Origin of the sequence: Halomonas sp. H10-59, from assembly GCF_040070555.1 — a bacterium.
Taxonomy (GTDB): Bacteria; Pseudomonadota; Gammaproteobacteria; order Pseudomonadales; family Halomonadaceae; genus Halomonas; species Halomonas litopenaei.
Window position 1 is genome coordinate 3,661,730 of the sequence record NZ_CP098828.1, and the last position, 115,343, is coordinate 3,777,072.

101 protein-coding genes (2 of these 101 running past the window's edge) are annotated in these 115,343 nt (G+C 64.2%); 41 read left to right on the forward strand and 60 right to left on the reverse strand.

The genetic code is table 11. The annotated features are described in order from the left end of the window. Positions 1-387 carry the 3' end of an NCS1 family nucleobase:cation symporter-1 gene (locus tag NFG57_RS15895; protein WP_348814747.1) on the forward strand. Its footprint begins 1,068 nt before the window's first position, so only the last 387 of its 1,455 coding nucleotides appear in the window; its start codon lies off the left edge, out of view; the stop codon is at positions 385-387. A 111-nt stretch (positions 388-498) separates the two neighbouring features. Here the strand turns inward: NFG57_RS15895 and NFG57_RS15900 are convergent, their stop codons facing one another. From NFG57_RS15900 to uraH, 3 genes are all read right to left on the reverse strand, one after another. Beyond that, complete coding sequence (locus NFG57_RS15900) at positions 499-1,233, reverse strand: GntR family transcriptional regulator (protein WP_083970245.1); 735 nt, start codon at positions 1,231-1,233, stop codon at positions 499-501. Positions 1,234-1,343: 110 nt separating this feature from the next. Beyond that, entirely contained in the window at positions 1,344-2,576 is a 1,233-nt protein-coding gene (locus NFG57_RS15905; protein WP_348814748.1) for a urate hydroxylase PuuD, read from the reverse strand. Positions 2,577-2,653: 77 nt separating this feature from the next. Then, positions 2,654-3,007: a hydroxyisourate hydrolase gene (gene uraH / locus NFG57_RS15910; RefSeq protein ID WP_045991737.1), complete on the reverse strand. Its 354-nt coding sequence runs from the start codon at positions 3,005-3,007 to the stop codon at positions 2,654-2,656. A gap of 438 nt (positions 3,008-3,445) precedes the next feature. Between uraH and uraD the strand changes: the two genes are divergently transcribed. Next, complete coding sequence (uraD, locus tag NFG57_RS15915; protein WP_045991736.1) at positions 3,446-3,964, forward strand: 2-oxo-4-hydroxy-4-carboxy-5-ureidoimidazoline decarboxylase; 519 nt, start codon at positions 3,446-3,448, stop codon at positions 3,962-3,964. A gap of 725 nt (positions 3,965-4,689) precedes the next feature. On the opposite strand, the gene NFG57_RS15920 is transcribed toward uraD, so the two are convergent. Further along, positions 4,690-5,046 carry a hypothetical protein gene (locus NFG57_RS15920; RefSeq protein ID WP_045991735.1) on the reverse strand — a complete coding sequence of 119 codons (357 nt, stop codon included), beginning with the start codon at positions 5,044-5,046 and terminating at the stop codon, positions 4,690-4,692. 832 nt (positions 5,047-5,878) lie between these two features. Further along, complete coding sequence (locus tag NFG57_RS15925; protein ID WP_108132429.1) at positions 5,879-6,592, reverse strand: glutathione S-transferase N-terminal domain-containing protein; 714 nt, start codon at positions 6,590-6,592, stop codon at positions 5,879-5,881. A gap of 357 nt (positions 6,593-6,949) precedes the next feature. On the opposite strand from NFG57_RS15925, the gene NFG57_RS15930 reads away from it, so the two are divergent. After that, complete coding sequence (locus NFG57_RS15930) at positions 6,950-8,653, forward strand: L-lactate permease (protein ID WP_108132428.1); 1,704 nt, start codon at positions 6,950-6,952, stop codon at positions 8,651-8,653. A 614-nt stretch (positions 8,654-9,267) separates the two neighbouring features. On the opposite strand, the gene NFG57_RS15935 is transcribed toward NFG57_RS15930, so the two are convergent. The 10 genes from NFG57_RS15935 to NFG57_RS15980 all read right to left on the reverse strand — a co-directional run bounded on the left by NFG57_RS15935 (position 9,268) and on the right by NFG57_RS15980 (position 21,339). Continuing rightward, entirely contained in the window at positions 9,268-9,792 is a 525-nt protein-coding gene (locus tag NFG57_RS15935; RefSeq protein ID WP_045991732.1) for a gamma carbonic anhydrase family protein, read from the reverse strand. An 88-nt stretch (positions 9,793-9,880) separates the two neighbouring features. Beyond that, on the reverse strand, positions 9,881-10,909 hold the full coding sequence (gene ltaE, locus NFG57_RS15940; protein ID WP_108132427.1) for a low-specificity L-threonine aldolase: 1,029 nt from the start codon (positions 10,907-10,909) through the stop codon (positions 9,881-9,883). Positions 10,910-11,010: 101 nt separating this feature from the next. Further along, a complete protein-coding gene (locus NFG57_RS15945; RefSeq protein ID WP_348814749.1) occupies positions 11,011-14,019 on the reverse strand; it encodes an FAD-linked oxidase C-terminal domain-containing protein in 3,009 nt (1,002 codons plus the stop codon). Positions 14,020-14,084: 65 nt separating this feature from the next. Next, positions 14,085-15,308, reverse strand: a complete 1,224-nt coding sequence (locus NFG57_RS15950) for an aminotransferase class V-fold PLP-dependent enzyme (protein ID WP_348814750.1) — start codon at positions 15,306-15,308, stop codon at positions 14,085-14,087. Positions 15,309-15,486: 178 nt separating this feature from the next. Continuing rightward, positions 15,487-16,674, reverse strand: coding sequence for a CoA transferase (locus NFG57_RS15955; RefSeq protein ID WP_045991728.1), 1,188 nt, complete (start codon positions 16,672-16,674; stop codon positions 15,487-15,489). 25 nt (positions 16,675-16,699) lie between these two features. Beyond that, on the reverse strand, positions 16,700-17,494 hold the full coding sequence (locus NFG57_RS15960) for an enoyl-CoA hydratase (RefSeq protein WP_348814751.1): 795 nt from the start codon (positions 17,492-17,494) through the stop codon (positions 16,700-16,702). A gap of 28 nt (positions 17,495-17,522) precedes the next feature. Then, a complete protein-coding gene (locus NFG57_RS15965; protein ID WP_045991726.1) occupies positions 17,523-18,809 on the reverse strand; it encodes a TRAP transporter large permease in 1,287 nt (428 codons plus the stop codon). A 13-nt stretch (positions 18,810-18,822) separates the two neighbouring features. Beyond that, positions 18,823-19,389, reverse strand: coding sequence for a TRAP transporter small permease subunit (locus NFG57_RS15970; RefSeq protein WP_071211091.1), 567 nt, complete (start codon positions 19,387-19,389; stop codon positions 18,823-18,825). Between the two features lie 62 nt (positions 19,390-19,451). Beyond that, positions 19,452-20,426, reverse strand: a complete 975-nt coding sequence (locus NFG57_RS15975; protein WP_348814752.1) for a TRAP transporter substrate-binding protein — start codon at positions 20,424-20,426, stop codon at positions 19,452-19,454. Between the two features lie 436 nt (positions 20,427-20,862). After that, on the reverse strand, positions 20,863-21,339 hold the full coding sequence (locus NFG57_RS15980) for a heme-binding protein (RefSeq protein ID WP_253553143.1): 477 nt from the start codon (positions 21,337-21,339) through the stop codon (positions 20,863-20,865). A 241-nt stretch (positions 21,340-21,580) separates the two neighbouring features. Here NFG57_RS15980 and NFG57_RS15985 point away from each other — a divergent pair, with 241 nt between their 5' ends. Further along, complete coding sequence (locus NFG57_RS15985) at positions 21,581-22,240, forward strand: GntR family transcriptional regulator (RefSeq protein WP_348814753.1); 660 nt, start codon at positions 21,581-21,583, stop codon at positions 22,238-22,240. A 46-nt stretch (positions 22,241-22,286) separates the two neighbouring features. On the opposite strand, the gene glcC is transcribed toward NFG57_RS15985, so the two are convergent. Next, positions 22,287-23,060, reverse strand: coding sequence for a transcriptional regulator GlcC (gene glcC / locus NFG57_RS15990; RefSeq protein WP_045991722.1), 774 nt, complete (start codon positions 23,058-23,060; stop codon positions 22,287-22,289). 186 nt (positions 23,061-23,246) lie between these two features. Here glcC and glcD point away from each other — a divergent pair, with 186 nt between their 5' ends. From glcD to NFG57_RS16040, 10 genes are all read left to right on the forward strand, one after another. After that, entirely contained in the window at positions 23,247-24,746 is a 1,500-nt protein-coding gene (gene glcD, locus NFG57_RS15995) for a glycolate oxidase subunit GlcD (RefSeq protein WP_108448248.1), read from the forward strand. Positions 24,747-25,139: 393 nt separating this feature from the next. Then, complete coding sequence (gene glcE / locus NFG57_RS16000) at positions 25,140-26,225, forward strand: glycolate oxidase subunit GlcE (RefSeq protein WP_348814754.1); 1,086 nt, start codon at positions 25,140-25,142, stop codon at positions 26,223-26,225. Positions 26,226-26,353: 128 nt separating this feature from the next. Further along, positions 26,354-27,586 carry a glycolate oxidase subunit GlcF gene (glcF, locus tag NFG57_RS16005; protein WP_348814755.1) on the forward strand — a complete coding sequence of 411 codons (1,233 nt, stop codon included), beginning with the start codon at positions 26,354-26,356 and terminating at the stop codon, positions 27,584-27,586. Positions 27,587-27,945: 359 nt separating this feature from the next. Continuing rightward, complete coding sequence (locus NFG57_RS16010; protein WP_045991718.1) at positions 27,946-28,347, forward strand: heme-binding protein; 402 nt, start codon at positions 27,946-27,948, stop codon at positions 28,345-28,347. Positions 28,348-28,488: 141 nt separating this feature from the next. Next, on the forward strand, positions 28,489-29,385 hold the full coding sequence (locus NFG57_RS16015; protein ID WP_348814756.1) for a DMT family transporter: 897 nt from the start codon (positions 28,489-28,491) through the stop codon (positions 29,383-29,385). Positions 29,386-29,567: 182 nt separating this feature from the next. Beyond that, on the forward strand, positions 29,568-29,882 hold the full coding sequence (locus NFG57_RS16020; RefSeq protein WP_045991716.1) for a hypothetical protein: 315 nt from the start codon (positions 29,568-29,570) through the stop codon (positions 29,880-29,882). A gap of 533 nt (positions 29,883-30,415) precedes the next feature. Next, positions 30,416-30,766: a hypothetical protein gene (locus tag NFG57_RS16025; RefSeq protein WP_108132416.1), complete on the forward strand. Its 351-nt coding sequence runs from the start codon at positions 30,416-30,418 to the stop codon at positions 30,764-30,766. 275 nt (positions 30,767-31,041) lie between these two features. Further along, positions 31,042-32,616, forward strand: coding sequence for a bifunctional GNAT family N-acetyltransferase/carbon-nitrogen hydrolase family protein (locus tag NFG57_RS16030; RefSeq protein WP_045991713.1), 1,575 nt, complete (start codon positions 31,042-31,044; stop codon positions 32,614-32,616). A 2-nt stretch (positions 32,617-32,618) separates the two neighbouring features. Beyond that, a complete protein-coding gene (locus NFG57_RS16035) occupies positions 32,619-33,464 on the forward strand; it encodes a M90 family metallopeptidase (protein WP_083970243.1) in 846 nt (281 codons plus the stop codon). After that, positions 33,461-34,168, forward strand: a complete 708-nt coding sequence (locus tag NFG57_RS16040) for a TVP38/TMEM64 family protein (protein ID WP_108132413.1) — start codon at positions 33,461-33,463, stop codon at positions 34,166-34,168. Before NFG57_RS16035 ends, NFG57_RS16040 begins: the two co-directional genes overlap by 4 nt. A 16-nt stretch (positions 34,169-34,184) precedes the next feature. Here NFG57_RS16040 and NFG57_RS16045 read toward each other — a convergent pair whose 3' ends face one another. The 3 genes from NFG57_RS16045 to NFG57_RS16055 form a co-directional block, all read right to left on the reverse strand. Next, positions 34,185-35,261, reverse strand: coding sequence for a sensor domain-containing diguanylate cyclase (locus NFG57_RS16045; RefSeq protein WP_083970241.1), 1,077 nt, complete (start codon positions 35,259-35,261; stop codon positions 34,185-34,187). 167 nt (positions 35,262-35,428) lie between these two features. After that, entirely contained in the window at positions 35,429-36,766 is a 1,338-nt protein-coding gene (locus NFG57_RS16050; RefSeq protein WP_287164232.1) for a glycosyltransferase, read from the reverse strand. 236 nt (positions 36,767-37,002) lie between these two features. Beyond that, the gene (locus NFG57_RS16055; protein ID WP_045991711.1) at positions 37,003-37,881 is read right to left on the reverse strand and encodes a LysR substrate-binding domain-containing protein; all 879 of its coding nucleotides are present in this window, start codon (positions 37,879-37,881) and stop codon (positions 37,003-37,005) included. A gap of 164 nt (positions 37,882-38,045) precedes the next feature. On the opposite strand from NFG57_RS16055, the gene NFG57_RS16060 reads away from it, so the two are divergent. Continuing rightward, positions 38,046-39,224 carry a TauD/TfdA family dioxygenase gene (locus NFG57_RS16060; RefSeq protein WP_348814757.1) on the forward strand — a complete coding sequence of 393 codons (1,179 nt, stop codon included), beginning with the start codon at positions 38,046-38,048 and terminating at the stop codon, positions 39,222-39,224. Positions 39,225-39,240: 16 nt separating this feature from the next. Here the strand turns inward: NFG57_RS16060 and NFG57_RS16065 are convergent, their stop codons facing one another. Continuing rightward, positions 39,241-40,146: a LysR family transcriptional regulator gene (locus tag NFG57_RS16065; protein ID WP_348814758.1), complete on the reverse strand. Its 906-nt coding sequence runs from the start codon at positions 40,144-40,146 to the stop codon at positions 39,241-39,243. A 172-nt stretch (positions 40,147-40,318) separates the two neighbouring features. Here NFG57_RS16065 and NFG57_RS16070 point away from each other — a divergent pair, with 172 nt between their 5' ends. Then, positions 40,319-41,395 (forward strand): tartrate dehydrogenase, encoded by a 1,077-nt coding sequence (locus tag NFG57_RS16070; protein WP_045991709.1) that lies wholly within the window; start codon positions 40,319-40,321, stop codon positions 41,393-41,395. 39 nt (positions 41,396-41,434) lie between these two features. Here NFG57_RS16070 and NFG57_RS16075 read toward each other — a convergent pair whose 3' ends face one another. The 4 genes from NFG57_RS16075 to NFG57_RS16090 all read right to left on the reverse strand — a co-directional run bounded on the left by NFG57_RS16075 (position 41,435) and on the right by NFG57_RS16090 (position 45,940). After that, positions 41,435-42,748, reverse strand: a complete 1,314-nt coding sequence (locus NFG57_RS16075) for a TRAP transporter large permease subunit (RefSeq protein WP_348814759.1) — start codon at positions 42,746-42,748, stop codon at positions 41,435-41,437. Next, positions 42,748-43,257, reverse strand: a complete 510-nt coding sequence (locus NFG57_RS16080) for a TRAP transporter small permease subunit (RefSeq protein WP_045991707.1) — start codon at positions 43,255-43,257, stop codon at positions 42,748-42,750. The genes NFG57_RS16075 and NFG57_RS16080 overlap by 1 nt, the downstream gene beginning before the upstream one ends. A gap of 55 nt (positions 43,258-43,312) precedes the next feature. After that, complete coding sequence (gene dctP / locus NFG57_RS16085; RefSeq protein WP_108132408.1) at positions 43,313-44,362, reverse strand: TRAP transporter substrate-binding protein DctP; 1,050 nt, start codon at positions 44,360-44,362, stop codon at positions 43,313-43,315. Positions 44,363-44,872: 510 nt separating this feature from the next. Then, positions 44,873-45,940 (reverse strand): class I SAM-dependent methyltransferase, encoded by a 1,068-nt coding sequence (locus NFG57_RS16090; protein ID WP_348814760.1) that lies wholly within the window; start codon positions 45,938-45,940, stop codon positions 44,873-44,875. A 155-nt stretch (positions 45,941-46,095) separates the two neighbouring features. Between NFG57_RS16090 and NFG57_RS16095 the strand changes: the two genes are divergently transcribed. From NFG57_RS16095 to msrA, 11 genes are all read left to right on the forward strand, one after another. Next, positions 46,096-46,692 (forward strand): lipocalin family protein, encoded by a 597-nt coding sequence (locus tag NFG57_RS16095; protein ID WP_108132407.1) that lies wholly within the window; start codon positions 46,096-46,098, stop codon positions 46,690-46,692. A gap of 127 nt (positions 46,693-46,819) precedes the next feature. Further along, positions 46,820-47,842 carry an SMP-30/gluconolactonase/LRE family protein gene (locus NFG57_RS16100; RefSeq protein WP_108132406.1) on the forward strand — a complete coding sequence of 341 codons (1,023 nt, stop codon included), beginning with the start codon at positions 46,820-46,822 and terminating at the stop codon, positions 47,840-47,842. A 428-nt stretch (positions 47,843-48,270) separates the two neighbouring features. Then, on the forward strand, positions 48,271-49,278 hold the full coding sequence (locus NFG57_RS16105) for a succinylglutamate desuccinylase (protein WP_348814761.1): 1,008 nt from the start codon (positions 48,271-48,273) through the stop codon (positions 49,276-49,278). A 223-nt stretch (positions 49,279-49,501) separates the two neighbouring features. Then, complete coding sequence (locus tag NFG57_RS16110) at positions 49,502-50,272, forward strand: ATP-binding cassette domain-containing protein (protein ID WP_045992792.1); 771 nt, start codon at positions 49,502-49,504, stop codon at positions 50,270-50,272. 18 nt (positions 50,273-50,290) lie between these two features. Continuing rightward, positions 50,291-50,995: an ABC transporter permease gene (locus NFG57_RS16115; protein ID WP_045992793.1), complete on the forward strand. Its 705-nt coding sequence runs from the start codon at positions 50,291-50,293 to the stop codon at positions 50,993-50,995. Continuing rightward, a complete protein-coding gene (locus tag NFG57_RS16120) occupies positions 50,995-51,726 on the forward strand; it encodes an ABC transporter permease (protein ID WP_108132404.1) in 732 nt (243 codons plus the stop codon). Before NFG57_RS16115 ends, NFG57_RS16120 begins: the two co-directional genes overlap by 1 nt. 200 nt (positions 51,727-51,926) lie before the next feature. Further along, positions 51,927-52,688 carry a transporter substrate-binding domain-containing protein gene (locus tag NFG57_RS16125; RefSeq protein WP_045992836.1) on the forward strand — a complete coding sequence of 254 codons (762 nt, stop codon included), beginning with the start codon at positions 51,927-51,929 and terminating at the stop codon, positions 52,686-52,688. 415 nt (positions 52,689-53,103) lie between these two features. Then, positions 53,104-53,886 (forward strand): transporter substrate-binding domain-containing protein, encoded by a 783-nt coding sequence (locus NFG57_RS16130; protein WP_222515994.1) that lies wholly within the window; start codon positions 53,104-53,106, stop codon positions 53,884-53,886. A 61-nt stretch (positions 53,887-53,947) separates the two neighbouring features. Continuing rightward, positions 53,948-55,105: a beta-aspartyl-peptidase gene (gene iadA, locus NFG57_RS16135; protein WP_348814762.1), complete on the forward strand. Its 1,158-nt coding sequence runs from the start codon at positions 53,948-53,950 to the stop codon at positions 55,103-55,105. A 115-nt stretch (positions 55,106-55,220) separates the two neighbouring features. Next, positions 55,221-55,667: a peptide-methionine (R)-S-oxide reductase MsrB gene (gene msrB, locus NFG57_RS16140; RefSeq protein ID WP_108132402.1), complete on the forward strand. Its 447-nt coding sequence runs from the start codon at positions 55,221-55,223 to the stop codon at positions 55,665-55,667. Positions 55,668-55,669: 2 nt separating this feature from the next. Further along, the gene (gene msrA, locus NFG57_RS16145) at positions 55,670-56,179 is read left to right on the forward strand and encodes a peptide-methionine (S)-S-oxide reductase MsrA (protein WP_045992797.1); all 510 of its coding nucleotides are present in this window, start codon (positions 55,670-55,672) and stop codon (positions 56,177-56,179) included. Positions 56,180-56,323: 144 nt separating this feature from the next. Here the strand turns inward: msrA and cadR are convergent, their stop codons facing one another. Continuing rightward, on the reverse strand, positions 56,324-56,773 hold the full coding sequence (cadR, locus tag NFG57_RS16150; RefSeq protein WP_045992798.1) for a Cd(II)/Pb(II)-responsive transcriptional regulator: 450 nt from the start codon (positions 56,771-56,773) through the stop codon (positions 56,324-56,326). 428 nt (positions 56,774-57,201) lie between these two features. Here cadR and NFG57_RS16155 point away from each other — a divergent pair, with 428 nt between their 5' ends. Next, positions 57,202-59,292, forward strand: coding sequence for a cation-translocating P-type ATPase (locus tag NFG57_RS16155; protein WP_348814763.1), 2,091 nt, complete (start codon positions 57,202-57,204; stop codon positions 59,290-59,292). A gap of 119 nt (positions 59,293-59,411) precedes the next feature. Continuing rightward, positions 59,412-59,684: a plasmid stabilization protein gene (locus NFG57_RS16160; RefSeq protein ID WP_348814764.1), complete on the forward strand. Its 273-nt coding sequence runs from the start codon at positions 59,412-59,414 to the stop codon at positions 59,682-59,684. A gap of 12 nt (positions 59,685-59,696) precedes the next feature. Here the strand turns inward: NFG57_RS16160 and NFG57_RS16165 are convergent, their stop codons facing one another. From NFG57_RS16165 to NFG57_RS16215, 11 genes are all read right to left on the reverse strand, one after another. Then, positions 59,697-59,951, reverse strand: a complete 255-nt coding sequence (locus tag NFG57_RS16165) for a type II toxin-antitoxin system prevent-host-death family antitoxin (protein ID WP_348814765.1) — start codon at positions 59,949-59,951, stop codon at positions 59,697-59,699. A gap of 211 nt (positions 59,952-60,162) precedes the next feature. Further along, positions 60,163-60,432: a BrnA antitoxin family protein gene (locus NFG57_RS16170; RefSeq protein ID WP_108132401.1), complete on the reverse strand. Its 270-nt coding sequence runs from the start codon at positions 60,430-60,432 to the stop codon at positions 60,163-60,165. After that, positions 60,401-60,685, reverse strand: coding sequence for a BrnT family toxin (locus tag NFG57_RS16175; RefSeq protein ID WP_348814766.1), 285 nt, complete (start codon positions 60,683-60,685; stop codon positions 60,401-60,403). Before NFG57_RS16175 ends, NFG57_RS16170 begins: the two co-directional genes overlap by 32 nt. A gap of 128 nt (positions 60,686-60,813) precedes the next feature. Next, positions 60,814-61,548, reverse strand: a complete 735-nt coding sequence (locus NFG57_RS16180; protein WP_348814767.1) for a GMP synthase — start codon at positions 61,546-61,548, stop codon at positions 60,814-60,816. Between the two features lie 122 nt (positions 61,549-61,670). Next, a complete protein-coding gene (locus tag NFG57_RS16185; protein ID WP_348814768.1) occupies positions 61,671-62,849 on the reverse strand; it encodes an iron-containing alcohol dehydrogenase in 1,179 nt (392 codons plus the stop codon). 7 nt (positions 62,850-62,856) lie between these two features. Further along, positions 62,857-64,242, reverse strand: a complete 1,386-nt coding sequence (locus NFG57_RS16190) for an aldehyde dehydrogenase family protein (protein WP_348814769.1) — start codon at positions 64,240-64,242, stop codon at positions 62,857-62,859. A 73-nt stretch (positions 64,243-64,315) separates the two neighbouring features. Beyond that, entirely contained in the window at positions 64,316-65,695 is a 1,380-nt protein-coding gene (locus NFG57_RS16195; protein ID WP_124803328.1) for a glutamine synthetase, read from the reverse strand. 99 nt (positions 65,696-65,794) lie between these two features. Beyond that, positions 65,795-66,853 (reverse strand): twin-arginine translocation signal domain-containing protein, encoded by a 1,059-nt coding sequence (locus NFG57_RS16200; RefSeq protein ID WP_045992803.1) that lies wholly within the window; start codon positions 66,851-66,853, stop codon positions 65,795-65,797. Positions 66,854-66,989: 136 nt separating this feature from the next. Then, entirely contained in the window at positions 66,990-68,312 is a 1,323-nt protein-coding gene (locus NFG57_RS16205) for a TRAP transporter large permease subunit (RefSeq protein ID WP_045992804.1), read from the reverse strand. Positions 68,313-68,496: 184 nt separating this feature from the next. Then, a complete protein-coding gene (locus tag NFG57_RS16210) occupies positions 68,497-69,072 on the reverse strand; it encodes a TRAP transporter small permease subunit (RefSeq protein WP_348814770.1) in 576 nt (191 codons plus the stop codon). Positions 69,073-69,255: 183 nt separating this feature from the next. Then, on the reverse strand, positions 69,256-70,215 hold the full coding sequence (locus tag NFG57_RS16215) for a LysR family transcriptional regulator (protein ID WP_045992806.1): 960 nt from the start codon (positions 70,213-70,215) through the stop codon (positions 69,256-69,258). A gap of 183 nt (positions 70,216-70,398) precedes the next feature. Between NFG57_RS16215 and NFG57_RS16220 the strand changes: the two genes are divergently transcribed. After that, positions 70,399-71,199, forward strand: coding sequence for a TraX family protein (locus NFG57_RS16220; RefSeq protein ID WP_108132396.1), 801 nt, complete (start codon positions 70,399-70,401; stop codon positions 71,197-71,199). A gap of 177 nt (positions 71,200-71,376) precedes the next feature. Here the strand turns inward: NFG57_RS16220 and NFG57_RS16225 are convergent, their stop codons facing one another. Next, the gene (locus tag NFG57_RS16225) at positions 71,377-72,321 is read right to left on the reverse strand and encodes a LysR substrate-binding domain-containing protein (RefSeq protein ID WP_045992807.1); all 945 of its coding nucleotides are present in this window, start codon (positions 72,319-72,321) and stop codon (positions 71,377-71,379) included. Positions 72,322-72,521: 200 nt separating this feature from the next. Between NFG57_RS16225 and NFG57_RS16230 the strand changes: the two genes are divergently transcribed. Further along, the gene (locus NFG57_RS16230) at positions 72,522-73,532 is read left to right on the forward strand and encodes a YeiH family protein (RefSeq protein WP_348814771.1); all 1,011 of its coding nucleotides are present in this window, start codon (positions 72,522-72,524) and stop codon (positions 73,530-73,532) included. 124 nt (positions 73,533-73,656) lie between these two features. Here the strand turns inward: NFG57_RS16230 and NFG57_RS16235 are convergent, their stop codons facing one another. The 3 genes from NFG57_RS16235 to purE form a co-directional block, all read right to left on the reverse strand. Then, a complete protein-coding gene (locus NFG57_RS16235) occupies positions 73,657-74,646 on the reverse strand; it encodes a BMP family protein (RefSeq protein ID WP_348814772.1) in 990 nt (329 codons plus the stop codon). A gap of 135 nt (positions 74,647-74,781) precedes the next feature. After that, the gene (locus NFG57_RS16240; RefSeq protein ID WP_108448226.1) at positions 74,782-75,897 is read right to left on the reverse strand and encodes a 5-(carboxyamino)imidazole ribonucleotide synthase; all 1,116 of its coding nucleotides are present in this window, start codon (positions 75,895-75,897) and stop codon (positions 74,782-74,784) included. Between the two features lie 37 nt (positions 75,898-75,934). Beyond that, positions 75,935-76,456, reverse strand: a complete 522-nt coding sequence (gene purE, locus NFG57_RS16245; protein ID WP_045992811.1) for a 5-(carboxyamino)imidazole ribonucleotide mutase — start codon at positions 76,454-76,456, stop codon at positions 75,935-75,937. 249 nt (positions 76,457-76,705) lie between these two features. Here purE and NFG57_RS16250 point away from each other — a divergent pair, with 249 nt between their 5' ends. Beyond that, positions 76,706-77,404 carry a YbaY family lipoprotein gene (locus NFG57_RS16250; protein WP_052704348.1) on the forward strand — a complete coding sequence of 233 codons (699 nt, stop codon included), beginning with the start codon at positions 76,706-76,708 and terminating at the stop codon, positions 77,402-77,404. 92 nt (positions 77,405-77,496) lie between these two features. Here NFG57_RS16250 and NFG57_RS16255 read toward each other — a convergent pair whose 3' ends face one another. The 6 genes from NFG57_RS16255 to NFG57_RS16280 all read right to left on the reverse strand — a co-directional run bounded on the left by NFG57_RS16255 (position 77,497) and on the right by NFG57_RS16280 (position 85,374). Next, positions 77,497-79,500, reverse strand: a complete 2,004-nt coding sequence (locus NFG57_RS16255; protein WP_348814773.1) for a TRAP transporter permease — start codon at positions 79,498-79,500, stop codon at positions 77,497-77,499. A 139-nt stretch (positions 79,501-79,639) separates the two neighbouring features. Beyond that, complete coding sequence (locus NFG57_RS16260; protein ID WP_348814774.1) at positions 79,640-80,239, reverse strand: DUF1850 domain-containing protein; 600 nt, start codon at positions 80,237-80,239, stop codon at positions 79,640-79,642. Then, on the reverse strand, positions 80,239-81,201 hold the full coding sequence (locus tag NFG57_RS16265; RefSeq protein WP_348814775.1) for a TAXI family TRAP transporter solute-binding subunit: 963 nt from the start codon (positions 81,199-81,201) through the stop codon (positions 80,239-80,241). Before NFG57_RS16265 ends, NFG57_RS16260 begins: the two co-directional genes overlap by 1 nt. A 245-nt stretch (positions 81,202-81,446) precedes the next feature. Then, a complete protein-coding gene (gene lhgO, locus NFG57_RS16270) occupies positions 81,447-82,649 on the reverse strand; it encodes an L-2-hydroxyglutarate oxidase (protein WP_348814776.1) in 1,203 nt (400 codons plus the stop codon). Between the two features lie 142 nt (positions 82,650-82,791). After that, positions 82,792-83,787 carry a glutarate dioxygenase GlaH gene (gene glaH, locus NFG57_RS16275; protein WP_108448221.1) on the reverse strand — a complete coding sequence of 332 codons (996 nt, stop codon included), beginning with the start codon at positions 83,785-83,787 and terminating at the stop codon, positions 82,792-82,794. 165 nt (positions 83,788-83,952) lie between these two features. Next, on the reverse strand, positions 83,953-85,374 hold the full coding sequence (locus NFG57_RS16280; RefSeq protein ID WP_124803346.1) for an APC family permease: 1,422 nt from the start codon (positions 85,372-85,374) through the stop codon (positions 83,953-83,955). Positions 85,375-85,697: 323 nt separating this feature from the next. On the opposite strand from NFG57_RS16280, the gene NFG57_RS16285 reads away from it, so the two are divergent. The 4 genes from NFG57_RS16285 to NFG57_RS16300 all read left to right on the forward strand — a co-directional run bounded on the left by NFG57_RS16285 (position 85,698) and on the right by NFG57_RS16300 (position 89,005). Beyond that, positions 85,698-85,982 (forward strand): XRE family transcriptional regulator, encoded by a 285-nt coding sequence (locus NFG57_RS16285; protein ID WP_071211119.1) that lies wholly within the window; start codon positions 85,698-85,700, stop codon positions 85,980-85,982. Positions 85,983-86,096: 114 nt separating this feature from the next. Beyond that, entirely contained in the window at positions 86,097-86,762 is a 666-nt protein-coding gene (locus NFG57_RS16290) for a hypothetical protein (protein WP_348814777.1), read from the forward strand. 240 nt (positions 86,763-87,002) lie between these two features. Further along, the gene (locus tag NFG57_RS16295) at positions 87,003-88,154 is read left to right on the forward strand and encodes a diguanylate cyclase (RefSeq protein ID WP_181248598.1); all 1,152 of its coding nucleotides are present in this window, start codon (positions 87,003-87,005) and stop codon (positions 88,152-88,154) included. Between the two features lie 179 nt (positions 88,155-88,333). After that, positions 88,334-89,005 (forward strand): hypothetical protein, encoded by a 672-nt coding sequence (locus NFG57_RS16300; protein WP_348814778.1) that lies wholly within the window; start codon positions 88,334-88,336, stop codon positions 89,003-89,005. Between the two features lie 2 nt (positions 89,006-89,007). Here NFG57_RS16300 and NFG57_RS16305 read toward each other — a convergent pair whose 3' ends face one another. Both NFG57_RS16305 and NFG57_RS16310 read right to left on the reverse strand, forming a co-directional pair. Beyond that, positions 89,008-89,595 carry a peroxidase-related enzyme gene (locus NFG57_RS16305; RefSeq protein WP_348816197.1) on the reverse strand — a complete coding sequence of 196 codons (588 nt, stop codon included), beginning with the start codon at positions 89,593-89,595 and terminating at the stop codon, positions 89,008-89,010. Positions 89,596-89,834: 239 nt separating this feature from the next. Continuing rightward, positions 89,835-91,334, reverse strand: a complete 1,500-nt coding sequence (locus tag NFG57_RS16310; protein ID WP_348814779.1) for a CoA-acylating methylmalonate-semialdehyde dehydrogenase — start codon at positions 91,332-91,334, stop codon at positions 89,835-89,837. 248 nt (positions 91,335-91,582) lie between these two features. Here NFG57_RS16310 and NFG57_RS16315 point away from each other — a divergent pair, with 248 nt between their 5' ends. After that, the gene (locus tag NFG57_RS16315) at positions 91,583-92,530 is read left to right on the forward strand and encodes a LysR family transcriptional regulator (RefSeq protein ID WP_222516004.1); all 948 of its coding nucleotides are present in this window, start codon (positions 91,583-91,585) and stop codon (positions 92,528-92,530) included. A gap of 108 nt (positions 92,531-92,638) precedes the next feature. Here NFG57_RS16315 and NFG57_RS16320 read toward each other — a convergent pair whose 3' ends face one another. The 3 genes from NFG57_RS16320 to NFG57_RS16330 form a co-directional block, all read right to left on the reverse strand. Next, positions 92,639-93,301: a response regulator transcription factor gene (locus tag NFG57_RS16320; RefSeq protein ID WP_045992823.1), complete on the reverse strand. Its 663-nt coding sequence runs from the start codon at positions 93,299-93,301 to the stop codon at positions 92,639-92,641. A gap of 234 nt (positions 93,302-93,535) precedes the next feature. After that, the gene (gene acs, locus NFG57_RS16325; RefSeq protein WP_348814780.1) at positions 93,536-95,485 is read right to left on the reverse strand and encodes an acetate--CoA ligase; all 1,950 of its coding nucleotides are present in this window, start codon (positions 95,483-95,485) and stop codon (positions 93,536-93,538) included. Positions 95,486-95,655: 170 nt separating this feature from the next. Further along, positions 95,656-96,246, reverse strand: coding sequence for a SprT-like domain-containing protein (locus NFG57_RS16330; protein WP_348814781.1), 591 nt, complete (start codon positions 96,244-96,246; stop codon positions 95,656-95,658). A 97-nt stretch (positions 96,247-96,343) separates the two neighbouring features. On the opposite strand from NFG57_RS16330, the gene NFG57_RS16335 reads away from it, so the two are divergent. Then, positions 96,344-97,081, forward strand: coding sequence for a YecA family protein (locus tag NFG57_RS16335; protein ID WP_348814782.1), 738 nt, complete (start codon positions 96,344-96,346; stop codon positions 97,079-97,081). 96 nt (positions 97,082-97,177) lie between these two features. Here NFG57_RS16335 and NFG57_RS16340 read toward each other — a convergent pair whose 3' ends face one another. After that, entirely contained in the window at positions 97,178-98,290 is a 1,113-nt protein-coding gene (locus tag NFG57_RS16340) for a phospholipase D-like domain-containing protein (RefSeq protein ID WP_222570069.1), read from the reverse strand. A 141-nt stretch (positions 98,291-98,431) separates the two neighbouring features. Here NFG57_RS16340 and plsB point away from each other — a divergent pair, with 141 nt between their 5' ends. Beyond that, positions 98,432-100,876 (forward strand): glycerol-3-phosphate 1-O-acyltransferase PlsB, encoded by a 2,445-nt coding sequence (gene plsB, locus NFG57_RS16345; RefSeq protein ID WP_348814783.1) that lies wholly within the window; start codon positions 98,432-98,434, stop codon positions 100,874-100,876. Here the strand turns inward: plsB and NFG57_RS16350 are convergent. The 6 genes from NFG57_RS16350 to ampD form a co-directional block, all read right to left on the reverse strand. Then, positions 100,860-101,564, reverse strand: coding sequence for a class I SAM-dependent methyltransferase (locus NFG57_RS16350; RefSeq protein ID WP_348816198.1), 705 nt, complete (start codon positions 101,562-101,564; stop codon positions 100,860-100,862). The two genes, plsB and NFG57_RS16350, sit on opposite strands and share 17 nt — an antisense overlap. Before the next feature lie 38 nt (positions 101,565-101,602). Next, complete coding sequence (gene tsaB, locus NFG57_RS16355; protein ID WP_045992827.1) at positions 101,603-102,322, reverse strand: tRNA (adenosine(37)-N6)-threonylcarbamoyltransferase complex dimerization subunit type 1 TsaB; 720 nt, start codon at positions 102,320-102,322, stop codon at positions 101,603-101,605. Positions 102,323-102,422: 100 nt separating this feature from the next. Beyond that, positions 102,423-103,079, reverse strand: a complete 657-nt coding sequence (gene adk, locus NFG57_RS16360; RefSeq protein WP_045992828.1) for an adenylate kinase — start codon at positions 103,077-103,079, stop codon at positions 102,423-102,425. Positions 103,080-103,368: 289 nt separating this feature from the next. Beyond that, positions 103,369-105,444, reverse strand: coding sequence for a dihydrolipoyllysine-residue acetyltransferase (aceF, locus tag NFG57_RS16365; protein ID WP_348814784.1), 2,076 nt, complete (start codon positions 105,442-105,444; stop codon positions 103,369-103,371). A gap of 74 nt (positions 105,445-105,518) precedes the next feature. After that, positions 105,519-108,191: a pyruvate dehydrogenase (acetyl-transferring), homodimeric type gene (gene aceE, locus NFG57_RS16370; RefSeq protein ID WP_045992830.1), complete on the reverse strand. Its 2,673-nt coding sequence runs from the start codon at positions 108,189-108,191 to the stop codon at positions 105,519-105,521. A gap of 358 nt (positions 108,192-108,549) precedes the next feature. Continuing rightward, the gene (gene ampD, locus NFG57_RS16375; RefSeq protein ID WP_045992831.1) at positions 108,550-109,107 is read right to left on the reverse strand and encodes a 1,6-anhydro-N-acetylmuramyl-L-alanine amidase AmpD; all 558 of its coding nucleotides are present in this window, start codon (positions 109,105-109,107) and stop codon (positions 108,550-108,552) included. Between the two features lie 107 nt (positions 109,108-109,214). On the opposite strand from ampD, the gene nadC reads away from it, so the two are divergent. Continuing rightward, positions 109,215-110,072, forward strand: a complete 858-nt coding sequence (gene nadC, locus NFG57_RS16380) for a carboxylating nicotinate-nucleotide diphosphorylase (protein WP_045992832.1) — start codon at positions 109,215-109,217, stop codon at positions 110,070-110,072. Between the two features lie 206 nt (positions 110,073-110,278). Here nadC and NFG57_RS16385 read toward each other — a convergent pair whose 3' ends face one another. Beyond that, the gene (locus NFG57_RS16385) at positions 110,279-110,800 is read right to left on the reverse strand and encodes a GNAT family N-acetyltransferase (RefSeq protein WP_348814785.1); all 522 of its coding nucleotides are present in this window, start codon (positions 110,798-110,800) and stop codon (positions 110,279-110,281) included. A 283-nt stretch (positions 110,801-111,083) separates the two neighbouring features. Here NFG57_RS16385 and tsaA point away from each other — a divergent pair, with 283 nt between their 5' ends. Beyond that, positions 111,084-111,821, forward strand: coding sequence for a tRNA (N6-threonylcarbamoyladenosine(37)-N6)-methyltransferase TrmO (tsaA, locus tag NFG57_RS16390; RefSeq protein WP_045992834.1), 738 nt, complete (start codon positions 111,084-111,086; stop codon positions 111,819-111,821). Positions 111,822-112,008: 187 nt separating this feature from the next. Here tsaA and NFG57_RS16395 read toward each other — a convergent pair whose 3' ends face one another. After that, on the reverse strand, positions 112,009-115,343 hold the 3' portion of the coding sequence (locus NFG57_RS16395) for a YadA-like family protein (protein ID WP_348814786.1). It continues 1,027 nt past the right edge of the window; the window shows 3,335 of its 4,362 coding nt (coding positions 1,028-4,362); its start codon lies off the right edge, out of view — the gene reads right to left on this strand; the stop codon is at positions 112,009-112,011.

Genomic DNA, 115,343 nt, shown 5'->3' on the forward strand with positions numbered 1-115,343 from the left:
ACCGCCTGCGTGGCCTTTTTCGTCGGCGCGCTGTGGGTCTCGGTGATCAGCCAGATCGGCGTGCCCGGCTTCGTCAACGCCGTGGGTGCCATCGTCGCTCCGTTCTACGGCATCATCGTGGTCGACTTCTACCTGATCAAGGGCCGCCGACTCGACGTCCAGGCGCTGTTCTCGTCCCGTGAAGGCGACGCCTACACCTACACCAACGGCTGGAACCTGCGCGCCGTGGTGGCCTTTGCGCTGGCCGCGATCTTTTCGCTGGCGACGGTAGTGGTGCCGGCCCTGCAGGGGCTGGCCGGCTTCGGCTGGATGATGGGGGCAGCACTCGGTGGCGCCATCTACTACGCGCTGATGCGCCAGCACAAGCAGGCGGTGACGGCCCACTGAGGCCAGGCCCGACAGCCGAGCTTCCTCGAGCAGCAACTAGTAACAAGGCTCCCGGCGATCGCCGGGAGCCTTGTCGTTTCAGAGCCAGGAATTCTAGAGACGCGGTGAGCGTCAGGGCGCAAAGATATCGAACAGGTTGGGTGCCTCGTCCTCTTCCTCGACGATCGACAACGAGGCCTCGATGGCCTTGAGGTGGCGGCCCATGAAGGCGGCGGCGCGCTCGCCCTTGCCGTCTTCCAGGTACTGGATCAGATCCTGATGGTCGTGTGACTCGCAGCCCAGGTGCCCGGCGTTGCCATAGACGGCCAGAATCAGCGAACTGCGCGAACACAGGCGCTCGACGAAATCCGCCAGGGTGCGGTTGCCGGAGACCCTGGCCAGGTAGGTGTGGAAATCGGCGGACAGGCGAATCGCGACGCTCTGCTCACCGCTGCGCAGCGCTTCCCGCTCGCGCTGGGCCATGTCCTTGAGGGTGACGATGTCGTCCTGGGTGATTCGCCTGGCGATATCCGACATCAGCCCGCACTCGACCATCTGGCGGGCATCGAACACGTCCTTGGCTTCGTCAGCGGTAGGACGCGTCACGCTGGCGCCACGGCGTGGCGTCAGGGTGACGAGCTGCTCCAGCGCCAGGCGCTGCAGGATCTTGCGAATGCCGGTACGACTGACCCCGAACACCTCGGACAGGGCATCCTCGCGCAAACGTGCGCCCGGCTTGAGCCGGTGCTCGATGATGGCGTCGCTGATCGAGCGATGAATGGCCTCGTGACGCTCGGCGCCGTCACCGTTCTTGCCCTGTCTGGGGGCAGGTGAGGCGGGGGGCGAAGGCTTCACGCGCTGATTCATCGACACTGTCCTCGGATGCAATATATCCCCATTGTATACGAGATATACCGACAGGAAAGAACCGCAGTTCCCCGCGTCTCGCCGGGGCAACTGCGGCTCATCCTGGTCCTCTATTCGCCCCAGTTGGCGACCAGAGCACGCTCCTCGTCGGTCATCTGGGTCAGGTTGCCAAGCGGCATATAGCCGCTGGCGACCACCTGCTGGATCGCGGCCTTCTGCTGTTCGACCTGGGCCTCGGTTTCCAGCGCCACACCGGCGGGCGGAGCGGTGAATCCGGCGTGGGCGGGCTGGGCGGCGTGGCAGCTGACACAGCGCTCCTGCATGACAGCATGCACCTGGGCCAACGGCGAAGCGTCGGATGCGACCGGTGCACTGCTGCCGCTGTTGGCGTTGTCGGCGGCCGGACTGGTCGTCAGGCTCGGAGCCCCCACCGCGAAGGCCACCAGAATCAGCGCCACCCCGGCGGCCGGGTAGCTCGGCTTGTGCTGACCGCTGTGCATCAGCACGAAGTACTGGCGAATCAGGGCGCCGGCAAAGATCAAGAGCGCCATGATCACCCAGGCCCATTCGCTGGTATAGGCGAAGGAATAGTGGTTGCTGATCATCAGCAGCACCACCGGCAGGGTGAAGTAGGTGTTGTGCACCGAGCGCTGCTTGCCGCGCTTGCCGTCCAGGGGGTTGGGCGTCTCGCCCGCCTTCATCGCCTTCACCATGCGGCGCTGACCCGGAATGATCCAGAAGAAGACGTTGGCGGACATGGCGGTGGCCATGACGGCACCGGTCAGCAGGAAGGCGGCACGTCCGGCGAAGATATGCACGCTGAGGTAGGCCACCACCACCATCATGACGGCGACACCCAGGCTCAAGAGGCCATCGCGCTCCATGTTGGGACTGACACGCTTGCACATCTCGTTGTAGACGACCCAGCCACCCAGCAGGAACAGCAGTGCCACCACATTGGCCTGCCAGCCGGACAGATTGGCGGCCCACTCCCAGGGACTCTGGGGGTTGACCAGGTAGAAACTGGGGTTGGCCATGTACAGAATCACGAACAGCGCAAAACCGGACAGCCAGGTGGTATAGGCCTTCCAGAAGGACCAGTGCAGATCGTCCGGCAGCTTGGCCGGCGCCGTGGCGTATTTCTGATTGTGGTAGAAGCCGCCCCCGTGGACCGCCCACATTTCGCCGAACACACCCTTGCCGCGGTCTTCTTCGTCCTTGGGGGTCTTCAACGAGTTGTCCAGCATGACAAAGTAGATCGACTCGCCTATCCAGGCGATGGCCGCGATGACATGCAGCCAGCGCAGCAGAAAATTGCTCACGTCCAACAGGTACGATGACATGGCCCTATCCCGACTTCAGTTGTTGTTGGAAGGCAGTCAGTATCGATGGCTGCCTGGTTGATCGTGCTCGATGACGCTCAGCTTCCGCGGTAGGTGGAGTAGCTATAAGGCGACAGCAAGAGCGGCACATGGTAGTGCTCACTGGCATCCGCCACGCCGAATCTCAGGGGAATCCGATCGAGGAAACGCGGCTCCGAGGCCTCGACACCCAGGGCGCGCAGATAGTCACCGGCGTGAAACAGCAGTTCGTACTCTCCTTCGACGAAGTCGTCGCCTTCGAGGATCGGGCTATCGCAGCGCCCGTCATCGTTGGTCATCGTCTCCCCGAGGCGCTGACGTTCGTCGCCAAGGATGCGAAAGAGCTCAATACGAATCCCCTGGCCTGGGCGGCCAAGCGCGGTATCCAGTACATGGGTGGTCAGGCGTCCCATAAGTGTCCTCCCCTCTCGCGGGTCATCAGCGGGTCGATCAGCGGGTCAATGTATCCAGTCCTGGACTGGCTAAAGTGAATCACTGATATGGAGCATCATCGTCTCTCGTCACACCTGGCCAGAGGCTTTCGCCGGTCGTGGCTTGCAGCAACACGAAGATGACTTCAGCGATGCCGGCATGGCGGAACCAGTGCATGGTGGTGTGGAACCATGACAACATACATCATTGACCAAATTAAGAGTACATTTCAAACTATTTTTTGTATACAGTTTGAGCATGCATAGCTGCCTGGTGTTTGCCGACAGCAACAAAGGCTCGACCGACCTCTTGCCGTCTGCGCCTACGCCCGCTGCCAACAAGGTGTGACCGACACCAACGAGTCATCAGAGCTATGCTCGTCCCCATCTACCTTGCCGTCATGACAGGAGCCACTCCCCATGCCTAGCCTCACCCAACGCCCCAGCCAGATGGACAAGACCCAATTCGTGACCACCTACGGAGACGTCTTCGAGCACTCACCCTGGGTGGCGGAGCGTGCCTTCGATCGTGGCCTGAACGAGCAGCATGACGACCCGGTACGTCTTGCCGAGCACATGGGCCAGGTCCTCAGCGACGCCTCCCCGGAGGAACAGCTGCAGGTCATCCGGGCGCACCCTGATCTTGCCGGCAAGGCTGCCGCCGCAGGCGAGTTGACCAACGACTCCACCCGCGAGCAGGCCGGGGCCGGGCTGGACCAGTGCACCCCGGAGGAGCTGGAGCGCTTCACCCGCCTCAACGAAAGCTACAAGGCGCGTTTTGGTATTCCCTTCATCATGGCGGTCAAGGGCGGCAATCGGCACACCATCCTCGCCGCCTTCGAACAGCGCCTGAACAACTCAGCCGAGCAGGAAAGGCAGGAAGCCGTGGTGCAGATCAATCGGATCGCTCGGTTCCGACTGGAAGATCGCGCTAGCTGAAGTAGCAAGCACACAAAAACGGCCGGTCACCTGGTGACCGGCCGCCAAACCCTACGTCGATGACCAGAGGCCTTGGCGCTCTCGTCATCCTGAAATCGTCACGCTTTTCGCGTCCGGGCTGGTTGTGGACGAACGGCCCCATGTGGATGGCGGCCTACCAGACCCTTTCACGTGGTGCCCATCGGCCACGTTCAGCGAACCACCGAGTCATGCTCTGGACCCTGCCAGCTGCACGACAGTAGAGTTGCGCTACCTCACTTATGGGGCTCGTCGCTCTCGCTTGAGTTGCACTACCTCATCTCATGACCATGCTGAAACTGCACCCAAGGCGGGACCATTACGCTCGTGCCCACCTTTCCGCGACTTGCGCAGCGCCTGTCGCTCGGGGCCTGGCACCCTTTTTTACTGCTTTATTTCTGACTAATCTCTTTTTAGCTAATTTCGTTTTAGCTAATTTCGTTTTAGCTAATTTCCTGCTAGCTAAACGCTTGCTGGTGACGTTCCTGCTGGCTCCATTCTTCTTTTTTGATATCTCTGCTTGAGCCTGCCGGTGTCATCATCGACTGTCGACGTCGGTTTCTCCGGACCATATCGCCGAGCCATGAATCCGGCCATGTATCCGGGCCGTGTCTCCGAGCCATGTCTCCGGGCAAATTTCTCACCGATGACGCTAGCCGATGTCTCCGACCGACGCCCCTGGCGTCCAGAACGTACCAGCTTCGCCACTACTCCTTGGCCGAATCCAGCGCTTCCTTGGCCACTCCCTGACACTTTTCCTGGTACTCCTTGCTCAACTTGAGCAACGTCTCGCTCTCCTCGCGCAGGCTCTCTCCGATCACCGACAGGGTTTCCTGCTGGGACTGGCTGGCGTTCTTCAGACTTTCGGCATCGCGCACTTCGCACCAGGACCGGGCCTGTGCGATACCTGCCTTCATGGCGGAGTCCATAGTCTTGAAACGCACATCCAGCATCTTCTGGGAATATTCCAGCGTCAGCAGGCTCCCCTCACGCCACGGACTCAACAATTTGTCCATGGAGGGGATCATGTTTTCCATTGTCGGCATTGCCTTGTTCTCGCTCATGTTGGTACTCCCTATAGGTATGCCAGCACGCTCGGCCCACGGGCAGCCTGATCGCCGTAACAACGACGAGACGAGGCAGCCTGGCAGTATCTTGTGCTCACCGGTTACATATCGTCTTCAAACGAGCACAGAATCGTCTCGCATGTGAAGACTAGAACGCACCTTGCTGCACCGCAACATCATATAAGGCATATACGAGCCACTAATTACACTAACGCGGGTATAGTCACCCAGCATTCTCAGCATCTACCCAGCGGCGCACCATTCGCACCATAGCAGTAGATGATTGACGCTCTGATGACAGCAGCGGCGCCAGCTCCAGAAGCACAATAAACACGCTTTTGTAAGAAATAACGACAAATACAATCGCCAATAACGACGGTCGCCGATAGCGACAATCGGCAGTAGCGACAATCGGCAGTAGCAACAATCGACAGCTTCGTCATTAAGCACAGAACCGCTGTTTCGCCATTTCCGACGGACCACCGGGGCAACTTGCACGCAGATTCACCAGCTCGGTACAGCTACCGCAGCGCTGTCCGATGCCCTTCCAAAAGATATCTGCAAGATTAGCCAAGACGAGGGCCCTTGCCGGCGATCCTCTAAAGCCATGATCGACATGCGGTAATAACCGAGGGGTCATGATCGCCGCAGACTAAAGGCGAAGGCTTACTGAAGGAAACTGAGGAGGGAGGCGCATCGAGGAGTCGAGAGCAGAGAGCAGAGAGCAGAGAGCAGAGAGCAGAGAGCAGAGAGCAGAGAGCAGAGTGCGAGACAGAGGGCAAAGAGCGAGACGACGATATCAGGGCGTCGCCTCGCTCGGCAGCAAGGATCAGGCGCGATAGGCGCCTTCGATATCACAGATGCGCACCGCGTTGCGGCCGACACCGCCATTGGCATCAAGCATCCGCTCGATCCAGGCGTAGACCGGATCGGCATTGGACACCAGATCCGCGGTGGATACCGAACGCGCCCACATGAAGTTGGCGAACACCAGGTAGTCCGCCGCACCGGGCGCATCGCCATCAATGAAGTCGCTTCCCGACAGCTGGCCACGCAGTGGCTCCAGGGCGCTATCGAGCTGGCTGAGCCCCTTGGCCGGAGAATGGAACTGCTCCAGGGTCATGCCCAGGCGTTTTTCACGAGTGGTGCGGAAGTAGTCGCGGTCCTTGGGATGGATGGCGTTCATCAGGTCCATCACGATGGTGCGCAGGATCGGCAACTGCAGGGCACGCTCACTGTAGTGCTTGAAAAAGCGGGCGCGGGATTCGGCCAAGGGACCGCCAAGCAGCGTCGGGGCCTCAGGGTAGGCACGATCCAGGTAACGCAGGATCTCGAAACTGTCGGTGATCACTTCGTCGCCATCGATCAGCACCGGGACCTTGTCATGGTCCGTGAATTCGAGCTTTTCCTTTTCGGTAAAGCACCAGGGCCGCGCCTCCACCTCGAGCCCCTTGTGGGCGATGGCCAGCTTGGCTCGCCAGCAGAAGGGAGAAAAACGCAGTGATTCGTCGATGCCACACAGGTCGTACATCACCAGGGCCATGCCAGATACCTCTAGAAGGGGAATGTCTGCCGATAGTGCCATCAACCGCCCACCTCGCCAACGCCATGATTTCCTGAGGGATGGAGACAAACCTGTCCATTAGTCTAAGAAACTAGCCTCGTTCGCACCCGCCTCCAGCGTCTTTGTCGCCTCTAACCTACTGTTAAACAATAAATTTGAAGAATGATCGGACGAGGAGTCGTCAGCACCGCATTGGTCTGACCAATATCCCAGTCTAGAACGATTTCGCTAGTCGGCTTATCGTGCCGCCTTGTCCGAGCCTTACCCCGGCGTGAGACCGCCAACTTCGACACAACGGATATTACAAACAAGGACACGACAAGAGACCCCAACACCATGACCGACACCACTCTAGCCTTGATAGCCTTTGTGCCGCTCATACTGGCCGGCATCCTGCTGATCGGCATGCGCATGGCCGCCAAGGTCGCCATGCCCATCGTCTTTCTGGTCACCGCGCTGATTGCCCTGGTGGCCTGGGACATGACCTTCACACGGGTCCTGGCCTCGACCCTGCAAGGATTGATCCTGACCGTGGCGATCCTGTGGATCATCTTCGGCGCCATCCTGCTGCTCAACACCCTGAAGCACTCCGGCGGTATCGCCGCCATTCGCAATGGCTTCTCCGGCATCAGCCCGGACCGCCGCGTCCAGGCGATCATCGTGGCCTGGCTGTTCGGCTGCTTCATCGAGGGCGCCTCGGGCTTCGGCACGCCGGCGGCGGTGGCCGCCCCGCTGATGGTCGCGCTGGGCTTCCCGGCACTTGCCGCTGTGGTGGTGGGCATGATGATCCAGTCCACTCCGGTGTCCTTCGGCGCTGTCGGCACCCCCATCGTGGTCGGTGTCGCCGGTGGCCTGGACAGGGTCGGCATCACCGAGACGCTGGAAGCCGGTGGCTCCACCTGGATGGAGTACTTCCGCCTGATTGCCGGAGAAGTCGCGCTGGTGCATGCCGTGGTCGGTGTGCTGATGCCGCTGATCATGGTCAGCGTCATGGTGCGCTTCTTCGGTGCCAACCGCTCCTGGAAGGAAGGCCTGGCGATTGCTCCCTTCGCGATCTTCGCAGGCGTCGCCTTCGTGGTGCCCTACGCCCTGGCTGGAGTCTTCCTGGGCCCCGAATTCCCGTCGATGATCGGCGCCATGGTAGGCCTTGCCATCGTGGTCCCGGCCGCCCGTCGCGGTTTCCTGATTCCCGAAAAGAGCTGGGACTTCCCGGAAAGTGACAGCTGGCCTGCCCACTGGATCGGCAAGCTCAGCATCAAGGCCGACGAGGTCGTGGGCCGCGCACCGATGAGCACCTTCATGGGCTGGCTGCCCTACGTGCTGCTGGCGGTACTGCTGGTGGCGTCACGTACCATCGAGCCGTTCAAGCAGGCACTGACCTCGGTAAGCCTGGGCTTCAGCGACATCCTGGGTGAGGCCGGTATCTCCGGCAGCCTGCAGCCACTCTACCTGCCCGGCGGAATCCTGCTGATGGTGGTGCTGATCACCGCTCTGATGCATCGCATGAACGGCAATCAGCTCAAGGCGGCCTTCAGTGAATCCAGCCGTACCCTGCTGGGCGCCGGCTTCGTACTGGTGTTCACCATCCCCATGGTGCGCATCCTGATCAACTCCGGCGTCAACGGCGCGGATCTGGCCTCCATGCCGGTGGCCATGGCCACCGCGGTGGCCAACGGTGTCGGCGACATCTATCCGCTGTTCGCTCCTGCCGTCGGCGCGCTGGGTGCCTTTATCGCCGGCTCCAACACCGTGTCCAACCTGATGCTGGCAGACTTCCAGTTCAACGTGGCCCAGCAACTCGGTGTGTCCACCGCGCTGATGGTGGCGCTTCAGGCCGTCGGCGCCGCCGCCGGCAACATGATCGCCATCCACAACGTGGTAGCCGCCTCGGCCACCGTGGGCCTGCTGGGACGCGAGGGCATCACCATTCGCAAGACCATCCTGCCGACCATCTACTATGTGCTCGCGGCGGGGCTGATCGGGCTGGTGGCGATGCAGGTCGTCGGTATCTCCGACCCGCTGATGGGGCTGTTGCAGTAGGCACTACGCCAAGCCAGTCACCATCTGGCTGACCGACAAGGGGGTGTCATCGACGATGACACCCCCTTCTTGTTGGCGACAGACGCCACCTTTGCTCCAGAACTGCGCCACTCTAAGCACAGTTCGACTACCTCTGTGCCGATATGGCGGCCCTTATACCCTGCGCCTAGAGTTAATTCAGTGTAGTACGCACGTGCAGCATTCTTGCTTTCAGGTTCACAGGCAAGGCGCGTCGCCTGCGTACTGACCAGGGGATGGCTCTTCGTGAGCGCCCACGCACGCATGGCCTCGACAAGGGCCACGACTCTCGACCAGGGGAAATTCAGATGTCCTATCTGCTGCTTGCCATGATCACCGTGATCGCCGTCGTGGTGATTACCAACGGCGCGAGATCCTCGGAATCCATGCTGTTGCTGAGGCACAAGGCTCCCGGTCCACACAGGGTCAAGCGGCACAGAAGGCCGACCCGACGGCATCTCTAGGCCGGGGAGGCTCCCTCCAGGGTGTTGACGAGTTGCCCGCAGACCACAGACAGCGCGGCGAAGTGTCCGTGGCCTCTTGCGAAGGGGCGCCAGGCGCTGTCCGAAACGTCGACGAGCGCAGGCTCTGATGACCTAGCCGATGCGAGCCAGCCGGGTACGATGTAGCCGCGCCTTGGTCACGTAGCCCTCGGCATTGGTCTTGAGTGCGGCGATGGCCTTGTCGTCCAGTTGCCGGATCACCTTGCCCGGCGAGCCGACGACAAGGCTGTTGTCGGGGATCTCGGCGCCTTCCTTGACCAGCGCCCCTGCCCCGATCAGGCAGTTCTTGCCGATCACGGCGCCGTTGAGCACCACCGCCTGGATGCCGATCAACGAGCCCTCGCCCACGGTGCAGCCATGCAACATCGCCTGGTGCCCCACCGTGACGCCCGGTCCTACCGACAGCGGGTAGCCGGGGTCGGCGTGCAGCACGGCGCCATCCTGGATATTGCTGCCTTCACGCACTTCAAGCGATTCGGTATCGCCCCTGAGTACCGCCTGGTACCAGATGCTGGCGTCTTCATGGATTTTCACCTGGCCGATGACCTCGGCGCTCTCGGCGACGAAGACGGTGCGATGAATATGGGGGGAATGGTTACCCAGACGATAGATGGCCATGGCCCGCTCCTGACGAGGTTATCCTTGTGGATGGGGGGCGCTGGGCGCCCACCCTGCCTATATAGTGGACGCTGTTTCCAAACTCTGCCTACTCCGTTGTCGGTTCCTGTGCGAGAGAGGCAAAGTACGCTGCGATCTCCGTCGCCACTCGGCGTACATCCGACTCGCTGACCCCCAGATGGGTCACCAGGCGAGTGCGCGGCCTCACCGCGATCAAGATGCCACGCTCGGCAAGAAAGCCCTCCAGTGCGGCGCAGTGAGGAGCCGGCACGTCGAGAAAGACCATGTTGGTGGCCTGACCTGCCACCCCGATGCCTTCAATACCACCCAGCCACTCGGCGAGCTGGCGGGCATGACGGTGGTCGTCGGCCAGTCGCTCCACATGGTGATGCAGGGCATACCGACAGGCCGCCGCCAGCAGCCCCGACTGGCGCATGCCGCCTCCCAGCGTCTTGCGCCAGCGACGGGCCGCGGCGATAAAGCGCTCGCCGCCGACCAGCAACGAGCCCACCGGCGCGCCCAGCCCCTTGGAAAAGCACAGCGATACAGAATCGAAACCGGCACACAGCTCCGCCAGCGACTTTCCTGTGGCGACGCTGGCGTTGAACAGGCGGGCGCCATCGAGGTGACAGGCCAGGCCTCGCTCGGCGGCAAGGCCGGTCACCTCCTGCACATAGTCCTGGGGCAATACCCGGCCCTGAAAGGTATTTTCCAGTGCGATCAGTCGGGTTCGCGCATGATGGATATCGTCTCCCTTGATGGCCTCGGCGATATCCTCCAGCGCCATGCGTCCATCTGCCTGCTGGGCCAGGGGCTGGGGCTGGATGCCGCCAAGGACTGCAGCACCGCCGCCTTCATCGCGATAGATGTGCGAGCGTTGCCCGGCGATCACTTCGTCGCCACGCGCGCAGTGGACCAGCATGGCGGTCAGATTGCTCTGGGTGCCGGAGGGAAAGAAGGCCGCCGCGGCGAAGCCCGCGCGATCGGCCACCTCAGCCTCGAAGGCGGCGACGCTGGGGTCATCACCCCAGACGTCATCGCCCACCGGTGCGATGGCCATGGCATCACGCATGGCCTCGGTCGGTTGGGTCACGGTATCGCTGCGTAGGTCGATCATGGCGCTCTCCTTGTTCGCGCTGGCCTTTCCCCGAGTATGCCAGTTCGGATTTCGTCTGAGGACTGCCCTCACGCGCATTGGCCCCCTGCCCTCCCGACGACTCAGGCCAGCGCCTCGGCCAGCACCCTGGCGACATGACGCGCCTCACGTGCGGCACCGTCACGAATCTGGTGACGACAGCTGGTGCCGTCGGCCACGATCAGCGCATCCTCGGCGTCGCGCACCGCCGGCAGCAACGAGAGTTCCGCCATCTGCATGGAGGCCTCATAGTGCTCACGCTCGTAGCCGAAGCTGCCGGCCATGCCGCAGCACGACGACTGGATGGTCTCCACCTCGAGTTCGGGAATCCAGGACAGCACCTGCTGCACCGGCGTCAGGGCATCGAACGCCTTCTGGTGACAGTGGCCGTGGAGCAGCGCCCGCGACACCGGTAGCGCCTCGAGCGACAGCTCGAGCCTGCCGGCATCCTTCTCGCGCACCAGAAATTCCTCGAACAGCAGGCTCGCCTCGGCCAGTCGCTTGGCGGGTTCGCCCAGGCCGAAGCCGAGGAACTCGTCGCGCAGGGTCAGCAGGCAGGATGGCTCGAGCCCGACCACGGCAAGCCCTTTCTCCACGTGGGGGGTCAGCGCCGCCAGGGTCCGCTCGGCCTCCGCCCGGGCCCGATCGACCTGACCGCTGGCCAGGTAGGTACGCCCGCAGCACAGCGGACGACGATCCGCAGCGCTCGCCAGGATCACCCGGTAACCCGCGGCTTGAAGCACGCGCATGGCGGCCTCGGCGTTGTCGGCTTCCATATAGTTGTTGAAGGTGTCGACGAACAGCACCACCTCCTTCATCGCCTGGTCGGCAACGGCCGGTCGCTCGCCCTGTCGGGCCCGCCCCAGGTAGTCGTCGGTGACGCGTGGCAGCGCGCGCTCCTCGGCCAGCCCCAGCGCCCGCTTCAGCGGTGAGGCCAGCCAGGGCGTGCCGTCGATGGCCTTCACCAAGGGTGACAGGCGTCGCAGCACCGGCGCGCGCCTTGGCAGGTCACCGATCAGGCGCTCGCGCAGCGACACCCCTTCCTTGGCGACCCGTGCCGCCCGGGCCTCGATCTTGATCCGCGCCATATCGACGCCGGTGGGACAGTCACGTTTGCAGCCCTTGCAGGAAACGCACAGATCGAGCGCCTCCTTGACCTCGTCGCTGGCCAGGCCGTCGCGACCGAGCTGGCCGGACAACACCAGACGCAGGGTATTGGCGCGGCCGCGGGTCAGGTGCTTCTCGTCGCGGGTGATGCGATAGCTAGGACACATGGTGCCGGCGTCGAACTTGCGGCAGTGGCCGTTGTTGTTGCACATCTCCACTGCGCTGGCGAGGCCGCCGGTGACATCGCGGCCGCTACCCGGTGGGGTCTGCTCGCCGTTCAAGGGATCTCGCTCGACGTTCCAGGGCGACCAGTCCAGCACCGGCGTCAGTTCGATGCGCTGGTACTCCCCGGGAAAGCGGAAAAGCCGAGAGTCGTCCATCTTCGGGGTATCGACGATCTTGCCGGGGTTGAGCAGGTTGTCCGGGTCGAACAGCCCCTTGACCTCGCGGAAGGCGTCGTTGAGTGTCTCGCCAAACTGCCAGGTCACCCACTCGCCGCGACAGATGCCGTCGCCGTGCTCACCGGAGTAGGCGCCCTTGTAGGCCTTGACCAGTGCCGAGGCCTCCTCGGCGATGGCGCGCATCTTCTCGGCGCCGTCCCGGCGCATGTCGAGAATCGGGCGCACGTGCAGGGTGCCGACGCTGGCGTGGGCGTACCAGGTGCCCTCGGTGCCGTGACGATGGAACACCTCGGTAAGCTTGTCGGTGTACTCGGCCAGATGCTCGAGCGGCACCGCACAGTCCTCGATGAAGGACACCGGCTTGCCGTCGCCCTTCATGCTCATCATGATGTTGAGTCCCGCCTTGCGCACGTCCCACAGCGCCTTCTGGGCCTTGGGTTCGGGCATGTCGACGACACAGTCCGGCAACCCCAGGTCGGCCATCAGCTCGTTCAACCGGGCCAGGCTCGCCAGCAGCTCGTCGCGATTCTCGCCGGCGAATTCCACCAGCAGCACCGCCTCGGGCTTGCCGATCAGGGCCTTCTCGATCACCGGACGGAAGGACGGATTCTCCAGCGACAGCGCGATCATGGTCTGATCGACCAGCTCCACCGCCGTCGGTGACAGGGTCACGATGTGCTGGGTCAGGTCCATGGCCTGATAGAAGGTGGGGAAGTTCACCACCCCCAGCACCTTGTGCTGCGGCAGAGGTGACAGCTTCAGGGTCAACTGGCGGGTCAGCGCCAGGGTGCCCTCGGACCCCACCAGCAGATGGGCCAGGTTGGCGCGACCGTCGGCCTCATAGGGCAGCGGGTTCTGACAGTCGAACAGATCGAGGTTGTAGCCCGCCACCCGCCTGAGCACCTTGGGATAGTGCTCGCGGATGCGCTCGCCTTCACGCCGGGCGATGGCCTCGACCTGCTCGGCCAGCCGCGCCGCCCGGGAACCGGCGGCCAGCTCGCCGACCAGACCGAGGTGCACCTTCTCGCCGTCGGCCAGCAGGACGTCCAGTGCCTGGACGTTATGCACCATGTTGCCGTAGTGGATCGAGCGCGAGCCGCAGGAGTTGTTGCCGGCCATGCCGCCCAGGGTGCACTGGGCGCTGGTGGAAACATCCACCGGGAACCACAGGCCATGGGGCTTGAGCCAGGCGTTGAGGTGATCGAGCACGATGCCGGGCTCGACCACCACCGTGCGCGCCTCCTTGTCGAAGGACACCACACCGTTCAGATGGCGGCTGGCGTCGATCACCAGCGCCTCTCCCACCGTCTGGCCGCACTGGCTGGTGCCGCCACCCCGAGGCAGCACCGGAATGCCTTCCCCACGAGCGATCTCCAGGGCCGTGGCCAGATCATCCTGATGGCGCGGGATCACCACGCCCACCGGGGTGATCTGATAGATCGAGGCGTCGGTGGAATAACGGCCGCGACTGGCGGCGTCGAACAGCACCTCGCCCTGGATTTCCCTGGCCAGGCGCGCGGCAAAGTCCGGCAGCGGCTGGATCCGTGCATCCCGCCCCTTGGCGGCAGACGTCAACGAGTTCATCACCCTCTCCTTGATAACCCTGGGTAGACCGTCGGCGACAGCGCCGCCGACGGGCGGGCGGTGGTTCAATCGCGAGCAAGGCGGGCCACGTGGGGCGCCGGGTTCTCGGAGAAGTACGCCATGGCAGCCTCGACGCCGCTGCCGGCAAGGCTCACCCCGGAAAGCTTCAGCCCCATCTCGCAGCCGGCCAGGGTCGCCATCAGCGTCAGGTCGTTGCAGTCGCCCAGGTGGCCGATACGGAACATGCGTCCCTTGGCCTTGCCAAGCCCGGTGCCGAGCGACAGGTCGAAGCGCTCGTAGATCAGCTTGCGCACGGCATCGGCGTCGACGCCCTCCGGCATCACCACGCCGGTCAGCACCGGCGAGTAGACCTCGGGGTCCTGGCACTGGATCTCGAGTCCCCAGGCGTTCACCGCCGCGCGCACACCCGCCGCCCAGCGCTGATGGCGGGCCAGGACGTTATCCAGCCCCTCGTCCAGCAGCATGTCGATGGCCTCGTTGAGGCCGTAGAGCAGATTGGTATTGGGGGTATAGGGCCAGTAGCCCCCCTGGTTGGCCTCGAGGATCTCGTCCCAGGCCCAGAAGCTCTTGGGCAACCGCGACTCGCGACTGGCGGCCAGGGCCTTGTCGGAGATCGCGTTGAAGCTGATCCCCGGCGGCAGCATCAGTCCCTTCTGGGAGCCGGAAATAGTGACGTCGACACCCCACTCGTCGTGGCGATAGTCGGCGCTGGCAAGCCCCGAGATAGTATCGACCAGCAACAGCGCCGGATGACCGGCGGCGTCGATCGCGCGGCGCACCGCGGCGATGTCGCTGGTAACACCGGTGGAGGTCTCGTTGTGGACCACGCACACCGCCTTGATTCGCTGCTCGGTGTCTTGCTTGAGGCGTGCCTCGATCATGTCGGCCTGGACACCGTGGCGCCAGCCCTCGGCCCCCGGCAGGCCCAGAAACTCGGGCTCGAGTCCAAGACGCAGGGCCAGACGATGCCACAGCGAGGCGAAGTGGCCGGTCTCGAACATCAACACCTGATCCCCCGGCGACAGGGTATTGGCCAGGGCGGCCTCCCAGGCCCCGGTACCGGAAGCCGGATAGATGATCACCGGCTTGTCGGTCTTGAAGATCTTGCCGACCTTGCCGAGCAATTCGCGCCCGAGGGCGCCGAACTCCGGGCCACGGTGATCGATGGTCGGCAGGCTCATGGCCCGCAGGATACGATCCGGTACCGGCGAGGGGCCGGGGATCTGGAGGAAGTGACGTCCGCTGGGATGAAAGTCGAGATTCAGCATGTAAGGCCTCCTGGCCAGGCGTCGCACTGGGCGACGCCTGGATAGCTGTTCGGGCGCCAAGCGCTGCCGCGCCCCTCTTGTAATAATCTGTAATAATGAATGCAATTTTTATGGTGGCACCGCCCCACCGATTCGGCGACATGCCAGACGCTAGCTGCCGATCACGGTGGTGCCGGTGTCAGCGCACGGCACCCTGCTGACGCAGCGCGTCGATCTCGTCCGCTGCCAGCCCGATCTCCCCAAGCACCTCGTCGGTGTGCTGGGCGAACAGCGGCGCCGGCTGGCGAATCGCCAACGGGGTCGCCGAGAACTTGCTGGGAAAGCCCAGGGTCTTCATCCGCCCCATGGTCGGATGATCGACCTCCAGCACCATCTCGCGGGCCAGGTAGTGTTCGTCATGCATGGCCTGGTCGAAGTCGTTGATCGGCCCTGCCGGCACCCCGGCGGCGTCACAGCGATCGAGCCAGTAGGCGCGATCCTGTTGCCCGAGGATGTCCTCGAGGATGGCTTCCAGCGCCTCGACGTTAGCCCCGCGGTCGAGGTTGGTCTTGAAGCGCTCGTCGACCATCAGCTCGGGGCGCTCGATGACGTCCTCGCAGAAGCGCTCCCAGGTACGCTGGTTGGCGCAGCCGAGCATCATGTAACCGTCGCGTACCCGCATCGCCTGGTAGGGCGCGGACACCCGATGGCGCCAGCCGGTGGCCTCGGGCACTCGGCCTTCGGAGAAGTAGGCACCCGCCTCCCAGGTGAACCAGGGCAGGCCACACTCGGCGATGGCGATGTCCAGGTGCTGGCCTTCGCCACTACGCTGACGGTGGATATAGGCCGCCAGGATCGAGTAGATGGCGGTCAGCCCGGCGCCGATATCGTAGACGGCGACCCCGGTCTTGAGCGGACGCCGGCCCGGTTCGCCGGTCATCGACATCAGCCCGCTCATGCCCTGGGCCACCAGGTCGAAGCCGCCCTTGTGACGCGACGGACCGGTCTGGCCGTAGCCCGAGATCGAGCAGTAGATCAGCCCCGGGTTGATCGCCTTGAGGCTGTCGTAGTCGATCTTCAGCGACTGGGTGACGCCGGGTCGATAGTTCTCGACCACCACGTCGGCTTCCTTGGCGAGGCGATAGAACACCTCGCGGCCCTTCTCTTCTTTCAGGTTGAGCGAAATGCTCTTCTTGTTGCGGTTGATCTGGGCGAAACAGGTCGATTCATCCTCGACGTAGGGGCCCATCTGGCGGCTGTCGTCGCCGCCGTTGGCCTTCTCGACCTTGATCACCTCGGCGCCCATGTCTCCCAGCACCATGGTGCAGTAGGGGCCGGCCATGATCTGCGAAACGTCGAGTACCTTGATCCCATCGAGTGGCAGCATTGTGGTTCTCCTTGCCCCAGGGCCTTTACTGACCCTGCCAGCGGAAGGGTGTCTTGTTGACGAACTTGTCCACCGCGGCCTTGAAGTCGCGGCTGGTGTAGCAGGTGGCGATCCAGTCGTCGCTGGCGTCGAAGGCCGGGCGGCGCTGTTCGATGACCCGCTGGATCACCTCCTTGGCCGCCCGCACGGTCAAGGGGGCACGCTCCTTGAACGCCTGCGCCCGCTCGGCCACCGTCGCCTCGATGGCCTCGGCGTCGACGATCTCGCCGACCAGCCCCAGGGCCAGGGCCTCCTCGGCACGTACCAGTTCGCCCGCCATCAGTACCTGCTTGGCCCGGGCGATGCCGGCGTGCTCGACCAGCCGCGAGACGTTGGTGATCGACAGGCAGTTGCCCAGCGTCCTGGCGATGGGGATACCGAACTTGAGACTCGGTGTCGCCAGGCGGAAGTCACAGGCCAGGGCGATGGCCGCGCCACCGCCGACACAGAAGCCTTCCAGCAGCGCCAGCGTCGGCAGCGGCAGGGTCTCCACCCGCCCGACCACCCGGTCGATGCGACGCTCGTAGGCGATGGCGTCTTCGCCCTTGTCAAAGGCGGCGAACTGCTTGATGTCGGTGCCGGCGACAAAGGCTTCGCCGCCGGCGCCACGCATCACTACCGCGACCAGCTCCGGGTCGTTCTCGATGGTCTCGCAGTGGGCCTCGAGCTGGTCGTACATCTGCCAGGTCATGGCGTTGCGGCTGGCGGTGCGATCGAAGGTCAGCCAGGCGACGCCATCTTCGCTGTGGTAGTGCACCTGGCCCTGATCGTTGTCGCTCATGTCGTTGTTCTCCTTGTGGTGGTCGCGATCACACGCCGTAGATCAGGTTGACCAGCGCCAGGGCCACGGCGGGCACGTAGGTGTTGATCAGCAGGATCACGAACAGCACCGCCAGGAACCACAGATTGGTGCGCGTGGTGGCCCAGATGTCGGCCTTGGCGATGGAGCAGGAAGCGATCAGTACGCTGGCCACCGGCGGGGTCTGCTGGCCGATGGCCAGGTTCAGCGTCACGATCAGACCGAAGTGCAGCGGATCGATGCCCACCGCGGTCACCAGCGGCAGCACGATGGGCACCACCAGGATGATCGCCGCCGCCGAGTGCAGGAAGATGCCCAGCACCAGGAAGATGACGTTCAGAAGCGCCAGTACCACGTACTTGTTGTCGGTCATCTCGGCGATCGAGTTGGCCAGCTGCTGGGGAATCTGGGTCTCGGTCAGATACAGACCGACCACCGCAGAGGAAGCCACCAGCAGCATCACCACCGCCGTCTGCACGCCAGCATCGAGACAGGCCTTGTAGAAGATCTTGAGGCTGAACTCGCGATAGATCACCGCGCTGATGAAGATCGCCACGACCACCGCCAGCGCCGCGCCTTCAGTGGCGGTGACGATGCCGCCGAAGATGCCGCCGAGGATGATCACCGGAATCAGCAGCGCCCAGATGGCGCCCTTGAAGGCCTCCCACAGACGCGAGGCCTGGAAGCTCTGCTCCGCCGGCAGGTTGTGACGACGTGCCAGGAAGTAGCACATGGCCGCCAGCCCCAGGGCGCCGAGCAGACCAGGGAAGATGCCGGCGACGAACATCTTGACCACCGACTCGCCGGACATGACCGCGTAGAGGATCATCGGGATCGACGGCGGCAGGATGATCGCCAGGCTCGCCGCCGAGGACGAGATGGCGGCGGCGAACTCCTTGGAGTAGCCCTTCTTGCGCATGGCCGGAATCAGGATCGAGCCGATCGCCGAGACACCGGCGACGGCGGAGCCAGAGATCTCGGCAAAGAAGATCGAGGCGCCGATGGTCACCATGGCGAGACCGCCCTTGATGAAGCCGACCATGGCCGAGGCCAGATCGATCAGACGGCGCGAGATGCTCGAGGCGTTCATGATGGCGCCGGCCAGGATGAACAGCGGAATCGCGATCAGCGGGAACTTGGTGGCACCGTCGAACATCACCATGCCGACATTGGGCAGGGCCAGGGTGCCGTAGCTGGCCACGGTTGCCAGGGCGCCGACGAGGCCGAGGGCGATGGCCACCGGCACGTTGATCAGTATCAGCCCGATCAGGCCGAAGAACATGGAAGCAATGATCATGGGGTTCTCCTCGTCAGCTGGCGCGCTGCGGACCGGTGGGTGAATCGTCGGTACGCACGTCGTCGGCCAGCACCCCGGCCTCTTCGAGCTCGTGATCGACGAAGCCGGCTCCCTTGGCCGCCCGGATAACCTCGGGGAGCCTGAGCAGCTGGGCGAGAATGAACATCGCGGCACCGATCGGAATCACCGACTGGGTGAACTGCACCGAGATGCTGGGCAGGCTCACCAGGGTGGAGCCTTCAAGAATCTGCACCACCTGAAAACCGGTGACGCCGAGCAGCACGAAGAAGCCGATGGTGATCGCCTCGGCGAGCAGCGCGATGGGCAGGCGAATGGACGGCGAAACCATGTTGATCACGCTGGGACAGGCGATATGGGCGCCCTTGAGGGCGGCCAGGGCGGCGCCGTAGTAGGTCAGCCAGGCCAGTCCGATCGAGGCGACCTCGTCGTACCAGCTGAAAGGAGAGCCCAACAGGCGTGACGCGAACCCGATGGTCACCACCAGGGTCAGCGCCAGCACATTGAGAAAGACGATGACCTCCAGAATCTTCTGGTAGGCCGCGGAAATGGTGGTAAGCACAGAGCATCCTCCGAAGGTGGATGCGGCCTCACCGAAAGTGGAGAGGCCGCAGTGGACAGGCGTTATTCGCGCAGTGCTTCCACCCGCGACAACAGTTCCTCACCACCTTCCACCTCGGCGGCGAATTTCTCGTAGATCCCGCGGGAACCCTCGACGAAGGCGTCGGTGTCGACCTCGTTCACCTCCATGCCTTCCTCTTCCATGGTGCTGACCAGGCTTTCGTCAAGCGCGGCGCCCTGCTCCAGTGCGAAGGCCTCGACCTCTTCGGCGGTCTCGATCAGCACCTCGCGGACGTGCTCGGGCAAGCGGGTCCAGCTGGCACCGGCCAGCACATAGGCCGGGGAATAGACGTGATTGGACAGCGACAGGTAGTCCTGGACCTCCTGGAAGCGCTGGGAATAGATCTGTACCAGCGGGTTTTCCTGACCGTCCATGGCGCCGGTCTGCAGCGCGACGAAGGCCTCGGACAGCGCCATGGGCGCCGGTGATGCGCCGTAGCTCTTGAACATCTCGACCCGCCAAACACCGTTGGGGGTACGCAGCTTGATGCCGTCCAGATCCTCAGGGACCACGATCGGGCGGACGTTGTTGGTGATCTGGCGGAAGCCGTTCTCCCAGATGCCGATGATGCGGTAGCGCTTGTCTTCGGCGACCGGATACAGGACATCGCGCAGTACCTCGTCGCGGACTCGGGCGAGGTGCTCCCGGTCCTCGATCAGGTAGGGCATCTCGAACAGCGAGAATTCCGGCGCCACGCTGCTCATGATCGACGACGGCAGCGACAGATCGATGGTGCCGAGCTTGAGCTTGTTGAGCATCTGCTCGTCGGAACCCAGCTGGCTGGAGCCATAGGTCACCACCTCGGCCTCGCCTTCCAGGCGCTCGTTGGCCAGACGGGCGAACTCGTTGGCGGTCTTCTCGAACAGTGATCCCGGGCCACCGACGTGGCCGAACTTGATCTGCACCTCGTCGGCCTGAGCGGCACCGACGCCAAGCGCCAGTACGGATGCGGCCAGTACGGTCTTCAGCAGTTTCATAACCCTCACTCCGATTGTTGTTGTCCATCGTGGTCTGGCGGTGGGCGCCGACTGGCACCCTGGAGGAAGCCTCAACGGGAGCTGGCGTGCTCTTCACGTAACGGTTCCGTCAGTCGCGGATTCCGTCACTTGAGCTTTCCGTTTCCAGGGCGTTCAGGGCCTGGGGACAGGAGTCGCTTCCCGCTGGGTCAGGGTCAATATGGATACATAATTCAAAATTAGGTATTAGACTTTTGTCTTTCGCAAACTCGCCTTAGAGAACATTTGTTGCTTAAATTTCAATGGTTTATATCGAAACAACGAACTATCCAAGCCACTCGTTCCCTTGCTGCATCCCTGGAGACATACACAAAAAAAGCGAGCTCGAAGGCTCGCTCTGTCACTTGCTGTCGGGTCTGGCACCCGTCCCTGTCGCCAGACAGTTGCCAGACCGGGATCAGGGATCGGGGGCCATATCGGGCTCCAGCCCGGCTTGCCAGCCTGCCGCCTCGATGCCAGCGATGGCGGCGGCCTGATCGTCGGCCGAAGAGGCGCCACTGACACCGACCGCGCCCAGAATGCGCTGGTCGTCATCGAGGATCAGCACGCCCCCCGCTACCGGCACGAAGCGGCCCCCGGAGGCCTCGGCCACCGCCGCCAGGAAGGCGGGACGCTCGCGGTTACGCTCGCCGGTGGTACCACTGGATACCCCGATACCCAACGCCGCGTAGGCCTTGCCGTTGGCCACCGGCCAGCGCAGCGGGCTGCAGCCGTCCTCACGCTCGGCCGCCACCGGATTGCCGCCGGCGTCCAGCACCACCGCGGTCAGAGGAGGCAGTTCGCCCTTGCGGGCAAAGGCGAAGGCGGCGTCGAGCAATTGCCGCGCCGACTGACGCGACAATTGTACCTGTGCAAGAAATACGTTTCCGGCCATAGCAACTCCAGCGCAAGATATGAGAAAAGACAGAAAAGAAAAGGCAGGCAGCAAGACAGCGGTCGAAAATCGATCGACGCCGCTCGGCTCCCCGCCCCTCTCTGCCTCACAGGGTTACCCGAGTGCCTGGCCAAATACGCTCACCAACACTCGCATAATTTGAATAATGAATTCACAATACGGAAAAGTTGAACCGTCAAGCGTTCGACCGTCAAACGATGATGAGCCCGGGAAATCCGCCATGGAAAAGATTCAGCCGCGTAGCCTGTACCTGGAAGTCGCCGACAGGATCCGCGACCTGATCGAGCAAGGCAGCCTGCTGCCCGGCGAGAAGATCGCCGAAAAGGCCCTGTGTGAAACCTTCGGTGTGTCACGCACCCCGCTCAGAGAAGCCCTCAAGGTGCTGACGTCCGAAGGGCTGGTCGAGAACCTGCCCAACCGAGGCTCCCGCGTGGTGCGACTGACCCGGCGTGGGGTCAAGAATACCTACGACGTCATGGGCGCCCTGGAAGGCCTGTCCGGTGAGCTGGCCTGTCAGCACCTGACAGACGCCGACGTCGAGGAGATCCGTCGTCTGCATCAGCTGATGCTGGGCCACTACCAGCGTCAGGAGCTGGCCCCCTACTTCGAGGTCAACCAGCAGATCCACGAGTGCATCCTGGCCGCGTCGAACAACGACGTGCTGATCGAGATGTACAACAACCTGAGCCAACGGGTGAAGCGCATTCGCTACAGCGTCGAGATGGGCCCGGCCAACTGGGCCAAGGCCGTCGCCGACCACGAGGCCATGCTGGAGGCGATCGAGGCCCGCGATGGCAAGCGCCTGGGCGACATCCTGCGCGCGCACCTCGGCCACAAGCTCGAGGTAGCCGCCGTCAGCGGCATCATCGACGAGGAATAGCAGGTCCCCGGACGGCGCGCAGAAGTCTCTGCTGTCGTCCCGGCACTTACCACTCTTCCAGGCGCATGGCCGAGCGCTCCAGACGCTGATCCTCGGCCTCGATCTCGCGCAGCATGTCACCGATGGTGGACAGGTGCTCCAGCGCCACCCGCCGCGCCAGTTGTGGCTTGCCCTCTACCACCGCGCGGTGCAGGCGGGCGTGCTGGCGGTTGATCATGTCCCTGGCGTCAGGACGATGATAGAGGTGCTTGACCGAGGCGAACACCGAACTCAGCAGCAGGTCGGTGAGGCTCTGCAGGGTATGCGCCAGCACCGGGTTATGCGACGCCTGACAGATCGCCAGGTGGAAGGCGTGGTCGAGCCGCGCCAGGCGCTCCACCTCGAGGGGGTCCGCCTTGTCCACGTAGTCCGCCATCTCGCGGTAGCGACGGGTGATCAGCACCCTGTCCGAGGCGGTGCCGCGGCTCGCGGCCAGGCTCGCCGACTCCCCTTCCAGCAGCGCACGCACCTCGAGCAGGTCATACAGGGTGCGTGGGTGCTCGCGAAACAGGTGCATCAAAGGCGTGGCATGGGGCGCCTCCACCAACGGCGCCACCTCGGAGCCACGCCCCTGGCGAGTCACGATCACGCCTTTGCTTCGCAGGCTGCCAAGCGCCTCGCGCAGCGAGGAACGCCCCACCCCCAGCCGCTCGCACAGCCGCCGTTCCGAGGGCAACAGCTGGCCAGGGCGGAAGACACCGTCAAGGATCAGCGTCTCCAGCTTCGAGGCGATGGCCTGGGAGGTGCTGCTCGGTGCCAGTCGTTCTTCGTTGTCCCACATGTCCTGCCTCCCGCAGCGTGCGTGGTTCGTCGTCCGTATTGATGCCCTGAACCGAGCACATCTGCCAATAACTGGTCAGACCAGCAAACCAAAATCTGGACACCGAGGTCAAGACAACGCAGATTGTAGTGCAGACAATAACCATCATTAGCCGCACGACCGTGCTAGCTCAACCGAGGAAGCGTCATGAACATCCTCTATGACGAACGCCTGGACGGCGCCTTGCCACGGCGCGACAAGAACGAGGTGCTCGCCGAACTCACCCGCGTGGTCCCCGACCTCACCCTGCTGCACCGCGAGGAAGACCTGCGCCCCTTCGAATGCGACGGCCTGTCGGCCTACCGCGTACTGCCCATGCTGGTGGCCCTGCCAGAGCGCCTGGACCAGGTCGAGGCGCTGCTCAAGCAGTGTCGTGAACTCGGCGTGCCGGTGGTCACCCGCGGCGCTGGCACCGGACTTTCCGGTGGGGCCCTGCCGCTGGAACAAGGCGTGCTGCTGGTCATGTCGCGCTTCAATCGGATTCTCGACATCGACGCCGACGCCCGCATCGCCCGGGTCCAGCCCGGGGTGCGCAACCTGGCCATTTCCGAGGCGGCGTCACCCTACGGGCTCTACTATGCGCCAGACCCCTCCTCCCAGATCGCCTGCTCGATCGGCGGCAACGTGGCCGAGAACGCCGGCGGCGTGCACTGCCTCAAGTACGGCCTCACCGTACACAACGTGCTGAGGCTAGAGGTGATGACCATCGAGGGCGAGCGCATGACCATCGGTTCCGAGGCGCTCGACAGCCCCGGTTTCGACCTGCTGGCGCTGATGATGGGCTCCGAGGGCATGCTCGGCGTGGTCACCGAGATCACCGTCAAGCTGCTGCCCAAGCCCGAGACCGCCAAGGTGCTGATGGCCAGTTTCGATGACGTGGAAAAGGCCGGCGCCGCGGTCGGTGACATCATCGCCGCCGGTATCATCCCAGGTGGCCTCGAGATGATGGATAACCTGGCCATCCGCGCCGCCGAAGACTTCATCCGAGCCGGCTACCCGGTGGACGCCGAGGCGATCCTGCTGTGTGAGCTCGACGGCGTCGAGGCCGACGTGGACGACGATATCGAGACCGTGCGTGAAGTGCTGGCCAAGGCTGGCGCCAGCGACGTTCAGCTCGCCCGCGACGAGGCCGAACGCGCCAAGTTCTGGGCCGGTCGCAAGAACGCCTTCCCTGCGGTCGGCCGCATGTCGCCGGACTACTACTGCATGGACGGCACCATTCCTCGCCGCGAGCTGCCGAGGGTGCTCAAGGGCATCAGCGATCTGTCAGAGCAGTACGGGCTCAAGGTGGCCAACGTCTTCCACGCCGGCGACGGCAACATGCACCCCTTGATCCTGTTCGATGCCAACCGCGAAGGGGAACTCGAAACCGCCGAGGCACTGGGCGGCAAGATTCTCGAGCTATGCGTGGAAGCCGGCGGTTCGATCACCGGTGAACACGGCGTCGGCCGCGAGAAGATCAACCAGATGTGTGCCCAGTTCGACAGCCTGGAGATCACCGCCTTCCACGCGGTCAAGGCCGCCTTCGACCCAGAAGGACTGCTCAACCCAGGCAAGAACATCCCGACGTTGGCCCGGTGCGCCGAGTTCGGCGCGATGCACGTGCACAACAACGAGCTGCCGCACCCGGAACTGCCAAGGTTCTAGCCATGACAGCCACGAGAGCGTCCCGACGCTGGCGCGCTGCGCGCGATCAAGGTTCAGTGCGATGCACGTGCACAACAACGAACTGCCGCACCCGGAACTGCCGAGGTTCTAGCCATGACAGCCACGAGAGCGTCCCGACTCTGGCGCGCTGCGCGCGATCAAGGTTCAGTGCCATGCATGGTGCACAACAACGAGCTGCCGCACCCGGAACTGCCAAGGTTCTAGCCGGAGCCGCCACGCTTCCAGGCGCCGCAGGAAAGGGGCACGGTTCAGACAGGAAGGCGGCAAGCCTCGTCTCCTGCCGTCGACCGTGACGCCCTTGCAGCGCTGCCGTGCTCCGTGTGTCGCGCCTTGTCGACGTTTGTCCCTCTTTGTCGGAATTCAGGTACCACCATGTCCAACAATGACGTTTCCCCTTCCGCCTTCGACGGCCTGGCGGCTCTGTCCGAAGCGATCCAGTCGGCAAGCGCCGAACGTCCGCTTCGCATCGTCGGCGGCAACACCAAGGCCTTCTATGGCCGCCCGGTGGAAGGTACGCCGGTATCCACCCGCGAACACCGCGGTATCACCAGCTACGATCCGGTCGAGCTGATTGTCTCGGTGCGTGCCGGCACCCTTCTCTCCGAACTCGAGGAGGCGCTGGCCGACCAGGGCCAGATGCTGCCCTTCGAACCCCCGCACTTTGGTGCCGAGGCCACCGTCGGCGGCACCATCGCCGCCGGACTGTCCGGCCCCCGCCGCCCCTGGGCCGGCTCAGTGCGAGACTTCGTGCTGGGCCTGCGGGTACTCGATCACCAGGGGCGTGAACAGCGCTTCGGCGGCGAAGTCATGAAGAACGTGGCAGGTTACGACCTGTCACGCTTGATGGTCGGCGCCCAGGGCACCCTGGGACTGATCACCGAAGTCACCCTCAAGGTGCTGCCGCTACCCACCGCCAGCGCCAGCCTGCGTCTGGAAATGTCCCAGTCAGAGGCTCTGAGTCGTCTGGCCGAATGGGGACGCAAGCCGCTCCCCTTGAGCGCAGCGGCCTGGCACAGTGGCGCCCTGCATCTGCGTCTCGAAGGCGGTGCAAGCTCGGTGGCCGCCACCCGCGAGGCGATCGGCGGGGACGCCCTCGAGGCCGACTTCTGGCGCGGGCTCAGAGACCTGTCGCTGCCCTTCTTCAGCGACGCCAGCACGCCGCTGTGGCGGATCAGCCTGCCGACCAACACCCCGAGCCTGGACATCGCCGGCGTCGAGCCACATCAACTGCTGCTCGACTGGGCCGGCAATCAGCGCTGGCTCAAGGGGCAGGTCGACGCCGAGTCGCTGCGCGACGCCGTCGCCCAGGCAGGTGGCCACGCCACCTGCTTCACACCGGGCACCGCCGAGCCCTTCACGCCACTGCAGCCGGTGGTCGCCAAGTACCACCAGCGGGTGAAACGCAAGCTCGATCCCGACGGCATCTTCAATCCGCGCCGACTGTATCCGGACTGGTAGACCGGGCGCTGAACGATCACAGCCGCCCGGCGAAGGCGGCATGATCGGACAGCCATCGACAGACGACCTGATCCCCCGTTTGGCCCCGGCGAAGGTCCGGGCCTCGACCATGACTAGCGGATAACAACATGCAGACCCATTTCAGCGAAAAAGACCTCGAGAAGCCGCACATTCGCGAGGCCGACAGAGTCCTGAGAAGCTGCGTCCACTGCGGCTTCTGCAATGCCACCTGCCCGACGTACCAGTTGCTTGGCGATGAGCGCGACGGTCCGCGAGGCCGCATCTACCTGATGAAGGAGATGCTCGAAAGCCCTGAAGACGACGACCAGATCACCGAGGAAACCCGTCTTCACCTCGACCGCTGCCTCACCTGTCGCAACTGCGAGACGACCTGCCCCTCAGGCGTCGAGTACCACAAGCTTCTGGATATCGGCCGCGCCGAGATCGAGCGGCGTGTGCCGCGCAGCACCTCCGACAAGGCGCTTCGCTTCGGCCTGCGCAAGGCACTGGTCGAGCCCGGCCGGTTCAAGGCCCTGCTGGCGCTGGGCCAGACCTTCAAGCCGCTGGTCCCCGGGGCGCTCAAGAGCAAGATGCCCCCGGCCCCGGTCGACGCTGGCAAGCGCCCCGACGGCAAGCGTCATCCGCGCCAGATGCTGATTCTCGAAGGCTGCGTGCAGCCCGGCCTGTCGCCCAACACCAATGCCGCCACTGCCCGCGTGCTGGACCGCCTGGGGATCGGCCTGACGCCTGCCCCCGAGGTCGGCTGCTGCGGCGCCATCGACTTTCACCTGAACGCCCAGGAAGCCGGACGCGAGCGAGCCAGACGCAACATCGACGCCTGGCTGCCTCACCTGGACGCCGGTTGCGAGGCCATCATCCAGACCGCCAGCGGCTGCGGCGCCTTCGTCAAGGAGTATGTCGAAGTGCTGGCCGACGACCCCGACTATGCCGAGAAGGCACGCCGGGTCAGCGAGGCCGCCAAGGACCTGGTCGAGGTGCTGGGGCAGGAAGACCTGACAACCCTCGACGTGCGCGCCGACCAGCGCCTGGCCTTCCATTGCCCCTGCACCCTGCAGCACGCCCAGAAGCTCAATGGCGCGGTGGAAACGGTCCTGGCCAGGATGGGCTTCACCCTGACGCCGGTGCGAGATGGTCACCTTTGCTGTGGCTCCGCCGGCACCTACTCGATCACCCAACCCGAACTGTCACGCCAGTTGCGTGACAACAAGATGGACGCGCTGGAGGAAGGCAAGCCGGAGGTGGTTGTCACCGCGAACATTGGCTGCCAGACCCATCTCGCTGCCACCAACCGCACCCCGGTGCGCCACTGGATCGAGATCGTCGATGAAGCGCTGGGCTAGCATGTGATCATGGCGTAATGGACGAATGGTCACCGCGCTGACATCTTCAGCTGCCAGACCCATCTCGCCGCGACTAACCGCACCCCGGTGCGTCACTGGATCGAGATCGTCGATGAGGCCCTTGGCTAAGGACGGATGGTCACCGCGCTGAAATGTTCAGGTGCCAGACCCATCTCGCTGCGACCAACCGCGCCCCGGTGCGCCACTGGATCGAGATCGTCTATGAAGCGCTGGGCTAGCGCGAGAGCCACTGGATCGAGATCGTCGACGAGGCTCTGGTCAGACAGGCCCAGAGCGCCTAGACTAAAAACGAAAATATTTTCCATATTAACCACAACCCTCAATCACAAGGACTCCCCATGCCGACCAAGCCTTACCTCGACCAGTCCCAGGTCAACGCCATCCTCGACGCTGCCCAGAAGGAAGCCGAGGCCAATGGCTTCGCCGTGACCATCGTCGTCAGCGATGATGGCGGCTACCCGCTGGGCCTGCGCCGCCTCGACGGCGCTGCACCGTTCAGTGCCGACGTCGCGATGGCCAAGGCCCGCTCCGCCGCTATCGGTCGCAAGGAGACCCAGGTCTTCGAAGACATGATCAACGGCGGCCGCAACGCCTTCCTGTCGGCGCCCATGGAGGGCCTGATGTCCGGTGGCGTACCGGTGATCATCGACGGCCAGGTGGCCGGTGCCGTGGGCATCTCCGGCGTCAAGCCGGACCAGGACATCCAGGTCGCCAAGGCCGGTGCCGCCGCTATCGGCTAAACGCCTGGGCAGGACACAGTGATACGTCACTCGAATCCTGTACAAGCCTGCTGTACAACTGGTATTGCGTTATCGACCGCCGCCTTGACTGGCGGCGGTGCCTTTTCCGCCAGACCTTCTCGATGACATGGCCCCGTCCCGATGCCCCTCCTGCCCTTTCTGGCCCCCCTGGGCGCCGTCTTGATCTGGTCCGGCAACATGACCATCAACCAGCTGACCGTCGGCACCATCGCCCCCAGCAGCATCGCCTTCCTGCGCTGGTTACTGGCGGTGGCCGTGTTGACGCCCTTCGTCTGGCGCCAGAGCTGGCGCGAGCGACACGCCATCGCCGCGCATTGGCCCAAGCTTGCGCTTCTGGGACTGCTGGGCATGGCCCTGTGGCAAGGATTGGCCTACGTCGCGGCGGCCTCTACCAGCGCCACCAACATGGGCATTCTGGCGGCCATGGTGCCGCTGTTGACGATTCTGCTCAGCGCCCTGGTGCTGCGTGAGCCACCTAGCTGGGGCGGCTGCCTGGGCGGCGTGATGGCTCTCGCGGGCGTGCTGTGGCTACTCGGCAGAGGTGACATCGCCGTCCTGGCCAACCTGGAAGTGGCCCCTGGCGATGCGCTGATGGTGGTGGCCGCGACCTGCTACGCCCTTTACGGGGTCATGCTCAAGCGTTGGCCGCTTGCCATATCGCCCTGGGTCATGCTCTACGTTCAAGCGGTGTTCGCCGTCCTGCTGTTGCTGCCGGCCTACCTGCTGGGCCCAATGACACCGATCGACACAAGCAACGCCGGCCTGATCCTGTACGCCGGCATCCCCGCCTCTATCATCACCACCTATCTGTGGATGTTCGCGATTCGCCACATCGGCGCCAGCCGCGCCAGCATCTTCATCAACCTGATGCCGCTGTTCAGCGCCCTGATCGCCATGCTCTGGCTCGGCGAACGGCTTGGCTGGTACCACCTCAGCGGCGGCGCTCTGGTGCTTGCCGGCGTACTGACGGCCCAGACCTTCCGGCAGCCGATCCGCCGTCACGGCGAGGCCCGCTGACTTTCGTCCCGCGGCCCCGTCACAAGGGCCGAGGACGTCAAGATGTCGCTGAAACGGCTAACCATAGTTAGACAAGAATAACGTCCGTATTTGCAAAACCACCATGCGTTGTATAGGTTTAGTACAACCGTTGAGCACAGGACGCCAACGGCCTCTGCAAATCCAGCGACGAGAGGTTCCGCATGAAACACATCGTCAAGGCCGCAGCACTCATGAGCACAATGGCACTGTTCTCCAGCATGGCCATGGCCGCTCACCATGAGGAAAACGAAGCCCAGGAAAGCGGCGTCGATACCTCAAACAATGTGACCGAACAGCAAGACTCTTCCAGCATGGCCGATGACAGCGCCATGAATGCCGACAAGCCCCTCGTCGAAGACGGTGGCGTCGACTCTTCCAACAGCGCCGAGCAAGCCGACGACAGCATGTCCGAGACCCAGCCGAAGGGTGAGCTGGCAGAGGATAGCGGCGTCGACTCCGCCAACGACACCGAATAATCGCCAGGCCACGGATGGTCATAGTGGCAGGGACTCGCCACGGCATGGCGGCCAGGATGGCTGCCGGTGGTTCCAGGAAGGAACCGCAGGGCAGGACGCCCACGACTGAGCGATGGACAGGCTCGCGCCCGATATCCCCATGGACGATCTCGGGGCCCACGGAAGGGCCCAGGCCTTGACCCGAACAGCCGCGTGGCAGTCATCGCCGCGTGATAGCGGCCAGGATGGTCGCAAGAGGTTCCAGGACGGAACCGCTGGGCAGGAAGCCCAACAGAGCCAGCGGACAGGCTCAGTGCCCGACACCGACAGGGAAGAACACAGGGCCCACGGAAGGGCTCAGGCCACCCACTCGATGGCGTCACCAGGAAGGTGACGCAATATGTCGCGAGCAGGCCTGCTCACGACCCGCCCCACATCCCGCCCCCCACCCTTCAGTCCCCGCATGAAGCGACGGACAATGAAAGGTCGACGACGGGAATGCCGTTGGGCCGTCATCAGAGCATCATCAACAGCTACAACCCGGAGGTACTACGATGAACACCTACCAGACCACACTGCTGAAGCGCCTCGCCCTGGCCGGCTTGATCGGCCTGTTCTCCAGCGCCGCCCTGGCCGATCACCACGCCGAGGGAGACGAAGAGATGAAGCAGGAGCAAGTCATGCCTGAAGATAGCGGCGTCGACTCCTCCAACGATTCAGCGAAGGCCGAGGGCGAAGATGGCGCCATTCCCGGAGGCGAGATCGTCAAGGATGGCGGTGTCGACTCCAACCACGCGCCCAGCGACGACGCTTCCGCCAGCGACAGCCAGTCGGCGCTGGACGAGGGCGACCTGGTGGAAGACAGCGGTGTCGATTCGGCCAACGAGCCGGAAAACGACGTCTAAGCCTCCAGATTGCAGGACACCTGCGCTGCAGAGCTTGCACGCAGCATCCCAAGGCTCCGCTACGGCGGGGCCTTTGTCGTGGCAAGGCCCGCTGTTTGTTGGACGCGTTCTTTCCAGCGCTCTCTCCAGCGCTTCATGCTTCCCTTGATGTGCACTACTGCCCCCCGAGCTTTAGATGCATAACGCTTATGCTTTTGCGCTATGCTGCACACCTCGTTCCGCCTTGCCCTGGGCGGCATGTTAGACTATGCGGTCCATTTCCGGAGGAACGCTTCATGTCCCTCGATGATCTTCAGCTCAATCTCCGTAACCTCACCTGTGACGACTACCCTCAGCTCAAGGGGCTGATGGACAAGGTCTACCACGACATCGGCGGAGCCTGGCCCAGGATCACCATCGACAGGCTGGTGGCGGAGTTTCCTGACGGCCAGATCGTCATCGAGGACGACGGCCGGGTCATCGGCGTGGCGCTTACCGCCCTGGTCGACTACGAGGAGTTCTCCAACCCGCACAAGTACGACGACCTGATCGGCAAGCGCGAGACGATCCAGAACGCCAAGGACGGCGATGCCATGTACGGCATCGACGTGCTGATCGACCCCGACTACCGCGGCTATCGCCTTGGCCGTCGCCTCTACGAGGCGCGCAAGGAGGTCTGTCGCCAGCTCAACCTCAAGGCCATCCTGGCCGGCGGACGCATCCCCGAGTATCACCGGGTGGCCGACAGCATGTCGGCGAGCGAGTACATCGACAAGGTCTCGCGCAAGGAGCTGCATGACCCGATCCTGTCGTTCCAGTTGTCCAACGACTTCCAGGTCAAGCGCCTGCTGCGCAAGTATCTGCCGGAAGACGAGAAGTCCCAGGGCTACGCGACCCTGCTCGAGTGGAACAACATCCTGTTCGAGCCGGCCGAACGCATGCTGGAAAGTCGTCCGACCCAGGTTCGAGTCGGCGCCGTGCAGTGGCAGATGCGCGAGTTCGCCTCGGTGGAGGCGGTGCTGCAGCAGGTCGAGTACTTCGTCGATGCCTTGTCCGACTACCAGAGCGACTTTGCGGTCTTCCCGGAGCTGTTCAATGCACCGCTGATGGGCCTTCAGGACCGCGCCGCCCAGCAGGACCAGATGGCGGCCATCCGCTTTCTGGCCGGCTTCACCGAGCGCTTCAAGACCGAAATGTCGCGCATGGCGGTGGCCTATAACATCAACATCATCGCCGGATCGATGATCGAGGAAGGTGACGACGGACGCCTCTACAACGTGGCCTACCTGTGCCACCGCGACGGCTCCATCGAGCGCCAGGCCAAGCTGCATATCACCCCCCAGGAGCGCCGCGACTGGGTGATCGAGGGCGGCGAGGATCTGTGCGTATTCCAGACGGATGCCGGACGCATCGGCATCCTGATCTGCTACGACGTGGAGTTCCCGGAGCTGGGCCGACTGCTCGCCGATCAGGACATGGACTTGCTGTTCGTGCCCTTCTGGACCGACACCAAGAACGGCTATCTGCGGGTTCGTCACTGCGCCCAGGCCCGAGCCATCGAGAACGAATGCTACGTGGTGCTGTGCGGTAGCGTCGGCAATGTGCCGTCCATCGAGAACCTGGACATCCAGTACGCCCAGTCATCGGTGTTCTCGCCTTCCGACTTCGCCTTCCCCCACGACGCAGTGATGGCAGAGACCACCCCCAACACCGAGATGATCATGTTCTCCGACCTGGATCTGTCGCGGTTGACCGTGGTGCGCGCCGAGGGCTCGGTGACCAACCTCAAGGACCGCCGTAAGGACCTGTTCGACCTGCGCCTGCGCGACTGGTCGTGGAAGTCCGGCGCCAGGGACCAGGACGACAGCTAGTCGTGCTGTCACGACTCAAGCGCTGGCGGGCGGCCCGCTTCGATGCCCGCCACCCCTTCCCCGCCGCCACCTGGGCAGGCGCCCGAGCGCGCCTGCCCTTGCTGGCCCGCGTGCCCGAGGCTTCGGCCCAGCGCCTGGGCCAGCGTGCCTGGCGGTTTCTTCACGACAAGCGTCTGAGCCTTCACCCGGACCTGGACCCTGCGGCACTGGATAGCGAGGAACGCCTGGCCCTGGCGGCCCAGGCCTGTCTGCTGACGCTGGGCTGGAGCGAGCACGAGCACCAGGAAGCCTTTGCCAACGTGCACGAAGTACTGGTGTTGCCCGACGCCTTTCGTCGCCAGGTCGAAGAGATGGACGAGGCCGGGGTGATGCACGTCTACGAGGACGAGCGCGCCGGCGAGACCTTCTACCAGGGGCCGGTGGTGATCGCCTTTCCCGATCTGGTCGAGAGCGGTGGCCTGGATGGCTTCAACGTGGTCATCCATGAATTCGCCCACAAGCTCGACATGGGCAATTCTCAGGACGTCGACGGATTTCCACCACTGCCGGTCACCATCGCCTCCAGGGAGTGGCATCGCGAGTTCACGGCGGTCTGGCAGGATCTGCAAAAGCGCCTCGAAGCAGGCGACCCCACGCCCATCGATGACTACGCCGCGAGCCATCCCGGCGAGTGCTTTGCCGTCTGCTGCGAGACCTTCTTCAGCGCCCCCGACCGTCTGATGGAGGCCTACCCGGGACTCTACGATCTGCTCTGTCGCTACTTTCAGCAGCAGCCCCTCACATGGGCGCTGACTGCCGATAACGACCATCCCGCACCCTCACCCGCCACTCAGGAATCCCCCCGATGACGAGGCGCTGGCTACTGCCGACCCTGGCCATCACCGTGCTGGCAGCGCTGGGACTGACCTGGCAGTGGCTGGCCATGCATGACCTGCTTACCGTCGACACCCTGATGAAGCTTTCCCAGGGTGGCACGGCGTGGCGCGACAGCCCCTGGGCCATCGTCGTGGTGGCTGCTGTCTATGCAGGGCTATCGCTTGTGATGTTTCCGCTGAGTCTGCTGGTGGCAGCGACCGGGCTGGTATTTGGCCCCTGGTGGGGCTTCGGCTACGCCCTGATCGGTACCCTGTCGGCCTCCTGCCTGACCTGGTGGGTCGGTCGCAAGCTTGGCCGCGATGCGCTGTTGCGCTACGGGGGAAAGCGCTTGAACGGCCTGTCACGCTACCTGTCGGGACGCGGCATCCGCACCATGACGCTGGTCAACCTGCTGCCGCTGGCCCCCTTCACCCTGACCAACATGATGGCCGGAGCCTTCCATCTGCGCTTTCGCGACTACCTGATCGGTTCCACCCTGGGCATCGCCCCGGGCCTGGCCGGGGTCACCCTGCTCGGCAGCCAGTTGGGCGAGTTGATCACCGCCGACAGTCGCAGCGAGATCTTCTATGCGCTGGGTGGCCTGGCGCTGGGTGTCGGCCTGCTGGTCGGACTCAAGCGCTGGGCCGACGGGAGAAAGGCCGATCGGGGATCATCCAGACAAGTGGAAAGCAAGTAGCACCGCCACGGCTGACCTACTGCGTCACGTGCACGAACTCGACTCGGTTTCGACCATTGGTCTTGGCCTTGTACATCGCCTGATCGGCCTGATTGACCAGGCTGTCGAGGTCAGCGCTGTCACTGTCGATCAGCAACGCACCGATACTGGCGGTGACGCGTATCACGCTATCGGCGACGGGTATCTCCAGCTCGGACAGGGCAAGGTTGAAACGCTCGAGGGCGGACATCAAGGCAGGCTTGTCGACGTCCGCCATGACCACGCAGAACTCCTCTCCCCCCATGCGGGCGATAAGGTCCGACTTGCGAAAGCTTGCGTCGAGCGCCTTGGCCACGGCGACCAGCACCCTGTCCCCGGATTCATGGCCGTAGGTATCGTTGATCGACTTGAAGTGATCGAGATCGACCAGCGCGACACCCAGCGCTCCCTTGCCGCGCTGCCAGCGCTTGGCCAGGGTGGCAAAACGGGTAGCAAAGGCGCGACGATTGCACACCCCGGTCAGGGGGTCGGTCTCGGACAGCACTTCCATCTCTTCGATCTGATGATGGATGCGTATGCTGGCGGCGACCCAGTGGGCCATGGCCTGCAGGCGCTCACGATCTTCATCGGTGAAGGCATTCGGGCTTTCGTGGGCGATGTTCATGGTGCCCACGCAGCGACTGCCGCTGATCATCGGGACATCGAGACAGCACCCTAGCCCCTTGGCACTGAGCATCTGGCAGTCGAGATCGGGACTCCCGTCAAAACGCTCGGCGTACTCCGCCTGGCGAGTGCGATAGACACGTCCGACCATGGTGCCGTAGATCGGCACAGGCTGATCCATCGGGATGGCGTTGTTACCTTCCATGGCGATCAGGGTCAGCTCGGTCTCGGACTGCGCCAGAGTGATGGAAGCGCGGTTGGCGCCAAACACCGTACTTGACCAGCGTGCCACCGTATCCAGCACGTCCTGGAGCGATTCGGCCGCGGACAGCTCATGCACGAAGCGTATCGGTAACTCGATGGTCAGATCCGCGCGCAGGGACACGGCGTCGTCATCACGCTGCGCCGACGATGATCGCTTGCTGTCCTGCCGTGTCTGTTCCAACGTCATACCCTCACCGAGCGCTGTTCGCTCTATCCAACCGAAGAAACGAAGCCTTTGGAGATTCTATCGTGCTCTCCTGGTGAAGCCGAGTCACATGAGCATAAAATGAATGAACGCACTATTCGGAAAATTTTGTGCGTTTAAACCTAGGTGTCTTGAATCAGCAAGCGGCGTCACCTCGACGGCAGTTCGGGTTCGTCTTCATGTTGGCCGGGCCACCAGGATGGCCGCTCCTCACGCCACTCTTCACGCCACTCCTCCTGGACCAGGTGGCGTAGCACCCTCCCTCGGTAGCGTAGCATCTGCCACTCCGCGCCCAGTCGGCTGCGTACACGCTCCCAGCCGCCGTCATCGGCGTGGGTGAAGGGGCCGCCGCGGGCGATCGCCAGGCGGTAGACCCGCAGGCAGCGCTCGGCGCAGCGAGCCTCGTCGTAGGCCTGGGCCGTGCTCAGGGCGGTCTCGTGCAGGGCCGGCCAGTATCGTGCGTCGGTACATTCGGCCAGGGCCAGGGCGAAGGCCTGCTCATCCTCATGCGCCAGCAGCCGTCCATTCTCGCCATTTCGCACGACTTCGCGAACGCCAGGGGCATCGAGGGCCACCACCGGCAGCCCCGCTGCCATTGCTTCGGCCACCACCATGCCCTGGGTCTCGCTGTGTGATGCAAAGGCAAAGACGTCCATGGCGTGGTAGGCGTCGATCAGCGCCTGCCCGTGCAGGCAGCCGGTAAAACAGACACGCTCGCTCACCCCATGACGATCGGCGGCGGCTTCCACCGCTTCTCGGGCATCACCGTCTCCTACCACCAGCCACCAGGCCTCGGCATCCTCGACCAGCGCCTGGCACACCGCGCCCGCCAGAAATGCCAGATTCTTCTCCTTGGCCAGCCGACCAAGATGGCCGATCACCCGGGCATCAGCGGGGATCGCGAAGTGGTCCCGCCAGCGATCACGCTTGCCCGTCGCAAAGAGTGAAGTGTCCACTCCGCTGGGCACCACCGTCATGTCCGGGTTGCCGGCGCGCTGGACCAGCAGCTGCTTGACGCTCTCGCTGGGAGCAATCACCTCATCGCACAGCCAGGTGTACTGGGTCGCCAGCGCCACCGCAAAGCGCTGCATCCGCGAGGAATCCCCCGGCACGTAGTGGGTGTAGTGCTCGTACAGCGTGTGGTGGGTGAACACCAGTGGCAGGCCGTAGGTTTCCGCCGCGCGCGCCGCGGTGTCGCCCAGCAGGAAGGGATGGTGTGAATGAACGATGTCTGGCTCGAAAGCCTCGATGGCGTCGAACAGTTGTCCGGGGATTGGCACCGGCAGCGAGAAGTCGCTGCCGTTGAAATGCTGCACCGCGACGACACGCACCACATCCGGCTCGTGTTGCGGCTGTCCCTCCAGCCGAGGCGCCACCACCAGTACACGATGCCCCGCCCGCTGCAACTGGTGCTTCAGGCGCTGCACGGACTCGCTGACACCACCGACGATCGGCGCATAGGTGTTGGTGAACATCAACACATTCACGGCGGCAGCAGTCTCCCGAAACAGATGATGGACCGCACCCCGGCGGCGACAATCCCAGGGTGCGGTGCAGGCGGGAGCCGGACGGCACCCTAATTCTCAATTCTATGCTCTTACGAGCGCCAGCGCCCGCCAGCGATAGCGCTCGATCAGCGGGCACGATCATACCGACTCGATCGGCTCAGCCCCAGTCCTCCTGGAGCAAAGTGCCGAGGCCTGACCTCTTGCCGACAAAGTTGTCACGATGGCCCTGGCGCCACCTCGCCCGCCAGCCAGCGCCATAGCCGTTCGCTTTCGATACTGCCCTGCGCACTGCGCGGGCGACACAACCAGAATCCTTCGCGGGTGGGCACCTCGATGTCAAACGGGGCAACCAGCCCCTGGGGATCTTCCAGCAGGCAGCGGTGCACCAGCGCCACCCCCGCCCCTTGCCGGGCCAGGGCCATCACCATGGACAGGTTGTCGCAGATCAGACTGTGACAGTGGCTCGACAGATCCTTGCGCCCGGCGTGCTCCAGCCAGGCCGGCCAGCCGGCCGCGAAGCCCGCCGCGTGGAGCAAGGTCTGCCCGGCCAGGGCATCCAGCGAGACGAGCTGCCCTGCCAGCGGCGGCGTACAGACCGGCAACAACGACGACGCCCCCAGAGAGATCGACTCCATGCCGCGCCACTCTCCCTGGCCGTAGCGCAGTTCGATATCGGCCCCTTCGGCACCGAAATCCGAACTCCAGACGGCGCTGACCACACGCACGGTCACCTCGGGGTGGGTAAGGTGAAATCGTGCCAGACGAGGCGCCAGCCATTGGCTCTGAAGCGCCGGCGTAGTGCGCAGCGTCACCGAACGATCCGGGGTCACGCCGAACACCTCCAGGGTGCCCTCATCGAGCCGCGCAAAGGCTTCCTGGACGCTCGGCAACCAGGCCTGGCCCGCCGGCGTCAGCGTCAGGCTGCGCGGGTGGCGCACGAACAGTGGCTGCCCCAGGCGGTCCTCCAGCAGCCGAATACGTTGACTGATGGCGGCCTGGGTTACCGACAGTTCCTGGCCCGCTGCGGTAAAGCTCAGGGTTCTTGCCGAGGCCTCGAAGGCCTGCAGCCAATGCAGAGGAGGAAGTCGGTGCATGTGGTTTCTGGCCCTATGGTTTAGCGTCAATGAAAAAGACAGTCATAAGCCAAGCTTGGCCTAAGGCGTCATATTAGTCGTTTGTCGCCATCGCCTCGAGCCTCCACCATCGGCGTCAACACTCGTCACCTATTTCGTCAACACTCGTCACCTGGGAGCCATCCATGAGCACCACCTCGTTGACCTCGACCGCCGACGCCGGCCACATCGATATGCACGAACTGGCCCCCTGGCCCCAGCACCTGACGCTGACCGACGTGGTCGCTGAAGGCTTGCGTCTCTCGCTGGTCTGGAACAACGGCGACCGAGGACAATTTCCTCTGTTGTGGCTGCGCGATCACTGCGCCTGTGATCAGTGCCGCCACCCGCTGACCCGGGAACGCCTGGTCACACCGATGGCCGCCGTTCCAGGGCTCGACGAGGCCCGCATCGAGCACGGTCAGCTCCACCTTGACTGGCAGGACGGACACCACAGCCGCTTCGCCGCCGGCTGGCTGCACCAGCGTCGCCCCGGCGAGGCCGTCATCGACAGCCTGCCGCGGCCTGTCGCCTGGCAGACGCCGTTTTCCCCCCAGCATGTGCGGCATGCCGATCTGGTGGCCGGTGGCAACGGCGAAAAAGCCTGGATCACGGCGTTGCTGCGCGACGGCCTGGTGCTGCTCGACGAGGGGCCGCTGGAACTCGAGGAGGTCAGTCGCCTGGCACGGCGCATTGGCCCGCTCAAGGCCACCAACTTCGGGGCTCGCTTCGACGTCATTTCAAAGCCCAACCCCAACAACGCGGCCTACACCTCGATTGCCCTGGCGCTGCACACCGACCTGCCTAACTGGCGCCAACCGCCGGACATGCAGTTGCTGTATTGCCTGAAGAACGATGCCGAAGGCGGCGGCTCGATCTTCGCCGACGGCATCCAGGTCGCCGAGGCGCTGCGCGCGGCCAACCCCGATCACTTCCAGCTTCTGGCCGAGACCGCCATCGACTTTCGCTTCCAGGACGAGGAACACGATATCGGCGTCCGCGAGCCGGTCATCGACGTCGGCACGGATGGGCGCATCCGCGAGATTCGCTTCAACAACTGGATTCGTGACACCCTGCACCTGCCTGCCGACCTGATCACCCCCTGGTACGAGGCCTACCACCACTTCTGGACCCTGCTGCATGCACCACAGCATCAGATTGCCCTCGACCTGCGTCCCGGGCAGATGGTGGCCTTCGACAACCGCCGGGTACTGCATGGACGTGAGGCCTTCGATCCCTCCACCGGAGAGCGTCACCTCCAGGGCACCTACCTGGACCGCGACATGCTGGAATCCCGGCTGCGAGTGCTGGCACGCAAGGGCTGACGGGGCCGGCAGTCGTTCAATCGAGTGACGGGATCCTGGCCGCCAGGCGCCGAGCGAGGAAGTCGACCAGCGCACGCAAGCGCGCGGGGACGTGCCGGCGCTGGGCGTAGACCGCGAAGAAGTCGGCACGCACCCCCTGCCAGCTCGGCAGCAGGCTGACAAGGCGCCCCTCCTTCAATTCATCGTGAACGTCCCACCAGGAGCGCAGCATCACCCCGTGACCATCGAGCGCCAGTCGCTTGATGACCTCACCGTCATTGCTGGTAAGGCGCCCGCCGACCTTGACCGACGTCTCGACACCGTCGGCGTCGACGAATCGCCACAGCGCAAAATCGCTGTCATTCTCTCGCAGAACCAGACAGGCGTGGCGCTGCAGCGCCTGAGGAGTCTCGGCCCGACCACAGCGCTCGATATAGTCGGGAGAGGCGCAGACAACACGTCGGCTGGCCACCAGACGGCGGGCCACCAGGCGCGAGTCGGGGGGCTCGCCGATACGGATGCCCAGATCCACGCCCTCAACCAATGGCGCGGGAAAGTTCGAGAGTTCCAGTGACGCCTCGATGCCCGGATGCAAGGCACAGAACTCGGACAGCAAGGGCGCCACATGGCGACGGCCGAAACCGAAGGTCGCGTTGAGCCGCAGCGGTCCCGCCAGCGCCTTGCGATCCTCGCCCAGGCTCTCTTCCAGTTCGGCCAGCTCATCCAGTAGCGCTACCCCCCTTGCCAGGTAACGCTCACCTTCGGCGGTCAGGGTAAGCCGCCGGGTGGTGCGCGTGGCGAGTTCCACCCCGAGCCGCGCCTCCAGCTGCTTCAGGCGCTTGCTGACCGCCGACAGCGACAGTCCCAACTCGCGTGCGGTGGCGGTCAGGTTGCCGGCCTGGGCCAGTTGACGAAAGAACGCCAGATCATCGAGCGATGCCACCCTTTTCTCCACTTGAGGTCAACAATGAATTGCCATCGAGCCCCATTATCGCCTCGCTGTAAAGAGCTAGACTAATCTCACCCGTTGCCCCCGCCGATTCCACGCCAAGCACCACCGTGGCCTGCGCGCGAGGCGCACACGACACGCCAGTAGACAAGATCAAGGAGCTTTCATGGCCCATCGCATCGCCATCATCGCCGGTGACGGTATCGGCACCGAAGTCATGCCCGAGGGCGTGCGCGCCCTCGAGGCTGCCGCAAAGCGCTTCGCTATCGACCTGGATACCCAGACCTTCGACTTCGCCTGCTGCGACTACTACCTCGAGCACGGCAAGATGCTGCCGGACGACTGGCGCGAGACGCTGATCGACTTCGATGCGATCTTCTACGGCGCCATCGGCTGGCCCGAAAAGGTACCGGATCACATCTCGCTGTGGGGCTCGCTGCTCAAGTTCCGCCGCGAGTTCGACCAGTACGTCAACCTGCGCCCCTGCCGCCTGCTGCCGGGTATCAAGAGCCCGCTGGCCGGTCGCGAGCCCGGCGACATCGACTTCTACGTGGTCCGCGAGAACACCGAAGGCGAATACTCGAGCGTCGGTGGCACCATGTTCGAGGGCACCGACCGGGAGGTGGTGATCCAGGAAACGGTGATGACCCGCCACGGCGTCGACCGGGTGCTCAAGTACGCCTTCGACCTGGCCCAGAGCCGCCCGCGCAAGAAGCTGACCTCGGCCACCAAGTCCAACGGCATCGCCATCACCATGCCCTGGTGGGACAGCCGTGTGGCCGAGATGGCCAAGCAGTACGGCGACGTCGAGGTGGACAAGTTCCACATCGATATCCTGACCGCCAACTTCGTCATGCATCCGGACTGGTTCGACGTGGTGGTGGCCTCCAACCTGTTCGGCGATATTCTTTCCGACCTGGGGCCCGCCTGCACCGGAACCATCGGCGTGGCGCCCTCGGCCAACATCAATCCCGAAGGCACCTTCCCAAGCCTGTTCGAGCCGGTTCACGGCAGCGCCCCGGATATCGCCGGCAAGGGCATCGCCAACCCCATCGGCCAGATCTGGTCTGGCGCCATGATGCTCGAACACCTGGGTCACAAGGACGCCGGCGACGCCATCCTGGCCGCCATCGAGGCGGTGCTGGAAGACGGCGACAGCGAAGTGCTAACCCCGGACCTGGGCGGCAACGGCACCACCGAGCGTCTGGGCGCCGCGATCAGCGAGCGTATCGCCCAGGGCTGATCACCCTGCCGGCCCGGCATCCTCGAGCCGGGCCGGTCTTCAGAACCCCACGATCTGCTCTGGCAACCATGTCGCCAGACTCGGCACCAGCGCCACCGCCAATAGCGTCACCAGCTGGATCGCGATGAAGGGCAGCACCCCTCGGCACATCTGGCCGTAGGTGATGTCATCCGGGGCGATGGACTTCAGATAGAAGATCGACGATGCCATCGGTGGGGTGAGATAGCTGGTCTGGATGGTCACCAGCACCAGGGTGGCGAACCAGACCGGATCGATGCCCAGTTGCTTGACCACCGGCGTGAAGATCGGAACGCAGATCAGCACGATGGACGTCCAGTCGAGCACGAAGCCGAGCAGGAAGGTCACGCCGAGGAAGAACAGTATGACACCGGTGGGGCCGCCGAGCTGCTCAGCGATCTCGGCCACCATCTCGCCGCCGCCGTTGACCGCAAAGATCCCGGTAAACATAGTGCCCCCCGCCACGATCAGCAGAATCATGGCGGTGATGCGCACCGTCAGGGACAGCGATTCCCCTAGCGCCTGGACGCTGATACCGCCATTCATCACAGCCAGCAGCAAGGCGCCGCCCACGCCGACCGCCGCCGCCTCTGTCGGTGAGGCAATGCCCATCAGCAGCGAGCCCAGCACCGCAAACATCAACAACAGCGGGGGTACCAGGGCCTTGGCGGTGATCGCGAGCTTCTGGCCCAGCGGCAAGGGTGTCGCCTCCACGGCCGGAGGGCCGTCCTGGGGGCGCAGGGCGCAGCGCACCAGAATGTAGAGAGCAAACAGCGAGACCATCAATCCGCCTGGCAGAATGATGGCGGCAAAGAGTTCGCCGATGGAAAGCTGGGCAAGTGCCGCATACACCACCACGATCACGGTCGGCGGAATGATCGTGCCCAGGGAGCCCCCGGCGCAGATGGTCCCGCTCATCAGGCTATTGCGATAGCCATAGGCGCGCATCGCGGGTATCGCCATCAGACCGATCATGATCTCGACAGCACCGACCACTCCAGAGGCGGCGGCAAAGATGGCCGCCATGGCGATCGTCGTCAGCGCCAGCCCCCCAGGCAGTCGGCCGATCCAGAGCTGGATGGCATCGAACAGTTGACCCGCGATTCCCGACTTCTCGAGGATTCCTCCCATCAGCACAAACAGCGGGATGGAAGACAGCACATAGTGGGTGGCGGCGCTGTAGACGCTACCGTACAGCTGCTGAAAGATCATCGGTCCGAAGGCGTACCAGCCAGCGGCAACCGAGACCAACGTCAACGAATAGGCGATGGGGATGCCCAGGAAGATAAGCAGAAATAAGCCGGGAAACATCAGACCGGCAACGAGGGCATCCATCAGCGACTCTCCTCGGTGGTACGTGCTGTACAAAGCTGCCGCACTCCGTCCACCGCAAGCTGGCAGGCGAAGAGGGAAAGCCCGATGGCGATAAGGGCGTAGAGCGGCCACATCCTGGGTGCCCATACGCTGACCATTTCCACCTCATTGGTGTGCCAGGCCCGCAGGGTGCGCAGCCATCCGTGATGCGCCATCAGCGCCACCACCGGCACCATCAGCAGTAGATAGACGGCACCGTGCAGGCGCTGGACCAGACGCGGCGGAAGCAGGCGACTGAAGGCATCGACCCTGACGTGGCCATCCACCTTGGCGGTCCAGGCGATGCCGAGAACAAAGGCAGTTCCCGTGGCCATGTAGGACAGATCGAAGGCCCAGATGGTCGAGGCATTGAAGGCATAGCGTGCAATGACTTCGTAGAGCATGGCGCCGGTCAGGGCGACAAGCGCCAGGCGACTGCCCCACGCCAGCAGCGTCGACGCCCTGTCGATGAGGTTCATCAGTGTATTCATGAATAGGCGTCACCCCGCAGGCCGAGGTGACGTTCCTCCAGGATCGGTTGAGGGGTCAGTCGCGGATCAGGTAGTCGTTCTGCTCGCTCCAGCGCTGCTGGTAGGTGCGGTAGTCTTCCAGCAGCGCCTGCATTGCAGGATCGTCTGACGCTTCAACCGTGGCCTCCATCCAGGCCCGACCGCTCTGGGCCAGATCCTCGACAAACTCGGGGTCCAGGCTCACCACTTCATTGCGGCCCGAACGGTAAGCCTCCATTGCCAGCATGTCCTGGTGATAGAACTGGCTCAGGCCTTCATAGGTCGTGAGCTTGGCGGCGGCTTCGATCAGCGGCTTGAGGTCGTCTGGGACGGCCGCCCAGGTGTCCTCGGTCACGACAACCTCCCAAAGGAAGGTGGGCTGATGCACGCCGGGAACCACGATGTACTTGGCGGCTTCATGGAACCCTTCTGGCTGGTTGCTCGATGGGGTTGCCCACTCCACCGCGTCGACACCCTTGCGCTGAAGCAGGGTGTAGGTGTCCCCCGGCGGCACCACGGTCGGCACTGCGCCGTAGTATTCACGCATCACCTCCGCCCAGGGGCCCGACGTACGATACTTCAAACCTTCGAGATCATCGGCACCATCGATCCTGACGTTGGCGTGAGCGAAGACTTCGGTGGAGCCGATACCGACGATCAAGGAATGCAGCCCCTCGCTGGCACGCAGCTCCTGCAAGGCCTCTTGACCGCCCCCTTCGTAGATCCAGTTGATATAGGTCTCCGGCCCCATGCCACCGGGGAAGCCGGCAAAGATGGCGTTGATGGGCTTCTGGTTTACCAGGTAGCTGGGCGTGGAGTGCCCCGCCTCCACGGTGCCTTCCAGCACGGCCTCGTATACCTGCAACGCAGGTACGATCACCCCTGCGCCGAAGGGTTTGATCTCCACCCGTCCCTGGCTGAGGGTGTCGGCGTTATCGGCAAACCGCTCCAGAAAGTTCTCGTAAAAAGGGGAGCCCGCCGGTACCGAGGTCGGCACCTTCCACTCGACGTCAGCCGCCAGGGCAGGCGCCACCAGCCCCATCACCAGACTTCCGATCGCTGCTGCACTCAAGGCCTTGTTGTTCATTGTATTGACTCCATCGGTGTATCCAGCGCCCATCGCCAGATTCCACATTCCCCAACGCTTCGACAGGCCGATACGCCCAGACTCAGGCAATGCCGCCAAAAACGTAGATTGTATAAAATATATTTACAGGATACCCAAATGCAAGAGCGCCGTGAAAGCCCGCCCCTGTGATCCATCAAGACAACGGTCAGACCAGAACCCCGGTCAGGTGGCGCATGCCAGTTCGACGTGACACAACCGCACCAGGCCACCCTGTACCAAGGCGTCGCACGTCGGCCGAGAGAGCCAGAAAAAAAGCACGGAGGGAAGGCAGGAAACAGAGAAGGATGCCGAGAGAAGAATGCAGAGAGACGACCAGAGAGCACAGAGCATCAGCAGGCTTGGCAAGCCCGTGCCCCCTGAGGAGGCAACCATGGGAGAGGGAGCCTCCTTGAGGAGGCACTCCGCTGCACGACATACAGCGGCGCTTATTCTATGAATCCAGGTGCTTGAATTCAGGGGGTCAAACTGTCAGGTTCGCGGCAATGGCTGGTGTTGCCACACCCCCTGGACCACTCGTACCCGGTCGTCGCTGAGGTTGTCGAGCAGGTTACGGCCCATCTCCACGAAGACCTCACCAAAGATCAACGCAGGACCGGGCAAGCGGGGACGAATGGGAGGACGGGCAGCAGGTCCTGACGCCTGAGGTGACGACTCGCCCCCCTCCTGCCTGGGCGGCTGCGTCTGGTCCGTGTTGCTGCCACCATGGGCTCGGCGGTCAGCCCCGCCCTGCTCGCGACGCCGGTGATGGCTACGCCAGGCCAGCGCCTCGGCGCTGACATCCTCCAGCGCCTGGCGCTGAAACCCGGCGGCCTGGAGGTGTTGCTCGAGATCCTTCAGGGACAACAGTCGGCTATGCTCGGGCGTTCTCGCCCAGGGCACCGGCAGCGATAACGGCGCAGGATTGTCGCCTCGAACCACCTCGTGGAGCACCAACCTGCCGCCCGGAGCGAGCACCCTGCGACACTCGCTCAACACAGCGGCGAGGTCCGGCATATTGAGCAGGGCATGCTGGCACCACACCGCCTCGACACTGGCATCCCCCAGCGGCAACTCGGCGGCATCGGCGCACACGAAACGGGTAGTTTCCTCCAGTCCACAGGCCCGACTCAGCCAGGTCGCGACCTCGATGAAGCCCGGCGTGATATCCACCCCCACCACTTCGTAGCCAAGCTCACGGGCCAGCAGACGACTGGCGCCGCCGGTACCGCAGCCCAGATCGAGCAGGCGCGCTGCTCCGCTGGAACCCGTGCCCGCACCCGCGAACGCGTCCCAGCGAGGACCGTCCCCCTTGTTCGGGGGCTGGCCGGCATCCCACCCCGCCAGGGCCATCAATCGCCGGCTGGCCGCCCTGCCCCCCAGATGCAGTTGATCGATACCGGCCATCTCGTCATGACTCAGATGGTCGGGGTCGCATCCCGCCTCGACGAAGGCACGTTCGAGCCGAGCCAGCAGGCTTCCTTTGGCATCATAGTGCTGGCCCAGCTGGCTACCTGGCGTTCCTTGCGGGGCCTCTCCTGGTGTCCCCTTTAGCGTCATGCGGCGCTCCTTGCACGTTTATGGCTGCTCAACCTCAAGCGGGAAGCCTCTTGGACAACAGCAGCAAAAAAGACATACACTTCTTGTACGAAAATTATGCAATACATCCAGCGGTGACTCGACTTCCACCCGCCTGCCACCCTTCAGGAGCCCTCATGGATACGCAAGGACGCCGGCCTTCGTCGGCCCCGGCTCGAAAGCCGACGCGACGCTCTGCCCTGCTCGCAGCCGTTGGCGCCCCGCTGGTGCTGTCGGCCTGCACAGGCCTGCCCTCTGGCACCCAGCCCATCGATGACTTCACCCTGGAGGACTATCTGGGTCGCTGGTACGAGATCGCGCGCTTCGATCACAGCTTCGAGGAAGGGCTAGACTGCGTCACCGCCGACTACGCCACCCGGGATGACGGTGGCGTCCAGGTGATCAACCGTGGCGTCGACCTGTCCAAGGGCGAGCCCGACGTGGCCGAAGGCAAGGCCTACCTGCTGGAGGAAGACAACGTCGGCCGCCTGAAGGTGAGCTTCTTCGGCCCCTTCTATGCAAGCTACAACATTCTGGCGCTGGATGACGCCGGACAATGGTCGCTGGTCACCGGACCGGACCGCGACTATCTGTGGATCCTCGCCAGAAGTCCCCAGCTTGACGATGCGACCTACCGCTCGCTGGTCCAGCGCGCACAGGATCTGGACTACCCGGTCGAGGAGCTGATAGAGGTCGAACAGGGCGAGGAGTGCGAGCCCTATCGCCAGGGCTGAGCAATAGTCAGGCGCTGCCACAGGCCGCCTGACCTCGTCAGAATGTATAACATACAGACCAGTGAACACCTCATACGCTGAAAGGGCGACCACCTCGGTCGCCCTTTCACTGCATGGAGGTCAAGCAATGTCACTGGGAAGACGAGAGTTTCTTGCCGCCACGGCGGCCATCGGCGCCACCGCTGCGGTGCCGTCGCTATTTGCCCACGCCGGCGGCACGCCCGAGCGCTATCCGATCGACGCCTGGCAGGTGGTGGATGATCGCTTCAAGCAGTACATGCTGTTCAACGCCCCGCTGGAACGGGAATGGACGGGCGGACTCTGGCTCGAGGGGCCTGCCTGGAACGCCGTGGGTCGCTACGCCGTGTTCAGCGACATCCCCAGGGCCCGGCAGATGCGCTGGGACGAGGCCAGCGGCCAGGTCAGCGTGCTGCGTGATCATATCGGCCATTCCAACGGCAACGCTTTCGACGATCGTGGTCGCCTGATCGCCTGCGAACACTCGCCGGCCCAGGTGGTTCGCTACGAGTGGGACGGCAGTCGCCATGTGCTGACCAGCACCTTCGACGGCAAGCCACTCAATGCCCCCAACGATCTGGTCACCCTGCCCGGCGGCGCCATCATCTTCACCGACCCCGGCTACGGCGCACACTCCGACTACGAGGGCAAGCAGCGCTCGCTCGAACTCGAGACCGCCATCTACTACTGGGAGGACGGCATGCAGGAGCCGACCCGTCTGACCACAGAGCTCTACAAGCCCAATGGTATCGCCCTGGGGCCGGACGGCAGCTCGCTGTATGTCACCGATACCGCCCCTTCGCACCATCCCGATCAGCCCGCCACCATCACGCGATTCACCTTCAGCGCCGAGAACAGGACGCTGGCTGGTGCCGAGAGGCTGGTGGAAAGCACCAGCGAGGGCTATGACGGCATGTGCTGTGATGAGGACGGCAACCTCTGGGTCGGCACCTCAGGGGGCGAGGGCAAGGATGGGGTCAGCGTGTTTGCTCCGGATGGCACCCTGATCGGTCGCGTCCTGCTGCCGGAAGTCTGCGCCAACGTTTGCTTCGTCGGAGAGAAGCGCAACCGTCTGCTGATGGCCGCCAGTCAATCGCTGTATACCCTCTATACCGGCGCTCGCGGTCTCTAGGCGCCTGCCGCTGTGGCCGTTCATCTCCAACCCGGCGGCGAATGCTGCCGGGCCTTTCATTATCGCACCCCCGGTTTTCACCAGATCGACGCTCGCTCTTGCGAGGTCCCTCGCTGCCTAAGAAGGTGAAGCGGCATCCGCGCCTCCAGCGATGATCGAATGCCCGGCCATCGGCCGCTGACAGGCCACGCCCTGCCCTGTTTCCGTTCGCCCCCGCTCGGCTGGCGAGTCGGCCCGGAGGGTCGCTAGTGGGTAGGTAGTGGGCCAGCTCTGGGCCGATGAGAGGCAACGGGGCCCTCCTGGGGGCTCGCTATGATGCGGCGACAAGAATTCGATAAATGCCTTGGCAACAAGAAGACTCCCGATGACGTTTGTTCTGACACCCGACTCAGGTTCCCTTTGTTCCTCGCCTCTGGCGGGAGGTCGCCATGCTGGCTGAGTGGCTGACGGCAAGTCTTGAGGCCGATGCGTCGTCCCCCGACCGGCCGATCAAGGGCCGGGAAGGCTCGCTTTCAGGCGGCCGCTATCGGATCGAGGGGCCGGGCCTGCTGCGCCTGATCCCGGACACCGTCGGCGCAGATGCACGCGCCTGCGTGCTGTCCGTCGGCATCCACGGCAACGAGACCGCGCCGATCGAGCTGCTGGGTGATTGCCTGGCGCGCCTGGAGGCAGGGCTTGCCTCTGTCGGTGCTCCGGTGCTGGTGATCCTCGGCAACCTCGAGGCGATTCGTCGCAACACCCGCTTCGTCGAGACCAACCTCAATCGACTGTTCCGGCGGGAACTCGACCAGCCAGGTGACGAGGCCGACCGCGCGCGTGAGCTGATGGCCGCGGTGGATGCCTTCTTCGCCGACCACAGCCAGCTGCCAAGGCTGCACTACGACCTGCACACCGCGATCCGCGACAGCCACTACCCACGCTTCGTGGTGGATCCTTTCGCCGAGACTCGTACCGATAGCGAGCAGTGGCACTGGATGGCCGGCGCGGGCATCCAGGCGGCGCTCAAGCAGCATCAGCATAGCTGGACCTTCTCCCACTACAGCAAGCACTACCACGGCGCCCAGGCGTTTACCCTGGAACTCGGCAAGGCGTTGCCGTTCGGCCACAATGATCTCGAGCCACTTGAACCCATGGGCCGGCTGATTCAGTCGCTGATCGCCGGACAATTGCCCGAGTCGGGCGAGATTCAGCAGCTGGATGGCTTTGCGGTGGCTGTCGAAGTGTTCCGTGAAAGCGAGGACTTCGCGCTGTGCTTTGCCGATGACATTCCCAACTTCACCGAGTTCGCCCCCGGTACCGTGGTGGCGCGTGACGCCCAGGCCGGCGATACCCGTATCGGTGACGAGCCGCTCAAGGTGGTGTTCCCCAACGCCAGGGTAGAACTCGGCGCTCGAGCGGCGCTGCTGGTGCGCCCGGTGAGGCTGACATCAGCGTGAGACCGCACCTCTTTTACTTACAATAAATACATACATAACAACAACCTGGAGATAGACGCATGACAACTCCCGCCCCTATACTCGACGAAGGTCTATACCCCCTCGGATCAGCTTCGTCTGCTGCGCCGTTCCAAGCCTGTTAGAATCCCCCGTTTTTTTCGCGCCAGCCCGCGCCATCCGGCCGGCCCACCCGGCACGGCCGATTCTATCTGGAGCCCGATTCATGGCTGATACACCAATTCCGCTGGAAGTGCGCAATATCAAGAAGCGCTTTGGCAACACCGAAGTGCTCAAGGGGCTGTCTCTCGAGGCCCGCAAGGGGGACGTCATCACCTTGATCGGCGCCTCCGGCTCCGGCAAGAGCACCTTCCTGCGCTGCATGAACCTGCTTGAACAGCCCAACGAGGGCGAGCTGTTTGTCCACGGCGAACAGATCCGCTTCAAGGAAACCAAGCACGGCCGCGAGCCTGCCGACTGGAACCAGGTGGTACAGATGCGCGCCAAGCTGTCGATGGTGTTCCAGAGCTTCAACCTCTGGGCCCACATGACGCTTCTGGAGAACGTCATCGAAGCGCCTGTCCACGTGCTCAAGAAGTCGAAGAAGGAGGCCATAGAACACGCCCGCGCCCTGCTAAAGCGGGTCGGCCTGGCCGAACGCGCCGACTACTATCCTGCCCAGCTTTCCGGTGGCCAGCAGCAGCGTGGCGCCATCGCCCGGGCACTCGCCATGGACCCGGAGGTCATGCTGTTCGACGAGCCGACCTCGGCGCTGGACCCGGAGCTTGTCGGCGACGTGCTCAAGGTCATGCGTGACCTGGCCGAGGAAGGCCGCACCATGATCGTGGTAACCCACGAAATGGCCTTCGCCCGCGACGTCTCCAGTCAGGTGATCTACCTGCACCAGGGTCAGGTCGAGGAAGCGGGTCCGCCCGACCAGGTGCTGGGCAACCCCAGCTCCGAGCGACTCAAGCAATTCCTTGCACCCAAGCGCTGAGGCGGCCAGGAGAGACCCATGATTGACCTTCACGGTTACGGGCCACGCCTTCTCGAGGGGGCGCTGGTCACCATCGAACTGGCGGTGCTGTCACTGATCCTGGCCATCGGGCTTGGCCTTGTCACCGCCAGCGCCAAGATGTCGCGCAACTGGGTGGCCCACCGCCTGGGCACCCTCTATACCACCATCATCCGCGGCGTACCGGACCTGGTGCTGATGATGCTGCTGTTCTTCGGCGGCCAGATCGGCATCAACATGGTCACCGACTGGCTGTACGCCCGCTTCGGTATCGACATCTTCATCAACGTCAACGAGTTCGTCGCCGGCGTCCTGACCATCGGCCTGATCTTCGGTGCCTATATGGGCGAGACCTTCCGTGGCGCCTTTCTGGCGGTGGACAGCGGCCAGATCGAGGCAGGCCGCGCCTACGGCATGAGCCACGCCCTGGTGTTCCGCCGTATTCGCTTCCCGCAGATGATGCGCCATGCCCTGCCGGGCCTGTCCAACAACTGGATGGTGCTGTTGAAGACCACCGCCCTGGTCTCGGTGATCGGCCTGTCCGACATGGTGCGGGTCGCCGCGGAGGCCTCCAAGGCCACCCGCGAGCCCTTCCTGTTCATGATCATCGTGGCGGTCATCTATCTGCTGATCGCCAGCGTCTCGGAGTGGTTCTTCGCCAGACTGCAGAAGCGCTACGACGTCGGCTTCGGAGGGCATGACTGATGGATTCACTGCTTGCCTCAATCGAAGCACTGCTGGCCGACAACACCATCTTCACCCTCGACACCCTGTCGTACTACGGTGAGGGGCTGACCACCACGGTCCAGCTGGTGTTCCTGTCATTGATCGTCGGCCTGATCGCCGCGGTGCCACTGGCCATCGGCCGGGGTTCCAAGCGCCGCTGGATCAAGATGCCGATCTTCTTCTACACCTATGTATTCCGCGGCACGCCGCTGCTGGTGCAGCTCTACCTGATCTACTACGGCGTGGTGTTCGTCGAGGGCATCCAGGACACCTGGCTATGGGTACTGCTGGAGAAGCCGTTCTTCCCGGCGCTGGTGGCGTTCTCGTTGAACACCGCGGCCTACACCACCGAGATCTTCCATGGTGCGATCAAGGCCACCCCGCGTGGCGAGATCGAGGCGGCCAGGGCCTACGGCATGCGCTACTCGCTGATGATGCGCCGCATCGTGCTGCCCAGCGCCTTCCGCCGGGCGCTGCCGGCCTACGGCAACGAGGTGATCTTCATGCTCCACGCCAGCGCCATCGCCAGCGTAGTGACCATCATGGACCTGACCGGTGCGGCTCGCTTCGTCTATGCCCGCTACTACGCGCCCTTCGACGCCTTCCTGTTCGTGGCGGCGATCTACCTGTGCCTGACCTTCGCCATCCTGTACCTGTTCCGCTATCTGGAAAAGCGACTGCTGGCCCACTTGAAGCCGGCCTCCGGTTAAGCCGTCGTGACGCCGGAGGCCACCGCCTCCGGCGCCGTCGCGCTATCGTCAAACAAGCGTTGGGAACTGGCGTTTCATTTCTGCCGCCCTGCCCTTCCTGAGAGGGCCCCGATTCGCTAAGGTGATGGTATGCGTCCACAAGACGCCCTCCCATCGCATCAACACCCGCTTATCAATAACAAGGGTTTACCTATATGACACTGCGCAAGCTCTTTACCGCTGGCCTGATCGGCACCGCGGTTCTCGCTTCTACCGCCCAGGCCGAGGTTCGTGACATCCGCATCGGCGTCGATGTGCCCTACGAGCCGATGGAATACCGCACCCCCGACGGCGAGCTGACCGGCTTCGACATCGATCTGGGTAACGCTCTTTGTGCTGAAGTCGGCATCCAGTGCGAGTGGGTGGTTCAGGGCTGGGACGGCATCATCCCCGGCCTGATGGCGCGCAAGTACGACGCCATCATGTCCTCCATGACCATCAACGACGAGCGTCGTGAGCAGGTGCTGTTCTCCGACCCCTACTTCACCCCGCCGTCCGCCTGGTTCGCCCCGACCGACCTGGAGATGGGCAACCCTGACGTCGAGTCCCTCGAGGGTCTGACCATCGGCGTGCAGCGTGGCACCCTGCAGGACAACTACGTCACCGACCTGTACGGCGACGTGGCCGATGTCAGCCGCTACGCCACCGCCGACGACCTGGTGCTGGACATGGACTCCGGCCGCGTCGACATCGGCTTCCTCGACTATCCGGTCGGCAAGTCGACCCTGCTGGACAGCGAGGCAGGCGACTACAAGGTGGTCGGTGAGCAGATCACCGAGCCCAAGGAGTACTTCGGTGACGGCTTCGGCATCGCCTTCCGTCAGCGTGACGAGGACCTGGCCAAGGCCTTCAACGAGGCGCTCGCCACCCTGAAGGACAACGGCACCTACGAAGAGATTCATGCCAAGTACTTTGCTGAATAAGTCTTTGCTGAATAAGCATCTTGCTGAAGCAACAAGTCCTGCCCGAGCCAACGCCTCGAGCAGGCACCGCGCCGGACCCTCTTGGGTCCGGTGTCACCACCGGCACTCGCTGGAACACTTGCTGTAGCACTCGCTAGAACACTCGACAGCACCTTGAAGCGACAGGACATCTTCGTGCCCCTGACCTGGCTCCCCATCTTCGCAGAGTCCCTTCCCCGGCTGCCCTGGCTGGATGGCTTTGCCCTGAGCGAATGGTTCGACGAATAGCGTCCCCTGCGCATACTCCAATGCCTTGAAAGTTCTGCTTGTTCGCCCTCCCCTGGCGACATTGCCCTGTCTGTCGGCAGCTCCCTGCTGATGCATCGTTGCAGGGGTCCTACTCTGTGGTTATTCACTCTTGTCCAAGGAAATCCCCATGAATCGTTCCCCCCTTCTGCTGGCCTCCGCCCTGTCCGCGCTGATGATCGGCGCAGGCCCATCACTCGCCGAAGAGCCGCTTCGCCTGGCCGTCGATGTGCCCTACGAACCCTTCGAGTACAAGACCGCCGACGGTACCCTGACCGGCTTCGAGATCGACCTGGGCAACGCCGTCTGCGAGCGCCTCGAGATCCAGTGCACCTGGGTCGAGCAGCCCTGGGACGGCATGATCCCGGCGCTGATGGCGCGCAAGTTCGACGCCATCATGTCGTCCATGGCGATCACCGAGGAACGCAGCCGCCAGGTGCTGTTTTCCGAGCCCTACTACACCACCCCGAGCGCCTGGATCACGCCGCGCGGCCGCGACATCGACATCGCCGACAAGGCCAGCCTCGAAGGCCTGAGCGTCGGCGTGCAGCGCGCCACCCTGCAGGATCGCTACGTCACCGACCTGTACGGCGATGTGCTCGAAGTACGCCGCTACGCCAGTGCCGACGACGTGGTCGCCGACCTGCGTGCCGGCCGCCTGGACCTGACCTTCATGGACTACCCGATCGCCGAGGCGATGATCGACATCGATACCGAGCAGAGCGACTTCGTGCGCATCAGCGACTTCATCAAGGAGCCCGAGACCTACTTCGGCCAGGGCGTCGGCGTGGCCTTCCGCAAGCGCGACCGTGAACTCGCCGAACGTTTCAACGAGGCCCTGGCTGAGCTCAAGTCAGACGGCACCTACGACGAGATCATGAACGAGTACTTCAGCTACGACGTCAAACTGTGAACGTTGCCCTTTATCGTTCAGGCCGGCCTGCCCCAGGGCCGGCCCTGTCTCGGGAGCCGCCATGCTGATCCTTCTGAAGAATGCCCGCCTCTACGCCCCTGCCGCGATGGGCCTCAAGCACCTGCTGATCACCGACCGCCGCATCGCGGCGGTGCTGGAGCCCGAGGCCAGCGTCGATGAACACTTTCCCGGCCTCGAGGTACACGACCTCGAGGGCCGGCGGGTCATCCCTGGCCTGGTCGATCCACTGGTGCACATGACCGGCGGTGGTGGCGAAGGCGGCTTTGGCACCCGCACCCCCGAGCTCCGCCTCGAGGATGCCATCGCCTCCGGCGTCACCACCCTGGTGGGGGCGCTCGGCACCGACGCCCTGACCCGCACGCCGGCCAACCTGCTCGGCAAGGTACGCGAGCTCGCCGCCGGCGGCCTGAGCTGCTACGCCTACACCGGCTCCTACCAGCTGCCGCCGGTGACCCTGACCGGCTCGGTGGCCGAGGATATCGTCCATATCCCCGAGTTCATCGGCGTCGGTGAGGTCGCCATCAGCGACCATCGCGGCTCCCAGCCCAGCGCCCATGAGCTTGCTCGGCTGGCCTCCGAGAGCCGCACCGCAGGAATGCTCGCCGCCAAGTCCGGGATCGTCTTCATCCACACCGGCGACGCCGAAGGTGGCCTGGAGATCCTGCGTGAGGTAGCACGCACCACGGCCTTGCCCATCGCCCAGTTCATGCCGACCCACATCAACCGCACCGCGGCGCTGTTCGAGGATGGCCTGCGCTTCGCCCGGGACGGCGGGCGGATCGACTTCACCACCAGCACCACGCAGGAGCTTCTGGCCGACGGCGAGGTGCCGGCCTCCGAGGCCGCCGCCAGGGCGCTCAAGGCCCGCGTCGACCCTTCGCGCATCAGCCTGTCCTCCGACGCCAACGCTTCCCTGCCCCGCTTTGACGCCGAGGGGCGATTCGTCGGCCTCGAGGCTGGCCGCCTGGACAGCCTGTTCGAGGTACTGGGCGAGTGCGTCAACGACCACGGCATCGCCCTGGAGGTCGCCGTGGGCCTCGCCAGCACCCACGCCGCAGACGCCCTCGGGCTCAAGCGCAAGGGACGTCTGGCGGTCGGTCAGGACGCCGATCTGCTGGTGCTCGGCGACGATGACTGGGCGATCGACCAGGTCTGGGCGCTGGGCCAATGCCTGCATCGGCGTGACACGAATCGTTAGGCGTGTAAGGATCTCTCCATCACCACGACTGATTACGGTCCCGCAAGCTGGCGTGTAACCTTGATGGCAAGCCATCGCGCCGAGCCTGCGTCTCCCCCACCCACGAGGAGAGCCCATGAAAAGCTATGAAAAGTCACCCGAGGCCATCGCCCGACTGAACCGCGAGCAGTATCGGGTCACCCAGGAAAGCGGCACCGAGCGTCCCGGCACCGGGGAGCACCTGCACAACCAGGAGCCCGGCATCTACGTGGACATCGTCTCTGGCGAGCCGCTGTTCGCCTCGTCGGACAAGTACGAGTCCGGCTGTGGCTGGCCCAGCTTCACCAAGCCGATCGAGCCGGCCTACGTCAACGAGCTGGTGGATTCGTCCCATGGCATGATCCGCACCGAGGTGCGCTCATCCCACGGTGACAGCCACCTGGGTCACGTCTTCAACGACGGCCCCAGGGACAAGGGAGGCATGCGCTACTGCATCAACTCGGCGTCGCTCAGGTTCATCCATCGCGATGACATGGAAGCCGAGGGCTACGGCGAATATCTGAATCAAGTCGAGGAGGTCTGAACATGGCACAACAACGCGCAGTTCTCGCAGGCGGGTGCTTCTGGGGCATGCAGGATCTGATTCGCCAGTTGCCAGGGGTCGAGTACACCCGGGTCGGCTACACCGGTGGCGACGTGCAGAACGCCACCTATCGTAACCACGGCACCCACGCCGAGGGTATCGAGATCCTGTTCGATCCCGACGTGATCAGCTATCGCAAGCTGCTGGAGTACTTCTTCCAGATCCATGACCCGACCACGCCCAATCGTCAGGGCAACGACCGTGGCATGTCCTACCGCTCGGCCATCTACTACGTGGATGAAGAGCAGAAGCGTGAAGCGCTCGACACCATCGCCGACGTGGAAGCCTCGGGTCTGTGGCCCGGCAAGGTGGTCACCGAGGTCGAGCCGGTGGGGGATTTCTGGGAGGCCGAGCCCGAGCACCAGGACTACCTGCAGCGCATTCCCCATGGCTACACCTGCCACTTCCCGCGCAAGGACTGGGTACTGCCCAGGCGCACCGAAGAGGCCTGATGCGCGTCGTCTGACAACGCCAACCAGGCCATCGCATCACGGCACCCACCAGCGCCGCCCCTCGGGGCGGCGCTGTCGTGTCCGGCTCCAGGTGTCCTGTCCGGGCTCTCTGCAAGGGGAGACGCGGGCTTGCGCCAGCCGGGCTCAACGCCGCGGATGGACGCCACCTACGTGGGCATGCTCCAGCGTCTCGGGGGGATCGACCGGCTGGGACAGTTCATTGAGGATGCCGCACTCGCCGACCTTGCCCTGGCCTGCGCAGCGACGGCGCAGGCCTTCCAGTTCGACCTTGAGCCTGGAGAGCTGAGCGATCCTCTGCTCGACGTGCCCCAGGTGCGCCTCGATCAGGGCGTCGGCCTCCTCGCAGGGCTGCTCGGGATCGTCCTGACACACCAGCAGCGCGCGGATCTCGTCCAGCGTCATGTCCAGGGCGCGGCAGTGACGGATAAAGTCCAGGCGCTCGGCGTGGGCCTCACGATAGAGTCGATAGTTGCCCTCGCTGCGCGCAGGCTCGGGCAGCAGGCCTTCGCGCTCGTAGTAGCGCACCGTCTCCACCTTGACCCCGCTGCGTCTTGCCAGCTCGCCGATCTTCATGGGTTTTCCTCCCGCCAAACGTCCGTCCATTCTGGCCAGGCATCGACTGTCTCGTGCCAGCCCTTGACCCTATAGTGACTACAGGGTGTCAACTCTGACTCAGAGACCCGAGTGGAGTTCCCAGGATGGTAGATTCCCCCAAGATGGTAGATTCCCCTGAGATGGCAGATTCCCCTGAAGAGCGCAGCGCGAAAAGTACGAGCAAGGCCGGCTGCTGCGCTTCCCGAAGCGCAGACGGCGATTACAGTGTTGACGCAAGACCGGCAAGCACAGATGCCTGCTGCGGCTCCGACGCCAGGTCCGAAACAGTAAGCGAAACCAGGCCGGCGGGAACCAGTACCTGCTGCGGGGCAGCCGAAACTGCCGACACCCCACAGAGCAGCGAAGCGTCCCCTTCGGCTAGTCGTCTTGCGCTGACCATCGACGAGATGTGCTGCCCCACCGAAGAAGGCGTGCTCAGAAAGGTGCTGGCCGATCTTCCCGGGGTCGAGGCACTGAGCTTCCAGCTGATGCAGCGTCGTCTGGTCGTCCATCACCACGGTGTCGATCGCGACGCCTTGGCCGCCCGTGTCCGCGACACCGGCATGACGCCTCGCTTCGAGGATGACCAAGGCGCCAACGCCGCCGATGATTCCCGCAGCACCACGACGACGCCCTGGGGGCGCCTCGCGCTGGCCGGCATTCTGGCCCTGGGCGCCGAGGCCATCGGCTGGCTCGGGCTGACCGCAGGCTTGCTTACGCCGCTGCTGGCCATCGTCGCCATCGCCCTGGTCGGCATTCCCACCTGGAAAAAGGGCCTTGTGGCGCTGCGCCACGGCACCCTCAACATCAATGCGCTGATGAGCGTGGCGGTAACCGGCGCCATGCTGATCGGCCACTGGGCCGAGGCGGCCATGGTGATCGTGCTGTTCACCCTGGCCGAGCACCTCGAGGCCGGGTCGCTTGCACGCGCGCGCCAGGCCATCTCAGGACTGCTCGACCTGGCCCCACCCAGGGCACGGGTGCTTGATGAAGGAGAGTCTGGCAGCGGCGAGTGGCGCGAGATCGACGCTGACGACGTCGCCATCGGTGATCTGGTCAGGGTACACGCCGGCGAGCGTCTGGCGCTGGACGGCGAGATCGTGCGCGGTGACCCTAGCCTGGATGAGGCGCCGATCACCGGCGAGAGCCTGCCGCGTGATCGCTCCCTCGGCGAGAGCGTCTACGCCGGCTCCATCAACCTGGCCGGCGACTTCGACTACCGCGTCACCCGGCGGGCCAATGACACCACCCTGGCGCGCATCATCCACGCGGTGGAAGAAGCCCAGTCCCGTCGTGCGCCTACGCAGCGCATCATCGATCGCTTCGCCGCCATCTACACCCCGGTGGTGTTCGTGCTGGCCGGGCTGGTCGCGCTGGGCTGGCCACTGCTCGGCCTCGGCCCCTGGCTCGACGGGGTCTACCGCGCCCTGGTGCTGCTGGTCATCGCCTGCCCCTGCGCGCTGGTGATCTCCACCCCGGTAACGGTGGTCAGCGGCCTCGGTGCCGCCGCACGCCAGGGTATCCTAATCAAGGGCGGCGTCTTTCTCGAGCAGGCCACCCGACTCACCCACCTGGCGCTGGACAAGACCGGCACCCTGACCGAGGGCAAGCCACGGCTGGTGCGCTCAGCTGCGCTCGGTGACAGCAGCGACGCCGAGGGACAGCGCCTGGCCCTCGCCCTGGCGGAGCGCTCCAACCATCCGGTGTCCCGCGCCCTGGTGCAGGGGCTGGGCTCTCAGCCTACGGTGTCACTGGAAGGTGTCGAGGAGCGCGGCGGTCGTGGTCTGGTGGCAAGCGAGGCCGATAGCGGTGCGAGGGTGTGGCTCGGCAACGCCCGCCTGGCCGGCGAGATGGGGGTCAGCCAGGCCCAGCTGACCAGCAGTGACGCCGACAACGACGACGCCGGTATCGTCTGGCTGGGGCGCGACGATCGGCTGCTGGCCTACTTCGCGGTCAGGGACGCCCTGCGCAGCACCAGCCGCCAAGCCATCAAGCGCCTGCATCGCCAGGGGGTGAGCGTCAGCATGCTCAGCGGCGACGCCCAGGCCAGGGTCGATGCCATCGCTCGTGAGGCCGGCATCGACGAGGCCTACGGTGAGCTGTTGCCGGAGGACAAGCTGTCGCGCCTGGACGCGCTGTCCCGCCGCGGTGTGTGCGCCATGGTCGGCGACGGTATCAACGACGCCCCGGCGCTGGCCCGGGCCGACATCGGCATCGCCATGGGCGCGGCAGGCAGCGACGTGGCCATCGAAACCGCCGATATCGCGCTGATGAACGACGACCCGGCCAGCCTGCCACGGCTGATCGACCTGGCCCGCAGCACCCGCCGCCTGCTGGTGCAGAACATCGCCCTGGCGCTCGGCATCAAGGCGGTATTCCTGGCCCTGGCGCTGACCGGCCACGCCACCCTGTGGATGGCGGTGTTCGCTGACCTGGGCTCGAGCCTGCTGGTCGTGGGCAACGGACTGAGGATACTCAGACAGCGGTTTGATGGTTGATAGGCAAAGAGGGAGCATCTGAGTCTGGCTCTTCTGGCGAAGGCAGCTCCCATACTCCCGACCAACACCGCAGCGCGCCTTGTTGCCATGCAGTCAAGTGACTACGATGAATGCACTGAATGCAGTGGGAGACGCTACCGATGGCCATGCTGACGGTTCGCAACCTTCCCGACGAGGTACATCGCGCCCTGCGCATCCGTGCGGCTCGACACGGTCATAGCATGGAGGCGAAGGTACGCGAGATCCTCGAGACGGCGGTATCGCCCGAGGGCAAGGTCAAGCTGGGTTCGTTGCTGGCCGATATTGGCAAGCAGGCCAGGCTGAGCGACAGCGAATTTGCCGTGTTCGAGCAGGCCCGCGACAAGACGCCTGCGCGACCGGTGAGTCCATAACCCGACGCGCCATCACGGTATCCCTCGCGACGAGTCGAACTGGGAGAAGGTGTCCCATACCGACATACGATCAAAGTCCTCCGGCACGCTGAACTGGCCATCAAGAAAGCCAAGCCGCCTCAGGTGCTCGGGCTCCGGTCTTTCGATGGAGGTAACCCGAACCACCGGCTTGCCCGCCATTGTAATGAAGCATCCTTCTCCCTGACGGACTCGCTCGACGAGCTGTACCAATTGCGTGCTGGCTTCTTCGATGTCAAAGGATCGCATGCTCTTCCCCCCGCCTGGTCACGACAAACTGCCTGCGACATGAGACAAGCGTATAGCCGTATTCAGCTTGCTGCAGTCATCGTCACTCCTCCCTGACCACCATCGCCTCGCGCATGAAGCGCAGTATCCACTCGGCCATCACGCCGTCGTCGATGCGTCCGGCCAGCGAGGCCTCGCCTGGCGTGTCCGCCAGCTATTTGGCGGCCAGACCTCAATCGCTACCATGTTCTCGAATATACTGTTTCAGGGCCTGGTCGATGCGGCGCTGCCAGCCATCACCGCCCTGCTTGAAGTGGTCAATGACGTCCCGAGACAGACGGATCGACGTCTTCACCTTCGTCGGCGTTCGTTGCGCCCCCCGCTGCCCGATGGCCCGCTTGAGGTTTGCAGGCAACACCTCATCCATGGGGCGCATACGTTCGATATCCTCATCGGTGAGTTCCCGGACCTCACCTGTCCTGTCCGTGAGTCGCCTTGTCATAGCGCCGCACCTCCCGAGCGTTGGCCTTTCTCAAGCTGATGACGCGAATTCCACCTTCAATCGGCGTGAAGCACACCACGTGGGCCCGCTGACCGATCATCCCGATGGCAACAAACCGACGCTCCGGGTAATCGTTGCGCTTGTCCTCGGTCAGTAGCGCCCCTTCCCAATCGAAATGAAACACCTCGCTGAAGGGCAGGCCGCGCACTCTGGCATTCCAAGCGCTCTTCCCCGGATCGAAGTCGATGATCATGCTTTAAATGTATGGACAAAAAAAGGACAAGAAGGTTCGTTCTCCCACAACGCACTCGTTGCCGAAACTAATGCTTGCCAGGTGCCTTGGCTGCCACCACCAAATAATGGCCTCCATCTTGCGTCTCGTCACCCCTCCCTGACCGCCATCGCCTCGCGCATAAAGCGCAGTATCCACTCGGCCATCACGCCGTCGTCGATGCGTCCGGCCAGCGAGGCCTCGCCCTGGCGTACCCGTTCTTCCCCGACCAGGCCCTGGCGCAGTCGCATCAGGTCGCGGGAGTAGTCGGGGCGAAACTCGGGGTGGCCCTGGACGCCAAGAAAGCAGCGGCCGACGCGGATCAGGTAGTGGGGGCAGAAGCCGCTGCCGCCCAGGGTCGAGGCGCCTTCGGGCAGCGCCTCGACCTGATCCTGGTGGCTGACCAGCAGATCGAGGTCATGCTGCCAGGGGGTCATCCAGGGCTCGCGCTCGCCGACCCGATTGTTGGAAAGCCCCACGCCCCAGCCCTTGGGACTCTTGATCACCTCGCCGCCCAACGCCTTGACGATCAACTGATGGCCGAAGCACACCCCCACCAGAGGCTTCTCCGCGCGATAGAGCGCGCGCACGAAGTCCTCGAGCCGGGCGATCCAGGCGTGGCCGTCGTTGACCCCGAACTTCGAGCCGGTGGTCAGCCAGGCGTCCACTGCCTCGACGTCATCGGGAATCTCGCCGTCCAGGCAGCGGTAGACCTGCCACTCGAGGCTGACCCCCAGAGAAAAGGCCGCCGGCGCCAGCAGCGCCTCGAACATGGCCGGATAGTTGCCGTGGGCGTCGATCAGCTCCGGCGCCACGTCGTCGCACTGCAGTAGACCGATTCGCATGATGTTCTCCATCACCAGTACTCCCTTGACGCTGGCCGGCCACCTTGCCAGAGACGACCCGGGCGCCGCCAGGGCTACGTCATCGGGCGGGGCCGGGCGCTATACCAACGCTATACCAAGCGCTATAGCCGGCCCTGCTGGGCCGCCAGGAAGATGCGTTGATAATCCTCGGCCGTAAAGGCGATGGGATTGCTTGCCGCGGACGGATCGACCACCGCCATTTCGCCGATCTTCACCGCCTCGGCGGCGTCGATGCCGATGGCCGCCAGGTCGTGGGGGATCGCGAGCCGCTCACGCAGCTCGAGCACCCAGTCGATGGCACTTGAGGTGCCCGGCTGGCGGATATCGAGATAGCGACACAGGCGCACCATGGGCTCGCCGATGGCGCGCTCGTTGGCCTTGAGCACATAGGGCATCAGGATGGCGTTCAAGGTGCCATGGTGGGCGTCGTACAGCGCCCCCAATGGATGGGCCAGGGCATGCATGGCGCCGAGCCCCCGCTGGAAGGCGGTGGCGCCCATGCTCGATGCCACCAGCATGTTGAGCCGGGCCTCCAGATCGTCGCCGTGGGCGTAGGCCCGGGGCAGATAGTCACGGACCCGGCGCATGCCCTCCACCGCGATGCCCTCGGCCATGGGGTGATAGCCCGGCGCGCACCAGGCCTCCAGACAGTGGGACAGAGCATCCATACCGGTGGCGGCGGTGACCGCAGGGGGCAGGCCCACGGTCAGGGTCGGGTCCAGGATCACCCGGGCCGGCACCATGCCGGGGTGGAAGATGATGCGCTTGACCCGCTCGGCCTCATCGGTGATCACCGAGGCGCGTCCTACCTCCGAGCCGGTACCGGCGGTGGTCGGCACCGCCACCAGCGGCACGATGGCGTCGCCGTCGGCGTTCTTCCAGTTGTCGCCGACGTCCTCCAGCGACCACAGCGACAGGCCGTCGCGCTGATTGGCCATCAGCGCCACCGCCTTGGCCGCGTCGAGTCCGGAGCCTCCGCCGAAGGCGATCACGCCATCGTGTTCCCCCTGGCGGAAGGCGTCGACGCCGGCGATGACGTTGGCACCGGTGGGATTGCCCTTGATCTCGGCAAACAGCCCCGCCCTGAGTCCTTCGCCGGCGCAGTGATCGAGCACTTCGCGCACCATCGGCAGCGCCGCGAGCCCCGGATCGGTGATCAATAACGGCGCCGTCATGCCAAGCTCTCGACACTGGGCCGGCAGATCACGAATTCGACCGGCGCCGGTGAGGATGGCCGAGGGGTAGTTCCAGCTGGTGGTGTAGCGGCTGATATCGCTCATGGTTGCCTCAGGCGTGTTTCAGGTGGAAGGACTTGGGCCGGGTCAGGCTGTCGAAGCCGAGCCGCGACAGCGAGCAGCCGCGCCCCGAATGCTTGACGCCGGTCCAGGCCAGCTCCGGGTCCAGATAGTCGCAGCGGTTGACGAAGGCGGTGCCGACCTGAAGCCGTGCGGCCAGCGCTTCGCCGGTGGCCAGGTCGCGGGTGAAGACCGCCCCGGTCAGGCCGAACTCGGAGTCATTCATCAAGGCGATGGCCTCGTCATCGCCGTCCACCGCCATCACCCCGACCACCGGGCCGAAGCTCTCCTCGCGCATCACCGCCATGCTGTGGTCGACCCCGGTCAACAGCTGTGGCGCCAGATAGGCGCTGCCGGGGCGCGACAGCGGATAGTCGCCGGGGTCGATCCAGGCGCGGGCGCCGGCGGCCACTGCCGCCTCCACCTGGCCCCGTACGAAGTCGGCGGCGGCGGGCTTGACCACCGGCCCCAGGCTGGTAGACGGGTCGCAGGGGTTGCCGAGCCTGAGCTGCTTCAGCCAGGCCACCGCCCTTTCGACGAAGTCATCGAAGATGGCGCGCTCGACGTAGATCCGCTCGATGCCACAGCAACTCTGGCCCGAGTTGAAGAAGGCGCCGTCCATCACCCCTTCCACCGCGCTGTCCAGGTCGACGTCGGCGCGCACATAGGCGGCGTCCTTGCCGCCGAGTTCCAGCGCCGTGGCGATAAAGCGCCCGGCGGTGGCGGCTTCGACGGTGCGACCACCGCCCACCGAGCCGGTGAAGGACACATGGTCGATGCGAGGGTCACCCATCAGGGTCTCGGTGGCCTGGTGGCTCAGGTGCAGGTACTGGAACACCCCCTCGGGGATACCCGCCTCTCGGGCGGCCTCGACCATGCGCTCGGCACACAGCGGGGTCTGGGCGGAGTGCTTGAGAATCACCGCATTGCCGGCGAGGATCGCCGGCACCACGGCGTTCACCGCGGTCATGTAGGGGAAGTTCCAGGGCGCGACGATCAGCGAGACGCCCAGCGGTTCGCGGCGGATATAGCGGGTAAAGCCGGGCTTGTCGGCCAGGCGCAGCGGCGCGAGCGCCTCAGGCGCCATGGCGATCATTGCCCGGGCGCGCTCCTCGAAGCCGCCGATTTCCCCGCCGCCCTGAGAAATGGGCCGGCCCATCTGCCAGCACAGCTCCTCGGCGTGCTGATCGCGCCGGGCGACGAAGGCGTCCACCATTGCGCTGCACAGGCGGCAGCGCTCGGCGACGTCACGCTCGCGCCAGTCCTGCTGGGCCTCGACCGCGCGGACCAGGGCCGTTTCGATCTCGGCCGCGCCGGCCTGCTCGCGCTCCACGTACACCGAGCCGTCCACCGGCGATATCGTCTGTTGAATGGCCATGCAGTTCTCTCGTCTGTCGGTTGGCGGGATGCCGGGCATCCGCGTCAGATGATCTCGATACCGGGCATCCGCGTCAGATAATCTCGAAATAGCGATCGAGCTCCCAGTCGGTGATATGCCGACGGAATTCGCGCTCCTCCCACTCCCGGGTGGCGGCAAAGTGCTCGACGAAGTCGTCGCCGAAAAGCCCGCGCGCAGGCGTCGATGCCTTGAGCCGCTGGGCCGCCTCCCACAGGGTTCGCGGCAGCGCCTGGTGCTCGGGATGGTCGAGCTCGTAGGCGTTGCCGGTAACCGCGGTATCGGGCTCGAGCCCCTGCTCGATGCCATAAAGGCCGGCACCGATGGCGGCGGCCAGCGCCAGGTAGGGATTGGCGTCGGCGCTGCCGAGCCGGTATTCGACCCGCTGGGACTTGGCGCTGCCGGGGATCACGCGCAGGGCGGTGGTGCGATTCTCGACGCCCCAGGTGGCGTCCGTCGGCGCCCAGAAGCCGGGAATCAGCCGGGTGTAGCTGTTGATGGTGGGGGCGAACATGGCCAGAAACTCCGGCATCAGCCGCTGCTGGCCGGCGACGAAGTGACGCTGGATGGCGCTCATGGAGTGCTCGGCGTCGGAGTCGTAGAAGGCCGACTCGCCGCTCTCGAGGTGCTTCATCGACAGGTGGATATGGCCGCTCTGGCCGGGATAGTCCGGCGACCACTTGGCCATGAAGGTGGCCATCAGGCCGCGTCGCTGGGCCCACACCTTGGTGAAGGTCTTGAACAGCGCCGCCTTGTCGCCGGCGGCCAGCGCCTCGTCGACGCCGATGGCGGCCTCGAGCACGCCTGGCCCGGTCTCGGTGTGCAGCCCCTCGATGGGGAAGTCCATGCGCTGGGACAGCTCCAGCAGCTCGTGGTAGAGCTCGGCATGCACCGAACTCCTGAGCATGGAGTAGCCCATCATGTCCGGGGTCAGCGGGCGCAGGTTGCGAAAGCCCTTCTCGCGCACCGATTCCGGCGTCTCCTGGAACATGAAGAATTCATACTCCAGCGAGCCGTGAACCGAGAAGCCCATCTCGGCGGCCCTGCCCAGCACCCGCCGTAGCAGGCCACGCGGACAGATCGCCTCGGCCCGCTCGGTGAATTCGGCCATGAACAGCAGCATGTCGCCTTCGAAGGGTACCTCGCGACAGCTCTCCGGCAGCACGCGCAACTGGGCGTCGGGATAGCCGGTGTGCCAGCCGGTGTAGCGCGTGTTGTCGTACAGCTCGTCCTTGCTGTCCCAGCCCAGCACCACGTCGCAGAAGGCGAAGCCGCCGTCGAGGGCGGCAAAGAACTTGTCGCGGTGCATGTACTTGCCGACCATCACCCCGTCCAGATCGAGAAAGCCGATCTTGACGTGGGAGAGGTTGCGCGCCTCGACCACCCGGCGGGCGTCATCCGCCGTGCGCACGTCCCTGGGATTGAGTCCTGACATCGATCACCCTCCTCATGGGCGAAGGAACAAGGGCGAAGAAACAACGGGCCGACCTTGATTGCCGGGCCGGCCCGCAACGCCCGATATCTACCGAGAGTGTCAGCTGTAGCGGTAGGGAGGTCCCGCCTGCTGCATGGTCTGACGATAGTCCTTGAGGATCTGCACCACCTTGGCGTTGCGCTCGCTCTGGCCTGCGATCTCGTCCCAGAAACTCAGTGCCTCGTCCTCGATGGTCTGCCACTCGCTTTCCGGGATCGAGGTCAGCTCCAGCTTGCCGCCCTGGGTGCGGTAGTGGGCCTCGCCCCACCAGTACCAGTGCTGACGATAGTAGTGAGAGCTGTCCATGCACATTCTGAACAGCGTCTTCAGGTGATCCGGCAGCTCGTTCCAGCGCTCGCTGTTGGCGAAGTAGGAGCCGGCCCAGGCGCCGGAAATATTGTTGGTCAGGTAGTAGCTGGAGACGTCCGCCCAGCCCACGGTGTAGGCCTCGGTGATGCCGGCCCAGGCGATGCCGTCGAGTTCGCGGGTCTGCATGGCGACCTCGATGTCCTCCCACGGCAGGGTCACCGGCACCACCCCGAAGCGGGTCAGGAAGCGCCCGGCGGTGGGGAAGGTGAAGACCCGTTTGCCCTCCAGGTCCTTGATGCTGCGGATCGGCTCCCGGGTGACAAAGTTGCAGGGGTCCCAGCTGCCGGAACCGAGCCAGGTCACTCCCTCGATCTCGCCGTAGGCCTCCTCCCAGATTTCCTTGAGGCCGTAGTGGTTGAACAGGGTCGGCACGTCCAGGCTGTAGCGCGAGGCGAACGGGAAGTAGCCGCCGAACACCGAGACATCGACCGGAGCATTGATCGAGTCGTCGTCGCTCTGTACCGCGTCGATGGTGCCCCGCTGCATCGCCCGAAACAGCTCGCCGGTGGGCACCAGCTGGTCGGAGAAGTACAGCTCGATCTCCATCTCGCCGTTGGCGGCCTTGTTGAAGGCCTCGATGGAGGGCTTGATCACGTGCTCCGCCAGGGCTGGTCCTGCGTAGGTCTGCAGTCGCCAGCGGATCGGCGTCTTCGACTGGGCGTGGACGTAGGGGGCGGCCAGGGTGCCCGCCCCCACGGTGGCGGCGGTGGCGACACCGGCCTTCTTGAGGAAGTCGCGACGATTGGTCATCCGTTCTCTCCCGTTTTCGTTGTTGTTGCCTGACGTTGCGTCCGTAAAGGACGCCTGTGGTCGTCTTCTCCTGCCTTCTTTAAAGCTCCTTGCTTCACATCCCTGCCTGCCGGGCCAAGACCGCGACAGTCTTGCCTCAGTAGTCCCTGAACAGACCCGGCAGCCATAGCGCCAGCTCGGGAAAGGCGGTGATCAGCGCAAGCCCCGCCAGCATGATGGCGACGAACGGCCAGACGCTGCGGTAGATGTCGCCGAGACTGATCTCCGGCGGGGCCATGGCGCGCATCAGAAAGAGGTTGTAGCCAAACGGTGGGGTCATGTAGGCGATCTGCACGGTGATGGTGTAGAGCACCCCGTACCAGATCGGGTCGAAGCCCAGGGTGATCACCAGCGGCACGTACAGCGGCGCCACGATCACCAGCATGGCGGTGTCGTCGAGGAACATGCCCAGCAGAATGTAGGACAGCTGCATCATCACCAGGATCTGCCAGGGGGTGAGGCCGAACTGGTCGAGGAATACCGACTCGATGGCGCGCACCGCGCCGAGACCGTCGAACACCGCGCCAAAGCACAGCGCCGCCAGGATGATCCACATGAACATGCAGGTGATGCCGAGCGAGCGGCGCACCGTGGTCTCGATCACCGCCAGCGTCAGACGGCGCTTGAACGCCGCCGCCAGGGTTGCCGACAGCGCCCCCACCGCGGCGCTCTCGACCAGGCTGGTGACGCCCATCACGAACAGCCCGGTCATGAAGAAGAAGATCGCCAGCGGCATGATGCCCGCGCGCAGAAGCTTCAGCTTGTCGGCGGTGGACAGGTTGCGCTCCTCCGGCGGCAGCGCCGGGCCCAGGCTCGGCTGCAGGCGACAACGCACCACGATGTAGATGACGAACATCGCCGCCAGGATCAACCCGGGGATGGCGCCGGCCAGCCACAGCTGGCTGACCGGCTGTCGCGCGATCATGCCGTAGAGCACCAGCACCACGCTGGGCGGCACCAGGATGCCAAGCGAGCTTCCGGCCTGGATCACCCCGGTGACCATGATCTTGTCATAGCCCCGGCGCAGCAGTTCCGGCAGGGCGATGGTGGCACCGATGGCCATGCCGGCCACACTCAGTCCATTCATCGCCGAGACCACCACCATCAGGCCGATGGTACCCACGGCGAGCCCGCCCTTGAGCCCGCCCATCCATACGTGGAACATCTCGTAGAGTTCGGAGGCGATGCCCGACTCCGACAGCATGTACCCCATGAAGATGAACAAAGGCAGGGTCAACAGCGGATACCAGTTCATCAACTGGATGGCAGCGCTGAACGGCATCTCCATGCCGCCATCGCCCCACAGCAAAAGCGCCGCCGCCGCGCCGACGAAGCCGATGACGCCGAACACCCGCTGTCCGGTCAACAGCAGCAACATCATCGAAGAGAACATCGTCAGCGCGATCATTTCATAGCTCATCGATCGCCCTCCGTCCCTGGCTCTGGCTTAGAAACAGCAACATCATCGACGCTCTCGACAAGGGCAGCATAAGCGCGATCATTTCATGGCTCATCGATCGCCCTCCGTCCCTGACTCTGGCTTAGAAACAGCAACATCATCGACGCTCTCGACAAGGGCAGCGTAAGTGCGATCATTTCATGGCTCATTGATCGCCCTCCCCGTCCTTCCGGTCCTGCTCTTCCCTGCCGTCCTTCTCCCCCTCGGTCTGCTCGAGCGGGTGTCCTCTCAGCACGGCGATATCCTTGAACAGGGTCGACAGGCACTGGGCGAGCATCAGCGCTACCCCCAGGGTCATGATGATCTTGATCGGCGCCAGCGGCGGCGCCCAGGAGCTGTAGTTGGTCTCGCCGTACTTGATCGCGTAGCTGGTGCTGGAGATGCCGCCGGCCAGCAGGGTGGCGAGGAACACCAGCAACAGCAGCATGGTCAGGACGTCGCTCATGGCCTTGGCCCGTGGCGACAGTCGGGTATAGAAGAGGTCCATGCGCACATGGTCGTCGAGCTGCATGGAGTAGGCACCGCCCAGCAGAAAGTAGGCGACCATCAGGAACTGAGAGACCTCGACGCCCCAGATCAACGGCCGATCAAACAGGGTGCGCGAGAGCGAGGCGTAGAGCAGGACCCCGATCATCACGAAGATCAGGTACATGACGATACGACCGATACGCCGATTGAATCGGTCCACGTAGCGGACGTAGAGGCGAATGGCTGCCGGCATGGGCGCTCCCGGACACAAGAGGAATCTCCTGAGTCTTGGCCCAGCCTGGCCGGACGTGCCAGTTGCATCGACTTCAACGACGTGATGACTATCGAAGCTTTCGATACTGCTCAAGCAAAGTGCAGAGAAAAGCAGCCACTGCACCGAAACCGGCCATGAAACTGGCCATCGCCGGGAAGATCCTCAGACGGAAGTGACGATCTGCTCCTCGACCCAGGGCAGCTCCTCGGTGAGCGTGGCACGAAAGTCGCCGTCCAGCAGGCGGCGGGCGTCCCGCGCCAGCTGCCCAGGCAAGCCACCGAGTTCGTCGCGCCTGGCGACCAGCGTCAACGAGCGCTTGAGCGGCGCCAGCGGCAGCGCTTCGATGCGCACCCTGAGCTGATCGAGCCCCGCCTGATACAGGCACAGCGGGGTCGTCACGGTAAAGCCGACGCCGTCGCTCACCGCCTTGAGCAAGGCGCAGGTGTTGTCCAGGTGCAGCCGCGCCGGCAGCTCCACACCGGCCAGGCGCAGGTGGCGCTCGATACTCTGGCCGATCAGCGACTGCGGCACGTAGCGCACGAAGTCGAGCTGACGCGATAGCCAGCGCAGATTGTCAGCAGGCCCCGTCCAGCTCGCCGGCAACACCAGCACAAAGGGCTCGTCCAGCACCCTGTGACGCTCCAGGCCGTCGTAGTTTTCCAGCCGATCGTCGGAGATGATCACGTCCACGTGCCGCGTCAGCAGCGAGTGCCCGTGCATGTGCGAAAGCCCGGTGGTCAAGGTGTAGTCACGGGTGTGGCGGCGGATGACGTCGATCAGCGGCTTGCCCACGGCGGTGGCCAGCGAATCCACCAGCGCCAGGCGCATCTGATGCAATTGACCGAAGGCACCGGTGATCAGTTCGCGGCGGGTATCCCTGGCCTCGCCCAGCAGACGGCGGGCACGGTCATAAAAGAAGCGTCCGGCGCTGGTGGGTTCCAGCGGCCGCGAGCGGCGCTCGAACAGCGCCAGCCCCAGGCTCTCTTCGAGGGTCGCCAGGCAATGCGACACCGACGACTGGGTCAGGCCGAGCGCCTCGGCGGCGGCGCTCTGGCTACCGCGTTCCAGGGTCTCGACGAAGATTTCCATACTGCGCAGGTCGAAGCCGAAGCCATTCTTCATGGCGTCTCCTCGGTGGTGATGTTGTTATTGTCTCGGCGCTGTTGTCGGCTCTTGCTGGGGCTGTCGCAGGGATCCTTGACCCGGTGCTGATCCTGGTCGGTGTCGAAGCTCTACTCTGACTCCTGCGGAACTTGTCGGCCCGGCACAAGTCTACCCTGGCAAGCCGAACAACAGGGAAGTCCGATGACCTACGTCGCCAGCGCCAGCTACCACGAACGACCGTCCTCCCACTGGACCGGCTGGGGCCAGTGGATCGCGCTTGTCACCATGACCCTGGACCACCTGGCACGCTACCTGGCCACCGACGCCTGGCACCTTGGCTGGGTCGACTCGAGCGTGGGCCGTATCGCCTTTCCACTGTTCGCCGGCATGGTCGCCTGGCACGGGCTGTTCAATACCCGTGATCCGCTGCGCTACGCACGCCGGGTGATGATCATCGGTCTGCTGGCCCAGTTACCCTACCAACTGATGCCCCGCGAGGCGCTGTTTCAGCTCAACATCTGCTTTACCCTGGCGCTCGGGCTGATGGCCGGCCACTGGCTTGAGCAACTGACCCGGCGACAGGAAGCCGGAGAGCTGGGCCATGTACGCCTGGCGCTGGAAACCCTCGGCGTGGCAACCGGCTGGTACTTTGCCGGCTTCTGGGTCGAATACGGCCACCATGGCCTGTTGCTGGTGCCGTTTTTCATGCTCGGCATGGGCCAGCTCCATCGTACCGACGACGCCCTGCTCTCGCGCCTGCTGGCGGTGGTCGGCTGCCTGCCGCTGCTGCTGGTGGCAGGCATGATGAACAGCTCCGACATGGCCAAGTCGGTGACCGTGGCCACGGTCCTGGCGGTGCTGCTGCTGGCCGCTGGTGCTCACCGGCTATGCCGCGCGCCCGGCATCGTCATGCCGCGGCGGATGTGGCTCGCATGGTATCCGGCCCACTTCGCGGTGATCGCCGCCATTCTGCTATGGACCGGCAACGCCCAGATAATGTGAACCCGAAAGCGCGGTGATCGCCGCCATTCTGTTGTGGACCGGCAACGCTCAGATAATGTAACGGCACCGGCAACGGTCAAAGAACCCGCCAAGGTGGCTCGCCTGCTCTTGATACCCCCAGGCCCACTTCGCAGTGATCGCCGCCATCCTGCTGTGGACCGGCAACGTCCAGATCCTCTAGGCGTCCTGCGCCGGCAGCGCGAAACGGCTTCTCTGTTCCATCAAGAAGACCTTGAAGGCCTGCCAGGCCGGGCTGCGGTAGCGGTCCGGATGCCACACCAGCGAGAAGTGGCGGGTCAGCGGCAGGTCATGTGACAGCGCCAGCAACTCCCCTCGCTCGAGCTCTCCCCGCACGCTCAGGTGCGACAGGCAACCCAGTCCCAGGCCCGCCGCCACAGCCTGCTTGATCGCCTCGTGCTGCCCCAGCTCCATGCGTACCTTGAGCCTCGGCACCCGGGGCAGCACCGCCGCCTCGAGCACCTCCCGGCTGCCGGAGCCGATCTCGCGCAGGATCCACGACTGCTCGACCAGATCAGCATCCTCGACCCGGCCCTTGGCCACCAGCGGATGCCCGGGCGCGCAGACGATCACCATATGGTCTTCGCACCACACTTCGCTGGCGAGTCCCGGCTCGTGACAGCGCCCCTCGATCATCCCCAGGTCGGCGTCGAAGCGCTGTACCTCGGAGATCACCTCGCCGGTATTGCGCAGTCGCAGGCGCAGGTCGACCCCCGGATGCAGTCCGCCGAACTCCCCAGCCAGCGGCGGCAACAGATAGGTACCGATGGTGGCGCTGGCGGAGATCGCCAGGCTGCCGTGGAGCTCGTCTCCCGGTTCCTCGGCGGCGGCGATCAGCTCGCCCAGATCATCCAGCAGCTGTTCGGCGCGCGGCAGCAGCCGATGGCCCATGTCGTTCAGGCCAAGCCGCCGCCCCGGGCGTTCGAACAGGGTGACACCAAGTTGACGCTCCAGGTCCGCCAGCGCCTGGCTGGTCGCCGACTGGGACAGGCTCAGTTGTCTGGCCGCGGCGCTGACGGTTCCCAGCCGGGCCACCGCCACGAAGACCTCGAGCTGGCGCAGGGTGATATGGGAGCGGGTGGGACTGTCTGGCGAGAAACTCATCACGGTGCTCGACGGTTGCAGGGAAGATGGCGGGGAAGCGACACGGTTCCTATATCGGCTCAGCTTATAACAGGTTTCGTTATTACACGATAATCATCTGGTATATCCACGCCTAGAATCTCCCTATCGAACCGACGCCTCAGGCTCCACCCAGACGAGCCGGTAGCGGCGATACCCTGACACGAAGAGGAGATCCGCTCATGTGGCAAGGACTTGCGCTATGCGCACTATTGACGCTGGCCGGGCAGGCCATCAGCCGACTGCCCGGTATCGCCGACGCAGGCGTGAGTCCGCTGGTGTTCGCCCTGCTGCTGGGCATCGTGGTCGGCAATCTGCCGCTCAAGCGCACCGTCGAGGGCGCCCAGCCGGGGCTCGCCTTCGCTACCCGCTGGCTGCTGCGCGGCGGCATCGTGCTGTTCGGCCTGTCGCTGACCTTCGCTCAGGTGGTCGGACTCGGGCCCAAGGTGCTGCTGCTGGACGCGCTGATCATCACCGCGGTACTGCTGGTCGGCTACCAGATCGGCACCCGGGTGCTCGGCATGGATCGCGAGACCACCCTGCTGACCAGTGCCGGCAGCGCCATCTGCGGCGCCGCTGCGGTGCTCGCCACCGAGTCGACCATTCGCTCGAAGCCGGCAGCGGCGTCCATGGCGGTGGCCACGGTGGTGCTGTTCGGCTCCCTGGCCATGCTGACCTACCCGCTGCTGTATCCGTGGCTGGGCATGGACGAGGGACTGTTCGGGGTCTATATCGGCGCTACCGTGCATGAGGTGGCCCAGGTGGTCGCCGCCGGCGACGCCGTCGGCCCGGATGCCCTGGCCAACGCGGTCATCGTCAAGCTGGTACGGGTGATGCTGCTGGTGCCCTTCCTGCTGGTGGTCGGCCAATGGTGGCTGCGTCAGCCGACCCAGGAAGGCGCCGAGGCAGGCGCTCAGGGCGCACACAAGGCCAAGCTGGTGATCCCCTGGTTTGCCCTCGGCTTTATCGCCATGGTCGGCGTCAACAGCGTCATCACCCTGCCCGCGCCGCTGCACTCGGGTCTGGTGCTGGCCGGCCAGCTCGCCCTGACCATGGCCATGGCCGCGCTCGGCATCAACACCCGGATGTCTCGCCTCAAGGCGCTCGGCGTGAAGCCCTTTCTGCTCGCCCTGATCCTGTTTGTGCTGCTGATGGTTGGTGGCGGGATGGCCAGTGCCCTGCTGATGGGCTGACCGGATCGATGGACCGGGCAGGAACCCGATACACAGCGAAGAAGGCGGCCTTGCGGCCGCCTTCTTGCGTGGTGCTGATCCATCATTGAGCAGCGATCGACTTGCCCCCTCGACATGCCCCCTGCTACAGGGAGAATTCCTCGCCGACGTAGGAAGTCTGTACCTCGATGCTTCCTTCGACGATCTCGGCGGCGAGGCGATCGAGTTCGGCGACGATGTCGTCCTCGACCCAGGGCGCCAGCGACAGACGCACCGCCTCCGGGTTCTCCAGGCCGATACGCACCACCTCACCCGAGCTCCAGCTGCCCTGCTTGACCGCCTCGGCAGCTACAAAACCTGCCATGGACACGTTGGCGATGGCGGAGCCGGCGAACACCTCCGGGTAGTCCTCATGCCACTCGCGCACATTGCCGAACTGCCAAACGCCTTCGGCCTCCTGCATCGCCTCGATGGCCCCTTGGCGACCCGCGTTCAACATGGTGAAGATGATATCGGCACCGGCCTCGATCTGGGCGCTGGCCACGTCATGGGCCAGTGACACATCGTCCTGATCGCCGGCGAAGATGGTGAGGAAGTCGGCGTCCGGCCGGGTATGCTTCAGACCGTGGTAGAAGCCCCCGCGACCCTTGAGACCCGGAGTGACGCGAATCCCCGAGATATGGCCCACCACGCCGCTTTGGGTCAGCAGACCCGCCGCTGCACCGGCGAGCCAGGCGGACTGCTCCTGAAGGACTTCATAGCTCGACACATTGTCGCCGGTGACATCCCCCTGGGTGACGGAGAACAGCACCTCGGGATAGTCCGCGGCCACCGTCATCACCGCCTCGGAATTCTGACCTCCGTGGGCGATGATCAGGTCCGGCCCGGCATCCGCCAATCTCCGCAGGGCGGCCTCAAGCGCGTCGGGCTCCGGCGCTATCCCGTCCTCGTAGCTGATCTCGGCGCCAAGTTCGGCCTCGATGTGCTCGAGTCCACGGTAACCCGCCTCCATGAAGCCGCCGTCATCCTTCTGCCCCGGCAATAGCATGGCCACCTCGAAGGCATCCGCCACGGCCAGGGAAGGCGAAAGCGAGAGACCACACAGCGCCGCCATGTATCCAACTTTGCGAATCATCGAACACCTCATTACTTGTTTTTGTATACAGAACGCACCAACTACTCTAGCGCCGTGGTGGCGTCATCGCCACCCTGAAACGACGACGGGCCCCGTGTTGGGGCCCGTCGTGGAGGGAGCGAAACAGCGCCTGACTCAGTCTTCGAAGCTGAAGCGCACCTCGGGGGCGTCCGGCACCAGGGCGGCGCATTCGCGCACCCGCTCGAGCAGGCTCGCGTGATCGTCAGCGACCAGGTTGATGTGACCAAGCTTGCGACCGGCGCGCTCGCTCTTGTCGTAGCGATGCAGGTGGGCGTCGCGCATGGCCAGCACCTGGCTCGGCTCGGGCTCGCGTCCGATCACGTTGACCATGCAGGTCGGCGCCCGGGCACTGGTGTCCCCCAGCGGCAGGCCCTGGATGGCACGCAGATGATTCTCGAACTGGCTGGTCACCGCGCCATCCATGGTCCAGTGGCCGGAGTTGTGCACTCGCGGTGCCATCTCGTTGGCCAGCAGGCTGCCGTCGGCGCACTGGAACAGCTCCAGGGTCAGCACACCGACATAGTCCAGCTCGTCCAGCAGCGCCCGGATGTATTCATCGGCGGTGTGCTGGACGCTATCGTCAAGATCCGGCATCGGCGCCAGCGAGTAACGCAGGATGCCATCGACATGGACGTTTTCCGCCATGGGATAGAACACCACCTCACCGTCGCGTCCGCGCACGGCGATGATCGACACCTCGCGCACGAAGTCGACGAAGGACTCGACGATCAACCGCGGGTGATTGATGCGCTTCCAGGCATCAGCCGCTTCCGCCGGGTCCTTCAGCACCGCCTGCCCCTTGCCGTCATAGCCCTCGGTGATCGACTTGGCCACCACCGGCGTGCCCAGCTCACGAGCGGCGGCTTCCAGCGACTCGGCGCTGTCCACCAGGCGATAGGCCGGCGTCGGAATACCCAGTCGATCGAACAGCGCCTTCTCCTCGGCACGATTCTGACACACCCGGATCGCCTCACTGCCGGGGTAGACCGGCTTCTCGGCTTCGATCGCCTGGACCAGCGACACCGGCAGGTGCTCAAACTCGTAGGTGACCAGGTCGACGTCTTCGAGGAAGCTCTGGACGTGCTTCTGGTCGGTGTCGATCATCACCTCGCCGATCCCGGCGCTGGGGTGGCCGGTGGTATCGAGAAAGCGGAACCGGTTGGCCAGCGGATAGCCGGCCAGCGCCAGCATACGGCCGAGCTGTCCGGCCCCGAGAACGCCAATCTTCATGACTTGCTCCTGTTTTCCTGCGGGTACACGACGCCGTTCAGCCCTGGCGAGACTCGGGCGGACGAGGATCGGGATTGTCGAGCACGGTCTGGGTCTGCTCGGCGCGGAAGGCCTCGACGGCCTCGCGAACCTGGCTGTCCCCGAGCCCCACGATCTGGGCTGCCAGCAGGCCAGCATTGGTAGCGCCGGCCTTGCCGATGGCCAGGGTGCCGACGGCGACGCCGCCCGGCATCTGGGCGATCGACAGCAGTGAATCCAGCCCCTTGAGCGCCTTGGACTCCACCGGCACGCCGAGCACCGGCAGCGCGGTCTGGGAGGCGACCATGCCGGGCAGGTGCGCTGCACCGCCAGCCCCGGCGATGATCACCTGAATACCACGCTCGGCGGCACCCTTGGCGTAGTCGAACAGCAGATCCGGGGTGCGGTGGGCGGAGACCACCTGGGTCTCGTAGCTCACGCCGAGGCGCTCGAGCATGGTCACGGCGTGTTCCATGACCGGCCAGTCGGACTTGGAACCCATGATCACGCCGACCCGGGGCGCTGGGGAAGTGGATGACATCGGCAACTCCTCGAAGAAACGACGGCGCCGCGGCAAAGAAATCGCCACGACAAGGGAACAATCGGGAAGCGGCATAGTCTAGCAGAGCCGGGGGAGCAGTACCTCTCCCTATGCGGAGACGTCGCCAGCCAGCGACAGCGCCTTTCACCCTGACTGCGCATTGGCCTGCTAGGGTAACGCTGCTGTCGCGGCCATCGCCGACACTCCACGCCGCCTGACAGGACGACCCGCTCACCCAAGGAGAGAGCCATGAAACCGACCCTGCTGCTTATTGCCGCCCTGACCTCCGGCCTGGCGCTGGCCGGTTGCGATGAGGGACAGAGCACCGCCAGCACCGCGCAGGAGGGCTCGAACGCCAGCCAGCAGAGCACCACCGAACAGGCGCAGAAAATGACGCTTGACGGTACCCTGAGCTTCGCCGAGGCCGGCCAGAGCCTGCCCGACAATGCCGAGGTCACGGTGTTGCTCAACGACGTTGCCCTCGCCGACGCCCCGGCCAGGACCATCGCCGAAACCACGGTGACCATCGAGCGCCAGGCGCCGACCGACTTCTCGCTGAGCTACGCAAGCGACGCGGTGAACCCGCGCCACACCCACAGCCTGCGTGGCGAGATCCGCAACGACGAAGGTCAGTTGGTGTGGACCAGTACCGAAGCCACTCCGGTGGAAGTCGGTGCCGACGCCGACCAGCCGCCGGTGTCGGTGGTGCTGCGCCCGGTGGGTGCCGACGGCAATGCCCAGAGCGACAGCATGCAGAAGGCCCAGGAGGCGCTGCTGTCCAGCGGTGATGAACCCACCGCCGCCGAGAAGCAGGCCGTGGAAGAGGCCGACGCCGTGGCCGAACAGGCCGCCGGCATGCAGGAGCCCAGCCAGGGCGCCGCCGCGGCGAGCGGCGAAAATGCCGACACCGGTGCCAATACCGAGACGTCGTCCAGCCAGCCGCAGTAAGCGAGCGCCCTCGACGGACCGGCTCCTCCCGATACGACAACGCCGTGCCCAAGGGCACGGCGTTGTCGCTGCTGGCGGCTGCCCTGGCGCCGCTAAGCTGTTGCCGGCGAGCGGCGAGCCTGCCAGAAGTTGAGGCTGATGATCGCCAGCATGACGGCGGCACCGGCGACGTCGAACACCAGCGACGGCAGGAACACCCCGACGATCGCCGGCAGCAGCAGCACGCGCTGCCAGATCGCCATGCGGGTGAACAGATAGCCTTCCAGGGTGGCGGCGAAGGCGCCCAGCGCCAGAAGCCCGGTGAAGCCCTTCCAGATCAGCAGCCAGACCGGCCCGCCGACGATGATCTCGGGGTTGTAGACCATGAACAGCGGCACCAGGTAGAGGCCCTTGGCAAACTTCCACGACTGGAAGCTGGTCTCCATGGGCTTGGCCCCGGCGATGGCGGCCCCGGCGAAGCCGGCCAGCGCGATCGGCGGCGTCACGTTGGAGTCCTGGGAATACCAGAACACCACCAGGTGGGCGATCAGCAACGGCACCCCGAACTCATTGGCCAGCGCCGGTCCCACCAGCACGATCAGCACGATATAGCTGGCCGTCACCGGCAGCCCCATGCCCAGCACGAGACTCGCCAGCAGCACCATGATCAGCGCCAGCAGCAGGTTACCGCCCGAGAAAGCCAGCATCATGGCCGAGAACTTGAGGCCGAGACCGGTCAGCCCCACTACCCCGACGATGATCCCTGCCACCGCACAGGCCATGGTCACCGCCACGGCGTTGCGCGCACCGAGTTCGAGGCCTTCAAGCAACTTGAGCAGACCGTTGCGACAGGCCAGCCCCAGACGCTCGGCGGTCACCGGCTGCCCCTCGCCTGGCGCCACGAACAAGAACCACACCGCGAAACGCAGCACCGCCACCAGCAGCATGCAGACGATGGCGTAGTAGCCCACTCGCATCGGCGACATGTTCATCATCAACAGCCACACCAGCACCGCCAGCGGCAGCAGGAAGTGCCAACCGTGCTTGAGCACGTCGCTCATCTGCGGCAGCTCGTCCTTGGCCATGCCCTGCATACCCTCCTTGAGGGCGATGATATGCACGAACAGATAGACGGTGGCGAAGTACATGAAGGCCGGCAGGATGCTGACCTTGACCACCTCGAGATACGGCAGCCGGGTGTACTCGGCGATCAGGAAGGCACCGGCCCCCATCAACGGTGGCATGATCTGGCCACCGGTCGACGCCGCCGCCTCGATGCCACCGGCCTGGTGGGGCTTGTAGCCCAGGCGCTTCATCAGCGGGATGGTAAAGGCGCCGGTGGTGACCACGTTGGCGATGGCGCTGCCGGAGATCGAGCCCATGCCGGCAGAAGCGATGACCGCGGCCTTGGCGGGCCCGCCACGCTGGCGTCCGGTGGCGGCGTAGGCCAGATCGATAAAGAACTTGCCCGCCCCGGTGATCTCGAGAAAGGCACCGAACAACACAAAGATGAAGATATAGGTCGCGGCCACCCCCATGGGCAGGCCGAAGATCCCTTCCTGCCCCAGGTAAAGCTGGCCCACCAGACGATCGAGATTGTAGCCGCGATGCTCGAGGATGCCGGGCAGGAACTGGCCGAGCCAGGGTAACTCGCCACGGGGCCCGGCAAAGGCGTAGAGGATGGCGATCAGGCCGATGATGGTCATGCCCAGACCCACCGCGCGACGGCTGGCCTCCAGCACCGTGATGGTGGCGATGATGCCGACGGTGATGTCGGTCTGGCTCCAGAAACCGGCGCGATTGATGATCTCGTCCAGAAACAGCGCCATGTAGCCGCCGGTGATCATCGCTCCGGTAAAGAACACAAGGTCGATCGCCCCACCCAGCACGCCCCTGTCACGCTTGGGACCGAACACCGGAAACATCAGGAACGCCAGCATCATCACCAGCGCAAGGTGGATGCTGCGCTGATAGAACAGCCCCAGCGGCTGAATCCCCGCCGAGTAGAGCTGGAACAGCGACAGGCCGACCGCCACCAGGGTGATCAGCCATAGTATGGTCTTGGGGTGGTTGGCCTGGCTGCCAGGCACCACCGGTGAAGCTGCCGTTTCGCTCATTGTCGTGATTCTCGTCAGGCCTTGCCGGCGCTTGGCCGGTCGGCATAATTCGGAATGCTGTCGCAGGTCGCCGGCCCTCGAGGGGCCGAAGTGCCCACGCGGTTGGTGGCGTTATTCGATAGCCTGGGCCAACGACAGGCTAGTCGCGCCGCTCGAGTCCAACGCTGACCAAACGCCCCGCCGCCAGATCGCTCAGGCTGATGGGCGTGGAGGCCGCCGGCACGGCCAGGGAGTCCCCGTCCGCACAGTCGGCCCGAGCCTTGATCAACGTCTCCAGGGTCGGCTCACCACGGCTGACCAGGCGATGATCGACGCGCTTGGCGCCGACCCTCAGCCGATAGCGATTGCCGGGGACGGGCTCGTCGATGTCCTCGATCCAGTAGCCGCCCTGACCGTCGCTGACCTGGCGTCCGCGCCCGGGCACATGGTCGAGGCCCGCGGCGAAGTCCGGCAGGTGGCTACGTTCAAGCACCGTGGCACCGCCGAGGTTGCGATAGCAGTCAAGCACCTCGAAGCCTTCTACCGAGTGATTCCAGGCCAGGCACCAGCCGGCGCCATCGGGCATCGGCAGTTCCACCAGCGCGGCGCCCTCGGCGTCGCGCACGCTCAAGGTGAATAGAGCATCGCAGTCGGCATCACTTGCCTGGCCAGCGCCCGCCACGGTCATCAGCGTGACCAGCCCAAGCGCAGGCAGGGCGAGCCCGGAGGCCCGCCCTGCCATGTGTCGACGCCCCGCCATCAGGGACGCTGCTTGTCCTGCACCTCGGCACCGACTTCCTCGTAGTAGCGCAGCGCGCCCGGGTGGAAGGCGATGGGTGTGGAGTTCACCGAGAACTCGACGGTGGTGTCATTGGCCGCCGGATGGATGGCGATCAGCTCGTCGGTCTGCTCGAACAGGGTCTTGGTGATCTGGTAGGCCAGTTCCTCGTCCATCTCGCTGCTGGCGATCAGCACGTTGGGTACGCCAAGGGTCTGCACCGCTTCTTCCATGCCTTCGTAGAGACCGGCCTTGAGCTCATACGGGGCAAACACCGGTTCGTCCTCGCGCGCCTTGGCGACTTCCTCGTCGCTGAGGCCGATCAGCCGAACATCGCTGGTGGTGGCCAGGTTCAGAATCGAGCTGGTGGGCGGCCCCACGCTCCAGAAACCGGCATCGATATCGCCATCACGCAGGGCGTCGGCGGTCTCGTTGAAGTTCAAGCGGCGCGGGTCGAAGTCGTCGTAGCTGATGCCGTTGGCTTCGAGGATGGCGCGGGCGTTGAGCTCGGTGCCGCTGCCGGGCGCACCCACGGACACGACCTTGCCTTCCAGGTCATCCAGCGAGTCGATGCCGGAGTCGGCCATGGTCACGATCTGCACCGCATTGGGATAGATGGAGGCGATGGCACGAATGTTCTCGAGCTTGCGCCCCTCGAAGTCACCGGTACCGGTAGCGCCCTGGTGGACGGTGTCGGCCAGCGCCAGCGCCAGATCGGAGTCACCACGCCAGACCAGTCCCATGTTCTCCACCGAGGCGCCGGTCACTTCGGCCACGGCGTCGTAGCCGTCGACGTGCTTCTTGATCAGCTCGGCCAGGCCTCCACCGTAGGGGTAGTAGGTGCCGCCGGTTCCACCGGTGGCGATCGACAGCTGGCTCTGGGCCACGGCGCTGTGGCTGGCAACCAGCAGGGATGCCGTCAGGGCAAGGGTCAGTGCTCGCATGGTCTTCCTCCGTTCCTCGTGGGAACCGCTTAGAATTTATTGTGCGGAATTGAAGTGTCGATACAGCAATCGCCTAGGCAAGCTAGCAAGAGCCGGCCTCGCTTGCCACTGCAGACATTTCGACGTTTTTTATCTTTGTCTGCAATTCTCACAAGGTCTTAGAGACACTGGCCCGCCATCCTGCCCGTCGAACCCACGAAGGGCGCGCTTCTCAGGGAGCTGGCGTCGCGCCGGCTTTTCACGCCTCAGCGTTGACTGTCGACCTGCTCGCGTACCTTGGCGACGATATGGGCACCGATCGGCAACGCCGAGGTCGCCGCCGGCGATGGCGCATTGCCTACGTTGATGGTGCGCGGCGTGTTGACGAACAGAAAGTCGTCGACCAGCTTGCCGTCTCGTGTCACCGCCTGGGCACGCACCCCGGCCGGGTAGGGCTTCAGGTCATCGAGGGTGAGACTCGGGCAGTACTTGCGCACCTCTTCCAGATAGCCACGCCGTGACAGCGAGTTCTTCATCTCGCGCATGCCAGGGCCCAGATGACGCCACAGCACCTTGAGAATACCCGGATGGCTGACCATGCCGACCAGATCTGCTGCCGAGACATCACGCTTGCGATAGCCCTCGCGGGCCAGTGCCAGCACGGCGTTGGGCCCCACCGTCACGCTGCCATCGATCATGCGGGTAAGGTGGACGCCGAGAAACGGCATGCTGGGGTCCGGAATCGGGTAGATCAGATGATTGACGATGGCGTTGCGGTGCTCGGGCAACTGAAAGTACTCCCCGCGGAAGGGACAGATGGTGAAGCTCGGGGTCTGCCCCAGCATGCGCACCACCCGGTCGGCCATCAGCCCCGAGCAACTTACCAGGTAGCGACTGCTGAAGGTCTCGGTGGTGGTGGTCACCACCACTTCCTGGCGACGTTCGTCGAGCCCGGTGACCTCCCGTGAGTAGCGGATCTCGCCACCGCGTCGCTCGAACTCGGCGGCCATGGCGCGAGTGACCTCGGCATAGTCGACGATACCGCTGGACGGCACGAAGATGCCGCCGACGCCGGTGATGTTGGGCTCACGCTCTGCCAGGGCACCGGCGTCGAGCCATTCACGCTCGAGCCCATTGGCTTCGGTGCGTTCCCACAGGGCCTTCATCCGCCCCAACTCCACCTCGTTGGTGGCGACCAGCAGCTTGCCGCAGCTGTCGTAGGCGATGTCGTGGGCCTCGCAGAACGCCTTGGTGGCACGGTTGCCTTCCAGACAGAAGCGCGCCTTGAGGCTGCCCGGTGTGTAGTAGACCCCGGCGTGTATCACGCCACTGTTGTGACCGGTCTGATGGCGAGCCGGACCGTCCTCCTTTTCCAGCAACAGCATGCGCTTTTCAGGATAGGCGTCCTTGAGCTGCATGGCGGTGGACATGCCCAGAATGCCACCGCCGATGATGATGAAGTCGTACATGGGGGTCTCGTTGTCCTTGGTCTTGCCCCGCCGCCGGGACGGGGCCGGATACATCGTGGGCGGCCGGGTATCGCGGGGCCCATCACCCTAGAGTACCGCGTCGGGCCGTGCCCCGCTGCACCCCTCTTCCCTGAAGGACACCTCAGCCCTGGCGCGCTCGCAGGGTGCTGCCACAGGTGAAGACACCGCGCTGGCGCATCAGCTCACGCCTGAGCTGCGGGTGAGCCTTGAACTTGTCGCGACCGTGCAGCCAGAAGTGGTTGTTGATCAGCAGGAAGCTGCCGACAGGGTTGGGCAGGGAAATGACGCCGTCGCTCGACTCCAGCGAGTCCGACAGCTCGCAGAGCCAGTTGCCCTCCTCCAGATCACGTGGCTGGACAAACTGATCGATGTAGGCCATCACCGGGCGGCCATCACGGTCGACGTCGAATACCGGGTGAAAGACGTCGCGCACCACATTCTTGCTGGGCGGAGCCGACCAGCGCATCTCACTGAACGCCAGCGGGTGACGGCAGAACCGCTCCAGCTCGTGCCAGTCGTCCAGATGGAGCAGCCGCGAGTTGCCGCCTTCCATGTGCTGCTCGTCGATCTTCATCATCAGCACATAGTCGGTGACCTGCTCGACGAAGGTGCCGTCGTTGTGAAGCTCCATCACCCGATGCGGCGCCCGCAGATAGCTGTCGGAGGTGTCGACATTCTCGACCACGAAGCGGGCATAGTACTGACCACTCATGGCATCGAAGTTGGATCGTCCGATCAGGTGGGCAACGGCGGTGGCAAACTTGACCATGTCCTCGGCCTGCTCGACCCGGTCCAGCCCTTCCGGCACGACCTGCAGCGCTCCCTGGCGACGGTCCAGCAGGATATTGGCCAGCCGCGGCTTGAGCGTCCCCTCGCACAGCTCATCGAGTATTCCCGCGACACGAAAACGCAGCATCGACTTGTACTCCAGCGCCTGAATCGGCCATTCGGCACAGGCGTCGAGAAAGGCAGCGACGACCGACCGCTCGACACGCAGCTCCTGCAGACGCTCGGAAGAGGTCGACGGGACCAGGGTGAACCCGCGTGGATCGCGTGCGCCAGGGGCGGTGGTCTGATCATCACGATCCTGAAGCTGGGCAGAGGCAAGGATGGACATGGCAGGGCTCCGTATTGTTTTGACGTTTTGTGAAAATATCTACATTCTTAACTTTGGTCAACAAAAACCCGGCTGCCGCCGGGTGCTGATTTTCGGGACAAGGTCCAGAGTTCTTGAAGCGTCCGCCGGCCGGCAAAGCCGCCGACCGGCGTTGCGGTCAAGGCGTCAGGTGCCTTCCAGCTCACGACGCATCTGTCGCTGGCTGTAGGCCGTGCCATAGCGGCGGCGGGACCACAGGTACAGGCAAAGCCCGGCGCCCATCCAGCCGGCGAACAGTCCCCACTCGATGGGTGACAGCGCCGAGGGGCTGCCGGGCAGGTAGAGCCCGATCAGTCCCAGCGACAGCACCACCGCCAGCCAACCGACCAGGCGAGGATGGCTGACCTTGAACGGCCTTTCGAGTTCCGGCTCCTTGCGCCGAAGCACCAGAAACGAAATGGATACGAACAGGTAGGCGATGACGATGCCGAGACCACCGGCCACCACCAGCCACACCATGGCCTGGCGGCCCAGCAGAGGCGCCAGGCTCGACAAGGCTCCCATCAACAGGATGGCGTTGACCGGCGTCCTGTGACGAGGATGCAGCTTGGCCAGAAAGGCCGGCAGCATGCCGCAGTGGGCCAGTGCATAGATGGCGCGCGAGCCACCGACGTAGAAGGCGTTCCAGCTGGTCAGGATGCCGGCGATACCCGCCAGTACCATCAGGTTGGCCGCCCAGGGGGTATTGAACACCGCCCCCATGGCGTCAGGTACCGCCAGGGAGCTGTTCTCGAGCTCCGCCTTGGGCAGCATCAATGCCGTTCCCAGCACGATGAAGGCGTACCAGAACACCGCCAGGACCACCGACAGCATCAAAACCCGACCGATCTCGCGAAACGGCAGGTCGATCTCTTCCGCCGCCTGCGGGATGACGTCGAAGCCGACGAACAGGAAAGGAACCATGATCAGCACCATGGTGATCCCGCCCAGCACACCCTCTTCGGTGTTGAACAGCGGCGTCAGCGAAGCGCTGCTACCCTCGAACAGTGCGCCGGTGATGAACATCACACCGACGGCCAGAATCAGCAGCGTCACCACCTTCTGGACCAGCGCCGCGGTGCGCACGCCAACATAGTTGATGGCCATCATGACCACCGAGCCGGCCACACCGACGGCAACCCAGGTGGCCTTGACGTCCCAGCCCGCCAGGGTCCACAGGTGACCGACGGCGTAGCCGGGGAACAGATGCTCGACCACGGTGGGCAGCGCTACCGCCTCGAAGGCCACCACGCTGAGATAACCCAGCACGATCGCCCAAGTACACAGGAAGGAGGCAAAATGGCCCAGGGCACGGTAGCTGTAGACGTGCTCACCACCGACCTGGGGCATCGCCGAAGCGAGCTCAGAGTAGGTCAGCCCCACCAGCACGATCACCATGCCGCCCAGCACGAATGCCAGTATGGCGCCAAGGCTTCCTGCCGAGGTGATGAAGCCCCCCGTCAATACGATCCAGCCCCAGCCGACCATGGCACCGAAGGCCAGCGCCAGGACGTCCTTGCGGGCCAGCACTCGGCTCAGCTGGGCTCCGCCATTGCTGTTATTGTCCATAAGATAAACCTCTCGCCGCAGTGGTGCGTTCCCGCAGAACAGTGATTGTTGACCGGGGACAGGACGCACCGTTGAATTTATCAATCGCGCGTGCAACTTATCATGAGGATGTTTGCCGTCCGCAGCCTTCGTTTATACCTCTTTGGTCTAAGTTTGTAGGGCCTGCAGATGGCGCCATCGCCGTCAGCCGCAGTCTCCCGCGGCGTCTGCGGAATGAGGAGTTTTCGTCGCTGCGCCACGCCCAGAACGGACACCAAATTGGACTGGCAAGAGGGCAAAAAAGGTTGCATGCTGTAGGGGTCGAAAACGCCCATTGGAGTACCATGAGCACCGCAGATTCCTTGTCTCGAGCAGACGCTTCCGAACCGCCTCCTCGACGATGCCCTGACCTCGATGTCAGGGACCTGGAACAGCGCACACGACTGATGCGCATTGTTACGCGGCTTATCGCCGTATCTGATCTCGGAAGCCGCGAGATCGCACGCCGCGCGGGTCTCCCCATGCAGAAGATCAGTGATCTGCTGTCGGGACGACTGGAACACTTCACCTGCGACGAGCTGCAGGCCATTCGCCGCATCATCGACGATGGCCATCTGTCACTCTCCTGAATGGCCCGTGCTGGACGGCGCCCCGGAAGGCAATTCTGCCAGGGCGCCGCGTCTTGTTGGCGCGAGCCATTGCCCCACCTTTCCCCTTGATCTTCATGCCATGAGGAATCATCGATGCGCCGTCTGCTAGCGGCTTGTCTGCTATGTGTGTCTGCAAGCGCCCTGGCCGATGGCCAGGCCACCCTGGTCGATGGCAGTGGCGACCCCGAGAGCGCCGTCACCGCACGCTGGATCGGTGATCAACTGCGCCTGGACTTTCCCCGCCACGCGGCCAAGGGCTATCTGCTGCTGAGAGACGGCAAGGGCCACGTGGTCACCAACTTCGGTGGTCAGACGGTGGTGCTGGGCATCCGCGATGTTCAATCCATCGCCGGGCAACTCGGTGGCCAGGACCTGTCCGACCTCGGCAGTTACCAGGCCCAGCAGGTGCTGTCGCTGGAGCCTGTCGGCACGCGGGAAAGCGTCGCCGGCATCGAGGGCGAGGTCTATCGCCTTGACTGGATTACCCAGGAGGGCGATCGCCGAGAGGATGAACTGGTACTCAGCCAGCGACCGGAGGTCATCGAGCTTTTACGGGTCGTCGACCGCTATCAGAGCATTCTGTCGGGGCAACCGGACCCGGTGGCGGCAAGGCTCGAGCAACAGGGGCTCGGACTTCTGCGTTTTGGCGACAAGTTCCAGGTGGTCAGCCTGACGGCGACGTCGCCCGACCCTGCCGTGCTGGCATTGCCGTCTCAGAGTGGCAACGTTGGCGAGCTGTTGCGTTCGGTCATTCAATAGACTTAGGGCCAGGCGCCAACTTTCCCCCTCTCCAGCACTAGATCCACAGCATACCTAGGATGGTGTACTTGATCGCGCACCGCGTGGAATAGGTGTGTGTCAATTGCGTGTAAAACCGCGAAAATGCGATGCAGGAGTCTCCAATCCACGATATATCTTGAAGGTAGCCTTCAAGACATGGTGCGGCCGCACGGCTCGATGTCGTTCCGCAGTGGTCGCACCCATCCAGTGAGAGTTGCCATGAGGCCAATCGACAAGTCCCTGCTGGAACAGATGCACATCAGCGAGGTCGAGATCCAGCGTCGCAAGGAATTCCTGAGCCTCGACGAAGCCGACCTGGCCGATCTGGCAGCGCTCAAACCCCTCATCAACGAGCATATCGAGATCATCGTCGAAGAGTTCTACGAGCGGCAGACCGAGATCGACGAGATCAGCCTGCTGATCGGCGACTCCGAGACCCTGCAGCGACTGCGCTCGGCCCAGCGCCAGTACGTCCTCGACATCTTCACCGGCTACTACGACGCGGAATACGTCAACAGTCGGCTGCGCATCGGTCTGGTGCACAAGCGTATCGGCGTCGAACCCAAGCTGTTTCTGGCCGCCATGCGCACGCTCAAGGAAATCCTGTTTCGCGTCATCGACGAGAACCTCGAGGACGTGCAGGCGACCAAGTCGGCGAAGAACAACCTCGACAAATTGATGTACTTCGATATCACCCTGGTCTTCGATACCTATATCGATACCCTGCTCAACGAGGTCCACAGCGCCAAGCGCCGAATGGAGCTCTACGCTCGCAACCTGGAAGAGAAGACCAAGGAGCTGGCCGCCTACGCAGAAAAGGACGCCCTTACCGGGCTGTTCAACAAGCGAGGCATGAGCGAGGCCCTGAACAGGGAGATCCGCATGGCCGAGCGACGTCACTCGCTGGTCAGCCTGATCTACTGCGATATCGATGACTTCAAGCAGATCAACGATACCCACGGCCACCACAAGGGTGATGAAATCCTCGTCACCTTCGGCCAGATCATGCGTGAAACGGTCCGCAGCAGCGACATCTGCTGCCGCCTCGGGGGGGATGAATTCTGCTGTATCCTGCCAGACTGTGATGCCAAGAGCGCCAAGACCATCGGCAGCAAGATTGAACTGGCCTTCCAGAGCAAGTACCCGAACTTCTCGATCAGCCTGGGCGTCGCCGAGACCGGGGATCGAGACTACCTGCGCGAGGAAGAACTGCTGCGCGCCGCCGACGCCATGATGTATCGCAACAAGGAAGCCAGAAAGCGCAGTGCCGCAGAGGCCGCCTCGAAGACCTCAGCCAGGACGTTGCCAGCCCCCGCCCAGGCAGCAGAGAAGACAACCAGCTCAACGGCCGCCCAGAGTGACGATCACTGACTTCCACTCGCCTGGCTCGGCATTGTCTCGATAAAAATTTAAATTTCTGCTAATAAAGTTGGATCTAAAATAAAAAGCCTCAATCAGGGCATGCGGGAAGCTCGGCAGACGCTCCTGCTTCGACCAGGTCCTGATGGTGGCATGTGCTGGTTGTCGTACGGTCTCGAGGAAAATGCCCCATGTCCTACCATGAAGCCAAGGAACACGCGCCCGGTCGCCTGCATCGGCTATTCAGTTCGCCCTATACCGCCTTCGACAACCAGACCAGCGAGCGACGCCTGCATCTACTGCTGGCCCTCAATCTGCTGGTCTTCGCGCCGATGCGCCAGGGCCGACTGACGTTACGACTGCTCGATGGCTGGGAAAACGGCGACTGCGAACAGCACACCCTGAACTTCCGAGACGCCGACATCCACCGCCCCCAGGACCTCATCAACGCCGCACCACACACCCAGTCACGCCCACTGCTCGCCCCGGCCCTGGAAGAGGCGTTGTCCAGCGCCGAGGCCAATGCCATGGGGCTGGATAGCGATATTCGCCTTCACCCGGCGAAGTGGCCGGCCTTCCCCGGCGGACTCTCGCTCTACACACGCTACAAGGTCTGCCATCGCCTCATCTATGGCGAAGACGACAGCTACCGCTCGATTCGCTGCGAGACCCCGGTAGGCCTGCGCGAGATTCACGAGTTCCACCTCGAAGAAGGCGACTTCGCCGTCAGCCTGCCCCACGATGACTCCCCCGCCGACAGCGATGACACCGTGGGCCTGGTCCTTCATGCGGCCCAGCGCTCCGCCCTCACCCACTGGCTTGCCGATCTGGCAGAGCAACCACTGTCGAAGCTGATGGGCTGAGTTCAGACGTCTCTGGGCACCCTGCCCATCAAGTAGAATTCCGGGTTGGGTGGCGTACCGGTCAAGGTCACCAGGCGGTTGGACAGCCCAAAGAAGGCGCAGATCGCACCGATATCCCAGATATCGTCGCGGCTGAACCCCACCGCCTGCAGACGTTGCTCCCACTCATCGGTCAGCTCGCCCAGATCGATTGCGCAGTGCAGCGCGAAGTCCAGCATGACGCGATGTCGCTCGCTCAAGCCAGAACTGCGATGGTTGACCGCCACCTGGTCGGCGAGCAGAGGATCCTTGCTGTAGATCCTGACCAGCGCTCCATGAGCCACCACGCAGTAGAGGCAGTGGTTGCGGGCGCTGGTGGCGACCACGATCATCTCCTTCTCGGCCTTGGTCAGGCTATCGGACTCACGCTCCATCAGCGCATCGTGATAGGCGAAGAAGGCACGAAACTCCGCCGGCCGATGGGCCAGCATCAAGAAGACATTTGGCACGAAGCCCGCCTTCTCCTGAACCGCCAGGATGCTGTCTCGGATATCGTCGGGCAGATCGTCGAGAGATTCAGGGACGGGAAAGCGGCTGAGAGATGGGCTGATCGAGGGGCTCATGGGGGCTCCGGGCTGACGTGGGCATGGAAGAAGGGCCAGGCAATACATTGACGTTAACGTAAAGGTCAATCTGGCGCTCTGGTACTTTGATCGAATGCCGAGTCGCCGCTGCCGAAAACGACGATGCCCCCTTGACGGGGGCATCGCAGCCTGCAGCAGGGCCAGGCCGGAGAGCTCGAGTCAGGCAGGACCTGGCCGCTGCGCCAGCATGCCTGCTCGGCCCAGGATCAGCCGAGCGAGATGGTGCTGTTGATGCCGCTCGAGACGTTCTCCGGTTCGAACCAGCGCGCGGTCACCGTCTTGGTCTGGGTCCAGAAGCTGATGGCCTGCTTGCCATTGGGGCCAAGGTCACCCAACTTGGAGGCGCGCGAGCCGGTAAAACTGAAGTAGGCCACCGGCACCGGGATCGGCACATTGATGCCCACCTGACCGACATCGATATCGCTCTCGAAGCGACGCGCCACCCAGCCGGAATTGGTGAAGATGGAAGTACCATTGCCGTTGGGGTTGGCGTTGACGAAGGCGATGGCCTCGTCCAGCGTGTCCACCTCGACCACGCACAGCACCGGACCGAACACCTCTTCACGATAGATGCTCATGTCCGCCGTCACGCCGGCGAACAGGGTTGGGCCGACGAAGTTGCCGTCGGGGTAGCCCTCGACCTGGCAGCCACGTCCGTCGACCAGCAGCCGAGCGCCTTCCTGTTCGCCCTTGGCGATCAAGCCTTCGACACGATCCTTGGCCGCCGGTGACACCAGAGGCCCGAGATCCGCCTCGCGGTCGGTGCCCGGCCCCACCTTCATGTTGCGAGCCCCCTCGACGATATCCTCGAGCCACTCCCGGGCCTGGCCGACCAGCACCACCACCGAGTTGGCCATGCAGCGCTGGCCGGCGGCGCCGAAGGCCGACCCCAGCAGGTTGTTGATGGCCTGAGAGCGGTTGGCGTCAGGCATCACCACACAGTGGTTCTTGGCACCCATCATGGCTTGAGCGCGCTTGCCGGACTCGCTGGCACGGCGATAAAGCTGGGTGCCGACATGGGTGGACCCGATAAACGACATGGCCTTGATATCCGGGTGCTCGCACAGGTGATTGGCGACATCAGGGCCGCCATGCACCACGTTGAGCACACCGGCGGGGACACCGGCCTCGAGCGCCAGTTCCACCAGGCGCAGGGTGGAGCTCGGGTCCTGTTCGGAGGGCTTCAGCACGAAGGTGTTGCCGGTGGCGATGGCCAGCGGGAACATGAAGCAGGGCAACATGATGGGGAAGTTGAAGGCGGTGATGCCGGCACCTACCCCCAGCGGCTGGTTGAGGGTGTAGACGTCCACCTCGTTGGCAGCGTTCTCGGCAAGCTCCCCCAGTTGCAGCGAGGTGATCGAGCAGGCGTGTTCGACCACCTCGAGACCACGACCGACTTCACCTTCGGCGTCGGGCAGGGTCTTGCCGTGCTCCTCGGTGATCAGGGCGGCAAGCTCCGGGGTATGCTCGCGAATCAGCGCCTGCAGCTTGAGCATGATGCGCATGCGCTTGGCCAGCGGCACCTTGCGCCAGGTGGCAAAGGCCTGATGGGCGCTGGCAACGGCCCGGTCGACCTCCTCCAGGGTACAGAACGGCACCCGCGCGACCACTTCCTGAGTCGCCGGATTGATCACATCGCGCCATTCGCTGGACTGCGAGGGGACGGCCTGGCCATCGATGATCATGGGAATTTCGCGGACTGACATGGGCGTGCTCCGGCTGTTGTCGTTGTGCATGAGCGTGGCGTCGTATGAGATGGACTGGGCGTACTGCCATGCCAGCAGCCGCCTTGATCGCTGTGGCGGTGTGCACCACGGCACGGCTATCCATGCTCACCAGTCTAGACACAGGTAGGATGGCCAAACAACGGCCAGCCAGGCACATTGCTTGTGCACTGATGCACAACCACAAACACATCGAAGTCCACGACGTCGTCGCTCAGCGGAGGTGATTTTTGCTCGACTGGCAGGACCTTCAGGTCTTTCTCGAGGTGGCCAGGCATGCCCGCCTGTCCGACGCCGCCCGACGGCTGGGCGTTGACCACTCGACCCTGTCGCGGCGAACCCGCCGCTTCGAACAGCGACTCAACACCCAGTTGTTCGAACGCAGCACCCACGGCTACCGCCTGACTCCCGCCGGCGAACGTCTGAAGAGCCACGCGGAACAGATGGCCCGACACGCCGACGAGGCCGCCGACAGTCTGACCGATCAGAACCTGCGCCTGGAGGGCCAGATCCGACTTGGCGTGACCGAAGGCTTCGGGACCTGGGTGGTGGCCCCGCTGCTCAGCGCCTTCTGCCGGCGTCATCCCGGCCTCACCCTGGACCTGCTGGCGCTGCCTCGCGTGGTCAATCTCAGCCGCCATGAGGCAGACCTGGCGATCACCATCGAACGACCGGGCAACCCCGGCCTGGTCACCTCGCGACTGTGCGACTACCGGCTCAAGCTCTACGCGGCGAGGCACTACGTCGAGCGCCACGGGGCACCGCAGCAGCTTGCCCAGCTGGGCACACATCCGCTGATCGGCTACGTGGACGACCTGTTGTTCAGCGAGCAACTCAACTACCTGGATCCGTTGCTGTCGCCGCAGGTGCAACAGGCGCAGCAGACCCACTTTGCGCTTCGCAGCACCAGCGTGACGACCCAGATGATGGCCACCGAGAGCGGCGCAGGCCTGGGCATTCTGCCGTGCTTCATGACGGCGGGACGAGACGGGCTGATGCCGCTGCTGGAGGACGAAGTGTCGGTGGTGCGTCAGTTCTGGATCACCGCCCGGCAGGAGCAGCGCCAGCTTGCCCGGGTGCGTCTGCTGTGGGACTTCCTGCGCGAGGCGCTGGCAATGAATCAGGATTTTCTGATGGGACGCCATGACCGGCTGGTGCTGTCGGACGACGTCGAATGAACACCGGCTGGCTGCCACCAGGGCCGGCGCCAGCATAGGACTGGGCCCCCGCCCCAGAACCACGACACCCCGCCTGGGCGGGGTGTCGTCGATGCGCAAGCAACCGCGTCAGGATTCGACCTTGGGTGGCTCGACCTCGAGCTTCTGGGCAGCGATCACCGCCTGGGTGCGCGAGTGCACGCCCAGCTTTCTGAGGATGGCGGTCACGTGGGCCTTGATGGTGGCCTCGGAGACGTTCAGCTCGTAGGCGATCTGCTTGTTGAGCAGGCCTTCGGTCAACATGTTGAGTACGCGGAACTGCTGAGGCGTCAGCGAGGCGATGGCCTCGGCAAAGCGCGCCTCTTCCTCGTTGGCCTCACCCAGGGCGTCGGCCATCTCTTCCGGCAGCCACACTTCGCCGTCGAGGATCTCGCCCACCGCCTCGGCGATCAACGCCAGCGACGAGGACTTGGGAATGAACCCCGAGGCACCGTAGTCGATGGCGCGGCGCACGACGTGCACTTCATCGCTGCCGGATACCACCGCCACCGGCACATCCGGGGTCTGACCACGCAGCTGGATCAGCCCGGAGAAGCCGTGGGCTCCAGGCATGTGCAGATCGAGCAGGATCAGGTCCGCGTCGGGGTGGCGAATGACCACGTCCGAGGTGGCCTCCATGGTGTCGGCCTCGATGATTTCGGCCTGGGGCGCGAGCTGGCGAAGCGCCTGCGTCAGGGCGGCACGGAACAGCGGATGATCATCGGCTACGATGAATTTCTGGGCAAAGGCCATGGACTCTCCTCCGGATTCCGATGCAGCGTGTCAGGCCTGGACGCCGCAACGCAAGACGCTTGTTTGCACAGCATGTTACCCCATGGTTGCCGGCTTTCCCAAGCGCCCTGACGCAAGCATCCTCAACGGCTACCCGTGGTGCCGACTCTGCGGCCTCCATCACTATGCAAAAACGGGCCGGCGCCGGAAGTTTCCGGCAGCCGGCCCGCAGGACCTGCTGTTACGCCATGAGCCTTACTTGGCGGCGCGGTGCTCGATCAGATCCTCGACCACCGAAGGATCGGCCAGGGTACTGGTGTCGCCGAGGCCATCACACTCATTGGCGGCAATCTTGCGCAGAATCCGGCGCATGATCTTGCCCGAGCGGGTCTTGGGCAGTCCCGGTGCCCACTGGATATGATCCGGCGAGGCGATCGGGCCGATGTCCTTGCGCACCCACTGGGTCAGTTCCTTCTTGAGCTCGTCGGTGGGTTCGGCCTCGTCGTTGAGGGTCACGTAGATATAGATACCCTGCCCCTTGATGTCATGGGGGAAGCCCACCACGGCGGCCTCGGCCACCGCTGAGTGTGCCACCAGCGAGGACTCGATCTCGGCGGTGCCCATGCGGTGACCGGACACGTTGAGGACGTCGTCCACCCGGCCGGTGATCCAGTAGTAGCCGTCCTCGTCACGGCGACAGCCGTCACCGGTGAAGTAAGTCCCCTCGTAGGTGGAGAAGTAGGTCTGGATGAAGCGCTCGTGATTGTTCCAGATGGAGCGCGCCTGTCCCGGCCAGGAATCGAGGATGACCAGGTTGCCGTCGGTGGCGCCCTCGAGGCGCTTGCCTTCGTTGTCCACCAGCGCCGGCTGCACACCGAAGAACGGCAGGGTCGCGGAGCCCGGCTTCTGGTCGATGGCACCGGGCAACGGGGTGATCATGATGCCGCCGGTCTCGGTCTGCCACCAGGTATCGACGATCGGGCATTTGCTGTTGCCGATCACCCGGTAGAACCACTCCCAGGCCTCGGGGTTGATCGGCTCGCCCACCGAGCCAAGCAGGCGCAGGCTATCCCGAGAGCTGGAGTCCATCACCTTGTCGCCGTGGGCCATCAGGGCGCGCACTGCGGTGGGGGCGGTGTAGAGGATACTGACCTTGTGCTTGTCGACGATCTCACCCATCCGCCCGTGGGTCGGATAGCTCGGCACCCCCTCGAACATCAGGGTCACCGCACCGTTGGCCAGGGGCCCATAGACGATGTAGCTGTGGCCGGTGACCCAGCCCACGTCCGCGGTGCACCAGTAGACCTCGTCCTCGTGATAGTCGAACACGTACTGGTGGGTGAGGCTGGCGTAGGTCAGGTAGCCACCGGTGGTGTGCTTGAGCCCCTTGGGGGTGCCGGTGGAGCCGGAGGTATACAGGATGAACAGCGGATCCTCGGCACCCATCTCTTCGGCGGGGCAGTCGGTGTCCTGATCGGCCACCACGTCGTGGTACCAGACGTCACGTCCCTCGTGCCATTCGATGTCACCGCCGGTACGCTTGACCACCAGCACCTTCTCGGCCACGTCGGTGCCGTCACGGGTCAGGGCGGCGTCGACGTTGTCCTTCAGCGGTACCTGCTTGCCACCGCGTACGGACTGGTCGGCGGTGATGATGACCCGTGAGGCAGCGTCCTTGACCCGCTGGGCCAGGGCGTCGGGAGAAAAGCCGCCGAACACCACCGAGTGCACCGCACCGATACGGGCGCAGGCCAGCATGGCCATGGCGGCTTCCGGGATCATCGGCATGTACAGGGTCACGGTGTCACCCTTGCCGATCCCCATGGACTTCAGGGCGTTGGCCAGCTGGCAGGTACGCTCGTACAGCTCGCGGTAGGTGATCACCGAAGATTCGTTCGGATCGTCCCCTTCCCAGATGATCGCCGGCTTGTCGCCACGCTTGTCGAGGTGTCGATCCAGGCAGTTGGCCGCCACGTTGAGGGTGCCATCCTCGAACCAGCGGATATCGACATTGTCGCTGGCGAAGGATACCGACTTGATGGTCTGCGGCGGCTTGATCCAGTCAAGGCGTGCGGCCTGCTCCTTCCAGAAGCCCTCGGGATCTTCCACCGACTGCCGATAGAGCTTGTCGTAGGTGGCCTTGTCGGCCCAGGCGGTCTTGGCAAACGCATCGGAAACCGGATAGACGTGCTGATGATCGCTCATGGTGCTCTGTCCTTGGATACCCATCGAAGTGAAGAGCCAGCCGCCTGAATAAGAGAGACCGACCGGCGCGAATAACCTGACAGCCAGCATAACGTCGCCAGGCCAGGGTTTCCCCTTAGACATTGGTATGACTATTTTTTTATTTTATAACAAGAGGTTAAGCGCAAATTTCAGCACTTCTTCCGAACCAGGCACAGTCGGCCGCGACAGTGCCGGCAGCGATACTCCTGACCGGCCTGGGCGTTGGCGTGACGCCGTGCCGAGAATCCGTGCTCGCGACAGGCGCAGCGATAGCGATACGGGACAGGGCTCGAGCGGGCGGTATCGAAGCGATGGGTGACCCGGGGGGCCAAGCCGAACAGCCTGAGCATGACGGTCTGCCACTCCCTGCCATGGGGGCGAAAGGTAGGCCCATCTTCCAGGTGCCAGACCAGCCAGTGGGCCACCTCGTGGGGCACCACCTCGGTGAAGAAGGCGTGGCGGTTCTCTTCCAGCAGCTGGCCATTGAAGCGCAGTCCGCCGCGACCGAAGTGGGCCTGCCCTGCGCCCTTGCCGCGCAGATCGCACCACACCTTCGGCTCCGGCAGCCCAGGATGATAGTCACGACACAGCGCCACCGCCTCCACGACTCTTGCCATCAGCGCCTGGCGCAGGGCGGCGACGTCGAGTGACTGAAGCCAGGCGTCGTCGACGTCGGGCAACACCGGGGTGGGAGAGTCACCGCGAGCGCGCGGGCGAATTGATGGCCGGGTCGAGGTCATGACGCAGTCAGAATAGGTAAAGGAGTGCTAGAATGCCGCCTCGAACGGGGACGGTAAAGACCACCGTCCAGTCATCCCCTCGCCAAGTGAGCGCCCCATGTCCGACGCCGAAACGCCGCTCCCCCTCCCCTTGCTCGAAGACGACGCTCTGGACCTGCTCGATGACTTTCTCGAGGAGCGCGCCGGTCCCGATGCGCTGGACCTGATCGGCGCCCACGGCTTCCTGGTCGCGCTGGCGGTGGCGCCGCGGGATGTCGAGGCTGCCGCCTGGGTCGCGGAGCTGTTTCACGGCACCCCCGAGTTCGAAAGCGACCAGGAAAGGGAGATCATCCTGGGCCTGCTCGAGCAGCTCAGGACCAACGCTATCGGCGTGCTGGAAGGCGGCGGTCTTCCCGAACTGCCCTTCGAGCTGACGCTGGACGGCATGGCGTCGGAAGAGACGCCCATCGGCGACTGGTGTGCCGGCTTCATGGAAGGCGTCTTCCTCGACGAGGCCGCCTGGTTCGAGGGCGATGAAGAAACCGTGGCCACACTGCTGTTGCCCTTCATGGCGCTGTCGGGACTGTTCGCCGACGAGCCCGACATGGCCGATCTGGCCGGGGAAGGTGAGCGACTCGAGCGCCTGGTCGGTCAGTTGCCGGAACTGGTGCTGGATCTGTACCTGCACTTCCGGGTACCGCCGGACACCCCCAAGCCCAAGCCCCGCGGCAAGGCGCCAGCCGGCGGCAGGGGTGGCAAGGCAGGCCACAAGGGTCATGGCAACAAGGGCCCTGGCAACAAGAGCAAGAGCGGCCAGGGCAGACCCCAGGCCAAAGGCCCCAAAGGCAAGCGATAGCGAATAACAGGCCAAGCGCTAGCGAATAACAGGCCAAGCGATAGCGCGTCACAGGCCAGGCGCTGGTCAGCACCGGAGCAAGCGATAGCCGGCGCCTCAGCGCAAGCGGGTCAGCCAGCCATCAAGGGTGCCGTACAGCCAGGTCCTGATCCTGGCCCACCAGGAGCGGCGCGCCCAGCTTTCCCGGGTGATCTCCCGACTCGCCGCGAAATTGCGCTCGAACAGCGCCGCGACCTCGTCGGCCAGGACGGCGTCCTCGACCTCCTGATTGGCCTCGAGGTTCCACTGCAGGCTCCAGTGGTCGAAGTTGCAGGACCCCAGGCTGACCCAGTCATCGGCGACCACGAACTTGGCGTGGATGAAGCTTGGCTGGAACTCGTAGATGCGCACCCCTGCCCGCAGCAACCGAGAGTAGAAGCGCTGCCCGGCGTAGCGGATACCGGGATGGTCGTGGTCCCGTCCTGGCAGCAGCAGGCGCACGTCACGGCCCTTGCGCGCCGCGCGCTGCAGCCTGAGCCTCAGCCCCAGGGTGGGCACAAAGTAGGGCGTACACAGCCACAGGCGCCGTTCGGCGCGGGCGATTCGCTCCTGCAGTGAGTGGCGAATGGCCTGAAAGCGGTAACCCCGTCCCCAGATCACCCGTGCCCTGACTCCAGGGTCATGGCGCCTCTCGCCACTCGACGACGGCAGCGCCGGTGCCTGCGGGGCGCCTCTGGTCAACGGCGAGTTCCACACCTGGGCAAACAGTGCCACCCAGTCGTCCACCACCGGGCCCTCGACACGCACAGCCACCTCGAACCAGGCCGCCAGGAACTCATCGACGGCGCCAAAGCCCCCGGTAAAGGCCAGTCGCTGGTCCACCACCACCAGCTTGCGATGATCACGACTGACGTTGCGTCCCAGCGAGTGCCAGCCCAGCGGGTTGAAGTCTCGCAACCACACGCCGGATGCGACCAGGCGTTCTCGATCCTGGCCTGAAAGCCCCATGGCGCCGAAACCGTCCAACAGTAGATAGACGGCGACGCCGCGCTGCGATGCGGCCACCAGCGCCTCGATGACGCGGTCGGCCAGTTCGCCGGACTCCATCAGATAAAGTTCGATCAGCACGCTTTGACGGGCCTCGGCCACCGCCTCGAACAGCGCCGGCAGGAAGCGATCGGCCTCCGGCAATAGATCGACGCGATTATGCTGTCGCCACGCGGTGGTCATGCTGCACGTCTCCCTGGCGGTGTCATATCAACCGGATATCAAGCAGATCATGGCGCCACCCTACCCGATCGTTATACTGACGGCACGACATGGATGGCCCGCAGACGGTCCTCGCCTACTGCCCCGAACAACGGAATTGCTATGCCTGGCATGCTTCGCGCACCGCTGCGCCGACTCATCGAACTGTGGACCGAGGTTCGGCTGGCGGAACCGACGCCGGATAAACTGGCGCTGGATCCGCAGCTACCGACGCTCTATGTGCTACCGCGCCCCTCGCTGAGCGACGCCCTGCTGCTGGACAGCTACTGCCAACGTCATGGCCTGCCCCCGGCGCGTGGCCGGTTGGCGCTGCCCGACAGCAACCTGCCGCGCTGCGTGGCGCTGCCGGCACGCCGGTTCCGGCTGTGGCCGGGCCAAGCCACCGGTGTCGCGCCCTTCACCGAGCTGATCACCAGCGACACCCGGATACAGCTGGTGCCCGTCAGTGTGTTCTGGGGGCGAGCCCCGGGCAAGGACTTCGGCCTCTGGCATCTGCTGGCAGCGGACAGCTGGCGCCTGACCGGACGACTGCGGCGAGCGCTGTCGGTGCTGGTCAACGGCCGCGACGTGGAAATCCAGTTCGGCGCCCCGCTGCACCTCGAAGAACTGCATGACGGTGACGCCCCACGCACCAACCGCAAGGCGGCAAGGCTGTTGCGGGTACACTTTCGCCGGGTGCGTACGCGGGTGCTGGGGCCGGACCTGTCGCACCGCAGCACGATGATTCAGGGAGTGGTGGCAAGCGACGAGGTGCGTCGGGAGATCGACCAACTGGCAGAGAAGGCCAGCTCACGCAAACGACTCAAGCGACGCGCCAGACGCTATGGCCACGAGATCGCGGCCAACATGACCTATCCGGTGCTGCGCTTTCTGGCCGGCGCCTTGAAGCGCCTGTGGAACCGGCTCTACGACGGCGTCGACGTCAATGGTCTGGAAGAGGTCAAGGCCCTGGCCGAGGATCACACCCTGATCTACGTGCCCTGCCACCGCAGCCATATCGACTACCTGCTGCTGTCCTACGTGCTCTACCGCGAAGGCTTGATGCCGCCCCACATCGCCGCAGGACGCAACCTTGACATGCCGTTGATCGGCCCTTTGCTGAGACGTGGTGGCGCCTTCTTCCTGCGTCGCAGCTTTCGCGACAACCGCCTCTACGGCGCGGTGTTCAACGAATATCTGCACCGCCTGCTGGCCCGGGGCTATCCGATGGAGTACTTCATCGAAGGCGGTCGTTCCCGCAGCGGTCGCATGCTCACGCCTCGTCCCGGCATGCTGGCGATGACACTGCGGTCCTTCCTGCGCTGCCAGCGGGTCGACGAGCGGCCGATGGTCTTTGTTCCGGTCTATATCGGCTACGAGCGTATTCTCGAGAACTCCAGCTACCAGCGCGAACTGGGCGGTGGCAAGAAGCGCAAGGAGTCCCCGCTGGATCTGCTGCGGGTGCTCGGACGTCTGCGCGAGCCCTACGGCCGGGTATCGGTCAATATCGGCGAGCCGCTGCCCATCGGGGGCTTTCTCGATAGCCACGCCCCCGGCTGGCGAGACGACGAGTCGCCGCGCCCCGACTGGCTGGCACCGACGGTCACCACGCTTGGCAGATCCCTGACCCGGCGCATCAACCGGGTGGCGGCGCTGAATGCCATCAACCTGACAGGCCTAGCGCTACTCTCGTCGCCGCACCGCGCCCTGGAGTACGCCACCCTGACCGACCAGCTCGCCCTGCTCTGTCGCCTGGCCGACAGCCCCGCCTGCGGCGAAAGACCCAGTCTGCCCGACGAGTCTCCGGAAGCCTGCATCGCCAGGGCGGTGGACCTGGACATGGTCGAGCGCCACGCCCATAGCCTTGGTGACATCGTCAGCGCCACGCCCGAGCAGGCGGCACTGCTGGCCTGGTATCGCAACAACGTGCTGCACCTGTTCGCCCTGCCGGCGCTGGTCGCCTTCGCCTTTCGCAGCCGCCACCAACGCAGCCTCCACGAACTCTGCGACCTGTTGACGCCGCTTTGGCCACCGCTGGCCCGGGAGTTCTGTGTCGATGAAAGCGCGGACATGAAGGAACGCCTCGCGGCCATTCTTGCCGTCCAGGTGGACCTGGGGCTGCTGGAGCGCCATGGCGAAGGCTTTACGCCGGTGGAAAGCCTCGAAGGCCGAGAACGCCTCGAGCTGATCGGCCGTATGATCCAGCCATCGCTGGAGCGCAACGCCCTGCTGATCGAGGTGCTGCTGCGATCCGGATCGGGGGCACTGGACCGGGCCACTCTGAAGGAGCGCTCGCGCGCGCTGTCGGAGCGCCTTGGACTGCTCAGCGGTCGCGAGGCACCGGAGTTCTTCGACCCCAAGCTGTTCGAGACCCTGATCGATACCCTGGAACAGGAAGGCTGGGTGTGGCTCGAGCAGGACCGGCTGCACTTCGACGAGTGCCTCAAGCGCGCGGCCCAGCGGGCCTCACGCCTGCTCGACGCCTCGCTGCGACGGCGGCTGGCGTTGATCAGCCGTCACCGCGAGGAGGCCGTCGAGGCTCCCTCGGAGGTCAGCGCTCAGCCTTGAGCGAGCGGTGCACGTAGATGTCGTAGCGGCTGGTCTTCTCCTCGAGTCGATGCCTCGGCTCGGGGCCTGCTATGGGAGGCGCCTTGCGCGGACGCTTGACCACCACGCGGTGGCTGGCGACGTCCAGCGCCGCTTCCAATAGCCGCGGTGCATCGTCATCGTCCCCCGCCAACTCGCGAAACAGCCGCATCTCCTTCTTGACCAGGGCCGACTTGTCGCGGTGGGGGAACATCGGGTCCAGGTGGATCACCTCCGGGGCTACCCCGGCCGCTGCCACGATGGCGTCAAGCTCGCGACTGCTGTCGCCATGGGCAAGGTGCATGTGCGCCGCCGCTTCCTGAGTGTCGCTATCCTCCCGGGCACGCCGGAGTCCGTCATCCAGCAGGGCCGCAATCGCGGCTACCCGCTCGATCAGCAGCACCTCGGCGCCCAGGCTCGCCAGCACGAAGGCGTCACGGCCTAGACCCGCGGTGGCATCGATGATGCTCGGGGTGACGCCCTTGGCCAGACCACAGGCCCGAGCCACCAGTTGACCGCGCCCGCCGCCGAAACGCCGTCGGTGGCCGGCTCGCCCACCGACGAAGTCGACCCATAGCGGCTTGCCATAGCGGGCCTCGCCACCGACCAGCACCAGCCGACCCTGGTCATCCCGTTCCAGCGCCAGCGCCGCCTCGGGGTCGGTGTCCATAACGAAGGGCAGCGCCAGGTCAGGGCTCAGGCGAACACTCACGAACGCGCCTTTCGCTCGGTCTTCTTCCAGGCCACCTGGTCGCGCAGATAGACGGGCTGGGCGTCATGGGGACGCTGGGCATCGCCTGCGGCAAAGACCTCGACGGCCAGGCGCACCATGTCCTCGGCGGCAGGGTCGACATCGGTCACGGTCAGATTGAGACTGGCCTGGATCTCGGCGGGCATCTGATCCCACAGCGCCCAGCCAGACCCCAGTCCCACCCAATCATGGTCTTCATGCTCGCGGGGCAGCACCAGCCGTTCGGGCGGCAGCACCGCTTCGTCCATCAGTGCCAACGGCCGCCCGTCCTCGACCCGCCAGGCACCGACGTAGATTTCGCCCATGCGGGCGTCCAGCGCGGTGACCATGTAGCGATAGCGATGGCGCAGGTGGCCGCCCAGCGCCAGTGCCTCCAGCGTCGATACACCGACCAGCGGGCGGTCCAGTCCGTAGGCCAGCCCCTGGGCCACACCCGCGGCAATCCGCAAGCCAGTGAAGGAGCCTGGTCCGCGCCCGTAGGCCACGGCGTCCAGTTCGCTGGCCGCCACCCCGGCCTCGGCCAGCACTTCGTCGACCATCGGCAACAGACGACGGGTATGCTCTCGCGGGGTCTGCGCAAAACGCGCTATCACCTCGTCCGGGCTACCCTCCTGGCGACGCAGCAGGGCCGCGGAGCAGGCGCTCGAGGAGGCATCGAGGGCCACAATCAAGGTCATGTCAGGCTCATCCTGGTAGTGAATCCGGCACATTATAAACGACTCACGGCCCGCCTTGGGGCGAGCCGTGAGTCGAATGCAGCAAGCGTGGTGCGGTAGATCAGCCTTCGAGGGCCTCGCGCACCTGACGGGTGATGTCATCGACACTACCCACGCCTTCCACGCGATGATAGCGCGGGGCATCCTCAGGCGCCTGCTGGGCCCATTGCTGGTAGTAGCCCACCAGCGGCTCGGTCTGCTCGTGGTAGACCGACAGACGATTACGAACGGTATTCTCGCGATCATCATCACGCTGAACCAGCGCCTCGCCGGTCACATCATCCTTGCCGTCTTCCTTGGGCGGATTGTGGTCGACGTGGTAGACGCGGCCGGACGCCGGGTGGACCCGACGACCCGCCAGACGATTGACGATTTCCTCGTCGGCCACGGCGATCTCGAGCACGTGATCGATCTTGACGCCACCTTCCTTCATGGCATCGGCCTGGGGAATGGTGCGCGGGAAGCCGTCAAACAGGAAACCGTTGGCGCAGTCAGGCTGGGCGATGCGTTCCTTGACCAGGGCGATGATGATGTCATCGGAGACCAGGCCACCGGTGGTCATGATTTCCTTCACCTTGAGGCCCAGTTCACTGCCTTCCTTGACCGCTGCACGCAGCATGTCACCAGTGGAAATCTGTGGGATATCGTAGCGCTCACAGATGAATTGGGCCTGGGTGCCCTTGCCGGCACCCGGGGCACCCAAGAGGATCAAACGCATCGTTGGAACTCCTTCGAGAAAGCGAAAAGTCGGGGTGAAGAATGGGTTAAGCGAACAATACCCGTGCCGTCTTGGCGACACAACCTGAGGTTACTCGCAACTCACCGAAAACCTGCAGAAAAAGCGTTTAACATCAAGCTGCTGGCATCTAGATTGCACTTTGGTCAGGAGTCATAGAAGCGTCACGATTCGCCCGGCCTGGCACATCCACATGGCACGCTGTCAGAGCTGACGGCAGGACGAGAAACGGCGCCTTGCGGCGCCGTTCTGTTCTCGCATTCGGCCTGAATTACAGCAGAAGGCGACGCACGTCGGTCAACAACTGTCCCAGCAACGCGGTGAAGCGCGCGGCATCGGCGCCGTTGACGGCACGGTGGTCATAGGACAGCGACAGCGGCATCATCAGTCGCGGCTGGAAGTCCGCGCCATTCCACACCGGCTTCATCGACGCCTTGGAAACCCCGAGGATCGCCACCTCCGGCGGGTTCACGATGGGCGTGAAGGCGGTCCCGCCGATGGAGCCCAGGCTCGAGATGGTGAAGCAACCACCGGTCATCTCGTCACGCTTGAGCTTCTTCGACTGAGCCTTCTTGGCCAGCTCCACCGACTCCTTGGCCAGGTCGATCAGCGACTTCTTGTCGGCATCGCGGATCACCGGCACCATCAGGCCATCGGGCGTGTCCACGGCAATACCGATGTGCACGTACTTCTTCTGCACCACGGTCTCGCCGTCGGCCTTGAGGCTGACGTTAAACTGCGGGTACTTGTTCAAGGCATAGGCGCACGCCTTGATCAGGAACGGCAGCGGAGTCAGCTTGGCGCCCTGGGCTTCCGCCTCGGCCTTCATCGACTTGCGGAAGGCCTCGAGCTCGGTGATGTCCGCCTCGTCGAACTGCGTGACGTGGGGAATATTGACCCAGCTGCGATGCAGATTGTTGGCGCCCATCTTCATCAGGCGGCCCATCTGCTTCTCTTCGATCTCGCCGAACTGGCTGAAGTCCTGATCCGGGATCGGCGGAATGCCAGAGCCCCCGGCAGCAGGTGCCGCAGCGGCGTCGCTCTTGCCCTTGCCCTGGTTGGCCATGGCCTGCTTGACGTAGTTCTGCACGTCTTCCTTGAGCACTCGGTCCTTGGGACCGGAGGGCTTCACCAGGGCCAGGTCGACACCCAGTTCGCGGGCCAGCATGCGCACCGCAGGGCCGGCGTGGACGCTCTTGGCATCACGCGGCTTGTCGGCCACCGCAGAGCCCTGACCGGACGCCGCCTGCTGCTTGGGCGCGTCCTTCTTCGGGGCATCCTTTTTCGGGGCGTCCTTCTTGGGAGCGTCCTTCTTCGGCGCCTTCTTCTTGGGCGCCGCGCCGGCGACCTCGATGTAGCCGATCAGGTCACCCTCGGAGACACTGTCGCCTTCCTTCACCGACAGCTCCACCACCTTGCCCTTGAACGGACTCGGCACGTCCATGGAGGCCTTGTCGGACTCCAGGGTGATCAGGGCGTCCTCGACGTCCACCTCGTCACCTTCGCTGACGGCCATCTCGATGATCGGCACGTCGCTGGAACCGGACAGGTCGGGGACACGAACCTCCTGACGACCACCTTCGGCGGCCTCGTCGTCGGAATCGTCCTCTTCCTGCTCTTCCGACGCGCTTTCGGCGGACTCGGCTGCACTATCATCGGCAGACTCATCGGCAGACTCATCGGCAGACTCATCGGCAGAGTCGTCATCGCCATCATCGCCATCATCGCCTTCACCGGCGACTTCCATGGAGCCGATGACGTCACCTTCGGAGACGGTATCCCCTTCCTTGACGTTCAGGCTGACCAACTTGCCGGCGTGGGGGCTCGGCACGTCCATGGAGGCCTTGTCGGACTCCAGGGTGATCAGGGTGTCTTCCTCGCCGACCTCGTCGCCTTCGGACACCGCCACCTCGATGATCTCAACGTCGCTGGAGCCACCCAGGTCCGGCACCTTGATCTCGACGGTCTTGCTGCCACCGCCGCTCTTCTTCTTCGGTGCCGGCTTGTCGTCGGACTTGGGCGCTTCCTGCTCGTCGCCGCCGGAATCGGCCTGCGACTCTTCAGCCGAATCGGCGTCGGCGTCAGCATCCTCGTCGGCGTCGCCACCACCTTCGGCCTCGATCTCGACGATGTCATCGCCTTCCGAGACGGTGTCGCCTTCCTTGACCAGAACCTTGAGGACCTTGCCGCCCTTGGGCGCCGGCACGTCCATGCTGGCCTTGTCGGATTCCAGGGTAATCAGGGTGTCTTCCGGCTCGATCACGTCACCTTCGGACACCGCGACTTCGATGATTTCCACATCGGTGTCACCACCGATATCGGGCACTTTGATGATTTCGCTACTCAAGGTCGCGCTCCTTCAAACTCTTGACGGAGGCGGGCCACCGGCCCGCCATGCCACCGGACAGTCCAACCGATGCCTTACACCTCGAGCGGGTTGGGCTTGTTCGGGTCGATGTCGTACTTCTTGAGTGCCTCGGCCACGACCTTGCGGTCGATCTCGTCACGATCGGCCAGCGCCTTGAGCGCCGCCACGGTGACGTAGTAGCGGTCGACCTCGAAGAACCGGCGAAGCGCTTCGCGGGTGTCGGAGCGACCATAGCCGTCGGTGCCCAGTACATGATAGTCGGTCGGCACCCAGGCGCGGACCTGGTCGGCGTACAGCTTCATGTAGTCGGTCGAGGCGATCGCCGGTCCCTTGCGCCCTTCCAGACACTTGGTGACGTGAGGCTTCTCGGGGTCCGCATCCGGGTTGATGAAGGCCTGACGATCGAGCCCCAGGGCCTCGCGACGCAGCTCATTGAAGCTGGTCACGCTCCAGATGTCGGAGCCCACACCCCACTCTTCGGCCAGTATCTCGGCGGCAGCCTCGACCTCGCGCAGGATGGTACCGGAGCCCAGCAGCTGGACGTGGCCCTTCTTGCCCTTGGTCTCGCGCAGCAGGTACATGCCCTTGATGATGTCCTCGGCGGGAATCTCCTCGAGCTCGGGGTGCTCGTAGTTCTCGTTCATCAGGGTCAGGTAGTAGAAGCAGTTTTCCTTGTCGGAGAACATCCGCTTCAGACCATCCTGCACGATGACCGCGACTTCGTGCCCGTAGGTCGGGTCATAGGTGCGGCAGTTCGGGATCATCGCTGCCTGCAGCAGGCTGTGACCGTCCTGGTGCTGGAGACCCTCGCCGTTGAGCGTGGTACGACCGGCGGTACCACCGCACAGGAAGCCGCGAGCCTGCATGTCACCGGCGGCCCAGGCCAGATCACCGATCCGCTGGAAGCCGAACATCGAGTAGTAGATGTAGAACGGCAGCAGAGTGGTGTTGTTGTTCGAGTACGAGGTGGCCGCGGCAATCCAGGCAGACATGGCGCCGGCCTCGGTGATGCCTTCCTCGAGGATCTGACCCTTCTGATCCTCGCGGTAGAACATGATCTGGCCCTTGTCGACCGGCTCGTACTTCTGGCCTTCGGAGGTGTAGATACCGAGCTGACGGAACATGCCCTCCATACCGAAGGTGCGCGCCTCGTCGGGGATGATCGGGACCACCCGCTTGCCGATCTTCTTGTCCTTGACCAGGCCATTGAGGATCCGCACGAAGGCCATGGTGGTGGACACTTCGCGGCCCTTGGAGCCGCCGGTCTGGGAGGCGAAGGTCTTGTCATCGAGGCCGGGAATCTCGAGCGCCTCGAAGTCATTGCGACGGCTCGGCAGATAGCCGCCTAGCTGTTCGCGCTGATAGTGCATGTACTTCATTTCGGGCGAATCGTCGTCCGGCTTGTAGTACGGCACTTCCTTGAGCTGGTCGTCGGAGATCGGGATGCCGAAGCGATCACGGAAGCGCTTGAGCGCCTCGTACTCCATGGTCTTGACCTGGTGCGCCTCGTTGGCCGCCTCGCCGTCGCCGCCACCCATGCCGTAGCCCTTGACGGTATGCGCCAGGATCACGGTGGGGCGACCATTGGGTTTGGTGGTCGCCTCGTGGTACGCCGCGTAGACCTTGAACGGATCGTGGCCACCGCGATTGAGCTTCCAGATGTCCTCGTCGGACATGTCCTTGACCAGGTCGGCGGTCTCCGGGTACTTGCCGAAGAAGTGCTCACGGGTGTAGGCACCGCCGTTGGCCTTGTAGTTCTGGTAGTCGCCGTCGACCGCCTCGTCCATGCGCTTCTGCAGCATGCCCTTCTTGTCCTTCTCGAAGAGCGGGTCCCAGTGACGACCCCAGACGACCTTGAGCACGTTCCAGCCGGCACCGCGGAAGACACCCTCGAGCTCGTCGATGATGCGGGAGTTGCCGCGCACCGGGCCATCGAGACGCTGCAGGTTGCAGTTGATAACAAAGATCAGATTGTCGAGCTTCTCGCGGCTGGCCAGGTGGATGGCGCCGAGAGATTCCGGCTCGTCACACTCACCGTCGCCCATGAAGCACCAGATCTTGCGATCCTGCATGTCGTGCAGCTCGCGGGAGTGCAGGTACTTCATGACGTGGGCCTGGTAGATCGCCTGGATCGGGCCCAGACCCATGGAAACCGTCGGGAACTGCCAGAACTCCGGCATCAGCCACGGGTGCGGGTAGGATGACAGGCCGTTGCCATCGACTTCCTGGCGGTAGCTGTCCATCTGCTCTTCGGTCAGCCGGCCCTCGAGGTAGGCGCGGGCGTAGATGCCCGGTGCCACGTGACCCTGGATGTAGATCAGGTCGCCTTCGAAGTCGCCGTTGGGGGCACGGAAGAAATGGTTGAAGCCCACGTCGTAGAGAGTCGCGGAGGACATGAAGCTGGCGATGTGGCCACCCAGTCCCGGCTTCGCCTTGTTGTTGCGAATGACCTGAGCGATGGCGTTGTAGCGGATCACCGAGCGAATACGACGCTCCATGAACAGATCGCCAGGCATCGGGGCCTCGCAGTGCACCGGAATGGTGTTGCGATGCGGGGTGGTGACCGAGAAGGGCACCTGCATGCCGTCCTGGCGATAACGGTCGGCGAGCCGCGTCATCAGGTACCGGGCACGATCCTCGCCCTCACGATCCAGAACAGACTCCAGGGAATCCAACCATTCCTGGGTTTCGACCGGATCGAGATCTTCTCTTGAACCAAGACTCATAGAACGTCTCTCCGAATGACGATGGGGGTCCATTGCCCCACGATCGAGGCCAATGAGCGAGCGGGATAGAGGGGGTGATTCCCCGCCCGCCTCGCAGCGTCAGGCATGTAGTAATATTACTAGAATGTCCGTGCCAAACGAGCACGATTGGGCAAGAAGATACCTCAAACGCCCTGCACTGCCAATTGAAGCAGCTATGGAAATATTTTTCAATTACCTCATATTGCACTGCAACACAATAGCTTAACCTAAAGGGGGTATGACTTAAGCGCCTCAAGTCAGCCACTTGTAAACAAACTACCGTTTGACCTGAAGGTGATGGCTCGCGCTATGCCGAAACGATGCATGGCATCTTCATCTAGCGGTGCTGCAAACAGCGCCGCAGGTACGCCCAGTCGAAGGAGGGGCCGGGATCGGTCTTTCGCAGGGGAGCGATTCGCGCGTGACTGGTCAGTCGTTGGGGGGTGATCTCGGGGTAGGCGTCAAACAGCGCGTGCAGCACCTGGGCCAGGGCACGGTACTGGGCGTCTCGATAGGGCGACACCTCGTCCCCTTCGAGCTCGATCCCGATCGAGAAGTCGTTGAGCTCGCGGCGCAGGCAATGGCCATCGAACCAGCTGGAGCGTCCCGCGTGCCAGGCCCTCGCCTCGAAGGGCGCAAACTGAACACACTCTCCGTCGCGACGGATCAACAGATGCGCCGAGACCTTGAGTCCGGCGATACTCGCGAAGTAAGGGTGGGCCTCGGGATCCAGACGGTTGGTGAACAGTTCCTCGATGTGCTCGCCGCCGAATTGACCCGGCGGCAGACTGATGGAATGCACCACCACCGCCGATATTTCTCGTTCGGGTCGTTCATTGACGTTGGGCGAAGGCGCTCGCCTGGCCCCGTCGAGCCACCCGTCGTGACACTGCATGCTGGTGTCTCCATTGTCTGAATATGGGATCGTCACCTCGCCCACTGACGTCGAGGTGCTAGTGCCCCTATAATGTCGGCTCCACGCGCCGCAATACAGAGATACCCATGCACTTTCAGGACGCCCTTGCCGAAGACATCCGCAACAGTGCCGCTCGCCTGCTGGCCGAGGACGTCGGTCCGGTGGACATCACCGCCCAACTGATTCCCGAAAAGCATCTGGGCAAGGCCCGCGTCATCAGCCGCGAGCCGGCGATACTCTGCGGCGTGGCCTGGGTCGACGAGCTGTTCCGCCGCCTCGATCCCCGGGTCGCTCTGACCTGGCATGCCGCGGACGGCGATCGACTGACGCCAGACGAGCCCTTTCTCGAACTGGCAGGCCCCGCACGCAGCCTGCTGACCGGCGAGCGCGCGGCTCTCAACCTGCTGCAGACGCTGTCGGCCACCGCCACGCGCACCCGCCACTACGTCGACCTGCTCGAGGGCACCGGTGTGCGGCTGCTCGACACCCGCAAGACGTTGCCAGGTCTGCGTATCGCCCAGAAGTATGCGGTGGCTTGTGGCGGTGGCTGCAACCATCGGATCGGCCTCTACGACGCCTTCCTGATCAAGGAAAACCATATCTCGGCCTGCGGCGGCATCGCCGGCGCCGTGAAGGAGGCCCGCAGCATCGCGCGTGACCTGACGGTGGAGGTGGAAGTCGAGACCTTCGAGGAACTGGATCAGGCGCTGGCCGCCGGCGCCGACGTGATCATGCTCGACAACTTCTCACTGGATGACATGCGAGAAGCGGTGCGCCGCGTCGCAGGCCAGGCGACGCTGGAGGCGTCCGGCAATGTCGACGAGACGACGCTGAAAGCCATCGCCCAGACCGGTGTCGACTGCATCTCGAGCGGCGCACTGACCAAGGACGTGAAGGCCATCGACCTGTCCATGCGCATGGTCGAGGAAGGCCCGGCAGGCTGACGCCCTGCCCGTTTCGAGAAGCGATCCCCCGGCCTGGACCCTGGCCCATGCCTGGGGGCTATTCTTGAAGGGCACTCTCGGGGGCACTCCTGCAGATTACTCTCAGGGGGCTCTCCAGCGGGGTCACTCCAGCGGGGGGGGCTCTCCAGCGTCCAGCGGGGGGGCTCTCCAGCGTCCAGCGGGGGCACTCCAACGTCCAGCCGGGGTCACTCCAACGGCTTGCTCATGCATAGCCGTGGCAGCAGCTCTCCGGCGCGCTCGACCCACTCTTCACCGTGGGATTCCCAGCCGGCGTCGAGCAGTGGCTCTGCCAGCATCAGGCTGGCTTCGATGATCATCCGCCGGGCGCCGGCGTTTCTCAGGCGCTCCTCGGCAAGCGACAGCAAGCGGCCGCCGATGCCCTGGCCGGTCAGCGAGGGCCACACATAGAGCGTCTCGACGCGCGCGCGACCGGGGTCCAACTCGACAAAGCCGACGCAGCGACCGTCACACTCGGCCACCAGGGTAGCAAACAATGCCTGACGAGCACGCCAGGCGGAACCGTCCCTGGGCAGCGCCGAAGCCCAGGCCTGACGCTGGGCCAGACTGTAGTGGCGACTGGCCCCCATCATGACGGCGTGATAGAACACTTCGGCTTGATCCGAGCCATCCTTGGCGAGGGCCTCACGATAGTGAATACGGGAACGTCGCTCGACCGGCATGGCTTGCGACATTCTGGGTTCGGACATGTAGGGAACTCCTGCAGGACTGGAGACGGATAATCCGGCGCGTCGAGGTTCGCCAAGCCTAATCAGATAACGGGCTCGATCCAACACTCCTGACCACCCTGATGCCCGGCGACGCTGTTTCATGCCCAACTGGAGCTTTGTCATGTCACGATACCTGCAAGCACGTTGCTGGAGTCATTCAGGTCACCCCTGACCCACTTCCTGCGTCATCAGAGTTTCGACATCAAAGCATCGATGTAACAGCATCCACCTCAACGCCTCGACATCAGAGCCTCACCAGATCATGCCCGACGACCTCTATACCCTGACGCCCATCGGCACCATACGCAGCGACTTCCCGGACAAGTTCGGCGTACCCCGTCAGCCAGGGCTTGCAGAAGATGCCAGAGCTCGTCTGGTGCTGGAGGGCGACTTCGCCAATCCCATGGCCGTACGTGGGCTGGAGGGGTTCAGCCACCTGTGGCTGACCTTCATCTTTCACCTTAGTCCGCCCCACTGGAAAGCGATGGTCCGTCCGCCTCGACTGGGAGGAAATGCACGAATAGGCGTATTTGCCAGCCGCAGCACCCACCGCCCCAACCGTCTCGGGCTCTCGCTGGTGGAGTTGATCGACATCGATACGCGCGACGGCGTCAGCCTGGTGCTCAAGAGCGCCGATCTGGTCGACGGCACACCAGTGGTGGATATCAAGCCCTACCTGCCCTGGGCCGAGAGTCGCCCCGACGCCCGTACCGGTTTTGCACCTGAAGCGCCGACGCAGCATCCGGTGGTGTTCTCGGCCGAGGCCGAAGCGGTGCTTTCCAGCAGCGACAACGATGGTTCCTTGCGTCGCTTGATCGCCCAGGTCCTCGCCCAGGACCCGCGCCCCGCCTATCGCAGCAAGGGCAGTGACGACGATCGCCAGTACGGTGTCAGCCTGAGAGGTTTCAACGTGCGTTTTCGCGCCGAAAACGACAAGGGCGCCCTGCGCTTTCGCGTGGACGCCCTTGAAACCGGGCAGGAACCAGGAAGAAACGACTGACCCGCTGTGCTCGTAACTCCACTGGCCGCAGCATCATATGCCGCTACTTCAACTTCCGCGCCCACTGTCACTGTGCATCGACGCCGATCACCATCCGTGATCGCGACACCGTCAGTACCGCTGTGCCTTGCGACACAGCCACACCCAAGGTGAACGACCAGGTTTTCGTTTGACCTGCCCACTGGTCTCAATCGATGACCCCGGAGATTCCCAGACCGACCGTTGGGCCACCGTGGGAGGCGCCAATCCCCATCCCGACACTCCAGCGGCCAGTATCAGCGGTTCGTCGTACGCTCACACCTAGTGCCGATTCTCCGTTGTAGTAGCCAGTCCCCACATGATAGGTGAGCTTTCCTGCGACATAGGGTGCATCGCCCATGGCGGCCAGGGCCGCGATCCCCGCACTGGCATCTCGCTCTACTTCGTCAATCTTGTGGTCGAGTTGGTTGTAGTCGGAAGTGAACTTGCGGTTCAGTTCATTGAGCTGCGACATGTTGACCGCGTCGGTGGGTGCCGAACCGGCAGCCACGTTATGCAACTGGGTGGGGCCACTGCCATTGCCCAGGCTGACAGAGTGGTAGTCGACGCTGCCATCCTCGCTACGATCGTAGTTGACCGCTCCCTCTTGCACGGCACCAAGCTGGCGCACATTGACTGCATCGGTGTCCTCGGTGCCCCCCGCGACGTGGGTGATCTGACGTTCACCACCCTCGTTGCCGACCGCAACAGCTCCCTTGGATGACTCCACCGCCACGTGCGAAAAGGCTTCCTCCTCCCCCTTCATGCCTTCTCTATCGGCCACAGCGCCATCACCAAGTGCAACACCTCCTTCAGCTTGAGCCTTGGCGCCACCTCCGATGGCAACGGTGTCTGCAGCACTGGTAGTGGCAGCGTCTCCCTGCGAATTCGCCTGGAAGTACTTGGTGTCCTGACCACTCAGTGCCAGGTCGCCGATATCCTCCATCAAGTCCCAGATCTGACCACCATTGACCGCATCAGTACTGCCTTGATGGATATCGCCTTCGGCCAGATTGCTGATCACGGTACCACCGTCGGCACCAGCCAGAGTGATCTTTCCCTGGTTGGAATCTGGGTCATATTGCACGACATTCTGGGCCGGGTTGCCACTGCCGCCCCCCAAGCTGTCGAGGGTCGTCTGGATATCACCGACATCGCCTTCAAGATTGGTGAGACGACCATTGGTGGCGTGGAGCTGACTGCCGTTGACCGCCTCTAGACTGGAGTCGGAAAGCGACCCATCCGCAATATTACCGAGCACGGTACCGCCGAAGGCTCTACCAGGCGACTTCAGGGTTACGTGGTTCCAGTCGACGCTGCCGTCGTTGAAGTGGTCATACGCCACCACTTCCTCAAGCGCCATATTGGTCGCATGGAGCTGGCTGCCATTAACCGCATCGGTACTGGTAGCGGAGATTCGACCCGCGGCCAGGTGGGTCAAGGTTCGCTCCTGCCCTTCGTCACCGATGCTGACGGTAGCAATGGGGTTTGTGCCGGCGTATTCATGCTGTTCACCGAAGATAATGCCTGACTCGGTGCCTATTGCCTCCTGTGAGGTCGACTGGGCCCCCAGCGCCACATCCATAGCCTGATTGGCGCTGGCTCCAGCACCCAGGGCCATCGCCTGCTCGCCCGAGGACACTGCCGTACTACCGACCGCAATCGCATCTTCCAGCAGGGTGTGGCTCTGGTCGCCAATGGCAACCGCACCGGCTGCCCCTATCTCCACCTTGGCGCTCACCCCCATACCGATGGCGTCATCGCCATTGACCGTGGTATCAGGCCCAATGGCGATGGAGCCTTCGCCGGTGGCAAGGGCGTCGACTTCCCCTCCCCCGTTGGCATGAAAATACAGCGATCCCGTATCCGAGAGCGACCCCACGGCCCCCTTGAGCTGACGCATGGTCACCGCATCGTGATCCTCGATACCATCGGCGATGTTGATCAACTGGCGATACTCACCGTCCCGACCCACGGAGACCGCTCCCATTAGATCGGCGTCCGAGGTGTTGTACTGAATGGTGGCATTGCCCACGACGATCTGGCCGGAGACCTTCGCCACCTCGCGGTTCGCGATCGCTCCGCTGCCCAGTGCCACGCCGCCAAACACCGAGCTTGAAGCGCCATTGCCGATGGCCACCGCATTGGTTGCCGACGACACCGCCGCCGGCCCCATCGCGAGGCTGTCGGTGCCGCTGGCACTGGCGCCGCTGGCGGAAGAGTTGGCCTGGTAGTACGCGCTATCGGCGGCGATATCCCCCAGGTTGGTGGTGAGATTGGCGATATCGCCTTCGTTCTGAGTCACGCGCACATTCGTCGCGTTCAACTGACGACCGGTGACCGCATCGGTGCTGTCGGTGGACAGGGTGGCGTCGGTGAGATTGGTGATTCGTGTACCGTCATCGCCGGCCAGGGTAATACTGCCCTCATTGAGCGTGCCACCGGTGCCGCGGTCGTAGACCACTGCGCCCTCGGCCAGATTCCCCAGGTTGGTGGTGAGGTTGGTGATATCGCCTTCGTTCTGACTGACTCGAGCATTGGTCGCGTTCAACTGACGGCCGGTGACCGCATCGGTGCTGTCGGTGGACAGGGTGGCGTCGGTCAGATTGGTGATTCGGGTTCCGGTATCACCGGCCAGGGTGATGCTGCCCTCATTGAGCGTGCCACCGGTACCGCGGTCGTAGACCACTGCGCCCTCGGCCAGATCCCCAAGGGCCTGGTTGGTGGCATGGAGCTGGCTGCCGTTGACCGCGTCGGTACTGGTGGCCGAGAGTCGACCTGCTGCCACGTGGGTGATGGTGCGCTCGCTGCCGCTGGTGCCCACGCTGACCGTACCGGTCGGGCTGCTACCGGCCAAGGCGTAGTCAGTACCGGCCACGGTGGCCGTGGTGGTGGCCACCGCCGCTTCCGTGGCGGCACCGTTACCCAAGGCTACGCTGTTGGCGACGCTGGCCTTCGCGCCATTGCCGATAGCCACCCCGTTGGTTGCCGAGGACACCGCCGCCGGCCCCATCGCCAGGCTGTCGGTGCCGCTGGCACTGGCGCCGCTACCGCTGGATTTGGCCTGGTAGTACGTGCTGTCGGCGGCGATATCCCCCAGGTTGGTGGTGAGATTGGTGATATCGCCTTCGTTCTGGGTCACCCGCACATTAGTCGCGTTCAACTGACGGCCAGTGACCGCGTCGGTGCTGTCGGTGGACAGGGTGGCGTCGGTGAGATTGGTGATTCGGGTTCCGGCATCGCCGGCCAGGGTGATACTGCCCTCATTGAGCGTGCCGTCGTCGCTACGGTCGTAGACCACCGCACCGGCCGACAGATCCCCCAGGTTGGTGGTGAGATTGGTGATATCGCCTTCGTTCTGACTGACTCGAGCATTGGTCGCGTTCAACTGACGACCGGTGACCGCATCGGTGCTGTCGGTGGACAGGGTGGCGTCGGTCAGATTGGTGATTCGGGTTCCGGTATCACCGGCCAGGGTGATGCTGCCCTCATTGAGCGTGCCAC

Bases quoted from the DNA above. Each gene is read 5' to 3' on its own strand.
- NFG57_RS15900 (WP_083970245.1), bottom strand. From the start codon at position 1,233: ATGAATCAGCGCGTGAAGCCTTCGCCCCCCGCCTCACCTGCCCCCAGA.
- NFG57_RS15905 (WP_348814748.1), bottom strand. From the start codon at position 2,576: ATGTCATCGTACCTGTTGGACGTGAGCAATTTTCTGCTGCGCTGGCTG.
- uraH (WP_045991737.1), bottom strand. From the start codon at position 3,007: ATGGGACGCCTGACCACCCATGTACTGGATACCGCGCTTGGCCGCCCA.
- uraD (WP_045991736.1), top strand. From the start codon at position 3,446: ATGCCTAGCCTCACCCAACGCCCCAGCCAGATGGACAAGACCCAATTC.
- NFG57_RS15920 (WP_045991735.1), bottom strand. From the start codon at position 5,046: ATGAGCGAGAACAAGGCAATGCCGACAATGGAAAACATGATCCCCTCC.
- NFG57_RS15925 (WP_108132429.1), bottom strand. From the start codon at position 6,592: ATGGCCCTGGTGATGTACGACCTGTGTGGCATCGACGAATCACTGCGT.
- NFG57_RS15930 (WP_108132428.1), top strand. From the start codon at position 6,950: ATGACCGACACCACTCTAGCCTTGATAGCCTTTGTGCCGCTCATACTG.
- NFG57_RS15935 (WP_045991732.1), bottom strand. From the start codon at position 9,792: ATGGCCATCTATCGTCTGGGTAACCATTCCCCCCATATTCATCGCACC.
- ltaE (WP_108132427.1), bottom strand. From the start codon at position 10,909: ATGATCGACCTACGCAGCGATACCGTGACCCAACCGACCGAGGCCATG.
- NFG57_RS15945 (WP_348814749.1), bottom strand. From the start codon at position 14,019: ATGAACTCGTTGACGTCTGCCGCCAAGGGGCGGGATGCACGGATCCAG.
- NFG57_RS15950 (WP_348814750.1), bottom strand. From the start codon at position 15,308: ATGCTGAATCTCGACTTTCATCCCAGCGGACGTCACTTCCTCCAGATC.
- NFG57_RS15955 (WP_045991728.1), bottom strand. From the start codon at position 16,674: ATGCTGCCACTCGATGGGATCAAGGTACTCGACGTTTCGCAGATCATG.
- NFG57_RS15960 (WP_348814751.1), bottom strand. From the start codon at position 17,494: ATGAGCGACAACGATCAGGGCCAGGTGCACTACCACAGCGAAGATGGC.
- NFG57_RS15965 (WP_045991726.1), bottom strand. From the start codon at position 18,809: ATGATCATTGCTTCCATGTTCTTCGGCCTGATCGGGCTGATACTGATC.
- NFG57_RS15975 (WP_348814752.1), bottom strand. From the start codon at position 20,426: ATGAAACTGCTGAAGACCGTACTGGCCGCATCCGTACTGGCGCTTGGC.
- NFG57_RS15980 (WP_253553143.1), bottom strand. From the start codon at position 21,339: ATGGCCGGAAACGTATTTCTTGCACAGGTACAATTGTCGCGTCAGTCG.
- NFG57_RS15985 (WP_348814753.1), top strand. From the start codon at position 21,581: ATGGAAAAGATTCAGCCGCGTAGCCTGTACCTGGAAGTCGCCGACAGG.
- glcC (WP_045991722.1), bottom strand. From the start codon at position 23,060: ATGTGGGACAACGAAGAACGACTGGCACCGAGCAGCACCTCCCAGGCC.
- glcD (WP_108448248.1), top strand. From the start codon at position 23,247: ATGAACATCCTCTATGACGAACGCCTGGACGGCGCCTTGCCACGGCGC.
- glcE (WP_348814754.1), top strand. From the start codon at position 25,140: ATGTCCAACAATGACGTTTCCCCTTCCGCCTTCGACGGCCTGGCGGCT.
- glcF (WP_348814755.1), top strand. From the start codon at position 26,354: ATGCAGACCCATTTCAGCGAAAAAGACCTCGAGAAGCCGCACATTCGC.
- NFG57_RS16010 (WP_045991718.1), top strand. From the start codon at position 27,946: ATGCCGACCAAGCCTTACCTCGACCAGTCCCAGGTCAACGCCATCCTC.
- NFG57_RS16015 (WP_348814756.1), top strand. From the start codon at position 28,489: ATGCCCCTCCTGCCCTTTCTGGCCCCCCTGGGCGCCGTCTTGATCTGG.
- NFG57_RS16020 (WP_045991716.1), top strand. From the start codon at position 29,568: ATGAAACACATCGTCAAGGCCGCAGCACTCATGAGCACAATGGCACTG.
- NFG57_RS16025 (WP_108132416.1), top strand. From the start codon at position 30,416: ATGAACACCTACCAGACCACACTGCTGAAGCGCCTCGCCCTGGCCGGC.
- NFG57_RS16030 (WP_045991713.1), top strand. From the start codon at position 31,042: ATGTCCCTCGATGATCTTCAGCTCAATCTCCGTAACCTCACCTGTGAC.
- NFG57_RS16040 (WP_108132413.1), top strand. From the start codon at position 33,461: ATGACGAGGCGCTGGCTACTGCCGACCCTGGCCATCACCGTGCTGGCA.
- NFG57_RS16045 (WP_083970241.1), bottom strand. From the start codon at position 35,261: ATGACGTTGGAACAGACACGGCAGGACAGCAAGCGATCATCGTCGGCG.
- NFG57_RS16055 (WP_045991711.1), bottom strand. From the start codon at position 37,881: ATGCACCGACTTCCTCCTCTGCATTGGCTGCAGGCCTTCGAGGCCTCG.
- NFG57_RS16060 (WP_348814757.1), top strand. From the start codon at position 38,046: ATGAGCACCACCTCGTTGACCTCGACCGCCGACGCCGGCCACATCGAT.
- NFG57_RS16070 (WP_045991709.1), top strand. From the start codon at position 40,319: ATGGCCCATCGCATCGCCATCATCGCCGGTGACGGTATCGGCACCGAA.
- NFG57_RS16075 (WP_348814759.1), bottom strand. From the start codon at position 42,748: ATGGATGCCCTCGTTGCCGGTCTGATGTTTCCCGGCTTATTTCTGCTT.
- NFG57_RS16080 (WP_045991707.1), bottom strand. From the start codon at position 43,257: ATGAATACACTGATGAACCTCATCGACAGGGCGTCGACGCTGCTGGCG.
- dctP (WP_108132408.1), bottom strand. From the start codon at position 44,362: ATGAACAACAAGGCCTTGAGTGCAGCAGCGATCGGAAGTCTGGTGATG.
- NFG57_RS16090 (WP_348814760.1), bottom strand. From the start codon at position 45,940: ATGACGCTAAAGGGGACACCAGGAGAGGCCCCGCAAGGAACGCCAGGT.
- NFG57_RS16095 (WP_108132407.1), top strand. From the start codon at position 46,096: ATGGATACGCAAGGACGCCGGCCTTCGTCGGCCCCGGCTCGAAAGCCG.
- NFG57_RS16100 (WP_108132406.1), top strand. From the start codon at position 46,820: ATGTCACTGGGAAGACGAGAGTTTCTTGCCGCCACGGCGGCCATCGGC.
- NFG57_RS16105 (WP_348814761.1), top strand. From the start codon at position 48,271: ATGCTGGCTGAGTGGCTGACGGCAAGTCTTGAGGCCGATGCGTCGTCC.
- NFG57_RS16110 (WP_045992792.1), top strand. From the start codon at position 49,502: ATGGCTGATACACCAATTCCGCTGGAAGTGCGCAATATCAAGAAGCGC.
- NFG57_RS16115 (WP_045992793.1), top strand. From the start codon at position 50,291: ATGATTGACCTTCACGGTTACGGGCCACGCCTTCTCGAGGGGGCGCTG.
- NFG57_RS16120 (WP_108132404.1), top strand. From the start codon at position 50,995: ATGGATTCACTGCTTGCCTCAATCGAAGCACTGCTGGCCGACAACACC.
- NFG57_RS16130 (WP_222515994.1), top strand. From the start codon at position 53,104: ATGAATCGTTCCCCCCTTCTGCTGGCCTCCGCCCTGTCCGCGCTGATG.
- iadA (WP_348814762.1), top strand. From the start codon at position 53,948: ATGCTGATCCTTCTGAAGAATGCCCGCCTCTACGCCCCTGCCGCGATG.
- msrB (WP_108132402.1), top strand. From the start codon at position 55,221: ATGAAAAGCTATGAAAAGTCACCCGAGGCCATCGCCCGACTGAACCGC.
- msrA (WP_045992797.1), top strand. From the start codon at position 55,670: ATGGCACAACAACGCGCAGTTCTCGCAGGCGGGTGCTTCTGGGGCATG.
- cadR (WP_045992798.1), bottom strand. From the start codon at position 56,773: ATGAAGATCGGCGAGCTGGCAAGACGCAGCGGGGTCAAGGTGGAGACG.
- NFG57_RS16155 (WP_348814763.1), top strand. From the start codon at position 57,202: ATGTGCTGCCCCACCGAAGAAGGCGTGCTCAGAAAGGTGCTGGCCGAT.
- NFG57_RS16160 (WP_348814764.1), top strand. From the start codon at position 59,412: ATGCAGTGGGAGACGCTACCGATGGCCATGCTGACGGTTCGCAACCTT.
- NFG57_RS16165 (WP_348814765.1), bottom strand. From the start codon at position 59,951: ATGCGATCCTTTGACATCGAAGAAGCCAGCACGCAATTGGTACAGCTC.
- NFG57_RS16170 (WP_108132401.1), bottom strand. From the start codon at position 60,432: ATGACAAGGCGACTCACGGACAGGACAGGTGAGGTCCGGGAACTCACC.
- NFG57_RS16175 (WP_348814766.1), bottom strand. From the start codon at position 60,685: ATGATCATCGACTTCGATCCGGGGAAGAGCGCTTGGAATGCCAGAGTG.
- NFG57_RS16180 (WP_348814767.1), bottom strand. From the start codon at position 61,548: ATGCGAATCGGTCTACTGCAGTGCGACGACGTGGCGCCGGAGCTGATC.
- NFG57_RS16185 (WP_348814768.1), bottom strand. From the start codon at position 62,849: ATGAGCGATATCAGCCGCTACACCACCAGCTGGAACTACCCCTCGGCC.
- NFG57_RS16190 (WP_348814769.1), bottom strand. From the start codon at position 64,242: ATGGCCATTCAACAGACGATATCGCCGGTGGACGGCTCGGTGTACGTG.
- NFG57_RS16195 (WP_124803328.1), bottom strand. From the start codon at position 65,695: ATGTCAGGACTCAATCCCAGGGACGTGCGCACGGCGGATGACGCCCGC.
- NFG57_RS16200 (WP_045992803.1), bottom strand. From the start codon at position 66,853: ATGACCAATCGTCGCGACTTCCTCAAGAAGGCCGGTGTCGCCACCGCC.
- NFG57_RS16205 (WP_045992804.1), bottom strand. From the start codon at position 68,312: ATGAGCTATGAAATGATCGCGCTGACGATGTTCTCTTCGATGATGTTG.
- NFG57_RS16210 (WP_348814770.1), bottom strand. From the start codon at position 69,072: ATGCCGGCAGCCATTCGCCTCTACGTCCGCTACGTGGACCGATTCAAT.
- NFG57_RS16215 (WP_045992806.1), bottom strand. From the start codon at position 70,215: ATGAAGAATGGCTTCGGCTTCGACCTGCGCAGTATGGAAATCTTCGTC.
- NFG57_RS16220 (WP_108132396.1), top strand. From the start codon at position 70,399: ATGACCTACGTCGCCAGCGCCAGCTACCACGAACGACCGTCCTCCCAC.
- NFG57_RS16225 (WP_045992807.1), bottom strand. From the start codon at position 72,321: ATGAGTTTCTCGCCAGACAGTCCCACCCGCTCCCATATCACCCTGCGC.
- NFG57_RS16230 (WP_348814771.1), top strand. From the start codon at position 72,522: ATGTGGCAAGGACTTGCGCTATGCGCACTATTGACGCTGGCCGGGCAG.
- NFG57_RS16235 (WP_348814772.1), bottom strand. From the start codon at position 74,646: ATGATTCGCAAAGTTGGATACATGGCGGCGCTGTGTGGTCTCTCGCTT.
- NFG57_RS16240 (WP_108448226.1), bottom strand. From the start codon at position 75,897: ATGAAGATTGGCGTTCTCGGGGCCGGACAGCTCGGCCGTATGCTGGCG.
- purE (WP_045992811.1), bottom strand. From the start codon at position 76,456: ATGTCATCCACTTCCCCAGCGCCCCGGGTCGGCGTGATCATGGGTTCC.
- NFG57_RS16250 (WP_052704348.1), top strand. From the start codon at position 76,706: ATGAAACCGACCCTGCTGCTTATTGCCGCCCTGACCTCCGGCCTGGCG.
- NFG57_RS16255 (WP_348814773.1), bottom strand. From the start codon at position 79,500: ATGAGCGAAACGGCAGCTTCACCGGTGGTGCCTGGCAGCCAGGCCAAC.
- NFG57_RS16260 (WP_348814774.1), bottom strand. From the start codon at position 80,239: ATGGCGGGGCGTCGACACATGGCAGGGCGGGCCTCCGGGCTCGCCCTG.
- NFG57_RS16265 (WP_348814775.1), bottom strand. From the start codon at position 81,201: ATGCGAGCACTGACCCTTGCCCTGACGGCATCCCTGCTGGTTGCCAGC.
- lhgO (WP_348814776.1), bottom strand. From the start codon at position 82,649: ATGTACGACTTCATCATCATCGGCGGTGGCATTCTGGGCATGTCCACC.
- glaH (WP_108448221.1), bottom strand. From the start codon at position 83,787: ATGTCCATCCTTGCCTCTGCCCAGCTTCAGGATCGTGATGATCAGACC.
- NFG57_RS16280 (WP_124803346.1), bottom strand. From the start codon at position 85,374: ATGGACAATAACAGCAATGGCGGAGCCCAGCTGAGCCGAGTGCTGGCC.
- NFG57_RS16285 (WP_071211119.1), top strand. From the start codon at position 85,698: ATGAGCACCGCAGATTCCTTGTCTCGAGCAGACGCTTCCGAACCGCCT.
- NFG57_RS16290 (WP_348814777.1), top strand. From the start codon at position 86,097: ATGCGCCGTCTGCTAGCGGCTTGTCTGCTATGTGTGTCTGCAAGCGCC.
- NFG57_RS16295 (WP_181248598.1), top strand. From the start codon at position 87,003: ATGAGGCCAATCGACAAGTCCCTGCTGGAACAGATGCACATCAGCGAG.
- NFG57_RS16300 (WP_348814778.1), top strand. From the start codon at position 88,334: ATGTCCTACCATGAAGCCAAGGAACACGCGCCCGGTCGCCTGCATCGG.
- NFG57_RS16310 (WP_348814779.1), bottom strand. From the start codon at position 91,334: ATGTCAGTCCGCGAAATTCCCATGATCATCGATGGCCAGGCCGTCCCC.
- NFG57_RS16320 (WP_045992823.1), bottom strand. From the start codon at position 93,301: ATGGCCTTTGCCCAGAAATTCATCGTAGCCGATGATCATCCGCTGTTC.
- acs (WP_348814780.1), bottom strand. From the start codon at position 95,485: ATGAGCGATCATCAGCACGTCTATCCGGTTTCCGATGCGTTTGCCAAG.
- NFG57_RS16330 (WP_348814781.1), bottom strand. From the start codon at position 96,246: ATGACCTCGACCCGGCCATCAATTCGCCCGCGCGCTCGCGGTGACTCT.
- NFG57_RS16335 (WP_348814782.1), top strand. From the start codon at position 96,344: ATGTCCGACGCCGAAACGCCGCTCCCCCTCCCCTTGCTCGAAGACGAC.
- NFG57_RS16340 (WP_222570069.1), bottom strand. From the start codon at position 98,290: ATGACCACCGCGTGGCGACAGCATAATCGCGTCGATCTATTGCCGGAG.
- plsB (WP_348814783.1), top strand. From the start codon at position 98,432: ATGCCTGGCATGCTTCGCGCACCGCTGCGCCGACTCATCGAACTGTGG.
- NFG57_RS16350 (WP_348816198.1), bottom strand. From the start codon at position 101,564: ATGGACACCGACCCCGAGGCGGCGCTGGCGCTGGAACGGGATGACCAG.
- tsaB (WP_045992827.1), bottom strand. From the start codon at position 102,322: ATGACCTTGATTGTGGCCCTCGATGCCTCCTCGAGCGCCTGCTCCGCG.
- adk (WP_045992828.1), bottom strand. From the start codon at position 103,079: ATGCGTTTGATCCTCTTGGGTGCCCCGGGTGCCGGCAAGGGCACCCAG.
- aceE (WP_045992830.1), bottom strand. From the start codon at position 108,191: ATGAGTCTTGGTTCAAGAGAAGATCTCGATCCGGTCGAAACCCAGGAA.
- ampD (WP_045992831.1), bottom strand. From the start codon at position 109,107: ATGCAGTGTCACGACGGGTGGCTCGACGGGGCCAGGCGAGCGCCTTCG.
- nadC (WP_045992832.1), top strand. From the start codon at position 109,215: ATGCACTTTCAGGACGCCCTTGCCGAAGACATCCGCAACAGTGCCGCT.
- NFG57_RS16385 (WP_348814785.1), bottom strand. From the start codon at position 110,800: ATGTCCGAACCCAGAATGTCGCAAGCCATGCCGGTCGAGCGACGTTCC.
- tsaA (WP_045992834.1), top strand. From the start codon at position 111,084: ATGCCCGACGACCTCTATACCCTGACGCCCATCGGCACCATACGCAGC.